Origin of the sequence: Microbulbifer sp. CNSA002 (assembly GCF_047324085.1) — a bacterium.
Taxonomy (GTDB): Bacteria; Pseudomonadota; Gammaproteobacteria; order Pseudomonadales; family Cellvibrionaceae; genus Microbulbifer.
The window spans coordinates 3,284,713-3,400,055 of record NZ_CP172449.1; the positions used below are offsets into that span (position 1 = coordinate 3,284,713).

111 protein-coding genes and 5 tRNA genes (1 of these 116 running past the window's edge) are annotated in these 115,343 nt (G+C 48.2%); 35 read left to right on the forward strand and 81 right to left on the reverse strand.

Annotated elements, in window-relative coordinates:
* The 4 genes in view from ACG1BZ_RS14575 to ACG1BZ_RS14590 are tightly spaced (at most 2 nt apart) and all read left to right on the forward strand, a layout consistent with a single transcriptional unit that may run on beyond the window.
* Positions 1 to 221, forward strand: the end of a protein-coding gene (locus ACG1BZ_RS14575; RefSeq protein WP_413662446.1) for a DUF4381 domain-containing protein. It extends 325 nt beyond the left edge of the window; the window shows 221 of its 546 coding nt (coding positions 326-546); its start codon lies beyond the left edge, outside the window; the stop codon is at positions 219 to 221.
* Positions 214 to 1,254, forward strand: a complete 1,041-nt coding sequence (locus tag ACG1BZ_RS14580) for a vWA domain-containing protein (RefSeq protein WP_282932302.1) — start codon at positions 214 to 216, stop codon at positions 1,252 to 1,254. The genes ACG1BZ_RS14575 and ACG1BZ_RS14580 overlap by 8 nt, the downstream gene beginning before the upstream one ends.
* A 2-nt stretch (positions 1,255 to 1,256) precedes the next feature.
* Positions 1,257 to 3,140, forward strand: a complete 1,884-nt coding sequence (locus tag ACG1BZ_RS14585; RefSeq protein ID WP_413665876.1) for a VWA domain-containing protein — start codon at positions 1,257 to 1,259, stop codon at positions 3,138 to 3,140.
* Positions 3,134 to 4,903: a BatD family protein gene (locus ACG1BZ_RS14590; RefSeq protein ID WP_413662447.1), complete on the forward strand. Its 1,770-nt coding sequence runs from the start codon at positions 3,134 to 3,136 to the stop codon at positions 4,901 to 4,903. Before ACG1BZ_RS14585 ends, ACG1BZ_RS14590 begins: the two co-directional genes overlap by 7 nt.
* Positions 4,904 to 4,941: 38 nt before the next feature.
* Here ACG1BZ_RS14590 and ACG1BZ_RS14595 read toward each other — a convergent pair whose 3' ends face one another.
* The 6 genes from ACG1BZ_RS14595 to ACG1BZ_RS14620 all read right to left on the reverse strand — a co-directional run bounded on the left by ACG1BZ_RS14595 (position 4,942) and on the right by ACG1BZ_RS14620 (position 11,318).
* A complete protein-coding gene (locus tag ACG1BZ_RS14595; RefSeq protein ID WP_413662448.1) occupies positions 4,942 to 5,712 on the reverse strand; it encodes a glycosyltransferase family 2 protein in 771 nt (256 codons plus the stop codon).
* Between the two features lie 81 nt (positions 5,713 to 5,793).
* A complete protein-coding gene (locus ACG1BZ_RS14600) occupies positions 5,794 to 6,708 on the reverse strand; it encodes a GDP-L-fucose synthase family protein (RefSeq protein ID WP_413665877.1) in 915 nt (304 codons plus the stop codon).
* A gap of 45 nt (positions 6,709 to 6,753) precedes the next feature.
* The gene (gene gmd, locus ACG1BZ_RS14605) at positions 6,754 to 7,869 is read right to left on the reverse strand and encodes a GDP-mannose 4,6-dehydratase (protein WP_413662449.1); all 1,116 of its coding nucleotides are present in this window, start codon (positions 7,867 to 7,869) and stop codon (positions 6,754 to 6,756) included.
* A 77-nt stretch (positions 7,870 to 7,946) separates the two neighbouring features.
* Positions 7,947 to 8,816 carry a glycosyltransferase family 2 protein gene (locus tag ACG1BZ_RS14610; RefSeq protein WP_413662450.1) on the reverse strand — a complete coding sequence of 290 codons (870 nt, stop codon included), beginning with the start codon at positions 8,814 to 8,816 and terminating at the stop codon, positions 7,947 to 7,949.
* Between the two features lie 359 nt (positions 8,817 to 9,175).
* Positions 9,176 to 10,267: a glycosyltransferase family 4 protein gene (locus ACG1BZ_RS14615; RefSeq protein WP_413662451.1), complete on the reverse strand. Its 1,092-nt coding sequence runs from the start codon at positions 10,265 to 10,267 to the stop codon at positions 9,176 to 9,178.
* Positions 10,260 to 11,318: a glycosyltransferase gene (locus ACG1BZ_RS14620; RefSeq protein WP_413662452.1), complete on the reverse strand. Its 1,059-nt coding sequence runs from the start codon at positions 11,316 to 11,318 to the stop codon at positions 10,260 to 10,262. The genes ACG1BZ_RS14615 and ACG1BZ_RS14620 overlap by 8 nt, the downstream gene beginning before the upstream one ends.
* A 274-nt stretch (positions 11,319 to 11,592) precedes the next feature.
* Here ACG1BZ_RS14620 and ACG1BZ_RS14625 point away from each other — a divergent pair, with 274 nt between their 5' ends.
* From ACG1BZ_RS14625 to ACG1BZ_RS14635, 3 genes are read left to right on the forward strand one after another with little or no spacing between them, the layout of a single operon-like run.
* Complete coding sequence (locus tag ACG1BZ_RS14625; RefSeq protein WP_413662453.1) at positions 11,593 to 12,300, forward strand: ABC transporter permease; 708 nt, start codon at positions 11,593 to 11,595, stop codon at positions 12,298 to 12,300.
* The gene (locus ACG1BZ_RS14630) at positions 12,297 to 12,995 is read left to right on the forward strand and encodes an ABC transporter ATP-binding protein (RefSeq protein ID WP_413662454.1); all 699 of its coding nucleotides are present in this window, start codon (positions 12,297 to 12,299) and stop codon (positions 12,993 to 12,995) included. The genes ACG1BZ_RS14625 and ACG1BZ_RS14630 overlap by 4 nt, the downstream gene beginning before the upstream one ends.
* Positions 12,992 to 14,008: a hypothetical protein gene (locus ACG1BZ_RS14635; protein WP_413662455.1), complete on the forward strand. Its 1,017-nt coding sequence runs from the start codon at positions 12,992 to 12,994 to the stop codon at positions 14,006 to 14,008. The genes ACG1BZ_RS14630 and ACG1BZ_RS14635 overlap by 4 nt, the downstream gene beginning before the upstream one ends.
* Positions 14,009 to 14,196: 188 nt before the next feature.
* Here ACG1BZ_RS14635 and ACG1BZ_RS14640 read toward each other — a convergent pair whose 3' ends face one another.
* The 13 genes from ACG1BZ_RS14640 to cysC all read right to left on the reverse strand — a co-directional run bounded on the left by ACG1BZ_RS14640 (position 14,197) and on the right by cysC (position 29,600).
* A complete protein-coding gene (locus ACG1BZ_RS14640; RefSeq protein WP_413662456.1) occupies positions 14,197 to 15,201 on the reverse strand; it encodes a hypothetical protein in 1,005 nt (334 codons plus the stop codon).
* An 862-nt stretch (positions 15,202 to 16,063) separates the two neighbouring features.
* A complete protein-coding gene (locus ACG1BZ_RS14645; protein ID WP_413662457.1) occupies positions 16,064 to 16,735 on the reverse strand; it encodes a sulfotransferase family 2 domain-containing protein in 672 nt (223 codons plus the stop codon).
* Positions 16,732 to 19,833 carry a glycosyltransferase gene (locus ACG1BZ_RS14650; protein ID WP_413662458.1) on the reverse strand — a complete coding sequence of 1,034 codons (3,102 nt, stop codon included), beginning with the start codon at positions 19,831 to 19,833 and terminating at the stop codon, positions 16,732 to 16,734. The genes ACG1BZ_RS14645 and ACG1BZ_RS14650 overlap by 4 nt, the downstream gene beginning before the upstream one ends.
* Before the next feature lie 11 nt (positions 19,834 to 19,844).
* The gene (locus ACG1BZ_RS14655) at positions 19,845 to 20,516 is read right to left on the reverse strand and encodes a sulfotransferase (RefSeq protein ID WP_413662459.1); all 672 of its coding nucleotides are present in this window, start codon (positions 20,514 to 20,516) and stop codon (positions 19,845 to 19,847) included.
* 1 nt (position 20,517) lies between these two features.
* On the reverse strand, positions 20,518 to 21,474 hold the full coding sequence (locus ACG1BZ_RS14660) for a hypothetical protein (RefSeq protein ID WP_413662460.1): 957 nt from the start codon (positions 21,472 to 21,474) through the stop codon (positions 20,518 to 20,520).
* Positions 21,471 to 22,856, reverse strand: a complete 1,386-nt coding sequence (locus tag ACG1BZ_RS14665) for a glycosyltransferase (protein WP_413662461.1) — start codon at positions 22,854 to 22,856, stop codon at positions 21,471 to 21,473. Before ACG1BZ_RS14665 ends, ACG1BZ_RS14660 begins: the two co-directional genes overlap by 4 nt.
* A gap of 17 nt (positions 22,857 to 22,873) precedes the next feature.
* Positions 22,874 to 23,602 (reverse strand): glycosyltransferase, encoded by a 729-nt coding sequence (locus ACG1BZ_RS14670; protein ID WP_413662462.1) that lies wholly within the window; start codon positions 23,600 to 23,602, stop codon positions 22,874 to 22,876.
* A 261-nt stretch (positions 23,603 to 23,863) separates the two neighbouring features.
* Positions 23,864 to 24,733 (reverse strand): NAD(+) kinase, encoded by an 870-nt coding sequence (locus ACG1BZ_RS14675; protein ID WP_413662463.1) that lies wholly within the window; start codon positions 24,731 to 24,733, stop codon positions 23,864 to 23,866.
* 177 nt (positions 24,734 to 24,910) lie between these two features.
* On the reverse strand, positions 24,911 to 25,897 hold the full coding sequence (locus tag ACG1BZ_RS14680; RefSeq protein WP_413662464.1) for a 1-aminocyclopropane-1-carboxylate deaminase/D-cysteine desulfhydrase: 987 nt from the start codon (positions 25,895 to 25,897) through the stop codon (positions 24,911 to 24,913).
* A gap of 231 nt (positions 25,898 to 26,128) precedes the next feature.
* Positions 26,129 to 26,205, reverse strand: a tRNA-Asp gene (locus tag ACG1BZ_RS14685).
* A gap of 27 nt (positions 26,206 to 26,232) precedes the next feature.
* A tRNA-Val gene (locus tag ACG1BZ_RS14690) sits at positions 26,233 to 26,308 on the reverse strand.
* Positions 26,309 to 26,408: 100 nt separating this feature from the next.
* On the reverse strand, positions 26,409 to 28,775 hold the full coding sequence (locus ACG1BZ_RS14695) for a DUF6351 family protein (RefSeq protein ID WP_413662465.1): 2,367 nt from the start codon (positions 28,773 to 28,775) through the stop codon (positions 26,409 to 26,411).
* 195 nt (positions 28,776 to 28,970) lie between these two features.
* Positions 28,971 to 29,600: an adenylyl-sulfate kinase gene (cysC, locus tag ACG1BZ_RS14700; protein WP_282932285.1), complete on the reverse strand. Its 630-nt coding sequence runs from the start codon at positions 29,598 to 29,600 to the stop codon at positions 28,971 to 28,973.
* A gap of 1,031 nt (positions 29,601 to 30,631) precedes the next feature.
* Between cysC and nhaA the strand changes: the two genes are divergently transcribed.
* Positions 30,632 to 32,062 carry a Na+/H+ antiporter NhaA gene (nhaA, locus tag ACG1BZ_RS14705; protein ID WP_413662466.1) on the forward strand — a complete coding sequence of 477 codons (1,431 nt, stop codon included), beginning with the start codon at positions 30,632 to 30,634 and terminating at the stop codon, positions 32,060 to 32,062.
* 112 nt (positions 32,063 to 32,174) lie between these two features.
* On the opposite strand, the gene ACG1BZ_RS14710 is transcribed toward nhaA, so the two are convergent.
* Positions 32,175 to 32,570 carry a universal stress protein gene (locus ACG1BZ_RS14710; protein ID WP_413662467.1) on the reverse strand — a complete coding sequence of 132 codons (396 nt, stop codon included), beginning with the start codon at positions 32,568 to 32,570 and terminating at the stop codon, positions 32,175 to 32,177.
* A 1,109-nt stretch (positions 32,571 to 33,679) separates the two neighbouring features.
* On the opposite strand from ACG1BZ_RS14710, the gene ACG1BZ_RS14715 reads away from it, so the two are divergent.
* On the forward strand, positions 33,680 to 33,883 hold the full coding sequence (locus ACG1BZ_RS14715) for a DNA-processing protein DprA (protein WP_413665878.1): 204 nt from the start codon (positions 33,680 to 33,682) through the stop codon (positions 33,881 to 33,883).
* A 146-nt stretch (positions 33,884 to 34,029) separates the two neighbouring features.
* Here the strand turns inward: ACG1BZ_RS14715 and ACG1BZ_RS14720 are convergent, their stop codons facing one another.
* Positions 34,030 to 34,725 carry a glycerophosphodiester phosphodiesterase gene (locus ACG1BZ_RS14720; RefSeq protein ID WP_413662468.1) on the reverse strand — a complete coding sequence of 232 codons (696 nt, stop codon included), beginning with the start codon at positions 34,723 to 34,725 and terminating at the stop codon, positions 34,030 to 34,032.
* 948 nt (positions 34,726 to 35,673) lie between these two features.
* On the opposite strand from ACG1BZ_RS14720, the gene ACG1BZ_RS14725 reads away from it, so the two are divergent.
* On the forward strand, positions 35,674 to 35,952 hold the full coding sequence (locus ACG1BZ_RS14725; RefSeq protein WP_413662469.1) for a hypothetical protein: 279 nt from the start codon (positions 35,674 to 35,676) through the stop codon (positions 35,950 to 35,952).
* Positions 35,953 to 36,311: 359 nt separating this feature from the next.
* Here ACG1BZ_RS14725 and ACG1BZ_RS14730 read toward each other — a convergent pair whose 3' ends face one another.
* Positions 36,312 to 37,139, reverse strand: a complete 828-nt coding sequence (locus ACG1BZ_RS14730) for a hypothetical protein (RefSeq protein WP_413662470.1) — start codon at positions 37,137 to 37,139, stop codon at positions 36,312 to 36,314.
* A gap of 557 nt (positions 37,140 to 37,696) precedes the next feature.
* Between ACG1BZ_RS14730 and ACG1BZ_RS14735 the strand changes: the two genes are divergently transcribed.
* Positions 37,697 to 37,864, forward strand: a complete 168-nt coding sequence (locus ACG1BZ_RS14735) for a hypothetical protein (RefSeq protein WP_413662471.1) — start codon at positions 37,697 to 37,699, stop codon at positions 37,862 to 37,864.
* A 3,292-nt stretch (positions 37,865 to 41,156) separates the two neighbouring features.
* Here ACG1BZ_RS14735 and ACG1BZ_RS14740 read toward each other — a convergent pair.
* The 3 genes from ACG1BZ_RS14740 to ACG1BZ_RS14750 form a co-directional block, all read right to left on the reverse strand.
* On the reverse strand, positions 41,157 to 41,390 hold the full coding sequence (locus ACG1BZ_RS14740) for a hypothetical protein (RefSeq protein WP_413662472.1): 234 nt from the start codon (positions 41,388 to 41,390) through the stop codon (positions 41,157 to 41,159).
* A gap of 214 nt (positions 41,391 to 41,604) precedes the next feature.
* Positions 41,605 to 42,009 carry a hypothetical protein gene (locus ACG1BZ_RS14745; protein ID WP_413662473.1) on the reverse strand — a complete coding sequence of 135 codons (405 nt, stop codon included), beginning with the start codon at positions 42,007 to 42,009 and terminating at the stop codon, positions 41,605 to 41,607.
* 43 nt (positions 42,010 to 42,052) lie between these two features.
* Positions 42,053 to 42,772, reverse strand: a complete 720-nt coding sequence (locus ACG1BZ_RS14750) for a hypothetical protein (RefSeq protein WP_413662474.1) — start codon at positions 42,770 to 42,772, stop codon at positions 42,053 to 42,055.
* A 566-nt stretch (positions 42,773 to 43,338) separates the two neighbouring features.
* On the opposite strand from ACG1BZ_RS14750, the gene ACG1BZ_RS14755 reads away from it, so the two are divergent.
* Entirely contained in the window at positions 43,339 to 43,464 is a 126-nt protein-coding gene (locus ACG1BZ_RS14755) for a hypothetical protein (protein ID WP_413662475.1), read from the forward strand.
* Positions 43,465 to 43,728: 264 nt separating this feature from the next.
* Here ACG1BZ_RS14755 and ACG1BZ_RS14760 read toward each other — a convergent pair whose 3' ends face one another.
* The 33 genes from ACG1BZ_RS14760 to ACG1BZ_RS14920 form a co-directional block, all read right to left on the reverse strand.
* Entirely contained in the window at positions 43,729 to 44,598 is an 870-nt protein-coding gene (locus ACG1BZ_RS14760) for a hypothetical protein (RefSeq protein ID WP_413662476.1), read from the reverse strand.
* A gap of 96 nt (positions 44,599 to 44,694) precedes the next feature.
* Positions 44,695 to 45,567, reverse strand: coding sequence for a hypothetical protein (locus ACG1BZ_RS14765; protein WP_413662477.1), 873 nt, complete (start codon positions 45,565 to 45,567; stop codon positions 44,695 to 44,697).
* A 393-nt stretch (positions 45,568 to 45,960) separates the two neighbouring features.
* The gene (locus ACG1BZ_RS14770; protein WP_413662478.1) at positions 45,961 to 46,344 is read right to left on the reverse strand and encodes a hypothetical protein; all 384 of its coding nucleotides are present in this window, start codon (positions 46,342 to 46,344) and stop codon (positions 45,961 to 45,963) included.
* A gap of 10 nt (positions 46,345 to 46,354) precedes the next feature.
* A complete protein-coding gene (locus ACG1BZ_RS14775; RefSeq protein ID WP_413662479.1) occupies positions 46,355 to 51,052 on the reverse strand; it encodes a hypothetical protein in 4,698 nt (1,565 codons plus the stop codon).
* Positions 51,053 to 51,054: 2 nt separating this feature from the next.
* Complete coding sequence (locus tag ACG1BZ_RS14780) at positions 51,055 to 51,450, reverse strand: hypothetical protein (protein ID WP_413662480.1); 396 nt, start codon at positions 51,448 to 51,450, stop codon at positions 51,055 to 51,057.
* Between the two features lie 11 nt (positions 51,451 to 51,461).
* A complete protein-coding gene (locus ACG1BZ_RS14785) occupies positions 51,462 to 53,672 on the reverse strand; it encodes a phage tail length tape measure family protein (protein WP_413662481.1) in 2,211 nt (736 codons plus the stop codon).
* A gap of 3 nt (positions 53,673 to 53,675) precedes the next feature.
* A complete protein-coding gene (locus tag ACG1BZ_RS14790; protein ID WP_413662482.1) occupies positions 53,676 to 53,942 on the reverse strand; it encodes a phage tail assembly protein T in 267 nt (88 codons plus the stop codon).
* Entirely contained in the window at positions 53,942 to 54,367 is a 426-nt protein-coding gene (locus tag ACG1BZ_RS14795) for a hypothetical protein (RefSeq protein ID WP_413662483.1), read from the reverse strand. Before ACG1BZ_RS14795 ends, ACG1BZ_RS14790 begins: the two co-directional genes overlap by 1 nt.
* A 2-nt stretch (positions 54,368 to 54,369) precedes the next feature.
* A complete protein-coding gene (locus tag ACG1BZ_RS14800) occupies positions 54,370 to 54,783 on the reverse strand; it encodes a phage tail tube protein (protein WP_413662484.1) in 414 nt (137 codons plus the stop codon).
* A 26-nt stretch (positions 54,784 to 54,809) separates the two neighbouring features.
* Complete coding sequence (locus ACG1BZ_RS14805) at positions 54,810 to 55,217, reverse strand: hypothetical protein (RefSeq protein WP_413662485.1); 408 nt, start codon at positions 55,215 to 55,217, stop codon at positions 54,810 to 54,812.
* Positions 55,218 to 55,408: 191 nt separating this feature from the next.
* Complete coding sequence (locus tag ACG1BZ_RS14810; protein WP_413662486.1) at positions 55,409 to 55,795, reverse strand: hypothetical protein; 387 nt, start codon at positions 55,793 to 55,795, stop codon at positions 55,409 to 55,411.
* A gap of 82 nt (positions 55,796 to 55,877) precedes the next feature.
* Positions 55,878 to 56,339, reverse strand: a complete 462-nt coding sequence (locus tag ACG1BZ_RS14815; protein WP_413662487.1) for a hypothetical protein — start codon at positions 56,337 to 56,339, stop codon at positions 55,878 to 55,880.
* 97 nt (positions 56,340 to 56,436) lie between these two features.
* Positions 56,437 to 56,736 carry a hypothetical protein gene (locus ACG1BZ_RS14820; protein ID WP_413662488.1) on the reverse strand — a complete coding sequence of 100 codons (300 nt, stop codon included), beginning with the start codon at positions 56,734 to 56,736 and terminating at the stop codon, positions 56,437 to 56,439.
* Between the two features lie 75 nt (positions 56,737 to 56,811).
* A complete protein-coding gene (locus ACG1BZ_RS14825) occupies positions 56,812 to 57,201 on the reverse strand; it encodes a DUF6678 family protein (protein WP_413662489.1) in 390 nt (129 codons plus the stop codon).
* A 100-nt stretch (positions 57,202 to 57,301) separates the two neighbouring features.
* A complete protein-coding gene (locus ACG1BZ_RS14830; protein WP_413662490.1) occupies positions 57,302 to 57,748 on the reverse strand; it encodes a hypothetical protein in 447 nt (148 codons plus the stop codon).
* A gap of 294 nt (positions 57,749 to 58,042) precedes the next feature.
* Positions 58,043 to 58,339 (reverse strand): hypothetical protein, encoded by a 297-nt coding sequence (locus ACG1BZ_RS14835; protein WP_413662491.1) that lies wholly within the window; start codon positions 58,337 to 58,339, stop codon positions 58,043 to 58,045.
* A gap of 7 nt (positions 58,340 to 58,346) precedes the next feature.
* On the reverse strand, positions 58,347 to 58,718 hold the full coding sequence (locus ACG1BZ_RS14840; protein WP_413662492.1) for a capsid cement protein: 372 nt from the start codon (positions 58,716 to 58,718) through the stop codon (positions 58,347 to 58,349).
* An 85-nt stretch (positions 58,719 to 58,803) separates the two neighbouring features.
* Positions 58,804 to 60,855 (reverse strand): ClpP-like prohead protease/major capsid protein fusion protein, encoded by a 2,052-nt coding sequence (locus tag ACG1BZ_RS14845; protein ID WP_413662493.1) that lies wholly within the window; start codon positions 60,853 to 60,855, stop codon positions 58,804 to 58,806.
* Between the two features lie 9 nt (positions 60,856 to 60,864).
* Positions 60,865 to 62,346, reverse strand: a complete 1,482-nt coding sequence (locus ACG1BZ_RS14850; RefSeq protein ID WP_413662494.1) for a phage portal protein — start codon at positions 62,344 to 62,346, stop codon at positions 60,865 to 60,867.
* Positions 62,346 to 62,561 carry a primosomal replication protein PriB/PriC domain protein gene (locus ACG1BZ_RS14855; RefSeq protein WP_413662495.1) on the reverse strand — a complete coding sequence of 72 codons (216 nt, stop codon included), beginning with the start codon at positions 62,559 to 62,561 and terminating at the stop codon, positions 62,346 to 62,348. Before ACG1BZ_RS14855 ends, ACG1BZ_RS14850 begins: the two co-directional genes overlap by 1 nt.
* Entirely contained in the window at positions 62,562 to 64,574 is a 2,013-nt protein-coding gene (locus tag ACG1BZ_RS14860; protein WP_413662496.1) for a terminase gpA endonuclease subunit, read from the reverse strand.
* On the reverse strand, positions 64,537 to 65,058 hold the full coding sequence (locus ACG1BZ_RS14865; RefSeq protein ID WP_413662497.1) for a hypothetical protein: 522 nt from the start codon (positions 65,056 to 65,058) through the stop codon (positions 64,537 to 64,539). Before ACG1BZ_RS14865 ends, ACG1BZ_RS14860 begins: the two co-directional genes overlap by 38 nt.
* A gap of 87 nt (positions 65,059 to 65,145) precedes the next feature.
* The gene (locus tag ACG1BZ_RS14870; protein WP_413662498.1) at positions 65,146 to 65,868 is read right to left on the reverse strand and encodes a hypothetical protein; all 723 of its coding nucleotides are present in this window, start codon (positions 65,866 to 65,868) and stop codon (positions 65,146 to 65,148) included.
* Entirely contained in the window at positions 65,858 to 66,067 is a 210-nt protein-coding gene (locus ACG1BZ_RS14875; protein ID WP_413662499.1) for an HP1 family phage holin, read from the reverse strand. The genes ACG1BZ_RS14870 and ACG1BZ_RS14875 overlap by 11 nt, the downstream gene beginning before the upstream one ends.
* Entirely contained in the window at positions 66,064 to 66,432 is a 369-nt protein-coding gene (locus tag ACG1BZ_RS14880; RefSeq protein WP_413662500.1) for a 3TM-type holin, read from the reverse strand. The genes ACG1BZ_RS14875 and ACG1BZ_RS14880 overlap by 4 nt, the downstream gene beginning before the upstream one ends.
* Positions 66,433 to 66,524: 92 nt before the next feature.
* Positions 66,525 to 67,016, reverse strand: a complete 492-nt coding sequence (locus ACG1BZ_RS14885; RefSeq protein ID WP_413662501.1) for a hypothetical protein — start codon at positions 67,014 to 67,016, stop codon at positions 66,525 to 66,527.
* A 298-nt stretch (positions 67,017 to 67,314) separates the two neighbouring features.
* Positions 67,315 to 67,692, reverse strand: coding sequence for a D-Ala-D-Ala carboxypeptidase family metallohydrolase (locus ACG1BZ_RS14890; RefSeq protein ID WP_413662502.1), 378 nt, complete (start codon positions 67,690 to 67,692; stop codon positions 67,315 to 67,317).
* 149 nt (positions 67,693 to 67,841) lie between these two features.
* Positions 67,842 to 68,459 (reverse strand): hypothetical protein, encoded by a 618-nt coding sequence (locus ACG1BZ_RS14895; RefSeq protein WP_413662503.1) that lies wholly within the window; start codon positions 68,457 to 68,459, stop codon positions 67,842 to 67,844.
* Between the two features lie 200 nt (positions 68,460 to 68,659).
* The gene (locus tag ACG1BZ_RS14900; RefSeq protein ID WP_413662504.1) at positions 68,660 to 69,874 is read right to left on the reverse strand and encodes a helix-turn-helix domain-containing protein; all 1,215 of its coding nucleotides are present in this window, start codon (positions 69,872 to 69,874) and stop codon (positions 68,660 to 68,662) included.
* A gap of 23 nt (positions 69,875 to 69,897) precedes the next feature.
* Positions 69,898 to 70,569 carry a hypothetical protein gene (locus ACG1BZ_RS14905; RefSeq protein WP_413662505.1) on the reverse strand — a complete coding sequence of 224 codons (672 nt, stop codon included), beginning with the start codon at positions 70,567 to 70,569 and terminating at the stop codon, positions 69,898 to 69,900.
* Positions 70,570 to 70,604: 35 nt separating this feature from the next.
* Positions 70,605 to 71,273, reverse strand: coding sequence for a hypothetical protein (locus tag ACG1BZ_RS14910; RefSeq protein ID WP_413662506.1), 669 nt, complete (start codon positions 71,271 to 71,273; stop codon positions 70,605 to 70,607).
* 52 nt (positions 71,274 to 71,325) lie between these two features.
* On the reverse strand, positions 71,326 to 71,571 hold the full coding sequence (locus ACG1BZ_RS14915; protein WP_413662507.1) for a hypothetical protein: 246 nt from the start codon (positions 71,569 to 71,571) through the stop codon (positions 71,326 to 71,328).
* 26 nt (positions 71,572 to 71,597) lie between these two features.
* On the reverse strand, positions 71,598 to 72,317 hold the full coding sequence (locus tag ACG1BZ_RS14920; RefSeq protein WP_413662508.1) for a helix-turn-helix domain-containing protein: 720 nt from the start codon (positions 72,315 to 72,317) through the stop codon (positions 71,598 to 71,600).
* Positions 72,318 to 72,666: 349 nt separating this feature from the next.
* On the opposite strand from ACG1BZ_RS14920, the gene ACG1BZ_RS14925 reads away from it, so the two are divergent.
* The 11 genes from ACG1BZ_RS14925 (at position 72,667) to ACG1BZ_RS14975 (ending at position 79,903) form a co-directional block, all read left to right on the forward strand.
* A complete protein-coding gene (locus ACG1BZ_RS14925) occupies positions 72,667 to 73,329 on the forward strand; it encodes a LexA family protein (protein WP_413662509.1) in 663 nt (220 codons plus the stop codon).
* 105 nt (positions 73,330 to 73,434) lie between these two features.
* A complete protein-coding gene (locus tag ACG1BZ_RS14930) occupies positions 73,435 to 74,394 on the forward strand; it encodes a hypothetical protein (RefSeq protein ID WP_413662510.1) in 960 nt (319 codons plus the stop codon).
* Positions 74,395 to 74,669: 275 nt separating this feature from the next.
* Complete coding sequence (locus tag ACG1BZ_RS14935; RefSeq protein ID WP_413662511.1) at positions 74,670 to 75,011, forward strand: response regulator transcription factor; 342 nt, start codon at positions 74,670 to 74,672, stop codon at positions 75,009 to 75,011.
* Complete coding sequence (locus ACG1BZ_RS14940; protein ID WP_413662512.1) at positions 75,008 to 75,199, forward strand: hypothetical protein; 192 nt, start codon at positions 75,008 to 75,010, stop codon at positions 75,197 to 75,199. The genes ACG1BZ_RS14935 and ACG1BZ_RS14940 overlap by 4 nt, the downstream gene beginning before the upstream one ends.
* Complete coding sequence (locus ACG1BZ_RS14945; RefSeq protein ID WP_413662513.1) at positions 75,196 to 75,498, forward strand: hypothetical protein; 303 nt, start codon at positions 75,196 to 75,198, stop codon at positions 75,496 to 75,498. The genes ACG1BZ_RS14940 and ACG1BZ_RS14945 overlap by 4 nt, the downstream gene beginning before the upstream one ends.
* Before the next feature lie 168 nt (positions 75,499 to 75,666).
* The gene (locus ACG1BZ_RS14950) at positions 75,667 to 75,831 is read left to right on the forward strand and encodes a hypothetical protein (RefSeq protein WP_413662514.1); all 165 of its coding nucleotides are present in this window, start codon (positions 75,667 to 75,669) and stop codon (positions 75,829 to 75,831) included.
* Positions 75,828 to 76,115, forward strand: coding sequence for a phage antirepressor KilAC domain-containing protein (locus ACG1BZ_RS14955; protein WP_252082082.1), 288 nt, complete (start codon positions 75,828 to 75,830; stop codon positions 76,113 to 76,115). Before ACG1BZ_RS14950 ends, ACG1BZ_RS14955 begins: the two co-directional genes overlap by 4 nt.
* Before the next feature lie 89 nt (positions 76,116 to 76,204).
* Positions 76,205 to 76,477: a hypothetical protein gene (locus tag ACG1BZ_RS14960; protein ID WP_413662515.1), complete on the forward strand. Its 273-nt coding sequence runs from the start codon at positions 76,205 to 76,207 to the stop codon at positions 76,475 to 76,477.
* Positions 76,478 to 76,554: 77 nt separating this feature from the next.
* Positions 76,555 to 76,794 carry a hypothetical protein gene (locus tag ACG1BZ_RS14965; RefSeq protein ID WP_413662516.1) on the forward strand — a complete coding sequence of 80 codons (240 nt, stop codon included), beginning with the start codon at positions 76,555 to 76,557 and terminating at the stop codon, positions 76,792 to 76,794.
* A complete protein-coding gene (locus ACG1BZ_RS14970; RefSeq protein ID WP_413662517.1) occupies positions 76,794 to 77,831 on the forward strand; it encodes a tyrosine-type recombinase/integrase in 1,038 nt (345 codons plus the stop codon). The genes ACG1BZ_RS14965 and ACG1BZ_RS14970 overlap by 1 nt, the downstream gene beginning before the upstream one ends.
* Before the next feature lie 731 nt (positions 77,832 to 78,562).
* Positions 78,563 to 79,903 (forward strand): Clp protease N-terminal domain-containing protein, encoded by a 1,341-nt coding sequence (locus ACG1BZ_RS14975; protein ID WP_413662518.1) that lies wholly within the window; start codon positions 78,563 to 78,565, stop codon positions 79,901 to 79,903.
* Between the two features lie 247 nt (positions 79,904 to 80,150).
* Here ACG1BZ_RS14975 and ACG1BZ_RS14980 read toward each other — a convergent pair whose 3' ends face one another.
* The 4 genes from ACG1BZ_RS14980 to ACG1BZ_RS14995 form a co-directional block, all read right to left on the reverse strand.
* Positions 80,151 to 80,612, reverse strand: a complete 462-nt coding sequence (locus tag ACG1BZ_RS14980) for a hypothetical protein (RefSeq protein WP_413662519.1) — start codon at positions 80,610 to 80,612, stop codon at positions 80,151 to 80,153.
* Positions 80,613 to 80,809: 197 nt separating this feature from the next.
* Positions 80,810 to 80,885 (reverse strand) — tRNA-His (locus tag ACG1BZ_RS14985).
* Between the two features lie 115 nt (positions 80,886 to 81,000).
* A tRNA-Arg gene (locus ACG1BZ_RS14990) sits at positions 81,001 to 81,077 on the reverse strand.
* A gap of 18 nt (positions 81,078 to 81,095) precedes the next feature.
* Positions 81,096 to 81,172 (reverse strand) — tRNA-Pro (locus tag ACG1BZ_RS14995).
* A gap of 340 nt (positions 81,173 to 81,512) precedes the next feature.
* Here ACG1BZ_RS14995 and folD point away from each other — a divergent pair.
* The 3 genes from folD to ACG1BZ_RS15010 are packed head-to-tail and all read left to right on the forward strand — an operon-like array spanning position 81,513 to position 84,080.
* Positions 81,513 to 82,358 carry a bifunctional methylenetetrahydrofolate dehydrogenase/methenyltetrahydrofolate cyclohydrolase FolD gene (folD, locus tag ACG1BZ_RS15000; RefSeq protein ID WP_413662520.1) on the forward strand — a complete coding sequence of 282 codons (846 nt, stop codon included), beginning with the start codon at positions 81,513 to 81,515 and terminating at the stop codon, positions 82,356 to 82,358.
* Positions 82,351 to 83,055: a 16S rRNA pseudouridine(516) synthase RsuA gene (rsuA, locus tag ACG1BZ_RS15005; RefSeq protein ID WP_282932200.1), complete on the forward strand. Its 705-nt coding sequence runs from the start codon at positions 82,351 to 82,353 to the stop codon at positions 83,053 to 83,055. Before folD ends, rsuA begins: the two co-directional genes overlap by 8 nt.
* 8 nt (positions 83,056 to 83,063) lie before the next feature.
* The gene (locus ACG1BZ_RS15010; RefSeq protein WP_413662521.1) at positions 83,064 to 84,080 is read left to right on the forward strand and encodes a class I SAM-dependent methyltransferase; all 1,017 of its coding nucleotides are present in this window, start codon (positions 83,064 to 83,066) and stop codon (positions 84,078 to 84,080) included.
* A gap of 49 nt (positions 84,081 to 84,129) precedes the next feature.
* On the opposite strand, the gene ACG1BZ_RS15015 is transcribed toward ACG1BZ_RS15010, so the two are convergent.
* The 11 genes from ACG1BZ_RS15015 to ACG1BZ_RS15065 all read right to left on the reverse strand — a co-directional run bounded on the left by ACG1BZ_RS15015 (position 84,130) and on the right by ACG1BZ_RS15065 (position 97,380).
* Positions 84,130 to 84,585 carry a hypothetical protein gene (locus tag ACG1BZ_RS15015; RefSeq protein ID WP_282932198.1) on the reverse strand — a complete coding sequence of 152 codons (456 nt, stop codon included), beginning with the start codon at positions 84,583 to 84,585 and terminating at the stop codon, positions 84,130 to 84,132.
* A gap of 126 nt (positions 84,586 to 84,711) precedes the next feature.
* The gene (locus ACG1BZ_RS15020; protein WP_413662522.1) at positions 84,712 to 85,458 is read right to left on the reverse strand and encodes a spermidine synthase; all 747 of its coding nucleotides are present in this window, start codon (positions 85,456 to 85,458) and stop codon (positions 84,712 to 84,714) included.
* Positions 85,458 to 85,931, reverse strand: coding sequence for a GAF domain-containing protein (locus tag ACG1BZ_RS15025; protein WP_413662523.1), 474 nt, complete (start codon positions 85,929 to 85,931; stop codon positions 85,458 to 85,460). The genes ACG1BZ_RS15020 and ACG1BZ_RS15025 overlap by 1 nt, the downstream gene beginning before the upstream one ends.
* Positions 85,932 to 86,062: 131 nt before the next feature.
* Complete coding sequence (locus tag ACG1BZ_RS15030; RefSeq protein WP_108735279.1) at positions 86,063 to 86,524, reverse strand: hypothetical protein; 462 nt, start codon at positions 86,522 to 86,524, stop codon at positions 86,063 to 86,065.
* Between the two features lie 168 nt (positions 86,525 to 86,692).
* Positions 86,693 to 87,895 (reverse strand): Wadjet anti-phage system protein JetD domain-containing protein, encoded by a 1,203-nt coding sequence (locus tag ACG1BZ_RS15035; protein WP_413662524.1) that lies wholly within the window; start codon positions 87,893 to 87,895, stop codon positions 86,693 to 86,695.
* A gap of 42 nt (positions 87,896 to 87,937) precedes the next feature.
* Positions 87,938 to 91,585, reverse strand: coding sequence for an ATP-binding protein (locus tag ACG1BZ_RS15040; RefSeq protein ID WP_413662525.1), 3,648 nt, complete (start codon positions 91,583 to 91,585; stop codon positions 87,938 to 87,940).
* A gap of 155 nt (positions 91,586 to 91,740) precedes the next feature.
* On the reverse strand, positions 91,741 to 92,505 hold the full coding sequence (locus tag ACG1BZ_RS15045; protein WP_413662526.1) for a DUF4194 domain-containing protein: 765 nt from the start codon (positions 92,503 to 92,505) through the stop codon (positions 91,741 to 91,743).
* The gene (locus tag ACG1BZ_RS15050) at positions 92,498 to 93,925 is read right to left on the reverse strand and encodes a Wadjet anti-phage system protein JetA family protein (RefSeq protein WP_413662527.1); all 1,428 of its coding nucleotides are present in this window, start codon (positions 93,923 to 93,925) and stop codon (positions 92,498 to 92,500) included. The genes ACG1BZ_RS15045 and ACG1BZ_RS15050 overlap by 8 nt, the downstream gene beginning before the upstream one ends.
* 15 nt (positions 93,926 to 93,940) lie before the next feature.
* Positions 93,941 to 94,129 (reverse strand): DUF3012 domain-containing protein, encoded by a 189-nt coding sequence (locus tag ACG1BZ_RS15055; RefSeq protein ID WP_108733723.1) that lies wholly within the window; start codon positions 94,127 to 94,129, stop codon positions 93,941 to 93,943.
* 114 nt (positions 94,130 to 94,243) lie between these two features.
* Positions 94,244 to 95,620 (reverse strand): cysteine--tRNA ligase, encoded by a 1,377-nt coding sequence (gene cysS, locus ACG1BZ_RS15060; protein WP_413662528.1) that lies wholly within the window; start codon positions 95,618 to 95,620, stop codon positions 94,244 to 94,246.
* An 86-nt stretch (positions 95,621 to 95,706) separates the two neighbouring features.
* Positions 95,707 to 97,380 (reverse strand): glutamine--tRNA ligase/YqeY domain fusion protein, encoded by a 1,674-nt coding sequence (locus ACG1BZ_RS15065; protein ID WP_413662529.1) that lies wholly within the window; start codon positions 97,378 to 97,380, stop codon positions 95,707 to 95,709.
* Between the two features lie 213 nt (positions 97,381 to 97,593).
* Here ACG1BZ_RS15065 and ACG1BZ_RS15070 point away from each other — a divergent pair, with 213 nt between their 5' ends.
* Both ACG1BZ_RS15070 and ACG1BZ_RS15075 read left to right on the forward strand, forming a co-directional pair.
* A complete protein-coding gene (locus ACG1BZ_RS15070) occupies positions 97,594 to 98,103 on the forward strand; it encodes a peptidylprolyl isomerase (RefSeq protein WP_108733726.1) in 510 nt (169 codons plus the stop codon).
* Positions 98,104 to 98,138: 35 nt separating this feature from the next.
* Entirely contained in the window at positions 98,139 to 98,864 is a 726-nt protein-coding gene (locus tag ACG1BZ_RS15075) for a UDP-2,3-diacylglucosamine diphosphatase (RefSeq protein WP_413662530.1), read from the forward strand.
* Here ACG1BZ_RS15075 and ACG1BZ_RS15080 read toward each other — a convergent pair.
* Genes ACG1BZ_RS15080 through ACG1BZ_RS15090 form a run of 3 tightly spaced genes read right to left on the reverse strand, consistent with a single transcriptional unit; the run spans position 98,861 to position 101,966 of the window.
* Positions 98,861 to 99,802: an NAD-dependent epimerase/dehydratase family protein gene (locus ACG1BZ_RS15080; RefSeq protein ID WP_413662531.1), complete on the reverse strand. Its 942-nt coding sequence runs from the start codon at positions 99,800 to 99,802 to the stop codon at positions 98,861 to 98,863. The two genes, ACG1BZ_RS15075 and ACG1BZ_RS15080, sit on opposite strands and share 4 nt — an antisense overlap.
* Before the next feature lie 24 nt (positions 99,803 to 99,826).
* Positions 99,827 to 100,627, reverse strand: a complete 801-nt coding sequence (locus ACG1BZ_RS15085) for a glycosyltransferase (protein ID WP_413662532.1) — start codon at positions 100,625 to 100,627, stop codon at positions 99,827 to 99,829.
* A gap of 34 nt (positions 100,628 to 100,661) precedes the next feature.
* On the reverse strand, positions 100,662 to 101,966 hold the full coding sequence (locus tag ACG1BZ_RS15090) for a condensation domain-containing protein (RefSeq protein ID WP_413662533.1): 1,305 nt from the start codon (positions 101,964 to 101,966) through the stop codon (positions 100,662 to 100,664).
* Positions 101,967 to 102,176: 210 nt separating this feature from the next.
* Between ACG1BZ_RS15090 and ACG1BZ_RS15095 the strand changes: the two genes are divergently transcribed.
* From ACG1BZ_RS15095 to adiC, 5 genes are all read left to right on the forward strand, one after another.
* Positions 102,177 to 103,337 carry a saccharopine dehydrogenase family protein gene (locus tag ACG1BZ_RS15095; protein ID WP_413662534.1) on the forward strand — a complete coding sequence of 387 codons (1,161 nt, stop codon included), beginning with the start codon at positions 102,177 to 102,179 and terminating at the stop codon, positions 103,335 to 103,337.
* A 98-nt stretch (positions 103,338 to 103,435) separates the two neighbouring features.
* Positions 103,436 to 105,118: an FMN-binding glutamate synthase family protein gene (locus tag ACG1BZ_RS15100; protein WP_282932184.1), complete on the forward strand. Its 1,683-nt coding sequence runs from the start codon at positions 103,436 to 103,438 to the stop codon at positions 105,116 to 105,118.
* Between the two features lie 25 nt (positions 105,119 to 105,143).
* Positions 105,144 to 106,856, forward strand: a complete 1,713-nt coding sequence (locus tag ACG1BZ_RS15105) for a thiamine pyrophosphate-dependent enzyme (protein WP_413662535.1) — start codon at positions 105,144 to 105,146, stop codon at positions 106,854 to 106,856.
* 41 nt (positions 106,857 to 106,897) lie between these two features.
* A complete protein-coding gene (locus tag ACG1BZ_RS15110; RefSeq protein WP_413662536.1) occupies positions 106,898 to 109,201 on the forward strand; it encodes an Orn/Lys/Arg decarboxylase N-terminal domain-containing protein in 2,304 nt (767 codons plus the stop codon).
* A gap of 35 nt (positions 109,202 to 109,236) precedes the next feature.
* On the forward strand, positions 109,237 to 110,691 hold the full coding sequence (adiC, locus tag ACG1BZ_RS15115) for an arginine/agmatine antiporter (protein ID WP_413662537.1): 1,455 nt from the start codon (positions 109,237 to 109,239) through the stop codon (positions 110,689 to 110,691).
* Positions 110,692 to 110,693: 2 nt separating this feature from the next.
* Here the strand turns inward: adiC and ACG1BZ_RS15120 are convergent, their stop codons facing one another.
* Complete coding sequence (locus tag ACG1BZ_RS15120; RefSeq protein WP_413662538.1) at positions 110,694 to 111,164, reverse strand: YpsA SLOG family protein; 471 nt, start codon at positions 111,162 to 111,164, stop codon at positions 110,694 to 110,696.
* A 129-nt stretch (positions 111,165 to 111,293) separates the two neighbouring features.
* Here ACG1BZ_RS15120 and ACG1BZ_RS15125 point away from each other — a divergent pair, with 129 nt between their 5' ends.
* Complete coding sequence (locus ACG1BZ_RS15125) at positions 111,294 to 111,749, forward strand: DUF2269 family protein (protein WP_413662539.1); 456 nt, start codon at positions 111,294 to 111,296, stop codon at positions 111,747 to 111,749.
* Between the two features lie 18 nt (positions 111,750 to 111,767).
* Here ACG1BZ_RS15125 and ACG1BZ_RS15130 read toward each other — a convergent pair whose 3' ends face one another.
* From ACG1BZ_RS15130 to ACG1BZ_RS15140, 3 genes are all read right to left on the reverse strand, one after another.
* Complete coding sequence (locus tag ACG1BZ_RS15130) at positions 111,768 to 112,748, reverse strand: hypothetical protein (protein ID WP_413662540.1); 981 nt, start codon at positions 112,746 to 112,748, stop codon at positions 111,768 to 111,770.
* 74 nt (positions 112,749 to 112,822) lie between these two features.
* Complete coding sequence (locus ACG1BZ_RS15135) at positions 112,823 to 113,452, reverse strand: malonic semialdehyde reductase (protein WP_413662541.1); 630 nt, start codon at positions 113,450 to 113,452, stop codon at positions 112,823 to 112,825.
* Positions 113,453 to 113,506: 54 nt separating this feature from the next.
* The gene (locus tag ACG1BZ_RS15140; protein WP_413662542.1) at positions 113,507 to 113,971 is read right to left on the reverse strand and encodes a DUF3429 domain-containing protein; all 465 of its coding nucleotides are present in this window, start codon (positions 113,969 to 113,971) and stop codon (positions 113,507 to 113,509) included.
* Positions 113,972 to 114,041: 70 nt separating this feature from the next.
* On the opposite strand from ACG1BZ_RS15140, the gene ACG1BZ_RS15145 reads away from it, so the two are divergent.
* The gene (locus tag ACG1BZ_RS15145) at positions 114,042 to 114,302 is read left to right on the forward strand and encodes a DUF3081 family protein (protein ID WP_413662543.1); all 261 of its coding nucleotides are present in this window, start codon (positions 114,042 to 114,044) and stop codon (positions 114,300 to 114,302) included.
* Between the two features lie 302 nt (positions 114,303 to 114,604).
* Here the strand turns inward: ACG1BZ_RS15145 and ACG1BZ_RS15150 are convergent, their stop codons facing one another.
* Complete coding sequence (locus ACG1BZ_RS15150; RefSeq protein ID WP_413662544.1) at positions 114,605 to 114,871, reverse strand: hypothetical protein; 267 nt, start codon at positions 114,869 to 114,871, stop codon at positions 114,605 to 114,607.
* Between the last annotated feature and the right edge of the window lie 472 nt (positions 114,872 to 115,343).

The window sequence follows — 115,343 nt, forward strand, 5'->3', positions numbered from 1 at the left end:
ATCTTATCGGCACAGCATGGGTCGAATTCCTGAAAAAGTCAGCCCCACTCGAGTGCCCCTCTGATGCGCAACAAGCACTCGTCGAAAACCTCTATCGTGGCAGCTGTGACCCAGACAAAAACCGAGCGCTACAGGAATATGCCATTTTGTGGGTGAAGCAGCATGGACAACCCACCAAAAGCAGCCCGCAACACCAGGGCGGGGAGGCCGCACATGTTTGAATTCGCCTGGCCATGGGTTTTCTTTTTAGCCCCACTCCCGCTACTCGCTCGCTGGCTGCTACCCCGCTCCAAACCCATGAGCAGCGCCCTGAAGGTGCCATTTTATTCTGAGCTATCCCAACGCGGCGGCGGCGAACAAAGCAATCTGCTCAATCTCTTTTTGCTGATTCTGATCTGGCTGCTTTTAATCAGCGCCGCAGCCCGTCCCCGGTGGTATGGGGAGCCGATATCTCAACCCAGCAGCGCAAGGGATCTCCTTATTGCCGTAGATATTTCAGGCAGCATGGAAACGCCCGATATGGTAATTAATGGCCGACCGGCGATGCGTATCAATGCAGTAAAACAGGTGGTTGGTGACTTTGTTGAACGGCGTAAAGGTGACCGTTTGGGGTTGGTACTGTTTGGGACTCGCGCCTACCTGCAAGCCCCACTCACTTACGATAGGGAGACGGTAGAAACTCTACTAAAAGAGGCCCAGATCGGCTTTGCTGGACAAGGAACTGCCATCGGCGATGCCATTGGGCTATCGGTCAAACGCCTGACCCAACGCCCCGCAGAGCAACGCGTGCTGATACTCCTCACCGATGGCGCCAACACTGCGGGGGAAGTCTCCCCTCTCAAAGCTGCCGAACTGGCACAACAAGCGGGTATTACGGTTTACACCATCGGTGTAGGTGCCGACGAAATGGTTCAACCCGGTCTTCTGGGGAGCCGTTTTGGCAGCCGCAGAATTAACCCTTCGCGAGACCTCGACAGCAAGACACTCAAGGAAATCGCCGATAAAACCGGGGGCCGCTATTTCCGCGCCCACAACCCGCAGGAGCTGGCAGAAATCTATGCCGAACTGGATAAGTTAGAGCCTGTCGAACAAGAAGCGGAAAGTTACCGCCCCATGAAGTCCCTGTTCACCTGGCCCCTTAGTATCGCCCTACTACTGGCTGGAATTTGGGCCTTGATTCCCCTGGCGAGCAATTTTCAGCTCCCTGCCAGACGAGAAGAGATAAGTCGTAACAATGGAGGTCAAGCCCAGTGAATATGCTCGACCTAATCCAATCCTTCCACTTCCTGCGCCCTGGGGTTCTGTGGCTGCTAATTCCCGCAGCACTACTCTGTTGGGGATTGGCAAAGATGGTGCTCAACAGCGCTCAATTGCAAAAGGTCATAGACCCAGATCTGCTGCCCCACCTTCTACTGCGCGGTGGCAGTAAAAGACCCTGGTTATTCGCATTAATATTTGCGCTGCTGGTCGCGATGATTATCGCTCTGGCCGGCCCTGCCTGGCGCAAGCTGCCAACCCCAGTGTACAGCAACCAGGATGCCCTGGTCATACTGCTAGACTTGTCACCGTCCATGATGGCGACAGATCTATCACCCAATCGACTAACCCGCGCCCGCCTTAAAATTTTGGATATTTTGCGCCAGAGAAAAGACGGCCTCACCGCACTCGTCGCCTATGCTGGAGAAGCCCATGTCGTCACCCCTCTTACCGAGGACACGGCTACTATCGCCAATCTGGTACCCGCGTTATCGCCCTCAATCATGCCAGTCCCCGGCAGCAATATCGAAATGGCCGTCGATACCGGGATTCGCCTGTTAAAGGATGGAGCCGCAGGACGCGGACAATTACTTGCCGTTACCGACGGCATAGACTCAATGGCCGCCGATGAGGTCACCAAAGCTCTGTCCAACGCAAAAGTTGAGATGAGCATACTCGCCGTGGGCAGCGGCGAGGGCAGCCCCATCCCACGGGGGAATACCGGTGGATTTGTGACTGATAGTAAAGGGGCCATCGTCATCTCCAATTTCGATGCCAGTGAGCTTCGCCAGCTCGCCCAGTCCAGCGGAGGGCGTTTTGCCAAAATTACGGTAAATGACAGCGATATCGACTATTTACTGCCTCAAACTGACAGCCCGCAACAAGCGCAGCTCACTGAAAGAGAGTTCGACCAATGGCGGGATGAAGGGCCGCTATTACTCCTTTTAATACTACCTTTTGCAGCCCTACTCTTCCGTCGGGGAGCTCTGGCATGCGCCCTGCCCTTACTACTACTAACTGGAATTTCAAGTGAAAGCCAGGCTATTGAGTGGCAGGATTTATGGCAACGCAAAGACCAGCAGGGCCAGCGCCTACTGGAAGAGGGACAGCCGGCAGAGGCCGCGCAAGAATTTCACAACCCCGAATGGAAAGGCACTGCCAACTATCGCGCAGGCAATTACGCAGAGGCCCAGGAGAATTTCGCCCAACGTAATAATTCACAGAGCTTGTACAATCTTGGCAACAGCCTGGTGCAACAGGGGGACTACGATAAAGCTATCGAGGCTTACGATGAAGCCCTGCAAAAGCAGCCCGAGTTTGCCGATGCCGAGCACAATCGAGAAATTGCTGAAAAGCTGAAAGAGCTGCAAGAAAAACAGCAGCAATCCCAACAGCAGTCCGGTGAACAGCAGCAAAGCGAGCAGGAACAGAACCAGCAAGACCAGCAGCAGAGCCAGGAACAACAGCAAAACCAAGAGCAGCAAGCTGAGAACAACGAACAGCAGTCCAGCGAGCAGCAACAACAGGGCAATAATCAACAGCCCTCTGGTTCATCAGAGCCCTCTGAGCAACAGCCCCAAGGTGAGGAGCAGCAGGGCTCCCAAGAAAAGGGCCAGGAAGAGCAGGAGAGCGAACAACAACAGCAAGGCGAACAACAGGGTGAAGAACAGCCGCCGCAAGGGGAATCGCAACCTACTGGCGCTGAAGAAAGCCCTCTCGACCAGGAAACCCAACAAGCCCTGGACCAATGGCTCCGTCAAATTCCCGATGATCCAGCCGGCCTGATGCGCGAGAAGTTCAAATACGAGAGCCTGCAAAGGCGCCGTGCCTATCGCAGCGGAGAGTGGGAGCCACCGGAAAATGGGGCGACACAAAGATGGTAAAGAACAGTAGAACAATGTCGCTGGATTCAAGGACACTGATTTCAAAAATGCCTATGGACGCAATCATTAACAACCGAATAAAACTTTGGAGCCTCCCACTCAGCCACACCTTCGCTTTGCTACTTCTTGCAATAGCACTTTGTTTGTCGACACCGGTTTTAGCAAGCGATCTCAGCGCAACGGTCGATAGGGATAAGATTGGAATTGATGAGACCGTCAATTTACGTGTGCGCTATTCAGGAGACAAAAGTGGTGGACAACCGGACTTTGACTTGTTGGAACAGGATTTCGATATTCTCTCGCGCCAACAGTCCAACCAGTATCGCGTTATCAATGGTCGTGCAGAGAGTTTTGTCGAGTGGGTACTGGCGCTAGCCCCCAAACGGGAAGGCAAACTGTTTATCCCCTCTTTTAACTATCAAGGAGAGGTTTCCGATGCGGTTCCCGTCACAGTCACCGAGGCGCAAAGTGGACCTAACGGCGGTGAAAAGCAGGCTTTTCTGGAAGTAACACTCGACAAGGAAAAGGTCTATGTCCAAGAGCAACTGCTGGTAAAAATTCGCCTGTACACCACTATCGGCTTACACGATATCGCAACAGAGCCTCTCAAGGTTGCCGGCGCTCATGCAGAAAAAGTCGATGAGCAGCGATATGAGCGCAAGCTCAATGACGTGAGCCATGCGGTTTACGAAGTTACCTACGCCGTTTTCCCTGATAGCTCAGGCAAGCTCAGCATCCCCGCACTAACCTACGTGGCCATCGCTGGGCGCAGGGATCCCTTCTCCCTATTTAATCGCAACAGCCAAAGGCTTCGACTTCGCTCCCAGGAGAAGTCTATTGAAGTACTGCCAAAACCCGCTGACTACTCTGGCAGCCAATGGCTGCCCGCTGCCAGTCTCGGCATTGTTCAAAGCTGGAGCCAGGACCCGGACACCTTTGCCGTAGGCGAACCTATTACCCGAATTCTTACCGTACGTGCCGAAGGGCTCAGAGCCGCACAGTTGCCCCCACTTCCCAAACTCAACGTGGATGGCCTTAAAACTTACCCCGATCAACCGCAACAAGAAGACCAGGTTGGGCCCAACGGCGTTACCGGAAGCCGTATTGAGACAACCGCGATTGTGGCTACACAACCCGGGGACTACGAGCTTCCTCCCGTCACTGTGACCTGGTGGGATACAAAAAGCCAACGACAACGCACCACTCAACTACCGGCATTCCGCTTCTCAGTTTCCGGTACTGCTGCTGCAGTAACCAGCGACAGTGAAACCAGTGCTAAAGTACCTCAGTCAGCTACACCCACCGAACAAGTCGGTACTGTGAGCCATTTTTGGCGCAACCTGGCTATTATCGCGATTGCCTCTCACTTACTGTGGGTGCTGTACTTTTTCTTTCAGAGGCGCAAACCGGCCCAGCAAATACCGAGCAACCACGCCCAGGCTCCCGACTTACAACGTGAAACCCGTGCCCTTAAAAAAGCTCTGGAGAGTGAGAACCCCATCCATATCCAGCAAGCCACTTTAAAGTGGCTTGCTGCAAAGTGGCCGCAAGTAAATGGGAAGAGCCTGGCTGAGACCGCGAGGCAACTGAACATCCATGAGCTGGATCAGCTCCAAGCAGTTCTGGACGCCGCTATTTACAAGTCACCGGCTAGCCCTTTGGACATCAATAAGGTGAAAGCAATAATCGACTTACTACTGAACGCGAAACCTGAAAGTGAACCCAGTGAAACGGATAGCGCCCTGCCCTCACTGTTCTCTTAACAGGAGCCACTTCACATAAAACAGGGAAAGGTTGGCCTTCACCGCCTGTGGGTAAGGCCAATTCCTGTGTATTCGAGCAATTTAAGAGGTACTTTAAATAGAATTAGAAAAAAGTTTGTGTAGATATGATTTTCTTTGCAAGCCCTAACAATTTCCAGATTTTGATGAATCCGCCCCCAAACGCCCTGGGAACTAACACCCCCTTCACGCATTTTCACAATACACTTTGGCAAGCGCCTGAAGCTGATTTTATCCCGATGAAGAAAACGAGCTAGCAATTCAAAATCTGCTGCAACACGGTAGTTGGTTTTATATAAACCTAGCTTTTTATAACAGTCACGCCGTACAAAAAATGTAGGGTGGGGTGGCATCCAGCCCCAGCGAAATTTAGATACCCTAAATTTACTGGAGCCATAAAAACGCACTCTTTGGCTTAAGTTATTGCGAGCCACAATCTCCAGATCTGCATAGACAGATTGGGCTCCCGAAACCAAAAATTCATTAACAACATTTGAAATTACACGATTATCAGAATAGACATCATCAGAGTTAATAGTGCCGACTATATCGCCAGACGCTAGGCATATGCCTTTATTCATAGCATCATAAATACCCGAGTCTTTTTCAGACACAACTGCCGCGACTTGGTCTTTAAACTCAGATATTATCTCTAGCGTGCCATCAGTAGAGCCACCATCAATAATTATATGCTCAATATTTACATAATCTTGAGCCAACACGGATAGTATTGTGTCGCGAATGGTGTCAGCACTATTTAGACAAACCGTTATCAGGCTTATTTTTATCACAAAAAGTCTCAAGTTGTCGTTTCGTGAAAAGTAAAACCTCTCTTGAGAACTCTAGTACAAATTACAATATCTGACATTCGATCAACGTAAAATACTTCTATACCAGTCGTACGTTTTCTTTAACCCTACCCCCAAGGAAGTCTGGGAATCCCACCCCAACTTCGATAGCTTTGAGGTGTCTAGCAACTTCCGCGGCACACCATCAGGCATTGACCTGTCAAATGTAATACTTCCCTCAAACCCAGTGATCTCGGCGATTAAATAAGCCAGCTCCTTGACAGTGCAATCCACCCCAGTACCCACATTTAGGTGGGAGCACATAGGCTCTGTCACGGATCGATATACTCGATCTTCCAAACCCATTACAAACACCAACGCATCAACCAGATCCTCTACATACAGAAATTCTCGTCGAACATCACCACTCCCCCAAATCCTGACATTCTGCAGCCCTTCATTTTTGGCCTTATGGAAACGATATATTAATGCAGGGATAACGTGTGAATTTGCAGAGTCAAAGTTGTCATGTGGACCATAAAGGTTTGTCGGCATAACACTGCGATAGTTACGTCCATACTGCCTTGAGTAGGACTCGCACAACTTAATTCCGGCAATCTTGGCAATAGCATAAGGCTCGTTAGTCGGCTCCAACCTGCCACCAAGCAGGTCCCGCTCCCGTATCGGCTGGGGGGAATTCCTTGGATAAATACAAGACGACCCAATAAACAGCAAATTTTGGATATCAGCCTTGTGAGCCTGATGAATTACATTGCACTGAATCATCAGATTCTGGTAAATAAAATCAGCTGGGAGTTTGCTATTCGCCAATATGCCCCCCACCTTTGCCGCAGCCAAATAAACAGTATCAATCGATTCCGAATTAAAAAAATCAGAAACAGCATTAGCATCTGTCAAGTCCAGCGAATCTCGAGGGCAAGTAATGACCTCACAGTTTTTTACCGGTCTCAGCCTCCGAATTAATGCCGAACCAACCATGCCCCGATGACCTGCGACAAAAACTCTCTGGGAGTATTTCACTAACTACTCCTCAAAAATAGGCTCAGTGCGATAACCATTCCCAGCCAACAACAAATTCCGCTTCGCTTCCCTCAAATCATACTTAACCATCTCCCCAACTAAATCTTTCAAGGTTTTTTTAGGTGCCCACCCCAGCTCTTGCCGCGCCAATGAGGCGTCACCTACTAGTGACACCACCTCTGCGGGGCGAAAATAACGAGAGTCCACTTTAACAATTACATCTCCACACTTAACTGCTGGAGCATCTTCTCCCACAATTGAAGCAACAACACCTACCTCTTTCTGCCCCTCTCCATGAAACTCTATCGCTATCCCCAACTCTTGAGCACAATTACGAACAAAATCTCGAACGGAGTATTGCAGCCCTGTAGAGATGATAAAATCCCTAGGACTTTCTTGCTGCAACATCAACCATTGCATTTCAACATAGTCTCTAGCATGGCCCCAGTCCCTCAGCGCATTCAGCTCCCCCAAATACAGGCACCGCTCTAAACCTTGGGCAACATTTGCCAAACCCCGGCTTATCTTTCGAGTAACAAAAGTTTCACCACGTCGTGATGACTCGTGATTAAATAAGATTCCATTGCAAGCATATAAGCCATAGGCCTCGCGGAAATTGACCACAGTCCAATAAGCAAACAATTTTGCAATTGAGTATGGAGAGCGAGGGTAAAAAGGAGTGTTTTCATTCTGAGGGGAAGCTTTGGCAGCACCATAAAGCTCCGATGTTGAGGCTTGGTAAAATCTGGTTTTATCCAACCCCAGAAGACGCATCCCCTCTAGTATTCTGAGGGTTCCAAGCCCGTTCACATTTGCAGTATATTCAGGGCATTCAAAACTGACCGCAACATGTGACTGAGCACCCAAATTATAGATTTCATCAGGCCGCACCTCCTGAAGAATTCGGGTCAAATTATTCGTATCAGTAAGGTCTCCATAGTGAAGAAAAAACCTTCTATTATCATCTTGCGGCCCTTGGTACAAGTGATCTATGCGGCTCGTATTAAATGAAGAGGACCTTCTTTTAACCCCATGAACCTCGTACCCTTTCGCCAATAAGAATTCAGCTAAATAAGAGCCATCCTGGCCTGTTACACCGGTTATTAATGCTTTTTTCATGTCTCAGCCTGTTAGAATTATTGGTATACAAGCGCACCACATCTCCACATCCAATACCGTCCAAACATTTACAAAGATCAATGTCGCTCAGGTTTCGCCCCTAACATCAAGCGAGCCATCTCCCGTATTTCAACCCCCCACAACCTTATCTGAACGAAAGTTGCCAACAATCTATAACCAATATAAATTTCCCTTTTCCGCCAAAAAAATACGACCGACCTTACCGGCGGAAGAAGGGTATGTAGGATCAGCTTAAACCTCCCTGCCCCTTGAGAGAGGAAAAACTGCCCTCCCTTTATCCGCCTTGCTTTTGTCGCTACAGATTGCCAGGAGCATCTAACTCGATGATAAACAAAAGCAGATTTCAGAAATAAGACTTGGTACCCTCTCGCCCTCAACCTTCTGCAAAACTCAAAATCACCACTCGAAAAGGAATTCTCACTAAAGCCGCCAAACTTCAGGAACAAAAACCGATCAACTACCATATTTGCTGTAGCCGCAACTCCTGCAGATACGTAAACCTCTTGTGGTATCCCTCTCATAAAGTCATAGACTTCATAGATATTGGAGAATCCATATTGCTTTTGACTTCGCACATCACCGGCAAATAACTTTACACTCCCCCCCCAACACCCAACCGCCCTATCAACTCCGGCTATCCACTTTGAATCCGGCAGGCAATCAGCATCCGTAAATATAAGCCAATCTCCTTCAGCTAACTCTGCCCCTCTGTTTCTTGCCGCATAAGATCCAGGCTTTTTGCACTTTCCTCTCTTGATCTTAAAACTCCCCCCCCCTAAAAAGGATGGAGAATTCCCGTCATTTGATATCAGCACAAGCTCAAAAAGGTCTTTTGAAATGACCTGAGACTCCAAGCAACAAACCAACTCCTCAATGAAGTGCCACTGCTGATAAACCGGAACAATCACGGAAAATTTAACCCGCATAGCAGCACCAATTACAGATATTGTTAGACATTAGAATCATCACACACTGACTAAACGATTAGCACAACACTTGGAATTAGCAACCTACAACATTAGCCAACAAACAGGATGGGCGGGAATTTCAACAACTGGATCAGGAGAGAGATAGATGGAAATTTCGACAGCTGCCAGGGTAGTTGGAACCTGACAACCTCAAGGGAAGACCGAAACAATCAATGAGAAAATAAATTTGGATAAGCCTTACAGCCCCACACACTTGAAACCGCAGAACACAAACATACTCCAGGGAATAGCAAGAGACCCGCCCGAAAAGAGCATAGCGTAGAAGCTAGCGCTATAAAAAGATGAACCAAAGCCAGCTATCCGTTGATAGCAGCCTCCTCCAACACCTTCAAGGTGGCTTCCGCTGCTCGATCCCAAGAAAACTCACTTCCCCTAACGCATGCAGATTCTTGAAGACTATGGACCAAATCCAAATCTGAATGCAGCTGATGGATACCATTAGCCATACTAGAAACCGAAAGAGGGTCGACCAAAATAGCTCCATCTCCAGCCACCTCCCGCATAGCTCCAGTATTAGAGGTCAAAACCGGCGTGTTCTGCGAAAATGCCTCAACAATAGGCAGCCCAAACCCCTCATAAATCGAAGGGATAAGCAAAGCTCTGGCATTATGATACAAGCCACTTAACTCGTGATCAGGCACATAACCCCGCACCTTTACCATTTCTCCTAAACCCAACCCCTCAATAACTTCACTTAATCGAGGCAGCCCCCAGCCTTGCCCACCGCAAATATAAAGCGGCAATGCTCCTTGAGTAGCCATATCCAAGTAAGCTCGATATGCGGCCAGCAGGCGCTCCAAATTTTTCCGGGGCTCCAGGGTACCGACGAAAAGGAAATACTCCCCATCAATGCGGTCGCCAGTATTTTCCAGGAACGGTGCTTCGGGAATAACAACAGTCTTACCCACAGACTTCGGCATTAACTCTATGAGCTCATCGGCAGTAAATGCTGATACCGCTATCACCGTTTGCGCCGAACTCACCGAAGCGGGCATCAACCCACGCTCAAGGTGTTTACCAAATACAGACATAGTTTCAGGAAAGCGTGCCCAAACCATGTCGTGAATCGTCACCACCCGGCTTACTGAAGACGGCATCATCAGTGGTAAATGATGCCTGGGGGACCAGAATACCTGCAAGTCATCATGCCTAGCCCAGGATGGGAAGCGGGCTTGAGCAAAAAGAGTACCCAGTGATTTACGCCCAACCTTCCCTGTACGTACGACCACATTAGCTGCATCACAGAACCTCTCAGGCAGCGGCGCATCACTATAAAGGAACCATTCATGCCCGCTTTTTACCATACGTTCAATGAGGGCTTCCGTATAACGGCCAATACCTGTAGTGACAACTGACAACGGCCTGGCATCAACACCAATCCTAAGCACAGGAACTCCTGTCGGAGTCAATCACCTCACTACCAACATCAGACCCTAGAACTTCCCGATAAAGTTCTTGATACGATTCTCGCATCTTCTCGCCCGTGAACAGGGTCTCATAACGCTGGCGAGCTGCAGCCCCCATTATCTTGGCTCTTTCAGGGTTGGAGCTGAGGTCATTCATAGCCGCCCGCAGCGCGGCGCTATCCGCTGGAGGTATCACGTGGCCAGTTACACCATTCTCATTTACAAAGCTTGTACCAGTGCCTATCTCACAACTTATCAGGGGCTTACCGGCCATAAGCCCTTCAATCAAGGTGACCCCGAAGGCTTCAGAACGCAGATGAGAAGGAAAAACTACAGCACCACATAGTCTATACAATGCTGCCTTTTCTTCATCGGATACAAACCCCAGAAATTCAACGTTATCCAGGTCCTGCTTAGAAACAAGAGCGCGCATACGCTCCTCTTCTGGTCCCGCCCCCGCAATCAATATGCGGCAGCCCGCCCCCTCAGCCGCGCGAACCAGGTATTCAAGGCCTTTATAGTAACGAAGAACACCGACAAAAAGCATGAAACCCCGGCCATAGGTGCCCTCAATACGCTTCAAGTCATCTTCACGCGGGGGTGGCAAGGTATCCTCATCAACCCCCAAGGGAATCACAGAGACCTTATGCTTCCAGCGCTGCAAAACAGGGCTTGTTGCCACATACCGCTCTGAAGTGGCTACGATACGATCCGCTTTGGCAAAGAAACGATTCATAAGAGGGGTATAAAGCTTAAGCAGCCACTTCTGTCTCACCACATCTGAATGGTAAGTCACGACTAAAGGGCGCCGCTTGCCCGCAAACAGATAGGCAAGATCACCAAAAGGCCAAGGAAAGTGCAAGTGCAACACTTTCGCTTTGCTACGCCATACATCCAGTAGCAAACCAGGTCCAAAACACATTGACTTGAAAGAAAACCAGCGGCGACTTGCCCGAACTTGCAAGCCCGGCTCAATCTCATAGGAGCCAGGCCTGGAAGAAAGTGCCAATACTTCCCCCCCCGATCGGGCCATCTGAAATATGGCCTGTTCCAGTCCCCCTTGAGTTTCAGGAAGGAACGTCCTATAACAATGAGCTGCGGTTACTTTTTGTACCAAAACATACGGCCTTTACAAATTCGACGCATCAGTTTACAGCATGTAAGCTGTTGTTTCTAAAGCTTTTACTGTATATTCGGCTCGACTAAGCCTTTATAATGCCCTCCTAACTTGTAACCGTACCACTTGGATGCTTAAGAATCACCTCAATATTGTTTGGCTTAGGGGCGTTAACGCTTTAAAGGCGGACATGGAAAACACCTACCTCGGGACTATCTGGTGGGTTATGGAGCCTCTTCTGCTTACAGGGCTTCTCTACCTCGCATTTTCATCTGGTTTCCGCGGAAGTCAAACCGGAACAAACTTCTTAATATTCTTGCTTTGTGGCATGTTGCCATTCAAGTGGTTCGCATCCTGCTTAAGTACTAGCGCAGAATCAATTACCAATAACAAAGGAATACTTGGTCAGTTTTATTTGCCTAAGTGGATATTTCCCTGCTCAGTCAACCTATCAATGCTGTTTCGTTTTATGTGTACTCTACCAGTTCTGCTAGGGGCACTATGGCTTTCGGGCTTTTCGCCGTCGACTGCTTGGCTGGGTATCATCCCTATCATATTTACCCAGATAATTATTAATCTGGGGCTGAGCCTTTTAGCTGCAGCAACAATTCCCTTAATACCGGACTTAAGGAATCTTGTGCCACTTTGTGTGACAGGGGTTCTTTTTACATCAGGTATTTTTTTCGACATTAATAGCAGGCCTCCTGAAATACAAGAGCTATTACTAATAAACCCCTTTGCTGGGATTTTCGATAACTACAGGGAAGTTCTACTGGAAAACAAGCTTCCGACTTTTAAATCGCTCACATACCCATTTACAGTCGGGATATCCTCCCTTTTGTTTGCATTAGGCCTAATTAAAGCCCTAGATAGAACTTACCCTCGAGTACTATTATGACTGCCCCCATATTGACTTTTTCAAATGTAGGGCTTGCTTATCGAGGAAAACTAAGCCTGTTTACCAAGCCAAACTGGGTCTTGAAGGATATTTCTTTTGACCTATATCCAGGAGAGACTCTTGGCGTTATTGGACGCAATGGTGCAGGCAAGTCAACCCTACTTAAATTATTGGCAAATATAATCACACCCAATTCAGGCAAAATTGTCCGCCCTCCTCACATAAGGTCTCAGCTGCTCTCACTGGGACTTGGCTTTAATAAAAACCTTAGCGGTATCGACAATGCATTAATGGCTTTGGTTACTCAGGGTTGCAATATTCAGCAAGCTAAAGATCTTATCCCTGTTATTACTAAATTTTCGGGGTTAGGGGCTACTATTAAGGAGCCTGTCGGCACTTTCTCTGCAGGACAAAAAGCACGCCTCGGCTTTGCAACGGCAATTCACTCAACTCCAGATATACTTCTGCTTGATGAAATTCTTGGCGTGGGTGACAAGGACTTTAAAAGGAAATCATCAAAGACACTAAAGGAAAAAGTAAAGTCTGACCAAACGGTAGTCTTAGTTTCTCACTCAACGCAAACTTTAAAAGATTTTTGCGACCGGATTCTATGGATTGAAAATGGAACAATTAAAGATATTGGAGCCACCACGGAGGTTTTAAAGGCGTATGAGATAGAGGTAGCGCCAGCATGAAAATCTACGTGCATATTGGGTCAGACAAAACCGGGTCGACCTCCATACAATCCGCACTAAGCCAGAACCAAAATACTCTTCGGGCAAAAGGCGTAGAGTACCCAAAGCTTCACAAACAAGACAACCACCACGAAAGCCTAGTTAGAGAACTTAGAACAGGCAAAAAAGGAGAAAGCTGGCACAGGCTTAGTAAAGTCATTGCCAGTAAGCCCAACCATCTAATCCTAAGTGCCGAAGCTTTCTGCACCCTAAAAAAAGCAGAAATATCTCGATTTAAGGAATGGATTAACCATAGCGACACCAACATAATTGCCTATATCCGCAGAGCGGATGAATACCTTGAATCAGGTACAATGCAGAGACTTAAAAGTGCAACCTCATTTAACGCTTTCAAAAGGCACTACTTGATAGCAAAACACTTACCTGCACTTTTTGACCCGTATGTTTACAGCGCAGCATTTAAAACACATTTTGTCAAAAGTTGGCGGGCGCATTATCCCACTAGTATGATTATTCGCCCATACAATAAACAGCAGTGGGAAATGAATGATCTTATCTCAGACTTTCTTTACAGTATTTCCCTTGGAGACACCCAGGAAGTCATCCAGACAACTCAAGATAGCCAAAATGTTACACCCGGCATAACCGGAGTTTATGCAATTTCAATTTTAACTCGCAATAAACTCTTCGAACTTCGCCGTCAACTTATTTTGTCCCTTGCAAAAGACCCTCAACACGCCAAGAAAGGAGCTCTTCTAGGCTGGGGGAAAAGAGCTACCGCTCACATACTATCTAGAATTTATAATCTCTACACCTTCGACTCAAAAAAGATAATTTTACCTAGTAACCGAATTCCCAACTCTATTGGGTTGCCAAAGCTATCTGATGTTGTAACAGAATCCGAGAACCTTATTGCAAACCAGCTAGCGAAAACACACAAAAGGAGAGTTCGCCTCTGGCAAGAATTGAATGTACCCAAAAAACAAAGCGATAAGAAGTCTAAGGTAAATTAATCCCTTCAGAGGGAGCCATTCTGTAAAAATTAACTGAACAATAGGCATAGGCTTCCAAAATAAGCAGTGTATAAAAACTGCAGAGCAATATAGCAGTCAAGTTAAAAGCCATAACTCTAAAATCTATCTACTCCTAGCATTAATCCTTATGCGAGCCCACCGTAAGGAGAGCTAAAGTGACGATACTTCTAAGCCCTTGACCTTAAATTTCTAATACGCCCAATTAACCCCGACACCACATTTACAGCTCTATTTTTCCACGCAATAACATCAGAGGAGCTTTGACATACATCATCCCCGCCCTCACTCTTTGACAAAAGAAAGGTATTAAGAATATGAACTATAGCCTCATTAGCTAAATCATCAGTCCACAAATCGCTCCTCAACGCCGGATATTTTGAAAAGTCACTATTAAATATGCTTTCATAAGGAGAATTAATTTTAAATTTTTCCTTCAATAGTGCATTAGATGGCCTAAAACGCTCGTAAAACAGTTCGGCCGACGCCTTATCCGGGAGAGATTTAACTGACTCTGGAGCATTCAGTACAAGCTCTTCTCTAAGCTCCTCATCAAGATTGACACCCAAAGAGTTTAGGATATGCCCAAGTTTGACGGCTATTACCCCTGCACTCTCGTTTGCCTGGATAACTTCTGATGCTTCCATGGGAGCCCCAATCACCTCAGCGAAATCCCTAACTGCACAACCGCCAATTAATTGCTCCCCAGAGAAAACTCGCACAATTATGTTATCCTCTCCAAAATATTGGGCCCACCTAGAAGCTATCTTGTAGTAGTTAAGATTTACCTCCGGGTATGCCCACGGTAAAGCAATAGACCCAAACTCTGAACTTGAGAGGCTATTTTTTGCCGCCTGCTGATACGCAGAAACAACAAATTCATCCTGTCGTCGGATATAGAGAACAACCTTAACCTTATAAATTTCCCGCAATTTTTGACTGAAAGTACCAAGAAATTTATCACCAGCTTTAAATAACCATTCATTTGAGTAAACGATTGTCTCTTTACTTGATGACTCTAGTCTACTTAAGAAATCTTCAGGAGTTCCAACACCGACAACGCCGTTCCCATCAAACCTGAAATCAATTGCACTGCTCTTAAGCGAGCAAAATGTCTTCTGAATTGAAGTCGAGCCAGTCTTACCTGTACCTATATGTAAGTATAAAGTTTTCATATCATACAGAAATCGGACAACTTTTATTATTATATTATTTTATAGTTAATGGTATTGGATTACCACCGGGGACAGTTGGCATCCCTTCATTCCTCACAATTCTTTACATATCTTTTCAGCCGTCAAGATTGGGGCTGGCAAAGAAGCTCCAATTAGCCCTCCCTCCTTTTTATATAGCGTCACTATTTGCTGAAAATAAACTCCCACTAAAAGAATATTTGGCTTACCAATCTCAAGAAGATGAAAAGCAAAGAAAGTCCCTACCAGCCTGGTTCAGCCTGTGAACTTTCAAGCAGTATATTTTGGGGATTCTATATAGCTAATTATCCCCCCCTTTCCTGAAAAGAGCACAAATAGACGATTAAACAGCTATCGCTCCACCATTCATCTTCAGGCAACACATATTCAAAAATAACTAAATTTTAAAAATAGCCGATAATCATTGAGCACTATACCATCACCCCAGATTCGCCAACGCCCAACCTACACTTAGATAATCTTTGCATCACCTACATATGATTCGATCCATCTTAAAAAATAACTTTCGAACTAGGCGCCTTGAATACCAACCTTAACAATAAATAAGCTACAATCAGCTTAACCCTCAACAAGCCCTATAAATGCAAAAACTCTTCATATTTCTGATAATTACTTTTTGTGGTCGAGCAAGGTTAAATAGACACTATAGCGACTCAAAGGTATAAGCAAGGTGAATTTAATAAAAAGTATACTGAGACAAAAAAGAAGATGTGGAGAATAAAGTTTCACTTCAAAACCAGATCCAAGCACTGCAAAGCAGTGCCTAGATGCCAGCTAGAGATTTTGCTATTTAAGTAGGAGTAGGTATAAATGAGTTAGTAAATTAACCCATCCATTTTTTGTACGTATCCTCTATAGTGTAGCCCTTGTGTCGCTTCAACAAATGATAATCCCGCTCGTAAAAGTCAATTAGAACCTTTAACTGACTACGGGATAGATCTCGAATAGTTATTCGCTTCCCCCCCACCTGCTCACGCTTCAGAGTAACTGATGCCCCGACTAAGTCAGACAAATCACTAGATAAAGACTTAAGCTCGCTTATAAAATAAATTTTAGTCAGCTTTCCAGGGTTTGGTATATGCCCTGCCTGCACACCAAAGTGATGACTAATGCTATTAGAGCGATGGAAGTATCTCGTAAAGTCATCTATAAATTGACCCAAGCCAGGAGAACGTGGAAGGTCGCTAGCCGCATCCCCAAGCATATCACTTGAAAGCTCATTATGCTGCCCAACCCGATTATTATATGCAGAAATAAATCTTTCCACCGGGTCACGAACAACGGCAAACGAAAAGAAATCCGGACCCAGATCTTCCAGCTTTTGTTTTTTAGTCAAAAAATAATCATGAATCCAAATCTTTTTGCCCTCACTCTCATAGGGCTCAAAGCGCTCACCATTATCTAATTCAAAAATGAACTCCTTAATTGATGTGCAAGCATTCTTAGGAATGGGGACATAGGCAAATCGGCCTTTAGTACTAACAAGAGCTTTCAATAAACACCTTCCTTAACCTTAACCTTAACCAGCTTTCGCAATCGAGCCTTCAATGCTAAGACCAAATGCGAACGAGCAAAAAATGTTAAATATACAAATTTACCAATCTTCCCCAATTTCTGGAAATCAATTGTTACTTGATCTCCTCTCTCTACCGGCGCCGCCTCTTCAGTAGGCCTTATAGGCTTCTCCACCTTTGAGTACATTGCCTTCTTATTATTGTAAAACTTACTTACCGGCCACTCCTCAGCCATCGAAACATAATTGGACTTACTGCTAACGCCATCCTCAAAACTCAGCACTCCAAAAATGGAGCGTTCAAAACTCCACCTCTCGCTTAAAAAACGCTCCCATGCGTATGACTGCTCCGCTTTTCTAAGTCGAGCCATCTCGGGTACTATCTGAGAGAGGAAGTCACGCTTTTTCAGGAAATCGAAAACCCCTCTTTCAACCTCCCTATAAGAGTGTGCAATCTGGTATGAGTGCTTCAATGTCCCATGTATAGGCTCCCCCGCTACACTATACCCAATGCAGCTACCAACAGGCTGAGAAAAAAGTAATTCGCGTATAGCACCACTTACCGCCGGAGTCGACTCATAAAATGTGGAGCTTTCTAGCTGCCTAGATACAACTTTATCTCCAGCAGTGTGAATAAATAAGGAATTAAGTCTCACATTGGCTACGGCCTGCAAATAATATGACGCCGTCCCACTATATCCAATATCAAACACATAATCTCCCTCTTTCATATCCAGAGAGGCAATATATGATGACAACCCTTCCGCCTGGCTATCCAGCTGTCCTTTTGCCTTTTTAATTGACAATATGCACTCTAGAGCTCCGAGAAACTCATTGAGCCCTTCGAAAGTTTTTCGATTTGAAAGCCAATCCAACTCTCCAAGAAGAGCAGTGATATCAGATTCTTTATAACTAGGAAATAGGTAGCTAATCAATTTAGAGCGATTAAAAGAGCCATAATCAACTAGATCAGTAATGGCTCTCATAGGGCTGGGCTGAGCAAGAAAGCTACTAATTAACGCTTTTCTAGAAGTATTTAAATAAACATATTTAAAATCGAACTTAGCCCCATTTAATTCTAAATATTCGAGCCCTTTAAATAACAACCATCCATCCCGCCCAATCAAGAAAAGCGTTTTTCCTTTTTTAACGGTTTCTTTAAACCATTCCAGAATAGCCCAAACATGAGGCCCCAATGCGGAAGCCCCCAAGGAATATAATGATGCAGCTGCAAAAGACTCTTTATGGCGATTAGGGAATGGAGTCGGGAATATTAAATTCTTTATTGCTCCTAGTGTTGCTCGATTTGACAGCAACCCCCTGGCCTCATGCCCATTGAAAGAAAAACCGTCCCAATCTTTATAGGGAGCATAAAGTGCACCACTATAATATTTTGTCTCCCCTCTCAGGATGTTACTTTTACAAGGAATGTGGAATGTATGGATGCCATATGATTTAGGGATATAATCATCGGCATGCCTATTGTCTCCGACATGCAGCATTACCTCATAGGGAATTCCCGATCTACTATTCAACACTTCAAACAATCCGCCAAAGTGCTTAGAGCTAAGCTCTTCAGAGCTTAACAGTAGATTTTCATCATCTATCGAAATCCCACATGCAGAAAGGAACTGCTTTATAACCTCTTTATTAAAATAAATATCAGAAACGAAATAAACTTTTTTACCCGAATAAGCTGCAAGCTGAACTAAATCATGCATGCCCTCACAGGGCTCTAGCATAGAAAGTTCCAACTCAACTTCTTCTTGCTTTATCTTGGCAAGAACTTCAACTGGAATAGATAAGCTGCCTAGTAATCTTCCTAGCTCTTCATAAATTTGATCATAAGTAATTTCTTCTGCACCGGATTCACCGTTCGACAAAGAGTCACGAACGAGCTTTTCTGCCAATACCCTATATCGTGAAAGTGAAACATTGGTGGGGATTAACCCTATCTCTTTACAGCGCGCCTCCAAAATATCAAAAACATCATGAGGCTCCAGCATTCTCCTAGTAATCAAGGTGTCGAAGATGTCAAATGAGACTAGTTCGAACTCCGGCCACAGGATAGCTTCAACAAGCTGCTCATAACCTCTATCCCACTCAACCCTAGCCCGATATGAGTAATGATCGATTGCTGATGTTCTTTCAGGCTGACAGTCCAACTGGAATTCTTCTGAGACCAGTTCAAGCAATTTGGATTTATCAAGAGATGAATCAAAACTATTTAGAACATTATCAACCCAGAATCTTGAGTATAAAAGCTTCCATTCCTCAAAGTCAGCCAGCAACTTAGAATCTAAGTTACACCCAGAGAGTTTTTCGTTTAGAAACTTAAAAACAAACCCCAAGTCGGTGATATTTTTTTTAAACTTCTTGAAATCATTTTTGGTGTTAGAGGTAGAAGCACCGGAATTTTGGAAATAAAAGATTCCGTCGTAGTCAATACTGCAATATTTTTTCAGATTTGTAGCAAGTATCGTGGAATACAGCAAATCTTCGGCCATAATCAAATGGCGATCAACCTCCATGTAAGTAGCGAATGACTTATCCCACAAGTCACGCCTAATTAACTTATTCCAAACAGTATGCCAATGAAATGCCAATCCTCTCTGCCCGAAGAACTGCTCTCTATAGTCTTCAGCAGAAAGCTCCTCTTTTACTACTCGATTATTTGGATGAATATAATATTCATCTTGTTCGTTAAATAAGACCATATTGCATTGCGACAAATCTGCCCCTGTCGCAACACTTTCATTTATCAGCCTACGGTAAACATCTTTAGCTAAATAATCGTCGCTATCAAGAAAAGCAATATAATCCCCTGATGAATGCTTGGCGCCTTCAATTCGAGCTCTGAAAAGACCCAAATTATCCGTATTCTCAACGTAAAGGATTCTACTATCATGCTCCATCAGCGAAGCTACTATATCAGCACAATCCCCTGGAGATTTATCATTAACAACAATTATCTCCAAATTCGAGTACGACTGATCACGCAAAGAATTCAACGCGCGCAGCAACAAGTGCTCCGTACCAAAAACTGGAACAATAACAGAGATCAATAATTCTTTTTTCATTTTAATAATTGCTAATAACTATGAGATTTTTTGAAAACAGTATTCAACCGTGTCTCCACGTATTCTTCCCCAAGAAAGTTGAATAGTCGTTCTACATCCTCTCTAGATACAATTTTCTCGTAATCAACATGAATACAATCGGAATGCCGGCTGGCAACTTCTCTAAACTTTGCATCAGCCCTCCCAAGCTTTTCCTTTACCTTCACTTCATCTACATTTTTCCACCAACTTGACTTACAAACCTGATCCAAATCTCTCGTATTAAATACAAAAGCAGGCTTATCACAGACAGCCCTTAAAAAGTCCAAGTAACCCTCTAGATTATTTAACTGGTGTGGTTCGGTATAACGAATCTCCTTAAAACCTACAACTTTGCTACCGCGACTAAAAATCCCGGTTTTCCCCTCTAGCTGCCCAAAAATCATTTTTCTGGCATCGGAAATATACGCATCCAAATCGATACCATTTGCTCCATACCAAGGGGACGTGGGAGAATCTGCCTTAGAATTGCCAAAATCTTTCTTTGTTTGCTCTAATGCTCGATAGGCCTTATATAACTGCCAAACAAAATTATTATTTTCGCCCCGAATCATATAACCGCTAATGGAATTAAGGACACCAACAAGTAGAGTTGACCCGCTTCGCCCATAAGTAATAACAAATACATTACTATAATTTGACATGCTATACTAAAGCTCTCAATATTGCTCTTCTAAATTTCCCACCCACCTTCTGTAGATACCCTTTAGGGCCACCTCCTTTTAAGCTCAATTCCTTATTGTATTTTGAAAACTGAGAAAGTGTGGATGCGTAAGACGTTGTAATACACTCAAGAGTAGAGTTTTTTTTCACCGTAAGATCGGAATGACGGGATAACTTTGGCAAAAGCCCCTCTGCAAAACCGCTAAAATGAAAACAAACTAAAGCCTCTTCTTTGTGAAGTAACTTATCCTCGGTTCGAGAAAATTCTTCGATCGAATCTATTCGCCAATGGCCAACGTTTAACCCCTCACCCGAGACTACTTTTACGTCGGCAAACATATGTGGAACCAAATCGAGCCACTTCTGATCGGCATTTACGCCACGGTAATAATCAATACTGCAGTCCCTATTTACCGACTCCCACCAATAGTTGACAAATTCGACTCCCGTTTTTCCTGACTTTACCGCTAATAGACCCGCATTAAATGTGCCGGACTTTATAATCACCTCAAAATCAGGCAAATTATGTTTAACATTTGGCGTTAAATGCGGGGTAAGGAGAACTCCCCACTTTCCCTCAAGAAACCCCAGGTCTGACTGAAAGAAATACATATCAGAATCAACATATAGGATTTCCGCATCTCTTTTGCCATGTATGCCCAGCAGATAACGGAGTGCAAACGGCTTAAAGTAGCAACAAATTTCTGTTAAATTTAATTGTGAGAAATCCCTCTCATACATTTTTTTTGATTCAGAAAAAAATGGTAGCAAGTCAATAATTTCTATTCTGTCATCTAAGGCTTTAACTTCACCCCCATTTAGATCACCAATACAAAAGATATAAAAGTGATCAAACCTAGCGTCTTTTAAAGATGAATAAACTGCTAAGGCACCATTAACCCTATCGGAAGTACAAACCGTACAGACTACCCGGCTCATGCCAGCACTCCATGCATAGCTTTTTGGAATGCCTTCGTATTATGTCGAGACTCCAATAAAGGGAGTGTCGATTCCTCAAAGATTCTCATACTCTCTTCAATATCTTCAAGGAATTCACTTATAACTATCTTATATTCTTCACTATCGAGAGGATTGTTAACCAAAAATTTCTTATCAAGGATATCAGGAATTCCTCCCACAGAAGAGGATATAACTGGTAAACCTAAAGCAAGACACTCTAAAATAATATTGGGCAGTCCGTCCCACAGAGAGGTATTTAAGAAAAGTAAGTAATCACGAACTGCAACCTCTTCAATATCATTATAGGTTCCCATTAGATATACGTTGGGCGGATAAGATAAGGCGCTCCCGCTATCAATTACAAAATCACCATAGACATAGAAATTAAATTCTCCCATATCTGCAGCGACCTTGAACAAAGTTGAGAGATTCTTTTGCCTATCAAACCGTCCAGACCAAAGGATATTTTTTGACTCTGAGCTAAAACACTTTCTTTTCAACTGTCTTGCTGGCAAATATATAGGGCAAACGTGCTCTTCCCTTACGCCGATCCTATCCTGCCAAACCTTACCGGAAATGCTATTATCACTTACAATGCGGTAAATGTATTGACTGCAATCCGCAAGGTATTGCTCAGCATATCCGACTGGAAGCCCCTCATCTAGATAATCATTACAGAAAAGTGATACTACAACATTAGTATATTTAGATACCAGATGACCCCTTAACTTAAGAAGCTCCCAAGCAACCTTTGAATTGATAATATGTATATATGACGGAGACAGCTGAACAATTAAACGTTCAACAACAGCTAACTCCAAAGCAGGATCACACTTTAGCTCTTTTGTGCTTACAAAATCAAAGTTTGAAGTACCCTGATTTATAAATTGAACTTCGGACTCTTCTGTTAACACAAGAAGAACGTTTTTTCCGAGGCTGGCATATGCATCAATGTATCGCGCTGTTGCCAAATCGGCCCCACCCATCTTCATCCATGGCACAAAAATCAGAACGTCATACTTATCTGCCTTAATCTTTGACTTTATCTGGAAATATTTTTCTCCCGCCCCCCTTCTTTCAACAGGGACATGGTGATAATTTATCTCAGCTAAACGCCAAGAGTGGGGCCATAGATTGGAATCAATATCCTTTCCAATTTCTTGCATTTGGGCAAGGGTCCACTCCGGCAAGCTAGGTGTTGAGGTTGCAACCGGAAGTCGCATTTTCTGAATTATCTTTGCTCCGTAGTGGCGTGCAAATAGTTTGACCGTGGGAATTAAACCATCAACAGAAATTCGCCTCTTTAAATTGTTAAGCTTAAGAAAGAAATGAGCTCTAATTGCCGTAAATTGCCTATTCATAATGTAAGCCTAATCAACTAATCAAAAAGTGGGGTATTTCCAATAATTGTTTTTGCTGATTCATGCTCAGAGCAAAGAGAACCAAATAACTTCCTTCTCTCAAATCTTGTCGTTTGAGGCACCGTCCGGTGCACCTTTCCTGCCGCCATCGTATCGCTATTCCAATGCCAATCTTCAAATCCAACCCCTCTTTTGGGGTCGACAGAAGAGTATCTATATTGTTTTGCCAGTGCTGTATTAGTGACCATACAAGCATTCCATGGATTGATGGTAAACAGTAAAGTCTTATCTATTTTGTCGTTAAGCTGATCCGGCTGTCGCCACCAGTGTTTTTCGCCACCAAACGTGACTATAATCTCAGGGTGGCAAATATATCTTGAATCCGAAGAAGCCAAAATGACTGATTCATAAATCCAATTTGAGGAAAAATAATCATCTCCATCAAAAGTACCGACAAAGTCACTTTTAGCTAATGAGATAAGTTCATTTCGGCAGGTACCTAAATCTCCAACACTTAGGTCGACAACAATATCGTCATCTCTGAGGAAAGGGGAATCTTTTACTGTTGAAGAAGTAGTCGCATCGGCATTATCCAGTGAGCATAATATCCGGCATCTAATACCTTTCGATTCCGCATATTGTCGACAAACATCTATTGATCTTAGCGTTCTGTGGGCTAACAATCCCTCTCTATGGAACGTTACAATTGCAGAAAAGCTTAAGCTCTTCTCTGAATTACTTCTCATTACAAATCAACCCTGCTTACCAAAACTAAACACAAGACTTTTTCCTCAAGGGCACCTCTAGCACTTCTCCCCTAAAAAACCTAAAACCGCATTTACACCTTTGTAAAACTCATAAAATCTGATATCCGTGAAAAACATTTTTCATTCAGCCGATAAAGTGTGACTGACGGTTATTGACGAAGCCTGAATCATTAGCTTTCAACATATAATGCAGCAGTTCAGTCTTCACAATCTCCGAGTCCTGGTAAGCAGGATCATTTTTTAGCCCGCCCAACCCAGTTTGGACCTACAAGTATCATAAAAGTTATGATCGATAGGGTGTATTAATGTGAGTCTATGTGGTTTTTTATGAACCCGAATAACGTCACCGGGCTCAGTAACCACTTGGTCATGGCCATCACAAGTAATATATGGTCTTGTATTACTTTGCTTCCCGACAACTAATTTAAATTCGCTGCTTCCTTCAACTACTATCGGGCGGCTGCTCAGAGTGTGAGGATTCAGCGGAACCAATACAATCGCATCTAACTTGGGGTGCATAATTGGGCCGCCGCCGGATAAAGCATAAGCTGTAGACCCAGTAGGTGTTGAAACAATTAACCCATCAGATCGCTGGGTATAAACAAACTGTCCATCTATATACAAGTCAAATTCGATCATTCGAATAAACTCACCAGGATGTAGCACAACATCATTAAGCGCAGACCCTTTCCCAACAGGCCTACCATTACGGGTAACAGACATGTCTAGTAAAAATCGGCTCTCTGCCATATATTTACCAGCCAATACTTCGCCGACCTTATCTTCCACCTGATCGGGAGTAATATCGGTAAGAAACCCTAAACGCCCCCGGTTTATTCCTAACAACGGGACGCTATAGCGCGCTAACGCCCTAGCAGCTCCAAGAAGACTGCCATCGCCCCCAACAACAATAACAAGGTCGCATAGCTCACCTAGTCGATTCCTCTCGGAAACACGTGCGTTGTGGCCGCAAACCGATGTGGCAGTGTCCTCTTCCAAAACAATGCTATACCCCTCATTTTCGAGGTAGGCCATCAGGCGCTTAAGAGAAATGACCGCACTCTCACTCTCAGTTCGCCCTATTAGCCCGATATTTTGAAACTCTGACACAACACCTCCGTGACTCGCGCCATTGTACACACGACAACAATTTCGACGCCCAAGTCAATCATACTTTGAGGCGAGCCGCCGAACTAAACCGACCATTATGCCGAAGACAAGCGGATGAGTCGAACGCACCCACTGAATTTAGATATCCCGGCCCAAGCTTAAAGGGACTCAAATAGATCAAAAGTACCCGCGACGCCCCTGCCCTCCCCCAGAATGGACCACTAAAACCTTGCTGCCAGCAGCTATATTCCCGCTGCTGGCGCTCTTGGACAGCGCATAAAATAACTTGCCAGTGTAGACAGGATCTAACGGTATACCTACTTGAGCATCAAAATCATCGAGAAAGCTGCTCAGGTAACTTGGAAACTTTCCATATCCCCCACAATGAAACGAACTTAGTAAGTTACAGCAAGAATCACCCAGGAAACCGCGATAGACGGCACCTTGAGTATCTACACGCTCGATACTCTGCTCAACTTCACCTTTCAACTCCCTCAGCCATTGAGAGACGCCAGCTTCGATACTGCCACCAGCTTTAAGTACCTCAACTCCAACTACCGGAAATTCCCGCAGACCTGCGACTAACCCAGCGAAGGTAGCCCCCGTCCCGCTCGCAACCCATACTTGGTCAAATCTTACCGGTGAAGTCTCCTTTATCACCCTACCCAGCAGTCTCGCCCCTCTAACACCAGGTAGCCCAGCACCTCCTTCCGGCACAAACAACATGGATTCTTCATCTATGCCAATCTCACAAAGAAATTCTGCTTCTCCTCTTCGGCGATATTGAGCTCGTGTTACGAAAACCAACTTCATTCCCAGGCGCTGAGCATCCTGTAGTGTCGCGCTAAGACTGGACGGTCTCTCCCCCCTGATGACACCTAGCGTCGAAAAACCGAAGCGAGCCCCTGCTGCAGCCGTTGCATGAATATGATTAGACCAAGCACCTCCGCAGGTCACGACAGTCTTTATCCCCCTCTCTCTCGCTTCAAGTAAACTAAAAAGCAACTTATATGCTTTATTTCCGGAAAGCATGGGGTCAAGCCGGTCATCCCTACGAACCCAAAGTTCAATCCCGGGAAACAAATGACTATAAACCCTTTCGTAAGGAACTCTTCGAGCCGCCTCCGTAAAGGTTTTCAGATCCAAGCGCTCAAGAAAATCCATAAATACCCATCAGTAAACCAGTTAAAAGGTTATTTAAGCCAATTTGCCAGATTACAAACACCTCATCATGCAACAGCCTGCTCCCCCCACTTTCAACACAATAGTGACACTGAACCCAAGAAGAAGAGAAAGAAAAGAACAAGAACTTAGTGGAAAGCAAAAGCAAGAAGGGTAAATAGCAGCAATAGCCAGACACAAAAAAGCCCTCACATGTGAGGGCTTTTTTGTGTCTGGCGGACCGGACGGGACTCGAACCCGCGACCTCCGGCGTGACAGGCCGGCATTCTAACCAACTGAACTACCGGTCCTCGGTAGTAAACTTCCTCTCTGGAAGTTGGTGGGTGGTACAGGGGTCGAACCTGTGACCTACGGCTTGTAAGGCCGTCGCTCTCCCAACTGAGCTAACCACCCGGTGCTCTTTGCTATAGGGGCCGTGCCCCCTTGAGCGAGGCGCATATTACCCGACTGTAGATTCCTGTCAACAATTTTCACGCCAAATAATCACGTCCGATTAATTTCCATCCGATTCGTCTGGTAAAGAGACAGGAACCCCCCTCATTTCAGCCTCTTCAGTACTTGCTCCCTGCAAGACCTTACCCTGCCGATAGTCTGGGTCTAGCAGATGCCCAGCTATCTTCACAGGTATCCCCCTCGGTATCAGCTGCTCTTTTGGGCGGGCCAAGTCTTGCTCGTTGTAATTACACACACCGGTAGGAAATATTCTCTTTAGATCTGCCACACGACTGGAAATTTCCTCAGTGAATGGACCGTAGATCCCCTTCGCCAACGCCCGCTCAACCGGCTGTAGAGCGCACTTAAAGACATCATCGGTCACCGGTGCCCCCGCCACCTGCCTTGACGTACTATGAATCGGGTATACCCTCATACACTTCCCGGGAGCTTGGCTATTCCATGGGCCATCCCAAACCTTATCTCCAGACGCAAGTAAATTTCCTTCCTTGTCGAAGCATCGGTCATTGGCATCATCCGGGCGGTTTTCCACGACACCTTTACCTGGGTTTTCTATGATGCCCTGCATCCACCGGTCGACTAAATCCAGCGCCTCATGCAATGGGTTGTAGCCTTTGTCACTCATCCAAATCAGTTGGTTCTCCGCATGTCCACGGGCACGCCGAATACGCTCGCGTGCAGAAAAAGAGGCAGAGCTGTGGTGCATATCAGGCTCTTTATCGAGGTAGTGCCGCAAATCAATAATAGGAATCTCTACATCCCCCAGGAAAACGTGCCCGGAACGATATATTCCATTAATAGCCTCCAGACTTGCGCGGCTGCGCTTCGCCGGCTTTTGGAGTGTTCCCATATTGAGGTTTTGCTCGCTCCAAAGGGACAAGCGAACCGGAAACATATTCCCATTCATGAACCACAGCTGCTCTTGACTCTGGTCTTCTGGCGCTTTCCAGCCACCTACAGCAGCATTGACACGTAAAAATGTATCTATATTGATTTCGCCGTTCACCAGGGCTTTCAGGCCGTACTGCACCCCCTCATTGTCCCAAGAACTATTTGCGTACCCTGATGCGTTTACACCATAAAACTGGCGAAGATCCTCCCAGTGCGTCCAATGCACTTTTGGGACAACCTCAGCAGCGAAACTCTTAGCAAAGTGAACAAAGTTAGGGTTATTAACCAACGGTACTAAGCCTCGCCACCCTTCGACGCATTCAGTGGTTCCCTGCATCCTATCTCGGTAGCGACTATCAAAAATCCCAGCAAAAAAGCTCAACACTCCAAATTTACTTGAACCATTCTCACTGGCAGCTAACCCCTGGATAACCGTGCGCTCCTCTGCTTTTTTCCAGCGTTGATTCTGCCTATCCACAATGTCAAAGAAGTACTCCAGTGGCTCACAGTCGAAGGCATAGATTGTTTGGGACACCATATCTGGGTAGGAATACAAGGGGATAGCGGCATCTAAGAGGCCCGGAGCATTCTGCGCAAATAGATACTGCTGGATCGCTCCACCTGACCCCCCAATGCCAACGGTGTACATTGGATCCCCGTATAACGATACAAATTGCTTTTTCACCCTACGAGCAGTGTCTTCTGCCAGCCACATGTTGTAATGGTTTCTAGTCTGATTGGCGGTCGAATAGACAATCGCATAACCGCGCGCAAGCTCATCCATTCGCCGTGTGGTGATATCTCCTTTGTTGATTTTTCCCTGGCGCCCTCCAATGCCTACACCACCACGAAACTGATAGATCAGCCGCTTATTCCAGTTACTACCACTTGGCCTACCTGCAGACTCACCCTCTCCCCTTAATACTGCTATTGCATAAAAGTGACGGTTGATCGTGCCTGTCTCTACACGAACAATAAAATCTACCTGCTTCCCGTTTACCGTCACCTTATCGATATCATTTCTGGCCTCATGCATATAGTGAAACTGGCCATCAGTGGTACTACGGTAAAAATAGGTAACCTCTGTAGCGTGACTGCAATCCCGGCTATACCCAATAACCTCTTTTGTCTTCCTGCCCTTATCATTTAGGGCAAAGATAGGCACCCCTTCACCATCCTGGTTGTCTACCAGGGGCTGCTTATTTGTAATATTGTTTTTCCCGCAATAAAGAGGGTACCTGGCTGGTCCACTGAATAGAGTCTCTACAGGCCCTACCTCTCCCAAGCCAATAGGAAATGGGAAATATTCAGGCGGGCGGGACATCATTCGGGGGTGAGGGCCGGAATAAGCTGGCGCAGGTTGATAGTCCAACACCCCTTCAGGAACCTTCAACACCGGAGCATCTACGCTCCCGTGGACTTTTGGCAGCTGGTTATACCCATACCAAGCTGCTGCCCCCAGGCCCACTAGCACCAAGAGCAAAATAGAGAGTATCCAGCCTCTCCTAACGGACATAAGCGCCTCCACAGGAAACATCACTTTCTGTACAGCTTGAGTATATGAACGGATGTCCCAGGCTACTGGCAGTTGGCGCCGAGGAAGACTTAAAGAGAGGCAGGACTTGTAGAGCGGTGCGCAGAAGCGCAAATATCTTTAGGACAAAAACAAAAAAAGGGGATCTAGTGATCCCCCTTTCGAAAGCAGTACCGCCTAGTCTTTAGCGATAATGCCTTTCTCTTGGAGAGTGGAGAGAATCACTTCTACTTCCTCTTCAAGAGTCATTTCAGCAGTATTCAGGTGCAATTCTGGTGAAACAGGTGCCTCATAGGGATCATCTATACCAGTAAAACCTTTGATCTCACCTGCGCGAGCTTTCTTATACAAGCCTTTGGGGTCGCGTGCCTCAGCCTCTTTCAGTGGGCAGTCTACGAAGACTTCCATATACGGAAGATCTCCTGCTTCATGCATCTTTCTTACTAAATCACGATCTTCACGGTACGGACTGATAAAACTGGATAAAACAACCACGCCAGTATCCGCAAACAACTTGGAAATTTCGCCTACACGTCGGATATTTTCCTGGCGGTCCTCAGCTGAGAAGCCAAGGTTAGAATTGATGCCCAAGCGGATGTTATCGCCATCCAGACGGTAACTGAGCACGCCACGAGCAGCCAGAGCCTTCTCTACGGCAACAGCCACAGTGCTCTTACCAGAGCCCGAAAGGCCGGTGAACCAGAGAGTCACGCCTTTGTGGCCGAGGATACTCGCCCGGTTTTCGCGGGTCACATCACCCTCATGCCAATGGACATTGGTCGCTTTTTGCTCAACTGTAGCTGTCACTGATTACTCCAAGTCTTGAATACAATCCTAGTGTCACAGGTATCAAGCATTTCATTGCACTCTGTGCCAATGCCTGCCTGTGATATGGGCGCTAATTATCGAGTATTTGGGCGGTAAGCGTAAAGCCCTCTGTTATAACGTGTCTATTCAACTCAAAGTCTTGAGTGCATAAGCAACAAAGTGGCATTGTTCTAATAGTGGGGCCGAATGGGCAAAATAACCCTATAGACAGGACTTTTTTGCTTGGAATCTACTCCAGTGGTACTACTGCAGGCAGCATCATTTAAACCATTCTGCCACTACCATCCCTTCGTTACGCGAAGGCTGAGTGGGACATCAGATTGTTACACTAATCCATCTATAACTAGGTACTTCTATAAGCTATTGAGCGAAATAAAGAATCGAGCAAGAAGTATCACTAGTCACAAACGCTCGCAGCCAATACCCATCTATATATTTTGTAAATCTATAAATTCTCACCGGAGATGCAAGCTCCTTCCGTCAGCTCCTTTTACTCGCTCCAATGAACAATATGCCGTTGAATTATCATCAGCTGAGGAGCCAAAAACAGGTAGGAAAATTTGGCAAGGAGGCTCCCATGCAATGCTACCCTCCTTAATCTCAAGCAAAGAAACTTAGGAGCATCACTACCCTTTTGGACTAGCTAGGCAAACTAAAGTAGACCATTCAAATCCATAGACAATTGATTATTACAGTTAACACAAAAAACTATTATTCCGTACAACCCGAATACAATAAAATTATATGAGATTAGAATTAAACTTGTCACCTGCCGATAAAAAGCATCATTTAATTTCAAGTCATCGACACCCTCAACTTTTTCACACGAAGCGAATACCCCCCGACAACTGCGCAGGTTTTCTCATTCATCATATTTGCGGCCGACTACCGAGTGACGCGCATTAATCTAGTTAAAAATACAAGTTCCATGGTAATCTGTGGGCCTGAATCGAGAAAAAACAGCCCTATATTTCTTAGGGTCTATAGCCAGTAAAGGAGGATGCTCAACGATGAGTAAAGGGGTTTTAAATAGATTTAAAATTCGCAAAGGAAAAATTTTTGAAGCCCCGCTAGAAGAGGCATTTGGTCGCCTGGTTACTCCTTTTGAGGAATTTATTCATCGCCAAAGCAGCAGTGGTATATTGCTAATGCTCTCTGCGCTTATCGCTTTGATTGTTGCTAACTCTCCTCTGCAAGAGGCTTACAAGCATCTACTTCATATGCCTATTGCGGTAGGTGCAGGAGACTGGACATTTTCCCTTTCCCTACATCACTGGATCAATGACGGCCTAATGGCCATCTTTTTCTTTCTAGTCGGCTTGGAATTAAAACGAGAGTTTCTTGTGGGAGAACTCTCAGATCTCCGTCAGGCAGTACTACCTGTGATGGCCGCTATCGGCGGTATGGTGGTGCCAGCCCTACTATACAGCTCCCTTAATTTAGGTAACGAAGCCGGTCCAGGCTGGGGTATCCCGATGGCAACAGACATTGCCTTTGCGGTAGGCTGTATTGCACTACTAGGCAACCGTGTACCACGAGCAGTAGTGACCTTTTTGGTCGCACTGGCGATCGTAGATGACTTAGGGGCAATTCTCGTTATTGCCATCTGGTACACAGAGCAAGTAAACATGACAGCGCTCATCGCATCAGGTGGCCTGGTTGTAGTGCTCGGGCTGCTCAATGCTGCGGGTATTCGCCGATCCGCGGCCTATGTCTTTGTTGGAGGTCTATTGTGGTACGGACTTCACTCAGCCGGTGTCCACGCTACTCTCGCTGGTGTCATTACCGCTATGGCATTACCTGCCAAGCCAAAATACGATCCTGTAGCATTTAGCACCTTCGTAAAAGATATCATTCGCAGCTTTGACCGCTGCTTCCGCCCAGGTGACAAGATTATCGCTAACGATGATTTACGAGCTCGCGTAATGGGCTTGGGTAATGGCGTGAACTTAGCCCAATCTCCGCTACAACGCATGGAGACTCGCCTGCACATTCCGGTCGGGTTTGTAGTGATACCTATCTTTGCACTGGCTAACGCGGGAATTCCGGTCGACAGCTTCAGTAGCTCCGAAGCGATACTCAACCCGGTCACTCTCGGGGTAATCTTTGGCTTGGTGGTCGGTAAGTTGCTTGGGATTGTAGGGGCCACTTGGGTAGGTTGGAAGCTAGGTTGGGGCCAATTACCCAAAGCGGCGAATTTCCAACATATTGTCGGTGTAGCATTGCTCGCAGGTATTGGGTTCACCATGTCAATTTTTATTGCCGAACTAGCATTTAGCTCACAAAATGAGCTGCTTATTCAGGCGAAAGCCGGCATTCTATTAGCATCAGTTATCGCTGGGACAGCTGGCTTTTTGGTACTGCGTAACGCTCCTGTCTCAGAAAAAAATGAAGTCAAGGGCGAGGAGCCAGATTACCCAGCCCAAGCTACTTCCAACTAAACAGCAACAATCAAAGTAGGCCGGGCAAACTCCGGTTGCCCGGCCTCCAAAAGCATCATTACGAATAATGAACGAATAGAAGGCAAAATTGAGTCGACTATGTCCCTATAACTTAGATTCGAACCAAAGTTACATCACAATGTGCATAGTTCACTATGCTATTAGCGGTAGAACCAATCAGGGAGCTCAAACCTTTCTTGGAGTGAGTTCCCAGAACTATCAGATCCACCTTCCTTTTTTCAGCTTCCTTACAGATAACCTCATAAGGCTTTCCCACTTTAAGGGCACGATTTCTCTTGCTAACCCCAAAGTCTTCCGTAATCTCCTCAAACTTCGGAATTGCACTCTCTTTCAGCTCTTTTTGATAATCCTTGGGCAGGAAGCTATAAGGCAGTACATTTAAAACTACTAGCTTGCTATCAAATTTCTTAGATAATTCTACCGCTTTAGACAACACATACCTCCCTTCTTGAGACGCTTCTATAGCGCAAAGGATAGTATTGTACATATTCCCCCTCCAGTATATTTGACTAATAACAACTGAACTTATAGAGCACCGATTCCACCACAGCTTAAATGAAAAGAGTTCGAAGCACAAAGAGGGAAAATTAAAAAATCAACCTAATACCACCTGTTATCTATTCAACCCGAACGGACTAAAGCCTCGATTACGGCACAACTCTCAAACAGCCATAGGAGGCCAGAAGTTATCATTTTCTTGACTAAACCTCCTGTAAGTTCTAAAAAATTAAAGACCGAGAAGATATAAGCAACAAACGGATAGGACACATCTGCGTCGCAAGCAAAAATTTATTACTATACGATAGACATCTTTATCCACGCAGATGATATCAATAGAAGAACTTTCAACTTCAGAAAAATGTATACCTAATAACATCTCATTTACAGCCCTAGCTCTCTTCTATTTTGGCACAAGTCTATCTCACAAAAAATCCATTAGCAGAAGACATCAATTGCAGGGCTTTCTGTTATTTTTAAACTGCCAACTCATCGCTTTCAACAAGTCTCGCCCCTAGAGCTGATTGTATAACTTGAGGCAACTATGACATTACATTCCCAGCCCTGCACCCAAAACAAAGCTCTATTTCAGAAGCCAATTGTTTCTCCAGCAGGATTTGCATTATAAAGCGCGGTGTCACTCAAAGGCCGAAAGAAACCTGATATGAAAGCCTCATGTTTAGCGGCTATAACTCTTTGTAAGCTGCCTCCGACCTAATTAGACATACTAGAAAGTAAAAGGGTTCTTTTAATCTGCAGAATGGAAGTAGCAAAGATTCGACAAGGTAATTACAAATATCCCTATGGACTAGAAGACACTCCCAATCCCCTCTTAACTGTTTATGCGCGCAGTAATATTAGCTTACTTAAGTAGCTTGGCATTGCAATAATTGGATCCACAGATACGACAAAAATGGAATGAAATAGACCAAAAAATAGCCAGCCATATTGCTGCTAGAAACAGTGTTGTCGCCAGTGGGCTAACTCTAGGAATTGACACAGAAGCCCGTAGGGAACCCTAGCTCCTAAAGATGGAACAATTACAGTCTCTCCTACGGATTGCATATAGCAAACCCAATGCCGAATTATCGACTAGCAATGAAAGTATCAAAAAGTGGGGGCCTGTGGGTACCACAGCACACCACTCGACAGCACTTTTTTGTAAGCCAGAATAGATTGCAGCTAGGCCTATCCCAACCCTCTCTAATTGTTGAATCTGAAGCTTCGGGAGGCTCAATGAAGTATGTAGATTTTTGCCTCCAGGCTAAACAAAAACTCTTTGTATACTACTTTTGCCCATAAAGATCGATATCGCCGTCTCCTAGAACCTTAAAAAGCCAATAAAGCACTGACTTTTTAAGGTTAAAATTATCAAGTTAACACTAACTTCATTATTCTTTTACAAGAAAATTTTTGTACTCGGTAATTCCGACCCACATCTAGCAAAATTACCGCTCTCCAGCACTCTCAAGTAGTTGATAAACTCGCCCAGGGAAATCACCAATAATCCCATCTACACCAAGGGATATACTGCGCTCAATGTCATCTATATCGTTAACTGTCCAGAGATCGACGGCCACGCCTTTACTCTGAAAAAAGCGAACATAGGGCTTAGTGGTAATACTGTATGGCAGTTGGGCAACTTCAAAATCCGGCTTGAAAGCCCATCCAAAGCCCGAACTCCAGGCCAGACTGGCCTCTATAAGTTCACCGACTGTTGCGCTTGTTCTAATCTCTCCCCCACTGATATCACGAAAGTGTCCCATGGCTTTACTGTGCTGGCTGGCCACAGTAACTTGCTGCTCCATTCTATAATCAACAATTACTTGCCATAGTATTTCTGAGAGGACTCTATCATTTGGTTTAATTTCAATATTAAATATGGCATTGGGGTAGCGCTCAAATAGCTCATTTAATGTTAAGAGGGCGAGTCCTTGGTTTCGAAATGGGTAACTATCACCATTATCTAGGGTAAACTCATATCCAGCATCCAATGCTTTTATTTCTCCCAAAGTCAAATCTTCTATTTTATCCGAGACACCTGTATTTTTTTTAAGGTCTGCATCGTGATTGATAATAATAAACTGATCTTTTGACAAATGTATATCCAACTCTAAAATATCTGCCCCCTGCTCCAATGCCATATCAAAAGCCAGGGTGGTACTTTGAGGGTACTCACCAGATGCTCCTCTGTGAGCAAGGATTTCAATAGCCAAAACCTTATTGTAAGTCATCATAGATAAAACCAGACAAGTAACGATCTTGAGCACGTTGTTCATTTAGAAGTTTCCTATGTTTTAAGAGAAGAGCTATTACTCAGACACAAACAAAAGCCAATCCAAAATAGATACTACAGAGAAATAGTATTAGGTATACTATTTCTCTCACATACAAAGCACGAATTGACTCATTCAACCTATTTAAACTATTTAAACTATTTAAACCATATAAGAGATACAAAAGTAACTCTTACAGCCTTCAAGGCTTTTTTTGTTCACGTATATCCAACCAAAGAATCAACCATTAAAGCACTTAAACCTGATAGATAACCCACTCTAAATGTACCCATCTATTTTACGCAATATCATACATTTAAATATTAAGTACTAATGCACAAATCTAGAAAATATCGCCACCAAAATCATTAACTAAACAAAGCCTCCATTATCAATTAAGGACATATCGATCAGGTTTCTGGGCTGGAAATTCTACCCTTTAAGCTAAAACAAAACATTTAGATCAAGCCAGGGAAGTTAAGAGCGGTAGAGAGAGAGAAAATCCTCCCCCTCATCTATACAGGCAAGTAAAAATAAAAATATATCGAACAATATAAAATGTAGTACAATTTAGACCTATTATTCTTACGAAAATATGATGCAAATTACGACACAAGTTCTCCTCAAAATGCAAAAGCAAATACTGGTTAAGCTTCTGTACATAAACAAAAGGGTTAAATTAGAGTGCATGGTTAGTATGCAGGCTTTATTACTTCTGGCCAGGCAATTAGCCAACTGCGCTTCGGCGCATTCAGTCGCCAATAACTACCCAAGGCTACCGACTCGGAGCCCAGATTTATAAATTTGGAGAATTCCATGGAAAGATACGCATTGTTTACTGGTACTTACAACCTGCTTATGGGTGGAATAAAGGACTTTAAGCGGTCATTTCACAACGAAGATGACGCCTACAAAGAGATAGAACAGATTGCCAAAACTGACCCATTTACTCACTGGGCTCAGATATTCGACAAGGGAACTGATAAAGCGAGAATTTTTAATATTATCGATGAAAATGTGATTGAGAGTAAGATCAATGACTGCCCGAAGCAATCTACAAAGTCAATGGTGAAGGCAGTAACTGAGCTTTGCTAAATAATAGTCATCCAGTTTGTGAGCCCTATTAAAAAATGCTCACAAACCCTCATCAGCTGGGCGTTATGAGCCGGGCAGCGGTACCTAGAATCAATAATCACTGAATTACTATAACGCTCTCTGAATCGAATCAAGCGACTGAGAGTTTCATCTTTGAAGTAGTTTTTGTCTCAGCAGCGACTAGACAACTCCGTTTCCGTGAAAAAATCATTGTCAAATATTTAAACACCAGAAAAAAACCCGCATAGCGCGGGTTTTTTTCTGTAATATGTATCGCTACAAAGCGACTTCGCTAAGATAGCTTAACTGATTTGGATAATTAGCGTATCTAAAACCTTAAATCAAAAAGAAGAGTACGATTAGAGTTCGTACGCTTCTCTCAGTATATCTTCAAGATATATATGATGAATTTCAAATTCCATGCCTTGCGCATCTTTAACTTTAATGCTTATGACTGTTTCATCACCATCAGGACCAGGCATTGTTGAAACTTCTAGCTTATATGCTTCATAAAACTTTGATTCATCACCGAATGGTGCGTGAAAATGGTAAACTTCTTTCCCTTCCCCAAACCAAAGCAACTCGACAATAAATGCCATATCACCATTGGCTGAATTTGGATCAAGAGTTGGATTATCTCTTAAAGACAATTCAACCTGGTTGCCATCAACAGTAAAAGTTTTGACATCAACAATCTTACTTGGAGTCGTATCAACCAACTGCCCATGAGCGGTAAATAGTCGTTGGTCAAAATTCAGTGAACGCTCTGCCCCAATAAAATTTTCAGCCTCTGAGACATAACCCTCAATGTTGATCATTGTATTATTTGAACTTTCTAGGTCTAGACCATCTACTACAACATCAAGCTGACGATACACCCAGGCGCCATCGACGGTCGCTTCATGTCTCCAGCCTCCGTCATCCACCTGGAAATTGCTTACTGACAGACTGGGCGCATTAGGAAAGTTAATTTCTAACGAAGTAAGTACAGCAGGTGACCATTGATCTTCTTGATCGACAGTCAAAATTACAGAGTTCGCGCCTTCTAAATTTAAACCTGGGTACTGTATTTCACCACCAATTGAGTCTAGGTTTTGAAGTTCGTATTGGAATGTTTTAGCTTGCGCGCCGAAGGCTAACAAGGCGACAGAAACAGCTACGGTTTTGACGGCATTTCTAATAAACATAATAACTCACTAAAAAATATATTGAATTAACTAACGGAAGAGAAAGTAAAGCTTATAACACACCTTAAACTAAGTAAATTATACCGCGCTCAATTTAACATCCCTTTCCGGGACGATATTACCATGTAGAGAGCTTCACGATTTCACGAATAGATTTTTTCTTTCTCACCGAATTTAACCTAAATGACACACATAAAAATCCAGTACCTGATCACATTTTGCAAAAGTGTCATTCAAAAAAAATATAGAGCGCGGTTAGAGCCGGTGGTCGCTATCTCGAAGAATGGAAGTACGAAGCCTTTTGGCTGTGACTTGGTCAACGCGGTCACATCATGCATCAAATTAGCTACCTGTATGCGGCCCGGCAGCAAGATGTATTAACCCTTGCACTAGCAGATATGAAAGAAAATGGTCTATTAATTATTTATAGCAAGACCGGAAGAGCATAGACGAAAATTTAGAGCCAGTATCAAGGGTAGCTGTAGACCACGCATTTACGAGCAATGTTAGCGCACAAATTCAAAATTCGCAGCCGCACCGGGCGTCTCTTCACCCACATGAGCTTTAATACCACCAGGCTAACAGAACAGCGAAGCGTGCTTGAAGTGGGAGTTATTAAAGGTGGTTTCAGTTCCACTGATTTGAAAGTTAAAGCCGCCAGTAATATTGACGGTGATGAGCAAAAACTTACTGGACAGAAAACCCATTCTGTTGCAGAGATATGATCGAACAGCAGATAAAGTTGCCAACCCAGATCGGAAGTACCCAAGGAAAAAATAATTTAATTTTCCTTTTCTCCCTCCCTACTCTGAATTTTGTAGCGGCTGTCCTTTTATTTTCAGGCTCAGTTCTTGTCGACTCCTACTCCTTCATCCTAGCAACTATAGATACCTCCCTTTTTCGAAGCTTAACCTGCGCCACTACCAGTAGTTGACTTGCAGAATTGGAAGAAAGAGTCACAGGTTAAAATTTGATTGATGATGGCAAAGCAACAGATACTGAGAGGCCTTTACTATCCTCAATTTTAGCCTCCACTTCAATGCTAAGCCTATTAATCGACCCAGAGGAAAACTCTATAAATTTATTTTAGCTACATTGAGAAACAGAGAAAAAACTACCAATATACCCAAAAATAATAGAAATCCACAGAGCTATTTTTGCAACAGGAACTCCTCCAATTGTAGCGTCAACGCTTTGTATCATAGCCACATGCGGCCTCTTGTAATAAAAATGCTAAAGCAGATTGCTAACAACCTCCCTCAACCCCACCCTATCTATTACTTTTCTTGGGCATTCAGACTCAAGCCAGCCCAGTAACAACTCCCCCAGCCCCTCTAAAAGACAAGGTTGACTTTAATTCCACCCTTGAGGTTCTGTAAGATCTCTATCGCCTCATCAACTTCCCCCTCTTGTGAGAAGTTTTTTGCCAAAAAAAGGAGAAAATTAATTCATATCGCCAACCTCAATTTTCAGATCTATGATTCCTTCTTCTTTATCATTCCCCCTCAAAGCCCCCCCGTACCAATTGATGGAATCAAAACCTCAACATAAACTAAGGCCAAAATTACCATACCGGAATCAGAAACGAAAAAACCCCGCACGAGACGGGGCTTTAAGTCCATGATAAACAAGGAAGAATCTGGGGTGGCCGACGGGGATCGAACCCGCGACCTCAGGAGCCACAATCAGCCAGAAGACTTATTAATTATCATGCAGTTATAGCAAACTGTGTGCAAACAATGGGGCGGCTCATCCGCTCTGCAAAGCCCATAATTACTCAACTAATCAATTTTTGGCACACGCGAAAACTGTATATTTGAACAGAAGTCAAACTGCAATCGCCGGTAACCGATTCCACTGAATTGCAAAATCAAGAAAGTAATACACCTGCCTCACCATCTACTTATTACTGCCCCTACTAGCAAGGTAGCTGGACCAACTCTATGACTGACTTGCCCACGATCTACTTACAAATGGAAACCACCCTTTTCCAGTCTGGCGCCCTTAATTAAATTAAAAATACCACACCGACACATTAGCCGCGCCCTTCAAAATCAGCTCAAGCTCTTCTCTTGATAGCACGGGCCTATATCCGACATTGGTAAACTGCGTTCCAGACTTATGTTTTGCTAGATAACTGCCCGCCCAGAGAGAACAAAACTATATTGCGCTCACAGAAGTCAAGGGGCGATCAAATTGAAGACGCTACAGCACCTTCTGCATTGAGTTGCCATTAAAATATGGCATGAAACGACCGGAGAATTGGTGATTAATTGGGGATTGAGGCTGAGATCTGCACCGTGTATCCGCCAACTCACAAAGGAATTATCAGTCAGGGCTCATGTAAGTCTGCGCTTCAGATCCAGCTTAGAAGTTAGCTGCTACTTCTGGATAATGTAAGCCCTGGTAGTCAGTGAGGCTGGTTAAGCCAACCTCACCGCCCTATTGCTAGGGAATAGGATTTAGCGCGGGGTCAGGACCTACTTTGATATCAGTCTCTACTTGCATAACAACTTTCCTTATACGTTTGATAAATCAGTAGTGAGGCGAGCTAAGCTCAGCCTCACTGCCCTATTGCTAGGGAATAGGAGATATAGCAGCTTCAGGACCTGCTTTGATATCAGTCTCTACTTGCATAACAACTTTCCTTATATGTTTGAGGAATCAGTAGTGAGGCGAGCTAAGCCAACCTCACTGCCCAATTACTAGGGAATAGGGTTTATTGCAGATTCAGGGCCTGCTGTGATATCAGTCTCTACTTGCATAACAACTTTCCTTATATGCTTGAGAAATCAGTAATGAGGCGAGCTAAGCGAACCTAACTGCCCTATTACATGGGAACAGGGTTTATTGCAGCTTCAGGACCTGCTTTGATATCAGTCTCTACTTGCATAACAACTTTCCTTATATGCTTGAGGAATCAGTAATGAGGCGAGCTAAGCGAACCTAACTGCCCTATTACTAGGGAACAGGGTTTATTGCAGAATCAGGGCCTGCTTTGATATCAGTCTCTACTTGCATAACAACTTTCCTTATATGCTTGAGAAATCAGTAATGAGGCGAGCTAAGCGAACCTCACTGCCCTATTACTAGGGAATAGGGTTTATTGCAGATTCAGGACCTGCTTTGATATCAGTCTCTATTTGCATAACAACTTTCCTTATATGCTTGAGAAATCAGTAATGAGGCGAGCTAAGCGAACCTCACTGCCCTATTACTAGGGAACAGGGTTTATTGCAACATCAGGACCTGCTTTGATATCAGTCTCTACTTGCATAATAACTTTCCTTATATGTTTGAGAAATCAGTAGTGAGGCGAGCTAAGCGAACCTAACTGCCCTATTACTAGGGAACAGGGTTTATTGCAGAATCAGGACCTGCTTTGATGTCAGTCTCTACTTGCATAACAACTTTCCTTATATGCTTGAGAAATCAGTAGTGAGGCGAACTAAGCCAGCCTCAGCGATCTATTGTTAGGGAATAGGATTGATCGAAGTGTCAGGGCCTGCTGTGATATCAGTCTCTACTTGCATGATAAATCTCCTTACTTCTGTTTCTTCGCCTTTGACGATACCCAAGATGAAAAAAGATGACAATACCCAACACAATTTTTTTTGATGGAGCACACACAAGAAGAAAGTCTCGAGAATTCCTACTTCCTTAAAATTAGACCTTTTACTCTTTACCTATTCTTTATCTTTACTTATTACCCTTGACTTATTAGGTAGCACAAAATAATTCCACGCATTGACAGATTCTAGCAAGTGAATATAAGCTACTCAGACTAATTGGTAGATGGACAACTACTTACAGAACCCTGAAATTAATCACAATTTAAAATCTTCTAGGTTCATTGATTTTATGTAGGCGTATAACAATGGGCGATCGCCTGCGGGAACAGGCGAGGATAAGGATTGCACAGCAGTCAAAATGTCCGTGTTATGTCATATCAAATTTCAGAAATAGAAACGGTGTACAAAGAAAACTGCGGTCGACAGAATTAACTTGTCAAGTGATTTAACACCCACCATCCTCTCCATCTCCGCCACCAAAACCACCACTGCCAAAGTCACCATCAAAGCTAGAGCCATGAGTTACTTTGAGCTTCACAATAATCCAGATCACACTGGAAATCAGGAAGCCTGTACATAAAAGAGGGGCAAAAATAGAGTTAAGCGAGCTTTCGGACGCAAGATCAATCATATCCCAAGATCCAACTAAGCCGACAAAATTAATGATAAATGATTTCATTTACCCTCCTTATGCCATTTAAAGTCCCAATAACCTTCAGCTGTAACACAGCGAACCTAAGTGTAAGCTGCCCGGCACCACTAAAGGCGAAAAGTTTATTGGCTTGCTATGCGCCATTACACTTCTCTCTCAACAAGGCCAGTGAAATACCACCCAATCCAATGATCCTCTCACCTTCAAAAGTTGTCGAAAACCTCATAGTTGCAGGATTTCCTTACATAAAAACAATCGCTCTTTCTTGCATAAAGTTTTTTGAGCGGTTGTAAGTCGGGGCCTCTTCGTACACCTCTCCTACGTTATAGTAGAGCTCAATCCCATCTTCTTTTTTGAGAATTTCTTCAACTACGCTTCTGTAACTTCCATTGTCACCCTCTTCAAACTTCACGATTATGATAGCTGTAGCCAATTCAATTTGATCATCGACAGGCAAATTATGAAAATTGGGGGTATTTTCATAATGCTGAAGCTGACTCAAATTCTCAGTCTCCTCAAGTTTGGAAGTAAAACTTTGATCAATTAACAGCGGAAAGACATAAAACATCCATATCGTATAAACACATAGAGCCGAAATCGAAAACCCCGCACCCAAGGTGACTCCGGACAAAAATTTATTTAGCACTTAACTCTCCTATGAGGCAAAATACCCGAAACGGCTATGCATTTTACAGCGTTGACTGTCTTTGATTGTGAGGTGCAACCTCGCAGATTTGTTCATATATACTTCCACGGCCTCTTTTCTTAAAATCAGACTCCATTTTAGATATAGCGGATTCATATTCGCCTGGCGCGTTTATATGATTGAGCATATTCAAAATCCATAGAGCTTCCTGTTTTATGATCGCAGCAGCATCTCTATATAGAGATTCACCTACCTCACCTGAATTTTCTTCCACAAATTCCATCATCTGGTCAAACATTTCAAGTGATTGCTTGTACTGGCTGTTGCCAGTACCAAGATATTCTCGGCAAATATCCCACTTTTCGTTTGAAGCACAGTATTCATAGACATAAGGAAACAGTTTCTCAGCAAGCTCCCTATCTGAGCCATAAACAGCAAGGAACTGATCATATACCTCTTCTTTGCACTCTAGGTACTCGCAAATTCTAGAATACTCATGGAAAGCCTCTCTAGACTTCGTGCTAGAAAAGTCTGACAAAGTTACTTTCTTTAATTGGAGCAATGCATCAGCAGCTTCTGGAAATTCCCTCCCTAAATCTGCCCACTCACCTAGGCAATAGGACAGCCTAACTCCATAATAAGCCTCATCTACATCCAATGCATTGTGATAAAACCATTGATAATTTTCCAAAGCCGCCGGGTAATCTTCATCCTGATAGGCCTTTCTGGCTTTGCTCAATACTTCGCCCGGATCTCTATTCACTCATGACTCTCCTTGACCACCTAACGCTGCCAGCAATAGCAGCCGCCCAGCTTGGGCTGTGCGGCCTTGCTTAGCCTGGTTATGCTTATTTTGGGACATATAGATACTTCAAATAACGCTCTTAATAAAGGATTCAATACTCAGGTTTGACTGAAACAGCTCGAATCAAACTTCAAAATTTTTAATAAGCTCATCACCGTCCTGCTTCATTTTCTGGTACCGCGCGGCGACACTAAAACTGCACCCTTTAATTGCTTCCTAACTTGCCCTATCTCACTACTAACCAGGGTACTGTACCCCGCAGCCCGAAAATCTGCATCCTTTATTCTCTAAAATCTGTTTCAAATCAATGGGTTGCAAGCCTTACAAATAGGATAAAGTAAGCACTTGGGGATACAATGGCAAAGAACAAAAAAAGAGCAAAGAGGTCGGCACCAGATTAAATCCACCCTTAGCTAGTTTGTTCTGGTACGGATAGGCACCAAAAAGGGTACATTGAATATTGCGCCAACTTTCGAAGTTTGATAATTTCAAATTCCGCAATGCATTTAAAAAGGAAATACAAAATGCTATTTGATACTAATATTATTGCCGGACCCGAAGCCGTAATTGATCCTTGCCCAACTGGTGAGGAGTACATAGGCGGCGGCATGTGCGCACCGATTAAGGATAAGCCGAAGGGCGACGAATAGTCCGCTCAAGCTTAACTGTCGTAGGCAAGTAGCCCGCTTTTAATGCGATTCGCTGCTTGCCTGCCCTGGAGTGGCAATTCTGAAACGCCGCATCCATTACCCACCGCCCACTACTGGGGAAAATAGGCCTTTAGTCGCCCCCCCCACCATACCGGTAGGATTCGCTCAAACTTCTGTCTTTGATTGCTACTTATGGTTGCCGGAGTATTTTGCGCGGCCTTCTAGAGCAGCTGGGACACAAGAGCGCCCCAGCATGTTTAAAACTTAGTCAGCACTCTTTGAAAAATGCATACTATTTTTCACTCGATTCCCAGTGCTTGGATCAGCCACATACCAAGTTAGCTCGTAATCTCCAGCTTCAAACCAAGCTGGTATGTTCAGATAATTTCTAGTGTAATCCTTGGGCTCAGAATAATTTAACACCACATCCCGTGACTTATGGATGGGATATTTATCCCCATTGGGGAATTTGAGCACACTCCACTGTTCGAATGTGACCAATGACCTCTCAGAATCTAAATTGCGAATACTCGCATCATAATTGACTCTCCCCCCATAGGAGGGCACTGAAAACTCAGCGGGCTCATCAAGCTCAACCGCCACCTGAATGTCAGAAATATCCCCCTCTACAACCAGCTCAAAGTTCCAAAAGTCTATATAACCATCGGACACAGTGTATGTAAATTCACCCTCTCCATCGAGAAAGCTATTTGCTAAGACACCATTTTCATCACTGCAAAGATTGATATTTTTTTGCAACTGTGAAACAGGGTTAGGGTTTTCAGGTGTTGGAAATTCTATGGTCCTATACAACCACCACTTTTGCGGAACAAAAGCGAGAAAAGGATTTTCAGATTCATTTTTCGGAGAATAAGATACTGAGTTAGCAGTTCCATTATCAACTTCAGCATTGATACAAATTTTATCAATGGTATCAAATTGATATCCGACATTTACATTTAGCTTATACTCAACCCCATCTTCCATTCTAAAGGGGAACGGCTCACCCAGGTCTACTTTTGTACTGATCGTATCTGCATAAACTAATGTTGATGCGCAGGTTAACGCGATGGCACTGATAGATTTTTTTAACACAGATCTATGCAAAGGTTGATTTATAGTCAGCTTTTTCAAAATAATAATTCACTTAATATGTTATGAAGTATAACGATTCTTTCGAATAGAGTAGCTAAAACACAAGAGCGCCTCAGCTCGCTAGCAGCTTAAAACTTAGTCAGCACTCTTTGTGAAATGCAGACTATCTTTCACTCGACTACCGGTACTTGGATCAGTTACATACCAAATTAGCTCGTAATCTCCAGCTTCGAACCAAGCAGGTACGTTTAGATAATTTCTAGTGTAATCTTTCGACTCAGAATAATTTAATACCACATCCCTTGATTTATGAATGGGATAATAATCCCCATTGGGGAATTTGAGTACACTCCACTGTTCGAATGTGACCAGTGATTTCTCAGAATCTAAATTACGAATACTCGCATCATAATTAACTCTCCCCCCATAGGAAGGCACTGAAAACTCGACAGGCTCATCAAGCTCAATCGCCAGCTGAATATCCGAAACATCACCCTCAACAACTACCTCAATATCCCAGAATTCTACGAAACCACCAGACACACGGAGTTTAAGCTCACTCTCTCCATCAAGAAAGTTATTTGCCAAAATACTACTTTCATTTTCACAAAAAACGACATCTTCTATCTGAGGAGGAGGGTTGGGATTTTCTGGAGTTGAAACGGAAACTGAATAACCGATAAGGCTCATATGCATTATACCCCTAATGATATTGCCAGGTTCTACTGCTTCAGCTATCACTCCATAACCTACCGAGGAGGCATCTGCATCTTTAATTTCGGTATTGATACAAATTTTGTCAATGCTATCGAACTGAAAACCAAGATCCAAATCTACTTCGTAGTCAACCCCATCTTCCATTATAAATGGGTACGGTTCGCCCAGGTCTATTTTTGTGCTTATCGTTTCCGCCTGAACTAATGTCGATGCGCAGATTAAAGCTGCACTAGCGATAGCATTTTTTAATACAGCTCTGCACTGAGGGTATTTATTTGTCAATTCTTTCAAAACTACATTCCATTACTTACATTGTGAAATACAACAACACTTTGAACAGTTTTTTAGAGCCGAACCCCGATAAAGCAAGACCAGTTCCTTGACAATCAAGCATTTATTCGAAGTCTTGGCAAATTCCAATTTGGAAAAATAACTTTATCAGTTTACTAGGCTAAAACTGCCCGAAGCATTGTATTTCACCCATTCCTACCCCTACAAAATTTTTTCCCCTCTAACCGTACCAGGTATAATAAAAACTAAATACGGCACTACTAATAAATCTAGTTATCCCAATAAATATTTTTACGCAGATAGAGGTTGCGTAATCACCTGGGTAAAGTTACTGCCTGCATCCCCAATAACCGCCAACAATATCTCCCGCCGGTTGGCCACCGATTGTTTTAGTTATCCATTCGGAATTGCCAAAGCTGCAATTGAGCTATGTACAGCAAGGCGATTCGCAACTTCAACGATGCAGTCGGATACCAAGTCTGCTATATGGTCAGCAACATTTACTGTCTGACCTGCATCAGTCTGTAGCGTTTTTGTAGTTACATAGACGCTGCTCATTTCATCGCCGGCTGCGTCAGTTAGTAAATTTCCCTGATCGTCAATCACGGCAATGGTGCATTTCAATACTGCTGCGGCCTGGGCATCAGAGGTTGCAGCCTCAGCTTTGGAAGTTATTGAAGCTCTGACAATAGTGCCGGCGCTATGGCCATCATCAATGGTATAGGCGAACTGCCAAGCCTCAAGGCTATCAATAGTTTTCGGGGAAAAGCTGGGCATTCCACCCTCCTTAGGGTTTATAAGTTGCGTTATGGGTAGCAATAGTTAGATCAGACTTACGGCCGGCAAAAAACATGCGATTGCCCAAATCGGGCTTTAACACACGGCGCACACTTAGCTTTTGCAGCACTGAAACCACAGACAGTTGCGTGACACCATTGCTAAGCACGTAAACCGGTTTGCCTAGCATTTCTGAGGTACGCACCATTGAACCATCCGGTAAATCCATAGGGGTGGACTTTGACTGCCATATCTCTGCCCCTTCGGGAGTGCGCAGGCTATAACACTCTTCCTCACCTTCGCCCATTGCACGCAATGGAAATTCCCCGCGTTCACCAGTATGCATATCGATGCACTCAACCAAATCACCAGGCTGGAGATCTCGCACGTAGCGTCCATCCGACAAAACTGTGTCATAGTCCACGCAAAAGGGATCTGGCGGGGTTGTCGTTCCCCCACCATCGGCAGGAGTAGTGATAGTACCTATTGCTCTACGGCCAATCCCGGCCGCAAGCTGCCAAATTTCCGTGGTTGCGTAATAAGTGACCCCACCACCGGTATAGTCGGCGTCATTCACGTAAACATAGTATGTAGTTGAAAAATTTAGCCCGGTAATAGATCCGCTGTTATAGCTAACCGTAAATCCCGCATACTGAACGGTATGGGCAGAAATCGTTATTTTTGCGGACGAGCCATTATCGGATCCTGATAGCACCGTACTACTGGTGGGCAAGCTCGCGACGCTACCAATATTTTGAGGTAGGCCACGCTGGTCAAATATCATTCCAGTTTCAGGGTCGGTATACCCTCCACTAGGCCGAGAATAACTACTTGGCTTGGTCTGGTTTCCAATTGCCTCTTCAATCATTAAGCAATCAAAACGTAAGTATTCCTCTGCATCTAAATTGACCGCTGCCACTCTCAGATAACAAAATCCGGAACCAGTAGCAGTCACAGTCCAGCTACGACGGGAAAACCAATAACCGTAGGATAAGTATGGCGAGTAGCCAAAATGAGAATTCTCGTCATCGGCATTACGCAGTTCAATTCTCACATCCATCGTTTGAGTTTTTGTCCGGCTCCAAGCAGAGATGATGTAGGTTTTGCCCTCCTCCACTTCAAAAACTCGTTGGCCTTCATAGTGACGAAAATCAAGCCACATCCCCTGGCCTGTAGAGCCAGTAAAATCGACTTGCAAGCATCGCGAGTTCGGTGGGGAGGTTACCGTTGCCACTGATAAGCTGTATCTGGAGCCTCCAAAAAATGGGGGCAAGGCATATCCAGAAAATACAGACAAACTGCCAGGCAAAAGGTTGTTGCCTAATCCTGCGAGGCGCGCCCCTTCTGCAGCACGCTCTGAAACTTTTCTTAGCAATGCCTGACGCTGCTCATAAACATACTCCCAGTTTGCCTCCCAAATACTCCGACTTATCGGGGTGCTCGCGGTTGCATCATTCCAGGTTGGCGTGAGCCCGTTAAGGTAGCTGGCCAGAGCGCTAATTGCTGCTGTGTAATCGGTTTTCTCATCGGTAATACCGTATTCGTTAGCCTGGGTTTCTATCCCAGCCTGCTCGGCAATGAGCTGGCTATATTCACGAATCACCTGGAGCTTTTCTGTGGGATGCAGGATTCCATCAGCGGCAATACTAGCCAGATCATCCAGGGCCGCATCAGCATCTGCCTGTGCAGCTTCAGCAGAGGCCTGAGCAGTATCGGCGGCATCCAGGGCGGCTTTAACGTCGGGGTCGAGTGCGGGATCTCCGTGGTCTGGATAGGCTACACGCGATTTCGGTACAAACAGCAAGCGCACGGCGTTAGTACCGAGACAGGTCCCCCCTAGCCCGGCACGCCCTGGGCTATCCGGGCTGTCGCCATAGCAAGCAATAATTTTGCTATTGGTAAGCACCGGCATCGGGTTATCAGTGCCGTCCACTAAAAGAACAACTCCACCCGGTGCACCGCCGCCACCACTTCCACCGTAATTACCCGGGGAGCCGGATAATTTCGTGCCTGGAATCCCATCTCCGCCAGAGCTATCAATTTTGCCGCTGACTCCAAATGCAATGCCCCGGGCAATAGCTACTATCCCCGCACCGCCGCCTCCTCCAGCACCGCCTAAACCGCTGGGGTCATAGGCCCAATCCCCAGGTTGATAGTGATAGGATTTGCCTCCCTCCGCTCCGCCACTACCACGCAGATCATCAGGAATGCCCTGCAATTCGCCACCATAGTTTTCAATATTAAGCTGCGGCATTACTTCGTTGCGACCAACAACCAGCTCGCCACTGCAAGCAGAAGTCGTTGGGGCTGAAGCAGATACGCCTGACATCTCACCAGAGCCCCCGCGACACGACCCCAGAAACCCCCTGCTTTTGTTGCCAGGTATACCAATCAATTCTCCCTCTACCTGCAATACGCCGCGAATACGAAGCTCTACATTGTCACTAACAGAAAGGGTTCGCTCTGCTGGAATTGTGAGGTCACCGGCATGGAAATAAATCACTCGGCTGTTAGTGTCGCCAGTTAATAGGCCGTCGGCACTTAAAAAACCGCTGGCATCAATGCTGAGGCCGGCAGCCGCCATTGCAGTACCCTCACTCTCATACCACTCATCTGGCAATTCAGCGCTGGTGCTTTCGGATTGATCGGCAATCATGCCGGCAGGTTGGTAGCTTCCGAACAGGTCAACACTGACCGCGCCCGTCACTTGGTTAATACTGACTCTCTGAACCTCCATAGCCCGATCTAAGCTGTATTCATCCATCCCTAAAGCAGGAAGTAGCCGGATGTAATCCAGCTCATAGCTATAGTCTGCAGTGTGGTCATGGCCTATATCGATGCGGATTAGCTCGATATCACCGCCGGTCCAGTCGTCCTCCTGGGATAGATCCAATACAAATTCTTGCCACTCATCTTTAACACTGTTCATGCGCTCGATGAGATCGAGCATTTCATCCGCGCCCGCTGAAAAATAACTGCTACTTCCGGTGTGTTTGAAAAACAGTTTACTGCCTGTACCTGCAGCGATCGGCTCATCACTGGTGCGACGAATGCGCAATTTCAGATAGGGCAGATCTGCACCCGGAAAAGTGGGGGAGAAACTGCGGCTAATCCAGGGATTCTCACCAACGACATTAATCGCCAGCACTCCATCATTCACAATGGAGGTGGTAATACCATCACGAGGTATCCAGCCTTCATTATCACTGGCGAAATTAAAATCGTAGGGCCTATCACCACGAATCGAGTGATCACGCAGCTGCGGTAAGCTCACCCGTACGATATCCCCCACTTCCAGATCGTTTTTACTGGGCAGTAATCCCAAGCGCAGGCTCAATGGAGGGCCGGCAAAGCGATCCCTAAGCGCATCAAAAGTGTTTTTAATCGTAGTGTAGGTGTGGCGTGAATTATGGAGCCCTCTAAATGCCAAAGTATGCTGTTTTGCCTCACCATGAACAGCGATTGAATCAGCATCAAGTACGTGGTTTGTACGCAGATACTTGCCATCAAATCCAGGCTGCTCAAACCAACTCCATTCAACCGAAAATACATTCCGCACACCCGCCAAGCTATATTTCAGCTCACCAAGGCTGGTAACATCATCAGGACCAATTGTCGCTACACTTCCAGAGTCGGCGAGTACTCCAGCCATACGACGAAACCCCAACTGGCCGGCAGCATTAACTGGCATAAATGCACCGAGCAGCAGATTGATTTCAGTCTCGATAAACTTCTTGCCATCCGTTTCTTCGAGTCCGTCGAATCTTAAAATCTTACCTTTGGAGTGGTCGCTGGGCTTGTACCAGTCTGAACCTATATTTTCGAATTGATCGAGGACCACATAGTTAGGATCTATCCCTAGATGCCAATTGCTGGGCAGTGCATCATCGGTACCTAAGATAGCGCCAGTAAGGAGCGCATACGCCAGCTGAGGGCCTGGACCTTCCAGGTAGACAAACTCTTCTACTTCTACCCCGCTTTCATCATCGCTGTCTTCTGGGAGTATATGGTCACAGGCATAGGTACCGAATAGGCCTCGAGTACAGCCAGTAAAGCTACTATCGGTTTTACCGGTAGCCCGAACAATTTCGAAACCATCCTGATACTTAATTTTCAGGTAATAAACTGATTGATTCGGGGCATCGCCATAGGCTGAGGTGTGCGGGTTTGGTTCGAAGCTGCTTGCATCGTAAACTTGTAGGGTAACGTCAGATTTAGAGAAGTCTGCAGATAAGCGCGTACTGTTAAGTACAAAAATATCACTGCGCATTGCCCGCTGAATATCCCGGCAACGCACACGGTAAATACCGTTCGTGTAAGAAATAGACTCCTCAGCAATCTGAGTCTGCTCAAGCCTAAAATCCTCCCAAGCAAGGCCAGCAAAACCTTGATATAAGCGGACTGTACTTCCCTTAATACCGCGCCCCTGCTCCAGCTCATCACGCAGTACATAGGATAACTGAGCGGCGATATCAACCACTTCAAAGGAGATTGCTCCTATCTGTGCCAACCCCTGCTCAGGAATAATTTTTTGGCTGGTGGAACTGCACTTCTTTAAGGTCCCAAGAATCGCATTGGCAGGAAGCCCGGGAATATCCGTATGACTACTGATATAGAGCGGCATGTCATAGCCAATCTCAATCACCAATCGCAATTGCCGCTGCGGAGCCTGGTTATGCAAATCAAATATTTCAGTGTTGTTGCGCATAATTAAGCAATCACTTGAACCGTGGTAAACGAGAAGATAAAGCGACCATCTTTCTGCCGCTTTTCTTTGAAGGATTTAAATTTGAGCTGCACTTGTTGGGGATCATCAGCAAGCGCTAACGTTCCGTAAGCATCGAAAGTAAAGAACTCACCGAACGCGCAGCTTCTTTTGAACTCACGCCAGCGTACGAGCTCTGTACTGGTAAGCTTGAGCGGCACTGTCTGGCAAACGTATTCCTCTTCGAGGCGATAGACCGTGTACTCGCTTTGTCCACTGAGCGCTTTATGTTCTTTACCTTCAAGCCGGTCACTGCTGTCATAGCGCTTCAACTTCGCTTCAATCTGGAAGTCACTACCATCACCAACTAGTGAGCGAGTTGGAGTGTATTGAATCAGCATGAGCTACTCCTTTATCCAGTAAGCTCTAGAGCTTGACGGCTGTTCTTATCGAACAGCACCAGTTCTCCCTCACTCATCTTGGTTTGAATTTCTTCTATAAATCGTTCACCGCTATCGCCAACGACATCTCCCTGAATCTGGATAATCACTTGAGAAGCTGGTTGTTGCGATTCCCCTTCGACTACCTCATCAATACCAGACACACCAGGGCTCTCTACGGCTGAACCCGTTGTGCTGATACTGGGTGCGGCAGCACTGCCTGAAACGCCGCTGGGCGCTTGCAAATCAGACAGCATCCCAGCTATTTGAATGCCCTGACCAATAGCGCCGGCAATCATGGGAATATTTTGCGGGTATCCAATTTCAGAAGCTTTTGCGATATTTTTTACAAGGGAAACCCCGGTAGAGAAAACGGCCATTGCCATCTCTGCTTTCGCAGCTTTTTGGTTATAGGCCGCTGCTGCAGATAGCACTTGGCTAGCTCCAGTAACAAACAGTTGAAGTCTGCTTTTATTGGATGCCTTCTCGAACTTTTCACGCTGCTTTCGATGTTTGTTTTCTAAAAGGGTGAGATTGCGCTCATAGGTATCGTGCGCAATTAACTTGCTGGCGAATGCCTGATCCAGCAGTGCCATTTCTTCATCTTGTTGTACCTGCAGCTGTTCCATTTCGGTAAGCCAGGAAAGCTGCAACGTCTCCAAGCGGGCAACCATGCGTTGGCGTTCTGCTTCAGTTAAACCATCCTCACCGATCAGCCCCTCTTCGCCTTCACCACTGGCTGTGCGTGCCTGCTCTTCAGCCATGGCCAATTGGAAGCGCTCTTTCTCACGCTCAGCATATTCAGTACGAAGTGCCTCAATGGATTCAAATCCTCGCCTGGTAAGCTCTTCCTCAGCAATTTGCAATCCAGCTATTTGTTGGAGCCGCTGTTCATGATCCAGCTTAATTTTGCCCTGTTGATTGGCCAGGAACTGATCCAGCTGTATTAGTTGAGCAGTGCCGGCCTCCTCTGCCATTGCACGCTGCTGAGCTATACGATCACGCTCAGATTGCTCTCTCGCAGCTGCCGCGGCTTCTTCGGCTCTCCTCTCTTCATCCTGCCGCTTTTTTTGCGCGGCTATTTGTTCACTCTGTAGCTCAGCAAGTTGGTCGCGTATCATTTCAGATCTGTTGCGATGGATTTCGACCTGAACCTGAATGCCTTCGGCTTCTGCCTTGGCTAGCATCTGCTGATGCCAAACATACTGCTCATGCAGTTCAGCAAACTGATTGCGCTGCTTTTCCTCATCGGTAGGAGCGAGTCCGCGCCGCAGGGTATCCACGGCACCGGTTAACTTATTAATACCGGATGTCGCAATACCGGTGGAGCCCGCAGTTTCACTGAGCCCCTCCAGAAACTCCTGCCAGGACTGCGCCAGGGAATCGGTAGCACCGGTGAGACCACCCGCTTCAGCAGCACCGGCACCGCCCACCTGCTGCTCAAGCTTTAACAGAATCATGCGCTGAGCTTCGGCGACACGTCCCGATTGCTCCAGAGTCCTGATCTGCTCCTTTTCTGCAGCCGTGAAACTGACACCGGCACGCTTCAGTGCGGTGATTCCGGTTGAGGGTTCCTCTAACGCTTTACCTAACTGAAGTGCCGCGTTCTTTGCATCGCCTCCCATCACCGCTGCCATATCCTGGCTGAGGCGAATAGCATCATCGAATACCGGGCCTTGAACACCTTTAAAGGTGAGCAATATGCCCTGAGCTTCACGGATACCAGTAACACTAGCCAGGGTTGCGCGGGCCACTGAACGGGCTTGTTCATCCAGCTGCTCTGCAGTTCGACCACTGGCACTACCGGTCGCCTTCAGCAGTGCCTCAATCTTGAGCTGACCCCGCTCCATTTCTTCACCAGCACGAATACTTTTGTACATCACGGCTGTGACACCAGCGATCGCGACACCAAAAGTCGCCCATGCCAAGTTCCCACTGGTAAGCAATCCATTAAGCGCACCGACTCGACCAGAAACACCCCCCAAGGGACCATCGATAGCGGCGACACCCTGTGCAGCTCCGCGCATGGAACGGCCAAACATATCCCCCGCTGAACTGGTGGACTTCAGTTCTCGGGTTAGCTTTTTATTGCGTGCAGTAGCCTGATCCATCTCCCGCTTATATTGAGTGGAGCGCAGCTCCAAGTTGGCCACCATCGTGGCCATGGAAGTTTGTTTTGCCATTGCTCAACTCATGGAGTTCCAGATTGCGATTTGCTGTTGCACGGTTTTGGGTTTGTGCGCTTGAGGTAGGTATTGAGAGACTTTGCCTCCCAGGGTGCCGGCAGCGATATGGGCGAGTTGCCACTGCTGGACTTCGGTCTGTAAGGGCCGCTCGGAGTGGAATTCATACCAGTGATCCAACTCGGTAGAACTCATGGAGCGCAACATATTGAAATAATCGGGACGGTTAAAATCCCGCGCGAGCTGCCGGGCAAAGAGAAAACCCGGCACTAGCCTTTTTTTTCGCTGTCCTCACCTTCCGTATCGCTACCCTCACCCTCATCGGGTATCTCTACAAAAAGGCCGGATAGCTTAGCCGCAGGCACATAGAGCGCATCGATCAATTCAGGAGTGATACTGCGGATAAGTCTCTGATGAATCTGCTCCACCGAATCCTGACAGTCCGGCTTCATCCAAATTGCGTAGGCAATCAGCAATAATTTATTGCTAACTTCCCCAGCACGAAAAGACCAGAGCTGGCCAAAGGATTCCAGTTCGGTTTTTGGAACGTCGTCATTTTGAGGCAGGGGGATGTCCTCGGTAGTTTTCTGCAGGTATTCACAGCGGTGGTAAGCACTCAGCTCAAATAGCTCAACTTCTTGCTCACCAAAAGGCACTATTTCAGATTTTAAAATAGGGACTGGAACTAAATTCATGGCTAGCTACCTGCTGTTACCGAGGGCTTACCAGAGATCTTGAATTTAACCGTGCGAGTAATCTTGTCATCCTTAGGTACCGCCTTACCCCAACCGGTAATATGACCAAGAAACTCGACGGTAGTACCCTCAGGGTATTCGACCTTGTAATACTTGTTGCTATCAGAGTCGTAATCCGAACGCAGAGACTGTTGACCGCTATCACTCTCTTTCCAAATCAAGGTAATAGAGGCCTCACCTGGATCACGCAATCCCGAAGGGTCATAGTCCATATAACCACTGGTGCCATCAATGGGAGTCATATCAACCGAACCACGAGACTCTTCACCGGGCTCAAGATCCAACATGCCCGCCACCTGAGAATAGGAAGTGCCATCATCACTGCGATAAAACTTGGTTTTATAACCTTGTGCCATAGTCATAACCTCATCGGGTTGTTTCGTTAAAAGTCTGTGGGTTCAGTGGAATACTTGGCGCTATACGTCAGGCGCACTTCACCTAATGGGTGATCCTGATCCAGCGCAAACTCGGTTTGGCTGAGCAGGAACAAATCACACACGTCCTCCAGAGAAGCATCCTGCAAAGCCCTTTCAATATCTGCTGCTGCCTGGTCTAACGCGGCATATACATCACCGCTAGTTTTCACTACCGCAGCAACCGTCAGATCCAGTTGCCGCTCGGTACCGCCATGCATTTCGTGTTCGATGTTCTCAACTGCAAAGCCCACCACAATCGCCGGCAGTTTTTTTGATTCAATTTCTTCTGTGGTGCCAGGAGGTGGGAACGTGTAGCCGGATAGGGTTTTCAGTTTGTTTAGCACGGCATCGCGAATTGTTATGCGTTGGGTCATTGGGGATCACTCCTTGAATTTTGGGTATAAAAAAACCCGCCGGTGCGGGTTTGGGTGTCTATTTGCGGAGCAAAGAACGCTACAAATCAATGTACAATTTTAAAATCTAACGACTACAACTGGGGCGACTGGAGCATAGCGTAGGCCGTCCTGCGAAGGGCCATAAGCCCGTTGCAACCTGCTTGTACTCGTTAGGGTTGGTACCCACTAAGTTTGATAACTTTACGGACATATTCCGCCTCCCGAATGTCATTTCTCTCAGCCCAGGAAAAGCTAAAAGGGAATACTAGTGTACATAAACTCATCATTTTATTATCCATGAAAAATATATACTCCCCAGACAGCTCAAGAGAGCGCGAGCTTGAATCGCCGTATAACATAAGATTATCAGCTACTTCCCCTTTTAGCTTAGCTGTAATTCTCAATTCATAGCTAAATGTCTCAATTGGGTTTTCTGGAGCGTAAGTTCCCTTCATGACTTGCGCCACAAATACTTGATTTCGAATATCCCAATTTTCCTCTAAGTCAAAAGGGTTTTCCGGGCACTCCCAGCAATAAGCTGTAGGAACGGAAAACATAAACAGTAAGCTTATAAATTTCCTCATTTCTATTCGGAACCTTAACGCCAAGGTAATGGACAGCCTTGTGGCGAAGCCACGCTTAAGGCTGTCCCGCCGAAGGCGACATTGAGCGCCTTGTTATGTTTATGGGTAGGTCATACCCTCTCATTGTGTCCCAAACTAACTTTCCTTGACACTCATAGTAAGAAAAATATACAGCGCTAATGCTTAGTGTTTCAATTTCAGATGGAGCTGCATAAAAGTATGCTTTGGAAAAACCTCTTTCGCTTTCTAAGGCTAGCCCTGACGCTAGCTTAACCCTTCCTTGTTCTTTTTTATACAGATTAATACTACTCAAATCTCTTGAGTTGTATTTTTGAGGCAAGGAGATAGATACATAATAAAGCTCGCCATCAAATTCACTCTTTATTGAGTAAGCGTCTATATCCATTTTATACCCATGCTCAGTACCTTCTACTCGGCTAGGGCATGGATTGGGCACTTCGACAGCAAAACAGCTAACCGAGAGGAAGCTTGAAATCACGAGAAGAACTTTATTCATAAGTAAACATAACGCCTAGCACACGGGCGGCCGAAGCAAAGCGTAGGCCGTCCAGCCCACATATTTTGTGGGCAATCGTGCTGCTTTTTGTTATGCATTAGCCTCTCCGCCAGTCTTTAATAGTCGCAATAAGTAGGGCTATGAAAATTACTAGAAGGATAAAGGCAACACCATAGCCCACGGGACCATCTACTTTTGCTCCTTTGGCCTCCCAATGTCCATAGGTTATAAGCTGGTATAGCATTGCAAAAGATATGAAGCCACTAGTAAATACAGCTAGTAACATATGCCGCAAATTGAAAAGCTTTTTCCCAAAAGCAAGTTCCCCCCATGAAGGAGTCTCGATTTTTCTATCGAGGCCTTTTCGACGCCATCGGCGGTCTTTGAGATTAGACATAGTTTTTATTCATAACGCCCGCAACACCGGGCCGTTTTGAGCGCAGCGGAAAACGGGTCCGAGTGCTTGCGTTTGTTATACGAAAACTGGTTGCTGGTCTGCATATCCCCATACCCTGTAACACCCATTTTCTAAGGAGTATGGGATATTGTACTTTTTCAGAACAGTTGCTATAAAGCCACTGAAGTCAGTAATTCTATCACTCAAAAGGTTGCCCCTTCGCTCTCTTTTGAATGGGTCAATATCCATCCACTCGATACAGCTAGATTGACCGTAGCGAACCCATTCCCAATCAAGCAGCGAAAACCCAGGCATTGCCTCTAAGTCTCGTAGATATTTAAGCCTTACTTGAGGTTCGAAATCACTGTTACTTGTAATGGCATTAGCGAGTTCTCGCCACTTTGTTTTGTTCATATACGAAACAAGGTGCCGCTCTTCAATAAATTTTAGTGTTTCTTCGTTCATTGCCTACGTATAACGCCTGCAGAAGCGGCCGAAATGTAGCAGCGAAGCTGCGGAATGTAGGTCCAGCCCAAGCTTGCTTGGGCGTTGCTTGCTGCATTTGTTATGCATTTTTATATATCACCTTAGCCTCAATAGGGTTGTCTTTTGCTCGCTCATCGTAGTAATTGAAATCGGAAGCAGTTGATTGCAAAGCTATTGATAATTCTGTTTCAGATACCCTGCTTAGGATTAACTTAGTTTTATTTAATGGAAGATGCTCGCCCATGTATATACGGGAAACATTCTCCTCCTTTTCCTCGCCATTCTCATGTTCCCACCCAAGCTCAATATCAACCTCTTCATATTGAATTGAGCCTATCGATTCAGAGGAAATAGCTATATTTTCAAGATAAATTGATGGCGACGGTAAAAAACCTAAACAGCAGTCTCTATTGTCATTGGAGCGAATCTCTATGTCTAATCCAGTTTCATACAACGCCAGCTCAATGCTCTTTACCTGGAAAGTGCAATCACCATCTTGGTGCTTAATCAATATGTAATTATTCATTGTACTTTCCGTGATGCATAACATTTATATAGTAGTCATCATGACCATTATTATCTTGACTACTATTTCTGATACAAATTTACGCCAACACGCCATCTTCTTCCACTAAATCAATGGATTACGAGTAATTGGTACTATCGATCCATCTAGAAAAATGATCAACTTGACCACTATCCCCATTTTTAACCGATCTTTTAAGTCAATGATTTTAAAGCATTTTTCTGTATGTTTGAGCAATTCAAAAAAATAACAATCACAATGATCATAAATCTCGTGCTGACCTACCCACTCAGGCTACACATCCACCAACGCCCGCCAAACAACCCCATCATCCGCCAGCCGCTTACGCACCCTATACCCCACACCACCAAGTGTAATCATCGCCTCAGAGTTGTAAGCACCTACCTCACTCACCAACAGATTCAACTCAACACGCAGCACCCGCACACGCTCATCTTCCTCGAACTCATCAACCTCTTGATCTTTTATCACGCGGCAATCAATAGGCTCACCGCCGCTACCATCATCATAGGTAGCGGCTTTGCCCCACTTTCGAAACGCGCGCTCTGCGGTTCTCTGGTCCAGATCCATGGATTACCTAAGCCTTCACTGTGCCCGGTACGCCTGTAAATTTGACCGCGAAGCTGGTGACACTGGAACCCGCATCCTCAGCGGCAAAGGCCGTTGCACCGGTGATATCGCCAGTAGTTGCAGTGGCTGCGTTGTTATCGAATGAGCTGGAGGCAACCACCCAGGTGAGAGTTTCACCCTGATCGATTTCTGCGGCGGATACCTTGGGCACAGTGAATACGCCATCAATAGCAATCACACCGGACTCACCCACGGCGATATCATCCATTGCTACACCCAGCACCGCACCGACCGGTACCACCTGGCCAGAGGTGATATCCGCGCTGGTGATGTTGGTGTAATCCAGCATGCGGCCGTCTTGTACAAAATTAGTAGCCATTCTCTTTCCCTCAATTGGGTTTGTAACTGAAAGTAAAAAGGCCGCGCGATGCGACCTCTTCAATGAACGTTGCTAGAGCTAGCGGTTAGCTGGTTTTTGGAGTCTTCACCATGCCTTTGGGGTCCCAGGCTTTGGCTGCGGCATCCAGTCGCACTTTGAATTCCACCCCATCAACACTCCAACCATTTTGCTCTTCTAACACCGGGGCCTGCTGACCATCCAGATAGAGCACTTCGATGGTGTCGTGCACTACCGGGTCGGCATTGAGGTACCAGCCGTTGTGTCCGCTAAGGCGCGCATCAGAGAGCACTTCAGCAATATTGCGCACGCTGTTCGGTGTGGTGTTGTTTTTACTGGATTCGCCCACTTCGAATTCGGATTCCAGAGCAACCTTTGCGCTGCCTTCGTCGGCAATATCACAGAGCAGGAACTTGGGCCGGATATTGAGCACTGCGCTGCCATCCTTTTGCTTGCCCATCTTCACCCGTGCGGCATCGATGCTGGCGGTATTGATTAGAGCGGCGCTGGCTAGGTTGCCATGATCTGCATGGAACAGGGCTTTTCCATCTGCCATTTTGGGATTGTTGAGCAGGATGCTGAATACCAGATCCCCCACGGTGCGCACGGCGGCGAGGCCCATCTTTTGCGGGATTCGGGTAAAGGCCCCCAGGTCGTCATTAATAATCGCCTGGCGGTTAATAGAGAAGAGTTCCCCGTAAGTCGCCAGTGCGGCGGTCTCGGCCCGTTCGCCGATACTCACATATTTAAATTCTGCCCCCGGTGCCACTTGGCGCAGTGAGGGGAAGCTGCCCAAGTCTGTGCGGGTGGTGAGTTTAAAGTCACTGAGGTTGCCGACACTGGTAAAGCGCGGGAAGATCTCTTGTGCTTCTTCATAGCCTTTGAGCATGGATTTATTGGCGATATTGCCGAGTACCGTTGCGAAGTCACCCGAGCTATGGGTAAACGCTGCAGCGACCACACCCATTCTGTCGAGTCCGGACAAGCTTTGGCCGTGGGCCTGCATGAGGATGCGGGCAATCTCCATCATGGTGTAGCCGCTGAGTTCATTGCCCTCTGTGCGCTTTTCACCGAGGGCACGTACAGCAATCGCATTTTCCGCATCGGCTTTTAAGCGCTTGATACCTTCACCTTCCTGCACTACCACGCTGTAGCTTTGCACGGGGGTTGGGGTTTGGCTGCCGAGGGCTTCAAGCAGTTTGTCTTTGGCTTTTTCGGCGGTGCAGTCCATATCATTGAGACATTCCTGCATCACAACACTGTGCGCTTCGAAGCCTTTAAATACGGCCGTGATATCGTCTTTGCGCTTTTTCTCATCGGCGGCAAATTGCGCTTTGGCATCGGCAGCAATCTGCGCTTTCATTTCTGGAGTAACCTCGGGCGCAGCGGTTGCAGCTGGCGTGGTGGAGGTGGTTTTAGGCATGGCTTGCGCTTCCTTGGTTTGGGTTTGGGTTGGATTGTCTGCAACCGCAGACGGGAATTTAAATTCAGTGGGCCCCTGCATGACCAATGCGTTAATGGCTTGCGGGGTGTTTTTAAATTGATTTAAGTGATCAGCACTGAAGCTGGCAGCCATCTCTATGGCTGCGGTGGTGTCGGTGGCGAAGCCGGCCTCTACCGCTTCGGTGCCGGTATACCAAGTCTCGTCATCCATCACTTGGCTGATTTCCTCATCCGACATGCCGGTGCGTGAGGAATACAGGCTTTTCATGGTGGCTTTGACTTTGGCCAGCAGGCTCTTGGTTTTTTCCAGAGCGCGCTCATCACCGCGAACACCGGCACTGGGGTTGTGCACCATGTAATAGGCGTTCTCGGCAATATGGACCGTATCCCCGGCCAGGGCGATCACACTGCCCATACTGGCTGCGATGCCTTCAATCCAGGTTTCCACTTCGGCTTTGTGATCTTTGAGCAGGTTGTAGATGGCAGTACCGTCGAACACATCACCGCCGGGGCAATTGATATGCAGATTGATCCTGCTGACATCACCGAGCGCTTTGAGATCGCGGGCAAAGTCTTTTGCCGTCATATCCCAGTAGCCGATGTAGTCATACAAATAAATATCGGCTTCACTGGTATTGGCGGCAGCGGTGATGCTGTACCAGGATTTATTCGGCATGGCTGCCTCCTATTCAGATTCAGTTTCTTGCGCGGGTACGGCTTCGCGTTTGGTTGGGGTAGTAATGTCGTTTTGTTTGAGCTTCCGCTGCCAGGCAGCGGTTTGCTTAATCACATCGTCCGGCTTTTTGCCTCGGCGGCGGATGGTCTGCTGTGGGCTGGCCAGTACATTTTCCAGCAGGGTTTCATCCGCGCTGGCTTCATGGACCGGATTAATCCAGGGCATCACCGGGGTAATAAAATCGACATGCATTAATGTGGATGGATCCACATCACTCGGCACTTTGAAGGCATCCGCCAGTAAAGCCATTTGCACCCAGCGGCGGGTGGCCGGCTCTACAATTTCCTCACAGAATTCCAAGCTGAGGGTTTCGTAGTTTGCCCACTGCTCTACCAGTTCCTGGCGCTGCGAACTATAAGTGCCGTTGTAGTTTTTACTGATGCTGCTAAAGCTGGCCATGGTGCCGGCGGCAGCCATGCGGTGCATCGTTTCTAAAAATGGCGTTAGTAGACCGCTGGGGCGATTACTTTGAATGGTGCCGACAGATTCCCCAGGCCGCAGATCGTCATAGATAGCACCAGCGCGAATAGCCAAGGTGCGATTTCCTTCATCATCAACGTCGTTCTGCGAGTAATCATCTGGACTGCCCTTTTGGATAAAGCCCACCATGGCTGAAGCAATCTTGGCGGCAACGCGTTCGTTTTCTTCATAGTCTTTAATATCGGTAAGGCGATTCATTACCGCTGCAAAAATGGAAACCCCTCGGGTTTGGTGCAGCCTGCGCACAAATTTGAGGTGCTCGATATTGTCGGCGCTGTGAAGCCTGCGCTTCATACGCCAGTTAAATGAGGCTCCGGGGTGTTCGTCGTACAACCAAAAGCCCGCAGGCTCACCCCAGGCGGATTTTTGAATGCCTTGCACAATACGCTTGCTGGGATCGTTGTAATCCACCGGCAGGAAATCCGGTTCCAGGCATTCGATGGTGTAAGGCACCGGGGTGCGGTGTTTTAAGCCGGGCACTGTGCCCTGCAAGTGCCGCATTAAAGTTTCACCATCGCGCAGCCAGGTATTGCACAAAAGCCGCTGGGCTTTGCCCCAGCTGAACTGCCGGGTGCATTCCGGGCGCCGCGCCCATTCCTTGTGAGCGTCATTCATTTGGCTGGCAAAACCATCGTGGATATCGCCATCCCAGGTTTTGGGTTGGAACTCCACATCGATGCCGCGTGGGCCGACGATGTTGTTGACCAAGGTGGTGAGAATGCCAAAGGCAAAGTCGTGGTTTTGCTCCAGGTGCCGGGCTTGGCCGCGCAGGGTTTCCACACTGCCTTCCAGCACCAGGTCGCCGCTGCGGTTATCACCGGGGTTTTTACGCAGGCGACTGGGGCGCGCGGCTTCATAGGCGGCGGCGATCTCCAGGGCACGCCGAGCTTGTACACGGCGCAAGGCAGCCTCGGGTGCAAAAAACCCGATGACAGAATCTAATTTATTCATTAATTAAAATTCGCGTAGGCGGGCCCAGGGCGTTTGCCGGCGGCCTTTAAGGTTTCTGCGGTTGCGCGGCGCTCCCACTCCTGACGGCCCGCGCGGATTTCCTGCAGGTTCTCGGCGGTAAATTGGCGGCCGTTAATGACCGTGGTTTTACCGGCGAGCACGTCTACCTCGGCCTCGATATAGAGGTCGACCATCTCTTGTGCAGTTTTAGACATTTAACTATCCAGTAGAGAGCCGGCTGGCTGCGCGGGCTGCCTTGGTTTTTTAACGGCGGGTTTGGGTTGTCTAGGTGTTTGAGGAGACTCTGATTCACTAAACAAGGTACGCTGGCCCAGGCGGGATTCGATAATGGACCATTTTTTTTCGTTGTTCTTGTACAGGTTCATCGCATAGGCTGCGTGTAGGGCATAGACTTCAGTATCCACTCCTTCGTTGGGTCTACCCGGACGCTTTTGCCAGGTTTCTCTGCCTCTATACTTTTTGCTCGGTGCTTTTACTTCAGCAGTCACCTGCTCCCAGTAATCCTGTCGTACATGCTTACAGCTGTGCATATAGGCACTGGTGCCTAAAAGTCGCCTAGCAATCAGATCTTTGGCCTTGTGAGTACCCACCATATATACCTTCACTTCATGGCGGTCTGCTTTAGTAGCGCGTGTAGGATTGCTAACTTCAGCTTTCCTTGGATGAGAAAATATTTCTTTACTACCAAAGTCTCTACTATCGCCCTTAATCGCCATCACAAGGACGTGACGATATTTTCTTTTTCTAGTTCTTACCCACTCATACACCGCGCTACTGGTAGTACCGTCAGAGGAATCGATGCTTACTGCAGATGCGTAAATCTCACCAAAGCGCTCATGCTTAAAACCTTGAAACAATAACTTGTCCAGAGCATCCCAGCAGCTATCACGCTTATCTACAGTATCCCCATCAATTTCACCCCAGTACATTTGCCAGCTTTCTTCATTGCGACCAAATGCGCGGATGGTGATTGCGAGCCGATCATGCTGGACATCGACGCCGGCAGTCACCAGCAAACCGCCAGCAGGACAAAACAGTTCTGGGTAATCTTCAGCGGCTTCTTCCAGTTTTTGGTGGTCCAGTAATCGGTTGGCAGCATGTTTATAGGGCCTGCCTAACTTGTTGTTTTGGAATACGATGCGTGCAGACTCATCACCGCTTTTGGCTTCGTGTTCAGCCTCTAAAAAATCCCTAACGACCTCTGCCAATCCTGTGCCAGGGATACACACATAAAGCTCCGATAGCTCCATAAAAGTCTCTATCGGCTCTATCTCATCCTGCTCATAGTCTTCACCACATTGGGTTTTAACCCAGCCGGCAAATTCATCACCGCTTTCACGCGCTGTTTTACAGGTCTGCAATATGTTGGCTTGGCGGCGGTAGTCATCCCACTCACTGCCACACTTGGGGCAACCGTAAATTGCGGTTTCTGGCTGATTCAAGCCAAATACCGGGTGCGGTGTGCCTCCCTCTTTTTCCAACCAACTGACGTTTTCCCAATCCAGTACATGAGAATCACCGCAGTCATGGCAAGTAACCGGCAGTACACGCATAGTGCCGAGTTTGGTGTAGTGCTCCACCTGGGAAAGATCAGCAACGGCAGGGGTGCCGCCGATAATTAATTTCTTATTGCGCATCCGCTTAAGGCGTTCGCGCAGGTGGCGAATGGAATCGCCCTGATCACCAACGTCTTTATTAGTGTCGTCCGGTTCCTCCACATAGCCGCGCTTGGCGGTGGTGGATTTAACATTGGAGACGGAGTTAGAACCGACTGTACGCACTTCCCCACCAGGGAATACTTTTCTGGTAGATCTGTTGCCTAGCTTGCGACTAGTGGAGACATCAATCACACGCGCTACATTCGGCGAGCCCTCAACAATCTTCACGAACTTTTCGTCCATGAAGTTCTGGCCTTTTGAATCCTTAGGAAAGAGCATCAAAACCCGCGCGGGATCAGTCACCGCCACCTTACAGATATCTGCCGCTAACAGTACCGTCCAGCCAATCTGCGCCGCTTTTTGCATTACCACCATCCAGGAGACTTGGCTATCGAGCGCGTACATTACGCCCCAGAAATAGGGCACAAAATCTACTCTGTAATATCCTGCGTTATCGCTATCTTCGGATGGCAGTTTGATATTTTCTGGCAACCACTCAATCAGCGGGATTTTAGGCTGCGGTATCCAGGTCTGGCGTACCTCCTTCACCAGCCTCTGTAAATTCAATCTCGTAACCGCCAATAGTTCTGAGGGCAGCTTCAATGTTTGGCTGTAGGGGTTCTCTGTCGACGGTAATGGCATACTGACTTTCGATAGCAATAATGATGCTCTCTACCGCTCCTATAAATTCATTCTTTCCAACGGTGGACCACTCCACCATCGCCTTGCGCGTTGACTCGACATCAAGGATTAATTGATCCTCTCGATACAGCTCGCGCATTTTTAGTTTTGCATTAACTTCAGACTCAATCGCCTGGGCCATATCGCGACGATTTCGGGCCTCATTCGCCTGGCGGCCTGCGGCCTCGGTTCGCAGTCGCTCGCAATATTCATGAAGCCAAACTTCGTAACTGGCGCCTACGGTAAAGACCTCAGCCTTGAAGTGTTTGGCAATAGCAGGTTGAGTAGCACCAACCAGACGAGCAAAACCAGACTGAGTGGCCTGATCATCAAGTGATAGGTTGTCAGCCAAGGTATAACCCCCTAGGAAATTTCAGATATCTGTTAAAAAAACACGGTCCGAATTACCCGTGTGCTACCCCCACTCAGGAGGACCCATTCAGCGCCTCTTCGCGGTCGCAATCGCATGATCCATGGCTTTATCAAGTTCTAATGGCAAATGCCTACGAGCTATGCCGTCAGCAATTCGAAAGAAAGGAAAGCGCTTGCGGTAGTCTGGCTTTCCCTTTAGGAAAATAAGAATGGGCTTTACTTTAGGACGTCTCTTACCCCCAGCCCTTTTCCAGACACCCAACACTCCGTTTACCTTTCCTACAAAGTGCTTGCCTGTGGGCCCTTGAGCACTATTTGCCCCGCCCTTCTTGGTACCTGAACCAGCACGGAGTTCTGCCAGAATCTTCTTATAGGTACCGACCGAGATATTCCCATGCCGGTTTAGCCTTGCTGCTTTTCCATGTACGGCATACATACCCGCAGGCAGTACACCTAAATGCCGCAGGGCACGCTCAAATCTCTTATCGTTGCGCTTCACGTCGATAACCGACGGCGCCAAGTATTTACTCGGTGCCGTGCCGTTGGTTGCTTGATCACGGATAAAGATCTTCGAAACACCTGAGCGCTTAGTGGCTTTCTTCACCAGTACAGAGTTCAGTGTCAGCTTCGCTGGATTTGCAAAGATGCGCCCAATTGCTGCACGCTCTTCTCCACGTATACGAAAGGCCACGTTATTTAGGGCAACCGAACTGGCATAAGGTAATTGCTTCTTCAGTTCAGCAGCTGCTCGATCGAACTTTGAGGTATCGAGCTTAACACTAACGTCCATCGTCCCCGCCCTGCTGCTCTTGCAGCTTCAAGCGCTTGTGGTTGTAATACCAATTAACCATCAAGCCCGCCGCAGCTATCAGCACTCCAGCAAGGCCTAACCAGTTATCCGCGAGCCAACCAGCGAGAGTTCCAGCACCAATGGCAGTCATATAGCCAGCCTTATCTGCTAATTCTCTTAGGGTATCGTGAAGTGTCATGACTGCTTCCAAGCTTTCATCGCTTTTTCAGCGCTGCGCCCTACGACATAACCACCGAGGCCGATTTTTACTATCTCCAGCAGTGCTAGAGTTTGATCCTCGCTTAAGTTTGGAGCTGTCCATCCCAACCAGTGAAATACAATTAGCCCAACAAATGTGAGCATTGTTACTGGCCGCCAGTTTCTCTGTAGCCATGACTCCCCTGAGGCTTCTGCCGTGATTACCTTGGTTGCTGCCTTTAGCTCTTCCAAGTCCATTGAAATCAGCTGTGAATCAACCTGAGCTTTTAGGCGGTTGGCTTCCGTCTTGTCTGGGAGAGCTTTATCGATGACCTTACCAAGCAGGTTGGATATCGCTGAAATCACAGGTAGCTCCTGATTAAGGTTTTTTTAGGTACAAAAAAACCGGCTCAGTGGCCGGTTTATATGATTGAGTATCTGGCTGGCTTATTTAAGCACTACCCTGCATTAATCATGATGCCATATATTTGGTATTCACTTCCCTGAATGGCAATAGTCACTTTCAGTGTACCTGATGTACCAAACTCACTCTCGTCAGGAAACTTAACTGCATAATGCAAAACGTAGAAACTTGTATTCCCCTCTGTTCCGGCTAGTTGAGAGTGGGTGAAAGCACCACTTTCAACAGAATTGAAAATTTTGGTTAATCTCTGGAACTCAGTTTCTGCACTCTCTTTTGTAAATTGGGCTTTTGCTGCAGGGCCGAACATGTCATATAAGGCATCATTATCACCAGCATTAAATGCTTTGACGAATTCATTATATATATGCACTCGGACCTTAGAGTCTATAAACAATGGTAGCTCGTGCTCTGCTGTTTTTTCTGCTTGAGTTTGTACTGGAGCTGTCCTCTCATTGAGGCCAAACCATACGGTTGCAACTAAATTTGCCACTAGGAGAAGAATTATTACTGATTGAGATGGTTGCACCTTTTGAGATCCCCAAGATTTAGACTGAAGTTTATATAGCGGCCCCATGACCACTACCAGCACACTTAACGTGCGCGAAGCTACCTAAGATTGCAAATAATATCAACGAGTTATGCGAATTCTTCTAGTAATGAAAGCCGCTAAACATTATCGAGCCCGTTTTTAGTCACATTTCCTACCCAACCGTACTAATTGCCCTAGGCTTTCCTACATTGACTGCCCCCTCACGACACTCCCTCAATCCTGGCGGTTATTTTTTCACCTCCCTCTTAATACCCATTTTTCGGGTCTTGATCAGTTAATAGCTCCAGACGGTGGGGCGGGTGCGCTCGCCGGGTATTGACTCAAGGTCATCCAGATGAAGGAATCGCTTTCCTATTGGGCCTTTCTGCTTTACTCCTATACCAGTAAACCCTAACTCCTGAGCGACTTGGATTAACCGATAGGCTCGCCCTACAGCTACCTGAACATCAACAGCTTGTCCAGTGGCGTGGGTCATAGTGGCATTTAACTGAGTGTTATGTGCTAGGCAACGATAACCGGAATTGATAATCATTGGCTTGCCAAATCGCTCTCTGACTCTAATCAAGCGCATTAGCGTTTCATCTTTAAAATGATTTTTACCACAACAACGACAGGCCAACTCCAACTCTGTGAAATAGTCGTTATGAAACATAAATCCTCAAGATTTAAGCAAAAAAACGGCGCCCAAAAGAACGCCGCCAAGTATAGGTAGTGAAAGGATGAAAATGAAAATCCAGAAACAAGAAAGCCCGCACTAGGGCGGGCTTCTATGGCAACAACCAGAGTTATCTGGTTATTTTTCTACTCAACACTAAAAAGGCTATCGTCCAACTTTTCAGCAGATATCTTCTCAGCTGTATATATTAACTTATAGTTCTCTTTGTGCCACTCATGCCTTAAGTATGGCGACTTAGCAACCTCCCAATACCTATTCAAATAGGAAAATTCCAACTTTTGGAATTGAGCTGGGTCAATAAATATACTAGGGGAATACCAATACTTTGATAGCGATCCATCTTCGTACTCAATAGTAACTACACGGGTCTTTCTCCCAAGAACCTCATAGTCAGAATCAGCATCTGTAAAACTCTTGAGCTTCCTTGTCTCTTTTCCACTATCGTGAGAAACAGGGACAGGATCAGACTTCATCTTTAAAAATTGCTTATTCTCTGATGCTACATAAACTTCCCAAGCATGCTCTTGCCCCTGCTTTCCAGTGAAAACCATTTTCATATAACCTGGCTTGTAAAAGGCTTGAGCAGAAGTTCCAAAGCCTTCTTCCAACAAATGTATAGGGAGGTTTTCGTGATAGCTCTCAAATTCAATTTTATACTTAATAACCCCTTCAAATGACTCATCAGCACTAGCATGACTAAATGTAAGAAGGGCAAGTACCGTTAAAACAAATATCCGTATCATAAATTCCCCAAAAGCTTAACGCTCATCCAATAGAGCACAATCAATATTGTGACATTAAATGCAACCTTTAAATAAAATCCAAGTAGCAATTTTAGGCACAAAAAAACCGGCTCAATGACCGGTTTAATTTTGCAAAGCAGAAAAACTGCATGCTAGGGAATTTATACCCCCTCAGGACAAAGCCGTCAACCCACTAGGAACTATCTCCTGAACTCCAGCACATCAGCAGGTTTTGAATCAATCCCCTGCGCGTTTCTCTGGTTTTGTTTCAGCCTGATAGGAACCACTCTATCCTCTGTTGAGGGCTGCGCAGTCAAATAGCCTTCTGAGAGATTGCACAGCATTTCAATCGTCGCCGGGGCTAACCCGATTTGATTAACCAACGCATCACGTTCGAAGACACCATTCTCCACCAACAGGTGTACCCCACGCATCATCAACTTTGGTCGCTCGAATGCAACCGCATTATCACCCGGTTCGCTTTTGGTCCACTTACGTGAAGAGCGCCCCTTCCACAATCTCAATTCAAGAGATTCATTAACCAGCGAAAGGTCTCTACAGCGTGCAATCATTGCTGCAACCGACACTTTCCAGCGGGGCTTGAGTGAAAGTAGGTTGTCGAGAGTCGGCCAGACTACCTCCTGCGAAAAACTCTCAGCAGGCATTAAGAAGGCGCTAGCAAAACGATGTGCTTGCTCCTCCATGCGCTTGTAATACGCTCCTTTAGCGTACTGACTCTCTGAAATTTGCGAATGCAACACAATATGTCCCAACTCGTGCGCCGCATCAAAACGGTTGCGGATCGCATTCGCCTTATCCTCTGCGATCAATACATAGGGACGACCATCCATCATAGACACATGAGAGACCCCATCCATCTTCACATCGCCCAAAGTAGCACGGGTGCAGATAATGCCCGCATTCTCCATCACCTGAATAACATCCTGGATAGGAGAAGTGCCCAGATTCCATCTTTGGCGGCATAGGCGAGCCATATCTTCTATATCGTCGTCACTTATCTGACGGCAGTCATCAACCTCCATCATAGGAATATTGAGAGGCGGCCAGTCCATCGCATCCTGAAAAAAAGCGGAGATTTCTTGCAACCACGTCAGGTATAACTGAGACCGCTCACGCGCCTGCTTATAGGCAGCAGCCTCGTTGCGAAAAAAATAAGGGCGCGGATTCTCTACCGCCACAGGCACCCTTTTCAGAAACCACAGGCGGGAAACACCGAAGGTGCGGCACAAGAGCCCAAGCGACTCTGCTTCCGGTAACTGAGCGCCATTTTCCCAAGCCGACAAGGTGCTTGAAGAACGGCCAATCCGCTCTCCCAGCTCTACCAAAGTCAAGCTGTGGGCCGCGCGCAACTGCTTCAGACGCGCCCCTTGAAAACCTTCAACGCCAGTTCTCATTTCATTTCATCTCATCAAAATTACTAGCCCGGCGCATTGCCACCGGTTTCGGCGGCGCGCATCTTATCACGCAGCTTCGGATAGGCAATGTCCGTAACACCTCCCCCTTCTTCATAGTATTTCCAAAGCTCTGAGACATCCTTCCGTAGATGATAATGGCGTGAATTGTCACTGTGAGGAATCGCAATGATGCAGGCTAAGGGCTTGCTGTGATCGGCTTCGCTCCATTTGGCCGTATAAGGAAGCAACAAGGCGTGCAACGAATCCTCTTGTGGGCCGAAGGGTGGAACCGGGGAGTTAAAGAGATCTGGGTGCTGCTGCTGTAATCTTTCATTCAATTGGCGTAAATCTCGCCGAAATCTCGCGTCACGGACGGCCGGAGCCCTATCCATAGTGATCACGCTAGCGGTCAGTTTAAGCGCCCCCGCATTCACCAATGCATAATGACCACCAGCGGGGCGAGTGGCTTGATTGGTTACGCTAAAACCCTCCCCTGGCGGTATATTCAGTAACGCCTCCTGAAGATGATAGTGATGCGACTGCGGCCCCGGCCCACTCCGAGGCACCTTGTCGAATCGCTCTGTAAGGTGCTGGTTACTGATGTGAAATGCCGACTCAACGGCCCCCAGCAACCTGTCTAAATGTGTTCGCGGCAATTCTTGACACAGAAAACTACACAACTCCTCAGTGTCCATAAGCGTCCCTTCATTCTCAATTTCTGGAATACGGATTATTGCAGCAAATTTTCCTGTTTTCCATATCTTCGCTCATTAACCAACACCGCCACCGGCGCCAGAGCCCGCGCCGGCAATACGTCCAAACGCCGTTGCAAACGTTTCCAAATTTTTACCCACTCCCTATCCCACCGCTTTTTGTCACATCCTAAAATTGTCCGCGCTTGGCCCAGGTCTATTAATCGGCCATTCACATCGCGCAGTGCACACGCATTAATACAAAATAGCGCCAGCTGGCTAACCTTTTCTCGCGGGTGCGGCTCCTCCCATTTGTCGAATTCACTCATTAGGTATTTCAGTAGTGTTGCTCGCTCTTTAACTCTTGAGGCTGGCGGGGCGTAGGCGGCCATGCCCCAGCAGTATGCCAATGGATCACTCTCTCTCAACTTTGCAACTGCATCTTGGATTAATCCCTTTTCACAGGCATCCATGATGCGGTTGCCGCTGTCCTTGGCTCCGGGGGTTTCTTTTGCAACTAGTGTTGGGGCTGCAACCCGGCAAATAACTTGGTTGGCCCTGCCCTGCACTTCTCCACGAATTACAACTTTTCGCCCTCGCCCAGCTGAGGAAACCGTACTTCTGCCGCCCATGGCCTCATAATCAAATGCAGCTGTGGAGCTATCAAAGGCGTCGTGCCACGCTTGTCTAGCACTTTCGAATTTCATGTCATGCCCCCCAAGCAATTTTCAAGCAACCAAAAACCAACCACACCTCCCATCAAGCTGCCTTCGGCATACTCTCGTAGTAATCCTGAAATCGCCTTTCAGCTGCGTGCAAATTATCGCGGTGATAGGTGCCCAGGTAATTTATGTGGCCCTGGTTTATCCAGAATTGGGTAACCACCGTATTCGCGAACACAACCTCCACGAGGTGAGCGTACTTAGTGCGGAATACGGCTAGAGGGCTGATGGGGTTGGTTGTGGCAATTCTTGCGATGGCTTCTGGGATGGTGACTGTGCACATGGTGAGCGCTCCTTGGTGATTGAGTTTTACCAGCGTGTATCTGACAACAGGTCGTTAATCGATCGGTCCCGCGTTTGTTTCGCCCCTTGCGCTTGGGGTGGCGGTGCTAGGCAGTTCTCGCGTTTTAGCCAGTTGCGCCAGGTGGCGAGCCAATCGAGTTTTACGCCGCGCTGGCCGGGTTGGGATATCCAGTAATCGCGGAAGCTTTCGGCAATGTCGTGGATTCGGGGGATCAGGTCTGGGCGGAGGCGCTGGGCTTCGGTGCGGAATTTATCCGTGAGAACCCAGTTTCCAGACAAGCGTGTGCCGCGTTTGGGGTTGGCGCGTTTTGGAACTGTGCCTCTCTCTACTGGTTTCTTATTGGTTCTTACTGGTTCTATAGAGAAGGACGTGTTGTCATTTTCACCGGTTGGGTGCTCAGATTTCACCGGTTCGTGTTTTATTTTCACCGGTGAAGAATTTTCACCGGTGAAATCATTGCACCGGTTTACGTGTAAAAAGAGGTCATAATTGGTTCTGCGGCCGTTGGATTTTTCGGCGCTCAGGTAGCCCAATTCTTCCAACTCTTCGATGGCATTAATCACCGAACGCTTTGTGCATTGCGCAACGTCCGCCAGGTAGGCATTGCCCGGATCACACTGCCCCGTGTCACTGTTATGGCAATCGGCCAACGCAATCAAAACCAGCTTTGCGGTTGGTGTTCTAGTCCTGCGTTTAATGGCCCATGCAGCGGCTTCAAAGCTCACCACGCACCTCCTGTATAAATTTCCATATAGCGCACCTGATTACCGCCCTACACCACAAGCAGCAGAATCACCATGCTACGACAGAGGGATTTGAAAGTGATCGTTCTTCAGGTTTCGCAAGCCAGTTCATACACTCAGCCAAACAGGTTGCCTCCGAGCCACCTAGTTTTTCGCTTTCAGGCATCCCAATAAAATTTTTCGAAGATTGAACCTCTCTAAGGCCACACTTTCCCGTGCGAGAGGCGCCTAAAGTAACAATGCCCATACGCACAAACGATAGCAAACGCTATCATCCATAGCAATAGCAAAGTGCAATTTACTTTTTGCTAATGTTTGAGACGATTGCTGAATGGATATAAGAGAAGTCAGGCGTGAGAATCTCCGCCAAATAGTTGAAAAATATGCCTCTAAGGCTGAATTTGGCCGAGCTTTTGGTGTAGACCCTACATACGTCTCTCAACTATTGAATGGACACCGAAACCTTGGAGAGAAAGCTGCCAGGAAACTTGAAGATTCTCTCGGGCTGAGTCAAGGCGCCCTAGACAGCGCTGAGTCCTCTCCAACAACGTCTCCTAAATCCCATGCTAACGTAGCTCCGGGCCCAAAGATTCGTGGCCGTGTACCTCTAATTAGCTGGGTGCAGGCAGGTGAATTCTGTGAAGCAGTAGACCCATTTGAGCCAGGAGATGCTGAAGACTGGCTACCCTGCCCATGCAAACATTCAGAGGGCAGCTTTGCCCTGAGAATACAGGGCGACTCAATGACAAGCCCCTACCCTGGACAACGCTCGTATCCTCCAGGAACAATTATTTTTGTAGATCCTAACGTCACCCCAACAAATGGATGCAGAGTGATAGCTAAATTAGACGGCGAGGTGACATTTAAATCTTATCAGGAAGATATGGGGCGAAGATACTTACGCCCAATAAATCCAAGCTATGAGTCTAAGGACATTACTGATCTTGCTGTTACTATTTGTGGGGTAATAATTGGATCATTCTTCCCAGAATAAAACGTCTATTTTTCAATAGTACATTTAGGGACCCAGTTACCTCCCCCCTCATCAATTGAAATAATGTATAAACAAATAATTGACCAGGGAAATTGGACTTAACAAATGAAGCCAACTGAGTTTTGGAAGAACTTTAAGCTTGGGGAGGAGTTATGCATCTCAGGCACATTCATTTACAATGGGTTGCGCTGCTTCCACGAAATGGATAGTTTAGACCGCCCGGAGGAATTATTCGAATTCCTGTATAATTTATCCGTTGGATTTGAGCGACTACTTAAAATAGCGATTGTACTACATGAACATAATGACACAGTCAATCAAGAAGCTCTTGAAAAGTCGCTGATTACTCACAATCATTCCTCCCTGCTCAAGCATTTACAAAAACACTCTAAAATCAATCTAAGCTCACCTCAAATACACCTATTTGATCTACTAAGTATTTTTTATAAATCACTAAGGTATGACCGATTCACCCTTTCCTCTAGCTACCAATTAAATAAAGAGAGAGAGTCTCTGTTTAACTGGCTAAATAAGCACCTAAACACCAATCTACTTAATGAAACGCCCCTTTTGGGGAACATTAACAGTGACCGTTACCGTAAATTTGTACAAAAAACAACACTGAAGATATCCAAAGTAATCTATGAAATAATCAAAAAACAGGCCTGTAAAATAAACCTTTACACATATGAATTACGCTCCGGGTCAAAAGCTGAATCTATCTTCCTTCGCGAAGTCAAAATTTCAGAAGAAGATATTCTATGGAAAGAGTTACTCATTTTTTTCATGAATACAGACTCATCCTCTGGCTACCTAAATTTTCTCAAGGGAATTCAACCGCTAGAATTTGACCCAGGACTCATTAGTGATTACTTAGAGTGCTTTCAATCAAATAAAAGTAAAGCATCCGTCATGGATGAGTTGGAGCACCTCTACTCGGAAACGGTGAGTAATGTGAAAGAGCGCCTTGAAGAAATAGGAGCAATTGCCGCCCCAAATATTTACTTTGAAACTGAAGATGATGACCCTGAGGAAGAATATACCGATCTACATCTCTTTGATTAAAGATATATATCCTAGCCCCCATATGTACCTCGAAGTTGAAATGGTAAGTCAAAAGAAGTAAGCGCATAAGTAAAGCATCCAATACCCGAGCTTCCAAATAAGTGGTCTCACAGGCACTCGACTTAAAGGCCACAACCCTCTAGCAAACGGTCTGCCCACTAACATAGTTTGTCACTTAAATCCCCACAAATTTAGCAAATGCTATTGCCTGCAGGCGATAGCATTTGCTAGTCTAACTGTAAATCCCCAAAGCTTTCAAAGGTGGCGACCTCCAAATGAACGCAACCAGCAGTCTAAAGCCATTGGCGCCACGCCAAGCCGAAGCATTAACTCACCGCGCCCGCGGCCTCTCCAACAGAGAGACCGCAGAAGCTATGCGGTGCTCTATAGCGAATGTCACCAATTTGCTGGCTGAATGCTTTTACAAACTGCATGCCCGCAATAGCACTGAAGCGGTGGCCAAAGCGGTTAAACACGGATTAATTCAATTTGCTCTGATCGCCTCAGTTCTTAGCGGCATTGGTACGGATGCGCAGGAGCAGTTGCGCACTCGTATGCAGCGCCGCCCCACCACTCAAACTATCCGCATTCGCAATAACTACGAGGGCATCGTATGACCGCCACAGTCTATGTACTCCCAATAGCTCAAACTCAATGCGATAAGCATCGCCCCAGTGGTAAATCCGGGACTGTTATCGCCAGCAGTCAAAAGCACCACCGCACGATAAAAACATCGCTAAAGCCGACACCGGCACCCTCCTCACAGGGTGACGATTGGCCCCCGTTTGGAGGTGATGCGGCATGACTTATTTCACCTCAAAGCAGAGCGTGGAAACTCTGCTCACAGTAGCCAATGGTTATTCAGGCGCTAGCGCAATTGCTGCACAGGTATTGCTTTCAGCCTGGAATAGCAATGATTTCACGGTCCCCGTTGCCGAACTCTCTCTGCTTGATGGTGACAACTATCAGCACGCACTTAACGTAATCACGCTTCGCTACATGGGCAAAGAACCCCAAAGCGTTATTGCGCACGGCGAGAAAAAGTTTCGCACCCTTCGGGTCGAGTGGTCTCACCTTGAAACCCAGAGAAAGGGTGCAGCATGAACCACCCGCAGCAGCTGCCACGAATATACTGCGCCCACTGCGGAAAACCCGCAGCGCCGGTATTCAATGGAAAGCTGTTATTGCGCGGCTGGAGTTGTCAGCTCTGCAAATATTGGGAGCCGGCAATTGGCAGGGAGCGGAAGTTCAAAAAAATAGTAGGGGCGAACCATGAATGAATTCTCCCAACTACTACAAATCACTCAAGACCTAATGGCCACGGTAGAAACTCAGCAGTTACAAATAAACGGCATGCAAGAGCAGATAGCCGCACTCTCCGAAGCCATCCAGGGCCAACCATCAGAACAAAACTTGAAGGACCAGGAGGCAGCGTGAAAAAGGAAAAACTCTTCACCATCACCCAGGCCGCCCGAACTTTAGAAATGGGCAGAAACAACCTGTTAAAGGTTCTACGAAATAGCGACCTTCTGCATAGCCGCGAACCTATGCGTAACTCACCGACAAAGTCCGCCGTACAGCAGGGGCTACTGGTTGCAGAGAATGCCGAATATAGCCGTGGCCCGGTGAAGGTGCCGTATATCAATACCAAAGTGACATCGAAAGGCATGGTGTGGATTCGGGATCTGATCGAAAAAAATTCCATCTCCCAAGCCAGCTAGAAGTTTAACCGCGCCCCGGCGCATTCAGTCAGAGGTAACCATCCTTGGGCTGCCGGTATGGGGCCCATTTTTTAAAATGGGAAAATCCAATGGAAAGATACGCACTGCTTACTGGAACCTACAACCTATTGATGGGTGGTATTAAAGATTTCAAGCGCTCCTACACCACTGAAGAAGAGGCCTTCGAAGAAGTACAGCGCATCGCTCAAAATGACTTGTTTACCCACTGGGCGCAGATATTCGACAAGAAAACCGACAAGGCAAAAATTTATCGCATAGTCGATAAGAAAATCATTGAAGAGAAACCCAAAGATTGCCCTCACCCAGAATCAAAACCCAAGGCAGAACCGCAATACGCTTGATCTCAATTAAACACAGTTTTCTCAGCCCGCCAAGTGCGGGCTTTTTAGGTAGAAGACAACAACGCGAGGGATGTGCGATGGGCAACTTGTTAACCAAGCATGAGATAGGCCGACTAACGGGCACTGGCGCCGAAAATGCCGAGGAGCAAAAGCGTATTCTCGATGCCAATCGGATTCCCTATGTGCTGAAGAAGGACCGATCCCCTGCACTCACCTGGGAAATGGTTAATCAAGCCATTCTGGCCCGAGGGGCCTCAAAACCTGACTTAGCCGGTGTTAACCTACCCCCAGGCTTTAACCTTGGAGCAGCAAGCTAATGGGCAGAAGGCGCAACCCCGAAAATGCATGGATGCCACCTTACGTTGTCCGCTACCCTCGCGGATACCGCGTAAGGCGCAGAGGCTGGCCTATACAGCATCTAGCCGACCTCAACGCTAGCAAATCAGAAGTGTGGGCCGCTTACGAAAAGTATCAGGCAGGCTTGGTACAGAAGACATTCACCCTCACAGACCTAATAGAACTCTACTTCGCCTCCCCTCAATACACTAAGCACATCAAGCCTCAAACCCAGAAAGATTATCACCGCTATAGCTTGCGTATTCTGGCGGTATTTGGGGAAATGGAACCGCATAACATCACCTCCCCTCTGGTACAGATGTTCCTTGATGCCCGTGGAGCCGAACATCCCACAGCCGCAAACCGCGAGAAGACATTCCTCGGCATTGTTATGAAATGGGGTAAAGCCAGAGGATTCGTAAAGATTGAAGATCCAACGGCGGTAGTTAAAAGCCTGAAAGAGAAAGCTGGTGGGCGCTACGTAGAAGACTGGGAGTACCAAGCCTTCTGGCAATGGCTGGGCGATCACGGCCATGTGATGCACCAGTGCGCTATGGAAATTAGCTATCTGTGTGCCGCCAGGCAACAGGATGTACTTGCCCTCACCCGTGCAGAGATTCAGGAAGACGGCCTACTGATTGTGCAAGCCAAGACAGGTAAGGTCCAACTAAAGCTATGGAGCTTAGCGCTCAAAGAAGCCGTTGACCGCGCAATAGCCACCAACACTGAAGCACAAATCCAAACCACCCACATCATCCGCAGCCGCGTTGGCCGTGCCTACACCCGCATGGGGTTTAATGCTATATGGCTTCGCGAACAACGAGCAGCCCTAGCCGCTGGCGCTATCAAACAGCGCTTTCGCTTTCATGATTTGAAGATCAAAGCGGCCAGTGACTTTGAAGGGGACGTTCAAAAATTTACCGGGCATAAGACGCGGTCTATGGCTGAACGATATAACCGTACGGCGGATCGGGTGGTCAGCCTAAACCACCATCACCGGCCGATTAGCAAGGATTAATTGCCAGCCAAGTTATCTCCGAAACCCATTTGAATTAATAACAGGTTGAAATCAAATTTTCAGGCCCAATATCCCAAAATTAAAGTGTCACCGCACAAGGGGAGCAACACGAATTCAGCCAACTTAAACTGGCTTTCACTAAATCGCCCTCCTGCACGGGCAACACACCCAAGATCACCAGCAAATTTTAGAGCGAAGCATGGATAGATTGCAGGCGGAAATTTTTGAATAGTTTTCACGCTACCCCATGATGTTTTGTGTGGCTTGCTTTTTTGCCAACGCTCGTGCTCAACCGTATCAACCAAAAGTAAATAGCGGCACATGTAAATTAATCGAAATTGGTGGCAACCAAGTAGGGATTACAAACCTTCATGTTATAGATGAGCACCTAAGAAGAGCCGCACTTGATGCCAGCACTCACTTTTATAAGACACATGACACCCCTCGATATTGCCTTATAGAATCGCATAAAAAATCAAACGAAGGGAGAAATACGACTAAGCACAGCAATAGTTCAGACAACTATCACGCAAAAATACAAGTGAAAAGCGGATAGAAAAACATAGTTAAAACCTACTTGAACGTCCAAAAAATTTAACTAGGTGCGCACCTAAAAACACTAATTAAATTATCAACAAGGCCCGATTAATCAGAATAATTTTGCACTGTTAGTGACCATCAAGGATAATGACGCAAAATTGGAAACTACATAATAATACCTCGAGGGATTCATGCTGAGTAAAGATTTAGAAACTTCACTAAACACCGCATTTACATACGCCCGCTCCAAACATCATGAATTTTTTACTGTAGAGCACCTACTCTTATCACTATTTGACTCCGAATCAGCAAACGATGTTTTTCAAGAATACAAAATCGACACGAGCAAACTTAAATCACAAGTGATTGATTTTGTAGATTCATCGACCCCACTAATCTCCGACAAAGATACCACCACTGAAACCCAACCTACACTTGGCTTTCAGCGCGTATTACAGAGGGCTGTGTTTTATGTTCAATCTGAGAAAAAAATAGAGGTGACCGGAGCTGACATACTTGCAGCTATTCTTAGCGAGCAAGAAAGTCTATCCGCCAAATTTTTATCAGACTACAGGCTCACCAGAAATGATGTAATCAATTTCATAAATCATGACACCTCCTTTATCGACAACGAAAAGGAAATTGAAAAAGCATTTAATGAAAGTTACGACGAGTCATTCGATTACAAGAGCCTGCTTAAAGAAAAAGACAAAGAAATACACGTCATTAAAAATGAACTCGATCTAGTTCGAGAAAATCACAAAACAGAATTGGCCAACTTTATAGACAAGACCAAAGAAACACTAAGAAAGTCCCAAGAAAAAATTGAAAAACTAGAAGAAGAAATAACCAACCTTCTCACTAACAAGACCTCCAACAAAATCTCCACTTCAATTAATTTTAAACCTGAACACAAACAAGCCGGCCTAGGCATACTGTCATACTTCTCCGAAGTAATTCATCAGAAGTACCCAGACAAAAATGTAAGCATATCAATAACTCAGGAAGCCAATACTGTTAGCTTGGTTATTATCACCGAAGAGGGAGACCAAGAAATTATAAAAAGAGCTTTGGATCAATACGGAAAAGTTGCGGCTGGAATAATCCCCACAAAGGACTTTCTCAGCGATCCAATTCACATTGCCCAACTAGAGACAAAGCTGGATATTGCGCATACAGAAATAAGATCACTTGAGAGAATTCTAGGGATACAAGAAAATACTATAGCGACCCTAAAAGAGGCTCTTAGTTTAATTTCCGTAGCCCACGGTGAAAGTCAAAAAAATCTTTGTAACGCACTAGAAAAAATTTCAGCACCGAGAGATTTTGAATCGGCCTTCAACCTTATAGACAGCTTATCCTCTAAAGCAATCCTTACCAACGATGAAATCAGCTTCGTTAAAGAAGCGGTTGAGTCCATTTCCAGCCAACATCCCGACCGAGTTGATGAATTAAAAAATTACTGCGTGAATGTTTCTTCGGGAATGCTTGCAACTACAATCTTAGAGACGCTAAAAATGCTAGGATTGTAATAGCCGCAAGGGCTAGTTAAGCGATGAACTACATTAAGGCTCTTCACCAAGGTTCAAGATTTCGCTATCAATTACTTACTTAATTCATCCTATATCTTTATATTGACCAGCGGGATATTACGTCGACACAATCAGCTTATAGAGCACCTACCTACGATTCAGACGACCAAAGCCCCCCTGCATTGAGCCATAATTAACTCGAACCACAAGGCGGGCGGGGGGCGAACCTAAAGATCTTTCACCTACGCTACCACTGATAAGCAAACTTCATACTTGCACCGGTAGTATGCTCATCAAAATACGGTTCATCACCTGATCTGGTTCCCGCATGAACAGCGGCACCGAGAACAAATGAGGATTCAGAAAATCCTGAAAAGTAATAATTGTAAAGCAAAGCAATCCCGTTATAGCGCGCTGCCTCATCTCTACGATAGTTAACCTCTACAAGCCCCAGGAAAACTCCTAAAGAATGGCTATCGGAAGCTACAAGTCGCTCCCAACCCAATCCGTAACCTGCAACTGAACCAGCCTCATCGGAATAGCCCTTCCAACCCAAAGAGCCGAAGTACTTATCTTTACCGCGGTTAATCGAATACTTTGCTCCTATCCCAGCATGATCCTGGCCCCCGCCTAATGAAAAGTTTGAGTCCCCAGCCGCAGAGGCGAAAGCAGAACAGGTTAAGAAAAATACGGACAGCAGATACTTCATTACAGCTCCAAGCTACTTCTTAGTGATTTAAAAAGGGGATTTTTACCGCCAGATAGACATGGTTCAAGACCTGCCAAAATTAAACCTCAACATAGATTGAGGCCAAAATTGGCACCATGAATTGGCACCACGGGACCTAAAACTAAAAAACCCCGCACTCGGCGGGGTTTTAAGTCCTTGATAAACAAGGAAGAATCTGGGGTGGCCGACGGGGATCGAACCCGCGACCTCAGGAGCCACAATCCTGTGCTCTACCAACTGAGCTACGGCCACCATAAAAGTGATATACTTCAGCACCTTGTGGCAGTACTGATTGCCGGATACCTCTTGCAGCCAATCTGGCTTCAGACTAAGTCCTTTTTGCCAAACCAGCACCATCTTGTGAAGATGGCACGCCCGGCAGGACTCGAACCTGCGACCATCCGCTTAGAAGGCGGATGCTCTATCCAGCTGAGCTACGGGCGCAAGGTGAACCCGGAAAATTGGTCGGGGCAGAGGGATTCGAACCCCCGACATCCTGCTCCCAAAGCAGGCGCGCTACCAGACTGCGCTATGCCCCGTTTTTCCAATCATTCGCACCTCTTTGACCCTGTTAACCGCCCCGTAGGTGGTTGTGTAAGTCGCTGTAGCTGCGAAGTGCGTGCATAGTAATGATACCCCCGGCCCATGTCAACGCTTCTAAGCTATTATTTTTAAAGAAGTTTATCCTTTTGCCTATCTGGGCCCAGAAGTGGCGAAATTATTTCCAACCTGTGCGAAAATGGCGCACTTCGCGAATCCGACCGGATAAAAAGTAAGCGTTTTTAAAAATCGCCGGCTTCCGCCCTTCTATATAAAGTAGGTGCTGAAGCAGATTCCGGTCTATTAGCCATCGATTTTTTACTGTTAGAGATAGTATCTATGTCTGCACTGGTTCTGGACGGCAAGGCCCTGGCACAGAAAACTGAAGAGGAACTCTCGGCTCGGGTAGCCGTACTAAAGGAAAAGAGTGGTGGCCAAACGCCAATCCTGGCGACCATTCTGGTAGGTGATGACCCCGCCTCCGCCACTTACGTAAAGATGAAGGGCAATGCCTGCCGCCGAATCGGCATGGACTCCCTCCAGGTGGAACTGCCCTCCTCCACCACCACTGAGCAGCTGCTCGCCAAGATCGAAGAACTCAACACCAACCCCAACGTCCACGGCATTCTGCTCCAGCACCCGGTACCGGCGCAGATCGATGAGCGCGCTTGTTTCGATGCGATCAGCCTGGAGAAAGATGTAGACGGTGTAACCTGCCTGGGCTTTGGCCGTATGGCAATGGGTGAAGAGGCCTATGGCTGCGCGACTCCTAAAGGAATTATGCGCCTGTTGGAGGCCTACAATATTGAATTGGAAGGCAAGCACGCCGTGGTTGTGGGTCGCAGCCCCATTTTGGGTAAGCCGATGGCGGCCATGTTGTTGAATGCCAATGCCACCGTGACTATCTGCCACTCCCGCACCCAAGACCTGGCCGAGCATATCCGCCGCGCCGATATTGTAGTGGGCGCCGTGGGCAAGCCTGAGTTTATCAAGGCCGAGTGGATTAAGGATGGCGCTGTGGTTGTGGATGCCGGTTACCACCCCGGCGGTGTCGGCGATATCGAGCTGGGCGCGCTGGCTGAGCGCGCTGCCGCTTACACCCCGGTACCCGGCGGTGTTGGTCCCATGACCATCAATACCCTGATCTATCAATCTGTCGATTCCGGTGAGCGTAAAATTGGCTAACCTGATTCGTCTGGATAAAGCGGTCAGCCAGGTCACCGACCTCTCCCGCACTGATGTAAAGCGCGCCGCCTGGGCGGGGCGCATTACCGTCAATGGTGAGGTGGTCACCAATGCGGCCACCAAAATACAAGTCAGTGATGAGTTGTGCCTGGATGATGAGCCCCTGCACGAGCCGGGGCCCCGCTACATTATGTTGAACAAGCCCCTGGGCTATGTCAGTGCCACCAAAGATGGCGAGCACCCCACGGTGCTGGACCTGATTGATGAGCCTAACAAGGAAAAGTTGCATATAGCCGGGCGCCTGGATATTGATACCACCGGCCTGGTGCTGCTTACCGATGACGGCCAGTGGTCCCACAAGGTGACCTCTCCCAACCACCATTGCGACAAGACCTACTACGCTCTGTTGGCCGAGAAAATTGAGGAAGATGCCGTGGCCAAGCTTGCCAAGGGTGTCTGGCTCAATAACGAAAAGAAGAGAACCAAGCCTGCCAAGCTGGAGATCCTCTTTGCCAACGAAGTGCGCATCACCATCGGTGAGGGGCGCTATCATCAGGTGAAGCGTATGTTTGCGGCCCTGGGCAACAAGGTATTGGAGTTGCACCGGGAAAAGATCGGCGAAATCATCTTGGATGAAGAACTTCAGGAAGGTGATTACCGCCTCCTGACCCCTGAAGAAATTGCCTCTATCAATTAAAAAAAGATATGTCAGCCCTTCTACATCAGGAACTTATCCAGGCCCCAGAGGAAACCCTGTGGATCGCCGATGAAAACAGCAAGCCCCTCTTACATCAGGAGGGGTTTCATTTTGCCGGAGATTTAATCAGTAACCGCTGGGATATTGCCGAACTCGCCGAAAATACGGTGAAGCGGAGCTTCTTCAACGATTTCCACTTTGAAGAAGTGGACCGCAAATACCGCCGTATTGTTTACGCCGTTTCGAAAGAGAAGGCCGTAGTTCACCATATTATTGATTGTGCACCCCACTTCCTCGGTGAAGGTGGCGAGTTGGTTCTGCTGGGTGAAAAGCAAAGCGGAATCAAAAGCTACGCTGCGAAAGTGGCCGAGCGCCTGGGCACTGCCAAGCACTTGCAAAAAAACGGCAACGACTACCTGAGCAGTAATGTTGTCGCTCACGAGGACACCGGCAATCCAATCAGTGAGCTTCAGTACGCCCAGTTACAAAAGCTGCCCGAGCTTGGCGACCTCTACTCCAAGCCGGGATTGTTCGGCTGGAACAAAATCGATAAAGGCAGTGCCCTACTCGCCCAGCAATTTACGACGGAGTTGCCACAGGACGGTTCTCGTGTTGTTGATCTCGGTTGTGGTTATGGTTACCTGAGTATGCAATTAGCCGCTTTGGGTAAATATCATTTTACCGCTACGGATAATAACGCCGCTGCTCTATTGGCATGCCGCAAGAATTTCACCGAACAGGGAATCGAAGGCATCGTTGTGCCCTCTGATGCAGGCTCTGAACTGGAGAGTGAAATCGCCGATCTGGTGCTGTGCAACCCACCTTTCCACCAGGGCTTTCAGGTGGAGGGAGATTTGACCGATCGCTTTCTGCAGCAGAGTGCGCGGATTCTAAAAGATTCCGGCGCTGCGATTTTTGTGGTGAATGAATTTATTCCCCTGGCGAAAAAAGGACCCCGCTATTTTTCCCAGGTGGATTTGATCACCAAAGAGCAAGGATTTTGCGTATACCGTCTGCGCCCCTAAGAGCTGGGGGCGCAGGCCGGCAGCAGTCGCCTGGAAACAGGATTAAAGGCTAGTAATCGCGCAGATTAAACAAGTTCATCGACAGCGTATGCTCTTCCAACTCTTCGAGTTGTCGCAATCGTTCGAATGCATCGCGTGCCGACGGGGTTTCAGCGCCTTGGGCTAGATCCCGATATTGATCGGCCAGGTAGATCTCGATATCCATGGCCAACTTGGCAATCTGCTCCAAGTCTTCAATATCAATGCCGCGCAAGCGCTGCAAAAATTCTTTCTCTCGCCCTTCCGGGGCAAATTGCACCCAGGTATGTAGGGCTCCAGGGGGCAGGTCTGCATGGAAGTTTTCCAGTGAGTGCTTCATGGAATCTTCCCGTCGTCGCAGCTGATCCAGCAGCAACTCGACCCGTTCATTGGTGGCAAGCTGCTCATACTCTTCGTATTGCAGCGCCAACTTGGCATGAAAATCCCTTCCTTCCTGAATCACTTCCTCAACAGTTTTGTACCGCATCAATCGATCCCGGCAGAACACTTCGCTCACCTTGAGTATAGTCACGAGGTGACAAAGGGCGCCAATGAATATCACTATTAAAGTGACAAGGATTTTAGGAGCCGGCCTCTGTGAGGGCTGTCGAGATCAGCGAAGCTGGCTCATGCGGAAATCCAGGCGCCGATTGGGGTTGGCGGGATTGATCTTTTCTGGGGCCCTGGCCGCCAGCTCACCTTTGCGCAGAGTTCCTCTGCTCACTGCCAGGATATGATTCTCGTACTGGGGCATATAGGCCATCCAGGCACCGCCGAGTCGATCGCGCATAGCTTTGTCGCGCCAAGCGCTGTTCTGTAGCTCGGGCCTATCCCCGAAGTTACTGACCAGCACGCCATCCTTATGGAGCAGGCGCATCAGACTGGAGCACCAGGACTTATCGGCGGGTACCGCTCGCTGCGCTACGCCGTCGCAGTGCCCAAATAAGTCGTCGATCACCAGGTCGAAAGTGCTGTGAGAGGGTCGCTTCAAGTGGTCGCGTACAAAGTCACAGGCATCCGCACACACCAGCTCAACATCACGTACGCCAAAAAAGCGACGGGCAATATCCAGGTGCACCGGGTCCAAATCTACGCCGACAATACGCTTGGCCGAGGTGAACGCCTGCAAAAGGCGAATCAGGGCACCGCCACCGACGCCGAGTACCAATACCGAATTCAAGCGCTCTTCAGGGAGGAAGAATGCCGGTAGCAGCAATAACTCCCAAAGGGAGCCCTTGAGGGGGTCGCGGGGATTCCACTGAGAGTGGAAAACCCCATTGCTGTAGAGGCGCACACTGGCGCCATGGTTGCGCACCTGGTAACAGGTATCGCCAACCTGCTTTTGCCAAAGCAGCGCCATCAGCTCGCCGGGAGGTCTGAGGACTTGAGCAATACCCGGGCAAATTCCTGTAGGCCCGCCAGGTCTTCCTCGCTAAAGCGCGCCACACTGGGGCTATCGATATCCAACACTCCCAGGCAACGACCCGCGTCATCATACAGTGGCACCACCACCTCTGAGGCCGACACAGCATCGCAGGCGATGTGGCCGGGGAACTGATGCACATCGTCTACCAATTGGGATTCACCGGTCGAAACAGCAGTGCCGCAAACACCGGCGCCCACTGGAATCCGGGTACAGGCAGGCTTGCCCTGGAAGGGCCCCAAACGCAATTCATCACCGTAGAGGAAATAGAAACCGGCCCAGTTGATATCTTCCAACTCCATAAACAACAGCGCACTGGCATTGGCGGTGTTGGCCAGCCAGTCTCGCTCTCCAGAAAGCAATCCTTCCAGCTGCCCATTTAAGGTGGTGTAAAACTTGTTCAGCGACATACCTAGCGCCCCTTGCCCACTTATAATTTCAAATCGTGTCAGCTAAAACTGGCAAACCCGCAAAACAGTATCCTGCGGGAGGCAGGTATTTTGCGGGCTTTGGCGAGGGAATCAATATGCAGAGTGCAAAATTACTGGTAGGGATCGACCACTGCGGGTTCTTCACCGGTCTCACCACGATACTCATCGGCATCTACAGTTGGGCGAGACCACTCGCTTTCATCATTGTTGCTACGAGTGTTCGACTGAATAGCTGGCGGCGCGCTGGTAACGTCTGACTGCATCAGGTTGCGCGACTTTTCAAAGCGGTCTTCCACTTTCGGCTTGGGCGCAACTTGTGCGGAGTTGCCGCTACCTTCGCGGCGAATGCGGTTAGCCATAGCACTGAGATTAGGGCGGCGGCGCTCCGCAAGCTTCACGGCTTCCAATTCACTGTTCAGGCGGTTGATCTCCGCCTGTAAATCACCCATCTGCGCTTGAAGTTCAGTAATCTGGGTCAACACGCCTTTTACTTTACGGCTTTCCTTCTCGTACATCACGGCGGCGCCGCCAAAGGCCAACGCAAAAATGACCAGGATGGAAAACTGACGCATAGCAAACTCCGGAAACTGCACTTGTTATTCTGAGGGGCATTTTTACAGCATATTTTTTCTATCTTCCGAGAAATTGCGCATAAAAAACAAGTTCAAACGCCCGCCGACACCTTGATAGTCACCATTCCATAAAAACGAACAATTAAAATTTATCGAATAGCGACATATTCACACTAATGTCCCAGCCAACTCCCCAATCTCAACCGCCTCCTGATCCACATAGCGATTGCTGTCTGAAATTGCTGGCAGCAGAGTGCTGTCTGCGTATTGGCAACCAATCGCTTGCACCAGCTTTTGCCCCACCTTTTCCGCCTGCTCCGGAGCATGGGCTTTTCCCGTGCGCAAAAAATGCAGTAACAGATCGTAGCCCGGGCGCCAGCACTGCAAGTCGGGAAAGCTCTTTCTCAGCGCTGCGGCAATCCGCAATCCCTCATAGTCCAGATCCCCCCAGAAAAATGTTGGAACAGTTCGGGATTCCCCATCGTGCCACCAGCTTAGGAATTGTTGCCGGATATTTTCACTAACCACATTAATAGTGCTGAAGCGCACCCTCTCCCCATTGCGAATCCGTTCTGCACCGCCCTGGTAGCCCTCGCTATAAACCAGCGCAGCACGACTGGGTTGCAGCTCCGCCAAGCTAATAAAAGTGTCCTGGTTTTCGATAAAAATGACCTGCTCAAATTGCCTGGGCAGGTAGGCGTGGAGTAAAAGCTGGCGCTCCTGGATTTTACGGCTCAGGTCAGGATAGAGATTGCGCACCAGAGATTGACGGCTGGGTATTTCCAGGTATTTGGAATCCCCTTTAAAGCAGCGTGCAGCTAATTGTCGCCAGGAAATTTTATCGGCAAAGATCAGCTCTTTGCCGACGGAAACCCAGCAAGCAATAATTTCTTCGACGGAATCAAACCCCGGTTGGAGCTCCAAGCCTTCGAGGGGAAAAGCGGCGGGATTTTCAAAGCGATCGACATAGGGTTCCAGCAGGCTGGTCCAGGCGGATTGGCGAACGGTAGGGGATGGGCGATTGAGCCACAGCCGTAGCTGTTCCTCGCTGGCATCCCGAAAAATCAATTGGGCCCCCTGCCACTCGGCAATACCCGGCCGCCTTTTCGGATTCGGTTTTACCGTAAAACACTGGTATTCCCGCGCAAAGTGCTGCAATTCATTCCACAGCTCCTGCTCGTCTTGGTCGGGGTCCCTGAGGGGCTCCAACACTTCCAACCAGCGCTTGCTGCCAGCGCGCAAATCCAACCTGAAACTAATGCGGGCTTCCTTGCCGCGTTCCAGCTGGCTGTCCCGCCGATCCAGAATAAAATTCAGGATGCCGATTAACAGCGGGTTTTCCTCTACCCAATAGGGCAATGTCTTTTCCATCGGTTGCCTCCCTGCCAATGGAGGGGTTTCCCCCGAAAATACCTATCCCTCTACTTCTACCAGGTCCATAAAATCCAGCGATGCCTGTTGGCGAATCGTGCGGCGGTGGTTGGCCCAGAGTTCGGCGATACGCTCCTGGTTGCACACCTTGCGATCGACATACACTCGGGTATTCAGCTGGCCGATGGGCTTGGTACTGGGGCACTTGCTGAATACAAACTGATTCGAGATCAGATCCATAAAAGGCCCGGATTTACTGCTGGGCATAATAAACAGCAGCTGTAGCCCCAGGGTTTCAGTCAGGTAACGGATCACTTCCTTGGAGCGGGACTCATCCATTTTGGAGAAGGCCTCATCCACCAGCACCATTTGCAAATGGCTGCCGCTTTCACCAAAGCGGAAGGCCGAAGTGACCGCTGCGGAGCGGATAATATAAGCCGGCGTTTCCAACTGACCGCCGGAACCGGTGCCGTACTGGCTGAGCGCAATCGGCTCCTTGCCTTCCGGTTCCTTATAGATCTCATAGCTGCGGTAGTTGCGATAGTCGCTGATTCGATCCAGCTCGCGCCGCGCTACCTGCTCGTCTTCACTCAGCAGCATACTCAACAGGCGATCCCGCACCTTGCGGTGCTTGGGCGCCAAGTCCGTGTCGAACAGGCTCTGCTCCTCACCCAGATTCGGCAGTTCAATTACCGCCTTAAAGAAGCTCCAGTACTCCTTGAATTCCGCCACCCACTGGTAGTCGAAACGGAAGCGCTCGCGGTCGGCGCCAAAGCGGTGGTGTTCCAGCTCTTTGTTCAGATCATCCAACACGCGCTTACCATCGTTAATGGACTGGTAAATAGCGTGGCACAAGTGGGTTACAAAAGTGGTGTTAAAGGATTTTTTCAATCCCAGCAGTTGATCGTGGCGCTCCACCAACAGGTTATTCTTCAAGCGGTTGCGCAGGGTCTCTACCTGATCGCCGAGACCGCTGATCAACTTGAACAAACCATCTTTGTGGCCGCCACTCAAGTCTGGCTCAAATACCAGGGTATCGACGCTGGCACAGGTGGCGTTGTACTCCATCACCGCGCGATCCAACTGGCGACTGTATTTCTCCAGCTGCCCCTGCCAACTTTCGATATCCGCTGAGAAGTCGAAGTTGTCAGCTGCGCGCTCTACCTGCTCATCGGCAGTAACCAGTACTTGCTCGGCATCGAAAGTGGGGTCGATGGCGGTAATACGCCTTACCATTTCCTCGCTGTCACTGGCGGCATCGTCCAGGGACTCCAGCTCGCCAGACAGCGCGTATAAGAGTTTGTCGTTGCTTCTTAGCTTGGTCTCCAGAGAGCCATGTTTGCGCTGGAGGTCCGACAGCTGCTTTTGCTGATCTTTGAGCTGGGCCTTGAGTTCATCGACCTGCTGCTCGAACTGCTCGAAGTCCTTCAGGTCCAGGTTTTCCAGGGCGCGCTCGGCACTGCGCCACTCGCGCTGGGCCGCCAGGGCGGTATCCACAATGGACAACAGCTTGATATTCGCCAGTCCGCGCACTGCATTGGTGACGCGACGGTAGAGCTGGTGGCGCTCGTTGACGTGGGCGGCCTCTTCCAGCAACTGCTCCATAGCGCGCTGCTGCGCCGCCAGTGCGCGGGCGCGGGCGCCCTGGCCGAATACCAGCTCGGCATCGTCCATATCGCAGCGCCACATGCTGTAGTTGCCACTGGCCATACCGTCGGCAGTCAGGCCCCGGCGGGTGCCGCGCAGCTCGTGTTCATCCTCCACCTGAACCACGGCACCGTAAGAGGCGCGCAAATAGTGCTCGGCAGTTTTATGGGTGAACTCCATCAGTTCGATAATGGAGCCCGACGGCATATCCAGGCGCTCCGCATCGCGGCGGGCTTTATCCCCCTGGATCACGCGGGCGCGGTTGTTGCGCCCGGGCAGGCTGCGCACGATGCGAATCGCGCGGGCCTCGTGTTCCGGCTCCACAATAATCGAGAAGCGCGCGCCGCCCAAATAGCCTTCAATCGCCATCTGCCAGCGCTCATCCAGCACTTCCACATAATCACACAGGACGCGGGGCTCCGCCTCAGGGCACTGCTCGCGAATTGCGGCCAGGGCCGCTTCCACCGATTGGGGGTAGCGCACGCGGTTGGCCTGGAGATGCTGAATGCGGCTCTCCTGGGTGCGCAACTGCTTTTGCAGCTGCTGTACTTTTTGCTCCCAGCGGGAAGCCTGCTGGGCAATCTGCTCTTTGGGGGAAACCTCATCACTGGCGCCAGCTTTACCACTGCTATCCAGCAGATCGAAGAGGCGGTTCTGTAGAGCTTCGCTGCTAGCAGCGCGCTCGCGCAATGGCTCCAATGCAGCCAGGTCAATCCAGTCTTTGCCCAACAACTTATGCAGATCCGGCAGGTCTTCCTCACGGGCGACCTGCTTGATCGCCTGCACCAGTGCTTTATCGGAGAAGGCAGGAATTTCCAGCTCGGCAGAGGTGGAGATGAGCAGATTTAATAATTCTTCGGCGGCCTCGCGGTTCTTGCGCCAGCGGGCCTCTTCGGCAGACATGGGGGTGTGCTGCTGGGACAGAAGGCTCAAGGCATTGTTAATACGCTGTTCCAGTTCGTCCTTATTGCGCAGCGCATCGATACCCAGGCGCTGGGCTTGAAGCTCTACCAGCTGGCCATTGAGTTGCTCGACGCGCTCGGAGGCGACGCGCACTTCACGCTCATTGTTGTCCAGATCACTGCGCAGTTTTTTCTGGTCGTTCTTACCGCTCAGATAACTCTTTTGCACCCGCTGCTGGCGGTGGCGTGCGCACAAATATTCCTGCACCCGCAACTGCAACCACTGCTCCCGGTAGAGCTCTACCGACTGGGCGATGGCCTCCAGGGAACTGACTCGCTCCACAATCTGGCAGGCTTCCTGCTCCATGCTGTGGATGGTTTTCATCAGCTCGGAGACGGAGCGGATAGCATCACCCAGATCGCGTTTTTCCAACACTTCCTGGGCGACAAAATCATTGATGCTTTTTACTGGCTTGTAGGCCATAAAATTGGCAAAAGTGCGTGCGGCATGCATGGCCTCTCGATCGGAGACCGCATCGCGGCGTCCGCGCAGGGCACCGTAAAGGCGGCGCAGGTAGGCCTTTTTCTTGTCGTACTGCTCTACTTTTTCGAACTGCTTGCTCAGGACCTGGTTGAATTTATCCAGCGGCAGCAGGTGTTTGCCGTCGGTGTAATCCCGGACAAAATCCCCCATCACCAATTGTTCGCCAGGGAATACGAAAAAGCGCAAATCACTTTGGCGAGCCTGGGCAGGTTTGCTGCTGTTATCCAGGTGCGCGCGAATACCCATCACTGCGGTAAAAGGCTCAGCGTCGTCTTCACCGCTGGTGGGATGGAAAATACCGGCAATGTAACAGTCGGTGGGCTCTACCCGAGCGTAACTGCCGTCGTCACAACCCAGCACATAAGAAGCTAGTGTCCGCACCTGTTTACCGCCGCGCCCGCGCTGGGTGGTTTCATCCTGCCCCGGGTTAAAAGTAAACAGGGTGTCGTGGGCGGCGGTCATCAATGTCTGGATAGCATCGGCCGCCGTGGTTTTACCGGAACCGTTGCCACCGGAAAACAAGTTGATCGGGCCGAAATCATATTCCAACTGCGGGATATTGCCCCAGTTAATCAGGATCAGTTTTTTTAGGAACATAGTCTTTTCAAAAAAACGGTCTTTTCAAAAGCAGGGTCTTTTTGCAGGCGGGAAGCCGACACCCCTCTCCGAGGCTACCGGGCACGATTTACGCAAACCCGGGCGGTCGAATGTTTTCGATTTTTTATAGCCGCTACTGCGGCCTCTATTTTCAACTAGGAAGCGGCTTCACTCTCAAACAGGCTGTTATCTTCGACTTCAGGAGTGATGCGTTCGAGCGCTTGCTCTTCTTCTGCTTCTTCAGCCTCATCAATTTCATCAGTTTGAGTGGCCTCGCTCTCCACTGCGGGCGGGACTTCGCTGTCGATCAGCTGGTGCAATACCGACTCGCTGACAAAGTGGGCGATGGTCGGGCGCACGCGCAGCCACACTTCCGCACTAGCCTCCACCTCTTCGCTGCTGAACTGCACCAAACGCAGCTGGCGCAATTTCTTCAGCAGGTTTTTACGCTCGGCGTGCTTATCCGGCAGGGACATTTTCAGCAGGTTGCGCATACCCAGTTCCAGGGCTTCCATCGACAGGGCGGCGCAACCGCTCTCATCCACCTGCCCTTCCCGCAGCGCTTTATCGTATTCCACGCGCAGGGCGAGAATCGCGGCCACTTCCTGTTGGCTGAGGCGGGCGCGGAAGCCGCCATGGTGCGGCTCTTCCTGATCCGGCAGGCCCGGCACTTCGGCGCCGGGCGGATACACGCGGATAAACTGGAAACGGCTGTCGTGCTGCAAACGCAACCCCAGCGGGGCCAACCACTCGCGCACCAGCTGCTCACAGCGCTGGAAGCGATCGTAAAGGGTGGTCTCAATTACGCTTTCATCCCGGCAGATAACGCCGTAATCCAACAGGCGCACCAGCAGCTCGGAAAATTCGCTGCGGTTCAGGCGACACTGCGCCAGGGCCTCTTCCAAAGCCTGTTCAATCACTGTTTTTCAGCTCCAGGATATATTCGTCAAATTCGGTGAAATAGTCATTGCTGGCGATTTCACCGGTAAATTTCACCTGCAGGTCGGCGGAGCCGCTCTGGTTCACCGCCGCTGCTTCGATCACATGGCTCATAGCGAGCAGATCACGCGCGTCCCGCAATGGCAGGTTGCGGCTGTTGATCTGGCGGCCGGTGCCGAGGGCATCACTCAGATAATCGCGCAGGTTACTGTTGTTGAAATTAAACGCCTGGTCGAGCAGCTGTTGCAGCTCGATCTCGCGGCGGTTCTCTTCACCGATGGGAGTTTCATCTTCGACCCGGGTATTTACCGGTTGGCGGCGATTGCGCTGCCACAGCTGGGTTTGTTTGGGGTCAAACAGGCGCAGCTGGAAGCCACCTAACTGTTCACCCAGCTGCTCGAGAATTTGTGTTTTTTGCTGGCTTTCACCGAGGCGCTGGCACAGGTCGGCAAATTCACCTTCGGCCTGGCTGTGCAGGTAGCTGAGCTGGCGGATAATAATATCCGCACGCTTGGTAAAGCCCTGTAGTGCGCGGCGCAAAGCGGGCAACTTCACCTCACAGGCGCGGCGCATGCGGTCTTCGATGGTATCGAGCATCAGCCACAGCAGGGAGTGGCCCGGTTGCATCAACTCCGGCAGCAGTTGGCGCAGGCGCTTCTCCCACTCCGCTTTCTGCATATCCTCCTTGCGGCGAATGCAGTCAATCACCCGGTTGATGGAATCGCGATGTTTTTCTACGCTGTCCGCAGACAGACGGATAGCCAGGTCCGGTTGGAAGCGGCTCTCCATAAAGGAGAAAAACTCATCGGTGGCCTGCTGCACCAACAATTGAGCCTCCACTTCCCGCACCATTTCCCGCTTGCGCTCTTCCAGCTCGGCGATCATATCAGTGAAATCCGCCACGATACGCTCGGAGTATTCCCAGGCATCGATCAAGTCGTGTATTTCACCTCGGCTGGCAAAGGCTTCCAGGGCATTTAAGGTGTTGCGGGTATTGCGGTGGCGGGTGCGCACGCGGGTGCCATTCACTTCCACTAGCGGCTGAGTGAAAAGGCGGCCCCGGCGGCTAAACGGATAGGTGGCGGTGAGCGTGGCGCTGTCTACCTGCTTCTCCAGCCAACCGAACTCCACCAGGCTGTTCAGTACCCAGACGGCCTGATCGCGCAGGTTGCGGAAGCGGCCCTCGGGGTCCTGCACTCCATCCTCGCTATCGAGCTGCGGCGCGCGGGTCAGGGCCTCGGCAAAAATTTCCAGAATCTGCTCCCGCAGCAAAGACTCACCGTAGTCAGCCTTGGCGGTGTACAGACGCTCATACAAAAGACGCAAGCACTCAACCACCTGTTCGCGGTATTTACCGGTCAGCGGGCGGAAGAAGTGTTGGTAGGAATCGACGAAGAACAACGACTATAGGCCCGCTTATTCCTCTTCCGGCTTTTGGTTGAAGACACAATATTTTGTGTAGTCGCGGGTATCGTCAAAAGTCCACTGCCCTTTGGGAATGCCATCCATTTTCTCGCACCAGGCATCGGAACCCCGTTTGGGCTCACAGCCGGTCAGTGCGATAAGGGCGATCACAGCGCTGGTCAGGACAAATACTTTTTTCATGGTTCGCTTCTACAAATGAAATTCGAATTTCACTTCCCCGGCGGCCGCAATGTGCCAAACCGGGGAAAATCTATCGGTGTCTCAAGTCTATCCGTGTCTCGGGGTGGGACCGCGCTATTCGCGGCGCCACTTGGTCCCTTCGCGGCTATCCTCAAGCACCACACCTTTGGATTTTAACTCTTCGCGAATCTCATCGGCGCGGGCAAAGTCACGGTTCTTCTTGCTTTGTGCGCGCTCTTCGATCAGTGCTTCAACTTCTTCGGCAGAAATACCTTCATCTCCACCACGGGCCTGTTTGAACCAGGCTTCCGGGTCTTGCTGGAGAATGCCCAGCATATCTGCAGCGGCCAGTAGCAAGCCTTTCAGGCGCGCTTTATCCACCTCATCGGCTTTGTTCAAATCGCGGGCAATCTGGTGCAATTCGCTGATGGCGATCGGCGTATTCAGATCGTCTTCCAACGCCCTGATAAAGGCGGTGTCATTAAGATCTGCCGCTTCAGCCTCAACCGCTTCCGTTTCACGCAGTGCGCCATAGAGAGTATCCAGGGTGCGCCATGCCTGATCCAGCAAATCAGCACTGAAATTCAGCTCAGAGCGATAGTGGGCAGACAGCAGTGCGAAACGCAGCACTTCACCGGGGTATTGGCTCAGCAGGTCTTTGACCATGCGGAAGTTGCCCAGGGATTTGGACATCTTTTCGCCATTGATATTTACATAGCCGTTGTGCATCCAGTAGCGCACAAAATCCACACCATTGGCGCAACAGCTCTGGGCGCGCTCGTTTTCGTGGTGAGGGAAGGTCAGGTCGCGACCGCCGCCATGGATATCGATAGTGTCACCCAGGTGCTTCTTGATCATGGCCGAGCACTCCAAGTGCCAACCCGGGCGCCCACGGCCCCAGGGGCTATCCCAGCCGGGCTCGCCATCGGCGGACGGCTTCCACAGTACGAAGTCGCCGGCGTACTTTTTGTAAGGCGCTACTTCCACCCGCGCACCGGCGAGCATATCGTCGAGGGAGCGCTTGGACAGCTGACCGTATTCCTGCATGGATTCCACGGCGAACAGCACATGGCCTTCGGCGGCGTAGGCGTGACCTTTCTCCAGCAGGCTTTCGATCATCGCGATCATTTCCGGCAAGTGCTGGGTGGCGTAGGGGACAATATCCGGCTCCAGGTTATTGAGCGCGGCCATATCCTCGTAGTAAGCCTGGGCATAGCGCGCTGACAGCACGCCGATTTCCTCGCCGTTATCCCGCGCGGTCTTCATGATTTTGTCGTCAATATCGGTGATATTGCGCGCGTAAATCACATCGCTGAAATTTCTTTTCAGTACCCGGTACAGGGTGTCGAACACCACCACAGGGCGGGCATTACCAATATGCACGCGGTTGTACACGGTGGGGCCACACACATACATGCGCACCTGATCTTCCACCAGTGGTACGAAGGGTTCTTTCTTCCCGGAAAACGTGTTGTAGACCTGTAGAGACATCTTTTCTCTCGAATTCTTTTTGCTGTGTGGCGGGCCAGTCATTGGCCCAGCCGCGAAAACTGCCGCTCGGGCAGCTCTCCGCTTTGCTATTTGTTTTGCTCTTTGGCCCAGCTGTCGCGCAGACCAATGGTGCGGTTAAACACCGGCGCTTCCGCGCTGCCGTATTTGCTGTCGCGACAGAAGTAGCCGTTGCGCTCGAACTGGTAGCCCTGCTCCGGCTCCGCCTTGGCCAGGCCAATCTCGGCCTTACAGCCTTTGAGGACTTGCAGGTTGTCCGGGTTTACGCAGTCGAGGAAGTTCTTACCGCCGGCATCCGGCGCCGCATCATTGAACAGGCGATCGTAGAGGCGCACTTCGCAATCGACATTGTTGTCCGCAGATACCCAGTGAATCACGCCCTTTGGCTTAACGCCGTCGGCCGGGTCTTTGCCCAGGGTGTCCAGATCAACCGAGCAGATCACTTCAATAATTTCACCGGCATCGTTCTTCACGACTTCTTCAGCAAAGATCACATAGGCGTTGCGCAGGCGAACTTTTTTGCCCAGCACCAGACGCTTGTACTTCTTGTTGGCCTCTTCGCGGAAATCCTCTTTCTCAATATAGAGAGTGCGGCCAAAAGGAAGTTCACGGGCCGGCAGATCATCGCGCACCGGGTGGCCGGGTGCTGACAGCATCTCTTCCTGGCCTTCCGGGTAATTTTTCAGGGTAATCTTCAAAGGCTCCATCACGCACATGGCGCGCGGTGCATTTTTATCCAGATCGTCGCGAATGCTGTATTCCAGCATGCCCACATCGACAACTGAGTCGGAGCGGGTTACACCGATCATCTCGCAGAAGTTGCGAATGGAAGCCGGGGTAAAGCCGCGACGGCGCATACCGGACAGGGTCGGCATGCGGGGATCATCCCAGCCGTCTACATGGCCTTCGTCTACCAGCTGCTTGAGCTTGCGCTTGGACACCACGGTGTAGTTGAGGTGCAGGCGTGCAAATTCGTACTGACGCGGGCGCGAAGGCACCGGCAGGTTCTCAATCAGCCAATCGTACAGCGGCTTGTGATCTTCAAACTCCAGGGTACAGATGGAGTGGCTGATACCCTCAATCGCATCACACTGTCCGTGAGCGAAATCGTAGCTGGGGTAAATGCACCACTTATCACCAGTCTGGTGGTGGGCCATCTTTTTGATGCGGTAGATGATCGGGTCGCGCAGGTTGATATTCGGCGCGGCCATATCGATCTTGGCGCGCAAGCTGCACTGGCCCTCTTCCATTTCACCGTTGCGCATCTTTTCAAACAGCGCCAGGTTTTCCTCGACAGAGCGATCGCGGAAGGGGCTGTTTTTGCCCGGCTCTTTCAGCGTGCCACGATAGTGACGAGCTTCTTCTGCGGACAGGTCGCAGACGTAGGCCTTGCCATCTTTAATCAGGTGCAGCGCCCACTCGTACAATTGATCAAAATTATCCGAGGAGTACTTCGCCTCGCCATTCCACTCAAAACCGAGCCAGGAGACATCGCGCTTTATCGCATCGACAAACTCTTCCTCTTCCTTGGCCGGGTTGGTGTCGTCAAAGCGTAAATTACAGGTGCCACCGAATTCCTGCGCCAGACCAAAATTCAGACAGATGGACTTGGCGTGGCCAATATGCAGGTAGCCATTGGGCTCCGGCGGGAAGCGGGTCGCGATCTGCGTAACCCGGCCCTCAGTCAGATCTTCACGGATAAGGTTCTGTAAAAAGTGAGCTGGCTTGCTCTCGGATGTCATAGGATTCTCTTAATTTACAGCTGTGCGAACGTAAACGGCGAATTATAACCTACTTGAGAGACAGAATATCGAATTTGAAGGAACGCTTTTCATAGAAATTCACTGCAAGCGTTTGATTTTTGTGCAATTGACACAGATATTCCGACACAGCATTTTACAGCTACAGACTACAAGGTATCATGCCGCCCCAAATCAACCCTCATAGGACATTTTATGATCACCCTTCACACAACCCATGGAGATATAGCCATCGAATTGGATTTCGAAAAGGCACCCAAGACTGCTGCCAACTTCTTGCAGTACTGCCGTGACGATTTCTATACCGGCACTGTCTTCCACCGGGTGATCAACAACTTTATGATCCAAGGTGGCGGCATGACTCCGGACATGCAGCAGAAGGAAACCCGCGATTCCATCGAAAACGAAGCCAACAACGGCTTGAAGAACGACACTGGCACCCTGGCCATGGCCCGCACCATGGACCCACATTCCGCCAGCTCCCAGTTCTTTATCAATGTTAAGGACAACGATTTCCTGAACTTCCGCAGCGAAGACTCTCAGGGTTGGGGTTACTGCGTATTTGGTAAGGTTGTCGACGGCATGGACGTGGTCAACAAAATCAAAGACGTTAAAACCGGCAGCAAAGGCTTCCACCAGGACGTACCCCTGGAGACTATCGAAATCACTGGTATCAGCATCTCTGACGCCTACGCCGATAAGTAATTCCACGGGTCAGTACCGACTCTAAGGCGGGGACATTGTCTACTTATTTTATTTCTGACTTGCACCTCGACGAAAAACGCCCGGATATAACCCGGGCGTTTTTTGATTTTCTGCACGGGCGAGCTGCCGGTGCTGAGGCGCTATATATTCTCGGCGACTTTTTTGAGGCGTGGGTTGGCGACGACGACGATGCCCCGCTGGCCCGCGAAGTGATTGGCGAGTTAAGTCGCTACAGCGGTTCCGGCGTAGAGTTGTACCTGATGCACGGCAATCGAGATTTCCTGCTGGGTACCGACTTCGCCCAGCGCGCGGGAGCCACTTTACTTCAGGACCCCACAACGTTGTCCCTCGGTAATGAGCGCGTGTTGCTTATGCACGGCGACAGCCTTTGCACCCTCGACAAAGAGTATATGGCGTTCCGCCGCCAGGCCCGGGACCCCAAGTGGCAACAAGAGCTATTGGCCAAGTCCCTACAGGAACGCCGCGCTATTGCCGCGCAGATTCGTATGGCATCCAAGAGTATGAACAGCCGCAAGGCCGAAGACATCATGGATGTAACCCAGGACGAAGTGGAGCGGGTGATGCTTGAGCACAATGTGCTTCGACTGATCCACGGCCACACCCACCGGCCCGCCCGCCACGCGTTGACGATCAACGGTGAACCGGCGGAGCGTATTGTGCTGGGAGACTGGGATAAGAATGCCTGGTGCCTGAAAGCGGACAAAGACTCACTGGAGTTGATTCACTGGCCGGTCGGCTAGGAACCGGTGTTTTGGATGAGGCTCTGCTGTTGCTGCACAGCCTCTACCAATTCCTCAAGCGTCTCCCGCAAACGCTGCACACCCCCAAATTGAAAACCTTTCCCCTGTAAATAAGCGCAATCCATCACTGCCGGCGGTTTCACTTGTGGCTGGGGAGGTAGCGGTCCCTGCTGTCCAGATATCGATCTTAGAATCTTCACCAACTCGCGACTGCTAACCAGGCAATCACTACAATTTACTGCCCGTCCCCGGGCATCCTCGTGCTCCAGTAAAAGCTCTACCGCCCGCGCCATATCTTCTCCGTGCACTTCCGTTGAAAGCTGGGAGTTTAAATAAGACTCCCCGGATATCACTGCTCGAGCGATGTCATACCACTTGCTGCGACTTAGTGGACTCACCAGCCCGTAAACTCCAGTTAAGCGCAATGACACCGCATGCCAGCCACGCTGATATGCCCAAGCAGACAGCATGGCTTCCACAGCCGCTTTATAGCCGCCGTAGAAAGTATCCGGCTGAACAACCTGCTCCTCACTTAAAGAACCGCTCAACTTTCCAGTGGCATAAACGGCACGACTGGAAATAAAAACAAATTTTTTTACCTTCGCTGCATAGGCGTATCGGATTAATGCCAGGGTTTGACTGAGATTTACATGTAGAAAACCCTCGAGATCGTCCCCCTCCCCTTTTCGATAGCACCCAGGAAGATGCTCGAAAGCTGCATGCACCACCACATCTAGATTGCTGACGAATGTCTGTAGCGTTGTATCAGAAGTAATATCCCCGATACTCCACGCCAATCTGGGTGAAGCAATACTGCGAAAAAGAGCTGCACTTTCCTCCCTGCGCAGTAATGCTCGCACTTCATAGCCCTGCCGTAAAAAATGCCTGACTAGAAATTGCCCCACATAGCCACTCGCACCAGTTATCCCTATTCTCACAATTCCCTCTCTCGATTTTATTTTCTAAGCACGGGCTAACTCATCCAGATCAACGGCAATATCTCGCCCCTCGTAAACAGCCCACCACAAGTCGATCAGGGGTTTGAGCTTTTCAACTTTTGAGTGCTGTTTTTGCCAGGGTTTTTCATATTGGTAGTGAATGACATGAATACTGTCCCACTGCCACAGCTGCGGTAAATTCAGGTAGAGGTATTGCAAGGCGTTATAGATATAAGGCAGGCCGTGCCAACGAGGAAAAAAGGACTGCAAAAATGTCTGGTCTGTGCGCCGCCAGAAAACCCCTGGTCGATCCAGTTGCTCAAGCATTTTTTGGTAGGTTGCTTCACTCGGTACCGCAGTAAACAATCCCGAATTCATACGATGAAATCCATCCAAGTCTTCGTAAAGATTGGGCGCTGCACAAAATTCCGGATAATTCATCAAGTGGTCAATATTGCGCAATACCAGGGTGTCCGCATCCAGGAAAACAAGCTTATCGAATTGGGTCAATTGCCACAGTGCCAATTTGCAAAAGTTATTTAGTGGGTCATGGAAAGCGGGCTTACTACCCTTGTCAAAGGGCGCGCGCCGGTGCAAAGAATCGCGTTTATGGCGGCGGATAAACTCATCGGAAAAGCGAGGCGTATAAACTTCTTTTATCTTACAGCCCGCCGCTTCCAATGGCGCTGGATCACAACTGTTCGGTGGCACCATACAAATTAACGGATAGGCACTGACCGTACGATCCAACGAGTGTTTCAGTGCCTGCGCACCTATTACATAATCCGGACTATTGACCAGGGTCACAAAGGCACATCTTGACATAACAATTGGCTCTACAGTCCCTATACAGCGTTATTTACAGCGGCGGTAGAATATCTTCAGGTCCGCACAATAATCTGTCACACCAGCGACTTACCATTGCTTCTACTTGTTTTTGTTCAAAGCAATTTTCATTGTAGATAAAGCTCGAGCGCAACTGCTTCCCAAAGACGGTAATAGATAGATAGATGCCATATGGCGTTAAGCGCGTCGCCAGGGGGACAATGCGAATCTTCAAGTGGTCATCCAATTTGACCCAGTCAGAAGTTTCACCGGTATAAACCGCAAAAAAACCTTCCCGATGCTCCTCTGTTTGCAGGAAAGTCACCAAGTAGCAATGGGATGCATCGAGGTGATGGCCAATCACGCCGTGAGGCCCAATTGCATCAGCAGCATAAACCGTGCGCATAGCATACTTTATCTCCGCAGACAGGCGCGTGAGCTTCTCCTGCCAGGATTCATCCCTACAAACCATCAGGTTGACATACCGGCACATGGGGCCAAACACTTCCCGATACTCCCTCTTAAGCCGAAGGGATAAATTGCCATTCATCCAAAAAGAGTGAGGTATGAATTCACATAAAACCTGCTGAAATGCGGCCGCTAGATAGGCGAAGAGGCTTACATTTTCCGAGCTGGCCAATGCCTTTATCTGCTCCAGCTCAATCTCATCTATGTGCTGGATTACTTCACTACAAATAACCGAGATCTCTTCCGATTGGGGCAACTGCTCTATCTCATCTTTTTGGGATTGCAACTTTTGCTGCCAAAGATTTCGCGCCTTATCCCCCCTCGGCGATCTCAGATAGGTATTTTCATAATTCACATAATCCGCAAAGTCTGCAGTTTCCACCCTGGGTTGATAATCCTTACCCTTCGCACTATCCAAATAGTGAGTCAAGGATTCAGACCAGAGGAGTGACAAGCTAATCCCATCGGCAATGATGTGGTGACACTTGGTCAAGAAAATGTATTCATCTTCTCCACTGCGAAGAACACTGAGTCCCAACAATTGGTCCTGCGTCAAATCCATTGGCGAGCTACCAAATTGACGCAAAAAGCTCTCGAAGTGAGCATCACTTAAGTGGCGGATGTCGATATAGTCCAGTTCAATATCTACAAAGGAGCGAACAGCCGGTTCCCCGCTATAACGACAGCGAAAAATCGGATAGGTGTTTACCACCTCTGAAATAGACTTCTTAAACAGTTCAACATCGAATTCTCCTTTGAAAACCATGGCGCGGGTAATTAAGTCGACCAGATCCTTGCGGTGATGCAAATCATAAATACGCTGCTCAGTGATCGATAGGGGGACCTGAGTCGATAAACTCCAACCGGCCATTCTGGTCTCCAAAAATCATTTGCCCGACACAAGATCACTAATGAGCCTGATAAAACTGCACAAGATCATCGGGAACGTTACTTTTAGAATATACAAAACAGTGAAATGACAACGGCGGTATGCTGAAGGCGCAGACAAGATTCTCTTGATTTAAGTCGCCGGCACGATGCATGATCTCTACAAACTATAAGGGGCAGGAGTTCCATCCAGGTGATCAATAACCTGAATAAACGCGTATTGATTCTCGGCGGCTACGGCAATTTCGGTGCACGTATTGCACAAATGCTAAGTTCTGAGCCCAATATCCAGCTGATTATTGCCGGCCATAACAAGACACGGGCAGACCGATGCGCCCAATCACTCAGTGGCCTCGCCGAGGGGTTACGATTGGAGCGGGACTCCATCAACTTGGCTGCGCAACTGAAAGCCTTGCACCTGGATTTATTAATCCACTGCGCTGGCCCCTACCAGAGAGAAACCGATTACCGGGTGGCCAAAGCCTGCATTGAAGCCCGCACACCCTACATTGATATTTCAGATGCGCGCCGCTTTGTATGTGATTTTCACCGTCTCTCCCCGGCCGCCGAGGCCGCCGGTATCGCCATGGTATCCGGTGCCAGCAGCCTGCCCGGCCTCAGTTCAGCAGCCATAGCTGAGATCCAGAAAGAGCTACCGGTCATTCGCTCCGTGCAGGCGGCAATTGCTCCGGCACACAAGGTAGAACGCGGCCTCGCCACCGTGCGCTCTGGCTTTGAAGCGCTGGGGGAGAGCTTCCCCCAATTGCGGGATGGGCGCTGGAGAGAATCATTTGCCGGCAATCACCTGCGCTCGGTAACTCTTGCCCATCCAGTGGGAAAACGCTGGTTGTGCGATTTTGAAGTACCCGACCTGGAGTTGTGCCCAAGATACCTGCCAGATTTAAACACAGCACTATTTTCCACGGGGACAGAGCCCCTGATTCTCCAGGCCGGCCTGTCATTGTGCGCCCAACTCTCGCGCCTAAATTTGCCCGCCACGAGTTCCCGCATCGCACAGATTGCCCATAAATTGAGTGCCCGCTGGCCTGGTGGCAGCTCTCACGGCGGCATGATTGTCCGCGCACTGGGTGAAGATGCTGACGGTAGGACAGCTGGTAGGCAGTGGCAAATACTTGGAATGGATGGCGATGGCGTCTGGATTCCTGCAGCACCCGCAGTGGCTTTAGCGAGAAAATTCCTTCGCGGTGAGATTTCAGACAGTGGCGCGCTCGCATGCTGGCAACTATTGAAGCTGGATGAAATTCTGGATGAACTGAAGGATTACTCCATCGTCACTGCCATCGAGTTTTTACCTGCAGAGCAAAATTCACTGCCTGCGTTGGCGGCGAGCTAGGGGAAAAAGCCCTTTAGTTGGCCTTATCAAGGCAGAACCCTTACAAATGATCTAGGTTCAGTATCGGAACTTTATGTAACGATGCTGAACCTGATTTTATGAGTAGCTCCAACCCCTGGTGCGCCTATTCCGGCCGGAATGGTATAAAGCGCGCAATTATCCCCATTACCGCTCTTATCCTGACCCCATTCTTCTTGGTGCTCACGTTTACAGATAGCGCCTGGTGGCTGGTGGCTCTACTGATTAGCGTTTCACTGGTACTACTGGGAATCTACGATATGCTCCAACCCCACTGGAGCATTACGCGGAACTTCCCGGTTGCCGGCCGCATTCGCTGGATATTTCTGAATCTGCGTCCCTATTTCCGCGCCTATATGGTCGAGGGTGATGAGGAGGGGCGCCCTTACAGCATTGAAGCCCGACGACTGGTGTACGCCCGCTCTGAAGGTTTTTCCGATATGCATCCGTTCGGCACTGAAAAAGATGTGCAGAGCGAGGAATATACCTGGCTCACTCACTCAGTGAAGCCCGAAAAAAATGCAGACACTTCCTGCCGTACTGAAGTGGGCACGGGCCGCTGCAAACAGCCCTACTCCGCCGCCCTGTTAAATATCTCCGCCATGAGCTTTGGCGCTCTGTCCGCTGCCGCAGTAGAAGCCTTGAATAAGGGAGCCTCAATTGGCGGCTTCTATCACGATACCGGTGAGGGAGGTATCAGCCCCTATCACCGCAAGCACGGCGGCGACCTAGTGTGGGAATTGGGTACCGGTTATTTCGGTGCGCGCAACGATGACGGCAGCTTTAACCCGGATCTATTCCGCGAGGCCTGCAACGACCAGGTCAAAATGACGGAAATTAAATTGAGCCAAGGCGCCAAACCTGGGCACGGTGGAGTTTTACCCGGCGCCAAAGTTACCCAGGAGATCGCTTCCACCCGCAAGGTTACACCCGGGCAGAACTGCGTCTCCCCTCGCGCGCACTCCATGTTCTCCACCCCCATTGAAATGCTTGAATTCGCCGAGCAGATGCGCGAACTCTCCGGCGGCAAACCGGTAGGCATAAAACTCTGCGTAGGGCATATCTACGAAGTGATGGCCATTATGAAGGCCATGCACGAGACCGGGAAACTGGTGGACTTTATTGTTGTGGATGGCGCCGAAGGCGGCACCGGCGCGGCGCCGCTGGAGCTGTCCAACCACGTGGGCATGCCGCTGCTGGAGGGGCTGATTATCGTGCGCAATGCTCTGGTGGGGGCGGGCCTGAAAGATAAGGTGAAGCTGGCCGCCAGCGGCAAGGTTTATTCCGCGTCCGGCCTGGCACAGTGCCTGGCCATTGGCGCTGACTGGTGCAATGCGGCGCGGGCATTTATGTTTTCCGTGGGCTGCATCCAGTCCCAGCGCTGCCATACGGATACCTGCCCAACTGGCGTTACCACCCAAGACCCTCGGCGACAGCGCGGGCTGGTGGTGGATGTGCAGAGTAAAAGGGCGGCTGCTTTCCAGGCAAAAACTCTCGAAGCACTGGGGGATATAGTGGCCGGCGCAGGGCTTACCGATCCCCGGGACCTGAAACCCTATCACCTGGTTCACCGAATTAATGGCGCTGAATCCAGGCCGATAGATCGTATCTGGCATTTTCTCGACACCAACTCCCTAATCGACGCACCGGAAGATACGCCTTACTGGCACTGGTGGCTGGCCGCACAGGCAGACAGTTTTCAGCCTGCGATCAAGCTCGAAGAAGGCAAGTACGCGTCGATCCGACGCGCTATTAACCGCTAGCCCCACCCAATCTGTGGAGACTGCTATGCAGACCGTTTCAGAAATTATTGTCGATACACTGGTCAAGGCCGGCGCCAAACGGTGTTACGGCATTGTCGGCGATACCATCAATCACTTCACATCAGCGGTACGCACTTCCGACTTGGAGTGGATACATGTGCGCCATGAGGAAGTGGGCGCTTTCGCCGCTGGGGGTGAGTCTTACCTTACCGGTGAGTTGAGCGTCTGCGCCGGAACTGCCGGGCCCGGCAGCCTGCACTTTATCAACGGCATTTTTGAAAGCCATCGCAATGGCGCCCCGGTGGTACTGATTGCCTCTCGAATCGACCGTGCGGAACAGGGGTTCGGCTATCCACAGGAAGTGGATCAGCAAAAGCTCTACGAACAGTGTTCGGTCTTCTGTGAAACCATGACCCACCCGGAACAAGCCCGTCGAATGATTGTGCAGGCTGCACAAACTGCGCTTACTCGCGGTGGAGTCGCGGTGGTGCAAATTAGCGGCGACTTGTTCAAGGAGAAAAGCAAAGACAGTCTGCCCTGGTCGGTACATCGCCCTGAATGGCTAGCGCGTCCGTCTGACTCTGAGCTCGACGCCCTGGCAAAGAAAATCAACGCCGCAAAAAATATCACTATTTACGGCGGTATCGGCTGCCGTCACGCTCACGATGAAGTAGTAAAACTAGGGCAACACCTGGCCGCTCCTATTGCCCACACCACCAAGTCGAAAGAGTTTCTCGAATACGACAACCCCTGCCATGTAGGCATGACCGGGATTCTCGGCAATCCCGCAGGCTACCGGGCCATGGAGACTTGTGACCTGTTACTGTGCCTGGGCACCGATTTTGCCTACACCCAGTTCTACCCGGAAAAAGCCACCATTATTCAAATTGATGCGGAAGCGCCGCACCTGGGGCGACGCGCTCCTGTGGATATGGGCCTGGTAGGGCATGTGGGTCCAACCATTGAAGCCCTCTTGCCCCGATTAAAGGCCCGCACCGACAGTACCTTCCTCGATGACCTTCTCGAACGATACAAAAAAGATCGGGAAGAGATGAAAAGCCGCGGCAAAGAAAAAGACCCCAGCCTGATTCATCCTCAATTTGTCGCCCAGACGCTCAACAAGCTGGCCGATGAGGATGCCGTATTCACCGCCGATGGCGGCGCTTGTATGGTATGGATGCTCCGCGACCTCACTGCCAACGGCAAACGCTCATTTCTCACCAGTCTTTCCCATGGCACCATGGCCAACGCCTACCCCCAAGCCCTGGGCATGGCCAAAGCCTACCCCGGGCGCCAGGTCATCGCTATGTGCGGCGACGGTGGTATGACCATGTTAATGGGAGACCTGTTGACACTGGTGCAAGAAAAAATCCCATTAAAAGTCCTGGTATTTAACAATAACTCCCTCGGCTTCGTAGAGATGGAACAGCGCATTGAGGGGCTACTCGACAGCTATACCGACTTACATAACCCGGACTTCGGCCGCGTTGCCGAAGCTTGTGGCATCAGCGGTGCCAGTATCGAGAGTGCGGATCAGCTTGAGGAAAGTATGAAGCGCTGGCTCGCTACTGACGGGCCGGCACTACTCAGCGTACCGACGAACCGCGTGGAACTGGTGATGCCGCCGGAAGTTACAGCGCAGCAAGTCACCTCCACCGCACTGTTCGGACTTAAGGCAATACTCAACGGCCGCGCAGATGAGGTGGTAGATCTTTTGCGAGACAATTTCCTGCGCTGAGACTTTTTAGCAGGCCACAACAAAAGGTTTGTGCGGCACTCATGCATCATTTCGGACAGCAACGCCATAACAGCATGCTGGCCCTGATCGCCAGCAGTGAAGTCGACGACAACAGCGCTCCCGGCCGCGCCGCCATGAGGCTACAGGCAGAGTTATCAGAGCGAAAAATTGACGTAATAACAACCACCAGCGGTAGTGATGCCTGCGCCATACTGAGTACTAACACCGCGATCCAATGCCTGCTGATTAATTGGACCTTGCCCGGTGAAGCGGAATGCCCCGCCCTGGTTGTATTGGAAGAACTTCGCGCCCGCAATCCCCAAATGCCGGTATTCCTTCTGGCAGATCAGCAGACTGTCAGCACCATGCCGCGACGGGCCCTGGAATTAGCCAACGATTTTATCTGGATGCTGGAAGATACCCCGACCTTTATCGGCGGTCGCATCCAGAGTGCGATTGAAAGATACCGCCACGCCATTCTTCCCCCCATGTTTCGCGCCCTGACCCACTTTGCCCGGGTCCATGAATATTCGTGGCACACACCCGGCCATACTGGGGGAACAGCTTTTCTCAAATCCCCTGCGGGTCGCGCTTTTTACGATTTCTTTGGGGAAAATATGTTGCGCTCGGACCTCTCTGTTTCTGTAACAGAGCTGGGATCGCTTTTGGATCACTCGGGCCCCATTGCCAAGGGAGAGCAATATGCAGCAAAAGTATTTGGTGCGGATCGCACTTACTATGTAACCAATGGCTCTTCGACATCGAATAGAGTGATATTGATGGCATCGGTTACCCGGGGGCAATTGGCTCTGTGCGATCGAAACTGCCATAAATCCGTCGAACACGCGATCACCATGTCAGGTGCAGTTCCAACCTACCTGATTCCACTACGCAACAACTACGGCCTCATAGGCCCTGTCCCTTCCCAACAGTTGACGGCCAGCTCTGTTGCCAATGCTATTCGGCAAAACCCTTTGTCCAAGCACGCCAAAAACTCCCGTGCCGTTCACGCAGTCATTACTAATTCCACCTACGACGGTCTCTGTTACAACGTGCGCAGAGTGGAAGAACTTCTCGGCGAGTCCGTTGATCGCCTGCACTTTGACGAAGCCTGGTACTCATACGCTCGATTTAATCCTATCTATCGGGATCGCTTCGCAATGTACGATTTGGGAGAAGCCGACACGAAAAATGGCCCGAGCAAATTTGCCACTCAGTCAACACATAAATTACTTGCCGCGTTGTCCCAGGCATCGATGATTCACATTCGCGATGGGCGTAAACCCATTGAGCATGGGCGCTTTAATGAAGCATTTATGATGCATGCCTCAACCTCCCCACTTTACTCCATCATGGCCTCCAATGATGTGAGCGCAGCGATGATGGATGGACCGGGCGGAAAAGCATTAACAGAGGAGTCAATTGCTGAGGCCGTAGCGTTTCGACAAGTATTGGCCCGTTTGCAACAGGAGTATCGCGATAAAGAAGAGTGGTTCTTCGGAGGTTGGCAGCCTGAGCATGTCACCGACCCCAGTAACGGGCACAACTACGCCTTTCACAGCGCCCCTGCGGAACTCCTGTGTCATGAGCCCAGCTGCTGGTTATTAGACCCCGGCGAGTCATGGCATGGATTTGGTGATATTGAGCCAGATTACTGCATGTTGGACCCAATTAAAGTATCGATTACCACCCCGGGGGTAAACCCTGATGGCAAACTGTCTGCATCTGGAATACCTGCCAACATCGTCAGTAAATACCTGGACAACCTCGGCATTATCGTGGAGAAAACTACCGATTTTACGATTTTGTTCCTGTTTTCTATCGGTATTACCAAGGGTAAGTGGGGCACTCTCATAAATGCTTTACTGGCCTTTAAGCGCGACTTCGACGCCAACCGGCCCTTAAGTGAATGCCTGCCAAACCTTATAAAAAAGTCCCCAGCCTATCGCAATATCGGGCTGCGCGATCTTGCAGACAATATGTTTGCTTCCATGAAAAAATTGCAAACCACAGTGCAAATGTCTGCGGGATTTTCAGCCTTACCTAGAGCTGACTGCAGTCCGGTACAAGCTTATGAAACCCTGGTTCGCGGCGATGTGGAAATGCTTCCGCTAAGCAAGTTACCGGGACGTACCGCAGCCACGGGCGTTGTACCCTACCCTCCAGGCATTCCTCTGCTAATGCCCGGCGAAAATTTTGGCGATGAAGATAGTCCGGCATTGATTTACTTGAGAACACTGGAAGCCTTCGACCAACAATTTCAAGGCTTTACCCACGATAACCACGGAGTAGAGGTGCGGGACGGCCATTATCATATTTACGCCCTGCGGGGAGACTCGCCATAGGCTCGCCTATCAAAGAGGAACATAAAATAGGCTTAGTGCCCGCAACCCTGATGGTTGCAGGCAATATGATGGGCTCCGGGGTTTTTATGCTCCCCGCCAATCTCGCCGCAGTCGGCAGTATTTCTTTGATCGGCTGGTTGATAACCATTGTCGGCGCTATCTCCCTGGCCCTGGTATTTGCCAAGCTCGCCGCTATCTATCCCGCAGCTGGCGGCCCTTACGCCTATGCCCGCCGCGCTTTTGGCGATTACATTGGCTACCAAACCAATCTGGTTTACTGGCTGGCCAATGTAATCGGTAATGTTGCGCTGATTACTGCAGGCCTGGGCTATCTGACCCATTTTTTTCCACCGTTAAAAGACCCACTGACTTTTGCCATGGCCCAGGTTGCCATGGTCTGGCTGCTGACTTACGCCAATGTACTGGGCCCGCGCACCGTCGGTCGCATCCAATCCCTCACCACCGGCCTGGTTTTGCTTCCAATCCTCGGCACCGCTATTTTTGGCTGGTTCTGGTTCGACCAGCAAAACTTTACCAGCAGCTGGAATGTCTCAGGCAAAAGCGACCCCAGTGCCATTATGGCCAGCCTGACCTTCACGCTCTGGGCATTTATTGGGGTGGAAACCGCCTCCGTATCTGCCGCAGTGGTAAAAGACCCCACCAAGAACGTCCCAATCGCAACGGTTGGGGGAGTTATCCTGGCTTCTATTGCCTATGTACTCAGCTCATCGGTCATTATGGGGATGCTGCCGAACCAGGAATTAATCAGCTCCTCCGCTCCCTTTGCCGATGCTGCTCGCTTGGCACTGGGAAATACTGCGGCCAATGTCGTAGCCCTGTGCGCCGCTATTGGCTGTATCGGTTCATTGGGCGGCTGGATACTGTTGGTGGGGCAGTCTGCCAAGGCGGCGGCTGATGATGGCCTGTTTGCAGCACTATTTGCCCGCACCAATAACAAAGGCGTGCCTACTGGCGGATTAACCCTGGTGGCCGTGCTGATGTCTGTATTGATACTTACCACTATATCGCCAACGGCCAGCCAGCAGTTTGGCAAAATTGCCTCTGTCGCTGTGATTATGACACTGATGCCCTATATCTATTCAGCGGTAGCTTTGCGGGTTTTGGCCTACGGCAAAATGCCGCCTCAGCAGTACGGACTGTTTACTGTGATTTTGCTGATTGCAGCGGTGTACTGCCTTGTGGCCCTGGTGGGATCTGACGGGCAACAAACCCGCTGGTCCCTGATCTTTGTGATTGCGACAGTCATTTTTTATGCGCTAATTTTAAATCGCCGTCGCAGCGTTGAAGAAAAGCACTTTCTACCCGGTGGGCCAGAACCAGCCTGGGTTCACTACTTCACTCTCTTTGCCACAATTGCTGCCCTGTGCCTGTTCTTCTGGTTTTCCGTGGGGCAATACCCGGACCTGGAATTGCGCTTGCGCGCACCCAACCCCTCAGGTCATCATCTTGAGAGGCACATGGAACCCTAGACTCAGCGGGTTAGCGCCCTCTCGATGGTTTCCGCGGTAATTTCAGTAATCCCTTGGGAGTTGGATTCACGGTTACCCGCCACATTGAGCGTCTGCGGACGATTCTTGAGGATAAAGTCACGCACCAATTGTACTCGATCGGCATCAGTCGGATTGACTACCAAGTGTGGTTTCCCCGATGCCTGGCAGAACTCAATAGTAAACAGGGTGCCATCACTACTGGGATTGGTTGTGAAGATAACAGTGGCATCAGAGTTGCGGATATTCTCACGAGTACGCTCTTCCAGATCCGGGGACGTGTTTTCAACTAGCCCAAGCCCTTTCAGAAAATCCGGCCGATCACCGATCTCAGTCCAGTAACCCTGCGGTGCTGTGCCACCGGTGGCAATTCCCAGGCGCTGTCCTGCCAGCAAGCCGCCGGTATCCGCCCCTGTCTGACCACCACTGATAATTTTCTCCGGTCGGAAGATCACTTTTCTCCCCCATATCGTTTATCGTCCTACTAGCTCGAGCTAGCAGATATCAAGGCAGCGATAATTGGCATTGAAATTAACGACCGCAGCCACTAATTTATCTCCAACTTTAGTCTGGCCGGCAGCGCTGTGAATTACTATCTGATACTGAAAACACTGCATATCCTCTGCGCCATAATCGTACTCGGCACAGGGACCGGCATCGCTTGGTACACCCTGAGGGGCTGGCTGTCCGGAAATGCCCAAGTTATGCAGTGGGTTAGCCGGGAAACGGTACAGGCAGACTGGATATTTACCGGATCGGCGGTAATTGGTCTATTCGGTAGCGCGGTGGGAATGCTGCTGATTAATCCAAGCTGGATGCTACAAGCCTGGCTGCAATTAGCCGCCGGTCTCAGCGCAACCGTGTTCTTGTTGTGGCTGCCGGTTGTTTACCTTCAGTACCAGCTGCGTAAACATGCCAAAGAAGAAGGTAATATAGACAAAATGCGCAAGCTAATGATGGCTTGGTGTCTGCTCGGGGCTATCGCATTTCCCATGACCGTTGCCATTGTCTATCTGATGGTGTCTAAGCCGGCACTATAAGGAACTTATGCCAGGCCATTACCTCTTCGCCCCCCTGAGGGTCTTATAGCTCGCTCGATGGCCAACATCTTTCCACTGCCGCTTGAAGTCATCCAGGACTACCCCAGACACAATTTCTGCATTACCTTCCGCACTTTTATCCAAACGATGTATCGCTTCTTTCTTACATAAAGGAACAATAATCGCCGAGCGTTCATGCCTGTCCATTCTCAACAGACGGCTGCGAATATGCTCTGCCTCACCACCAGTACAACTTGCATCTGTAATCACAAATACATTGGTATCACTGTCCAGGTCCGAGGCTATAGTGCCAAAACCTAGATCAAACTGCCGAAATACCACCCCTTTGAACAACCCCTCCCCCACTTCCGAACCCGTTATAAAGGGCCAGGCATGCGCCAGGGTCCACAAGTAGGATTTACTTAAGACATATTGCAGGTGCTGATTGCGAACAAGCCCCAACTGGAATTGACGCTCAAAGGTTTCATCATTCAACTTGGCTTTACTGCAAATGGCCTTAGGAATGAGTTCCCCTTTGTAGCTGGTGGTCGGAATAACCACGATAAAATCATCAGCATCCCGCTTTTTTTCCAATGCCTTAAGAATGGTCGCCTGTAAATGTAAGACAAATTCCTCGGTGGTAATTACATCGTGTGGCAGCGCTGCGTTGTCCATTGCCAGGTTCATATAAAGTGTTTCCGCTCTATATGCCTGAATAATCGGCTCCAGCTCTTCTCGACTAAACAACAACTTTTCATCGAGAATCGCCTGCTCATTAATTTTCTTTGCGTAGCAATCTATCAGCAGTTGGTCTGCGGCATAGATACCGAAATTTCCCGAACTGACACAGCGGAAGTATTCCTCATCTTGCATCGACAAAAATCGCTCAACCACAGCCCGACTTATGTCCCGGCCAAACAACTCATAAAGCGCGTCCTCTTGCCTAGGTAAAAAATATTCTTCCGGGTCAATCAACCGCTGAGATCGTTTAAGAACCACTTAATCACACCTAATTCTTGATCCACTGCCATTAACCCGTATTAACAAATACGAATTATGTTAAACGCAACAATTTACAGAGTTCTGCACACTTCATCGAAATCCAACCGAGGGTTGCGCGGATATAATTTGTCAGTTTCGCCATAGCCAAGATTGCACAAGAAATTGGACTTAATATGACAATCGGGGAAGTGCTCCGGCAGAAAAGCCGGTGCTGAGCATTTGTCACTAAAGAATTCCTCATCAACCAATGCGTTATCAAACCCCGACATTGGGCCGCAATCGAGCCCCAGGGCCCTCGCCGCCAAAATAAAGTAGCCTCCTTGCAAGGAACCATTGCGAAATGCTGTAACCTCGGCATATTCGGGGCTATCGGCAAACCATTCCCGCGCAGGAGTCTGGGGATAGAGCTCCGGAAGGTGTTCATAAAAGTGCATATCGTAAGCAACAATGGCAGTCACCGGAGCCCGCATAGTTTTTTTAATGTTTCCTTCATTAAGCGCTGGCTTGAGCCGCTCCTTAGCCTCCTTACTTACAACAAACACCAATCGCATAGGGCAACAATTAGCACTGGTGGGTCCGAATTTGACCAAGTCGTAAAGCTGTTTCAAAACCTCTTTTGAAACCGGCTTATCTTGCCAATGGCTATGGGTTCGGGCTTTGTTGAATAGCTGGTCGAGCACCTCAGAGGAAACAGGTTGCATAAGGGCTACCCCAAAATATCTTCGCTGGTAACAGTTTAGTTTGCGCCAGGCATTTCAAAGGAGCAGCAGAATCATAAGAAGATGGCAGGCCATCACTAAATAGGTCACAATACTGCGGGTGCGAAAGTACTGATCCCTCCCGGGCAGATTGGGGTTCAACCGGGCCTCGGCCCAGACCACAAAACCGAAAGCAACTAGTAATACCGGTAGCGCCCAAGTGGTGCGAAACATCAGCAGCGCCACCCACCCCACCAACGTCACCAGGTTACTCAGTAGCGCTAAAATCATCCTGTGCGGATGCCCCACTTGATTGAGTGCAGCGCCCCACCAAACACCGCAGAGAAAGCTCAGAATCACGGCGCTGTAGGCGGTGAACAGCAGGCGCGGAGTCACTCCCCAAAGAGAAAACCCTAACCACTGCATAATGATTCCTACGACAAATGGAATCAAACCAAGGTAAGCCAACCAGTCAAACAGCCGCGTATCTACTGGTGGGTAGTGATGGATGTCAGTGTCCATGTCGTCTAAGCTTCCAAGTCAAAGACAGTTTCGTCTCAAACAACAAGCTTAGCGGCAGGAGCAAGCAGCAATGGATGCCGAACAGAAGATTGACGTCAAACAAGCACTGCGGGTGTTTGATAGGGCGACAAAGGAGGGGCGCAAGGAAGGTAACGAATGGCATTACCAGGGGCTGGCAGTCAGCACTGACTTTGACGGCTATACGGTTTTTATCAACTCCCCCAAAGTAAAACTCACCATATTTTTCCACAATAAATTTTCTGTGGATTCCACCAGCAGCAAAGAGCTCGAAGAGTTTATTCGGCTATTGAAAAAGCTTGATTCAGGATAAGAGAAAAGAACCTAGGAACCTCAATCAGAAGTAAATTTTAAACACCAAAATAAGACACGTTGAGAGCAACTTTTCGACATTCACTAAAAGAACACCGTAAGCACAAATGGAGACACCATCCGCCACCAAGCTTACAAATCTCAGAAAACCCAACGCATCCGGTTTAAAATTACAGCCTAATACTACCGCAGCTACCTTCCAGATAAATGGATCATCTTATGGAATTATGCGGGTGGCACAGAATTTTGAAGCCCAGCGAAACATTGACCCATCATTTCACCCAAAGTCCGCTGGGCTAAATCTTAAGCTTCCCCTAGTAGAATTTTAATTATTGCCCCAAGAATATAACCAACACTATCCGTCACTCCACCAGACACATCACTTCCAGCCATTAACATATCTGCTGAAATGGTTTTCCCTTCTTCAGATATCTGAGTGTGCATCACATCCTCATGTATTGAGCCAGCAAAACATACGCTGATAGTTAAGACCATAAAAAACAATTTATATATAACTTTCATTAAAATTCCTCCTAATTGATCAAGTTTTCCATCTTTCCTTCTTTCCACCCTCCAAAAATTTCCCTATTTTTGGAATATCCACATTAATGGATATTTGAACAGCCTTCAAACCTATTAGATTAAACTTAAAAATATCATATGAAACCTTAATAGCTTCCATGAACGAAATAATACCTGCGAGATCAGCCTGGGCATAACTCCCTGACGGAACAAAGTAGCCAGCAAGGTTGAGCTTGCGGTTGCCAATATCTTCCGGATCATATTCAATCCCCCTGAAACCTAAAAAGCATCAACACCTCCAAAAGGTTCAGTGTTATCACTGGGATACGCGCCTAGTACTTTTCTGCCACGTCTAAAAGCAGAGGACCACCACCTGCCAACATGGTAAAATTGTGTTTAAAAAATCCAATAGCCGGTTATCCATAACCAGATATTTCGTCAAACACCAGTCCCAAATAACAGCTTCTCCCCAGCCTCCCTTTAATATCAACCTTTACATTTCATTGCATGAAAATATTTT

Coding starts and splice junctions, on each gene's coding strand:
- ACG1BZ_RS14580 (WP_282932302.1), top strand. CDS start 214: ATGTTTGAATTCGCCTGGCCATGGGTTTTCTTTTTAGCCCCACTCCCG.
- ACG1BZ_RS14585 (WP_413665876.1), top strand. CDS start 1,257: ATGCTCGACCTAATCCAATCCTTCCACTTCCTGCGCCCTGGGGTTCTG.
- ACG1BZ_RS14590 (WP_413662447.1), top strand. CDS start 3,134: ATGGTAAAGAACAGTAGAACAATGTCGCTGGATTCAAGGACACTGATT.
- ACG1BZ_RS14600 (WP_413665877.1), bottom strand. CDS start 6,708: ATGGTTGGTTCGGCATTAATTCGGAGGCTGAGACCGGTAAAAAACTGT.
- gmd (WP_413662449.1), bottom strand. CDS start 7,869: ATGAAAAAAGCATTAATAACCGGTGTAACAGGCCAGGATGGCTCTTAT.
- ACG1BZ_RS14610 (WP_413662450.1), bottom strand. CDS start 8,816: ATGCGGGTTAAATTTTCCGTGATTGTTCCGGTTTATCAGCAGTGGCAC.
- ACG1BZ_RS14620 (WP_413662452.1), bottom strand. CDS start 11,318: ATGGCCCGATCGGGGGGGGAAGTATTGGCACTTTCTTCCAGGCCTGGC.
- ACG1BZ_RS14625 (WP_413662453.1), top strand. CDS start 11,593: ATGGAAAACACCTACCTCGGGACTATCTGGTGGGTTATGGAGCCTCTT.
- ACG1BZ_RS14630 (WP_413662454.1), top strand. CDS start 12,297: ATGACTGCCCCCATATTGACTTTTTCAAATGTAGGGCTTGCTTATCGA.
- ACG1BZ_RS14635 (WP_413662455.1), top strand. CDS start 12,992: ATGAAAATCTACGTGCATATTGGGTCAGACAAAACCGGGTCGACCTCC.
- ACG1BZ_RS14640 (WP_413662456.1), bottom strand. CDS start 15,201: ATGAAAACTTTATACTTACATATAGGTACAGGTAAGACTGGCTCGACT.
- ACG1BZ_RS14650 (WP_413662458.1), bottom strand. CDS start 19,833: ATGAAAAAAGAATTATTGATCTCTGTTATTGTTCCAGTTTTTGGTACG.
- ACG1BZ_RS14655 (WP_413662459.1), bottom strand. CDS start 20,516: ATGTCAAATTATAGTAATGTATTTGTTATTACTTATGGGCGAAGCGGG.
- ACG1BZ_RS14660 (WP_413662460.1), bottom strand. CDS start 21,474: ATGAGCCGGGTAGTCTGTACGGTTTGTACTTCCGATAGGGTTAATGGT.
- ACG1BZ_RS14665 (WP_413662461.1), bottom strand. CDS start 22,856: ATGAATAGGCAATTTACGGCAATTAGAGCTCATTTCTTTCTTAAGCTT.
- ACG1BZ_RS14670 (WP_413662462.1), bottom strand. CDS start 23,602: ATGAGAAGTAATTCAGAGAAGAGCTTAAGCTTTTCTGCAATTGTAACG.
- ACG1BZ_RS14680 (WP_413662464.1), bottom strand. CDS start 25,897: ATGGATTTTCTTGAGCGCTTGGATCTGAAAACCTTTACGGAGGCGGCT.
- ACG1BZ_RS14695 (WP_413662465.1), bottom strand. CDS start 28,775: ATGTCCGTTAGGAGAGGCTGGATACTCTCTATTTTGCTCTTGGTGCTA.
- nhaA (WP_413662466.1), top strand. CDS start 30,632: ATGAGTAAAGGGGTTTTAAATAGATTTAAAATTCGCAAAGGAAAAATT.
- ACG1BZ_RS14710 (WP_413662467.1), bottom strand. CDS start 32,570: ATGTACAATACTATCCTTTGCGCTATAGAAGCGTCTCAAGAAGGGAGG.
- ACG1BZ_RS14715 (WP_413665878.1), top strand. CDS start 33,680: ATGAAAGTATCAAAAAGTGGGGGCCTGTGGGTACCACAGCACACCACT.
- ACG1BZ_RS14720 (WP_413662468.1), bottom strand. CDS start 34,725: ATGGCATTGGAGCAGGGGGCAGATATTTTAGAGTTGGATATACATTTG.
- ACG1BZ_RS14725 (WP_413662469.1), top strand. CDS start 35,674: ATGGAAAGATACGCATTGTTTACTGGTACTTACAACCTGCTTATGGGT.
- ACG1BZ_RS14730 (WP_413662470.1), bottom strand. CDS start 37,139: ATGTTTATTAGAAATGCCGTCAAAACCGTAGCTGTTTCTGTCGCCTTG.
- ACG1BZ_RS14735 (WP_413662471.1), top strand. CDS start 37,697: ATGAGCTTTAATACCACCAGGCTAACAGAACAGCGAAGCGTGCTTGAA.
- ACG1BZ_RS14740 (WP_413662472.1), bottom strand. CDS start 41,390: ATGAAATCATTTATCATTAATTTTGTCGGCTTAGTTGGATCTTGGGAT.
- ACG1BZ_RS14755 (WP_413662475.1), top strand. CDS start 43,339: ATGCTATTTGATACTAATATTATTGCCGGACCCGAAGCCGTAATTGAT.
- ACG1BZ_RS14770 (WP_413662478.1), bottom strand. CDS start 46,344: ATGCCCAGCTTTTCCCCGAAAACTATTGATAGCCTTGAGGCTTGGCAG.
- ACG1BZ_RS14775 (WP_413662479.1), bottom strand. CDS start 51,052: ATGCGCAACAACACTGAAATATTTGATTTGCATAACCAGGCTCCGCAG.
- ACG1BZ_RS14780 (WP_413662480.1), bottom strand. CDS start 51,450: ATGCTGATTCAATACACTCCAACTCGCTCACTAGTTGGTGATGGTAGT.
- ACG1BZ_RS14785 (WP_413662481.1), bottom strand. CDS start 53,672: ATGGCAAAACAAACTTCCATGGCCACGATGGTGGCCAACTTGGAGCTG.
- ACG1BZ_RS14795 (WP_413662483.1), bottom strand. CDS start 54,367: ATGAATTTAGTTCCAGTCCCTATTTTAAAATCTGAAATAGTGCCTTTT.
- ACG1BZ_RS14800 (WP_413662484.1), bottom strand. CDS start 54,783: ATGGCACAAGGTTATAAAACCAAGTTTTATCGCAGTGATGATGGCACT.
- ACG1BZ_RS14805 (WP_413662485.1), bottom strand. CDS start 55,217: ATGACCCAACGCATAACAATTCGCGATGCCGTGCTAAACAAACTGAAA.
- ACG1BZ_RS14810 (WP_413662486.1), bottom strand. CDS start 55,795: ATGTTTTCCGTTCCTACAGCTTATTGCTGGGAGTGCCCGGAAAACCCT.
- ACG1BZ_RS14815 (WP_413662487.1), bottom strand. CDS start 56,339: ATGAATAAAGTTCTTCTCGTGATTTCAAGCTTCCTCTCGGTTAGCTGT.
- ACG1BZ_RS14820 (WP_413662488.1), bottom strand. CDS start 56,736: ATGTCTAATCTCAAAGACCGCCGATGGCGTCGAAAAGGCCTCGATAGA.
- ACG1BZ_RS14825 (WP_413662489.1), bottom strand. CDS start 57,201: ATGAACGAAGAAACACTAAAATTTATTGAAGAGCGGCACCTTGTTTCG.
- ACG1BZ_RS14830 (WP_413662490.1), bottom strand. CDS start 57,748: ATGAATAATTACATATTGATTAAGCACCAAGATGGTGATTGCACTTTC.
- ACG1BZ_RS14835 (WP_413662491.1), bottom strand. CDS start 58,339: ATGGATCTGGACCAGAGAACCGCAGAGCGCGCGTTTCGAAAGTGGGGC.
- ACG1BZ_RS14840 (WP_413662492.1), bottom strand. CDS start 58,718: ATGGCTACTAATTTTGTACAAGACGGCCGCATGCTGGATTACACCAAC.
- ACG1BZ_RS14845 (WP_413662493.1), bottom strand. CDS start 60,855: ATGCCGAATAAATCCTGGTACAGCATCACCGCTGCCGCCAATACCAGT.
- ACG1BZ_RS14850 (WP_413662494.1), bottom strand. CDS start 62,346: ATGAATAAATTAGATTCTGTCATCGGGTTTTTTGCACCCGAGGCTGCC.
- ACG1BZ_RS14855 (WP_413662495.1), bottom strand. CDS start 62,561: ATGTCTAAAACTGCACAAGAGATGGTCGACCTCTATATCGAGGCCGAG.
- ACG1BZ_RS14870 (WP_413662498.1), bottom strand. CDS start 65,868: ATGGACGTTAGTGTTAAGCTCGATACCTCAAAGTTCGATCGAGCAGCT.
- ACG1BZ_RS14875 (WP_413662499.1), bottom strand. CDS start 66,067: ATGACACTTCACGATACCCTAAGAGAATTAGCAGATAAGGCTGGCTAT.
- ACG1BZ_RS14890 (WP_413662502.1), bottom strand. CDS start 67,692: ATGTTTCATAACGACTATTTCACAGAGTTGGAGTTGGCCTGTCGTTGT.
- ACG1BZ_RS14895 (WP_413662503.1), bottom strand. CDS start 68,459: ATGATACGGATATTTGTTTTAACGGTACTTGCCCTTCTTACATTTAGT.
- ACG1BZ_RS14900 (WP_413662504.1), bottom strand. CDS start 69,874: ATGAGAACTGGCGTTGAAGGTTTTCAAGGGGCGCGTCTGAAGCAGTTG.
- ACG1BZ_RS14905 (WP_413662505.1), bottom strand. CDS start 70,569: ATGGACACTGAGGAGTTGTGTAGTTTTCTGTGTCAAGAATTGCCGCGA.
- ACG1BZ_RS14910 (WP_413662506.1), bottom strand. CDS start 71,273: ATGAAATTCGAAAGTGCTAGACAAGCGTGGCACGACGCCTTTGATAGC.
- ACG1BZ_RS14915 (WP_413662507.1), bottom strand. CDS start 71,571: ATGTGCACAGTCACCATCCCAGAAGCCATCGCAAGAATTGCCACAACC.
- ACG1BZ_RS14925 (WP_413662509.1), top strand. CDS start 72,667: ATGGATATAAGAGAAGTCAGGCGTGAGAATCTCCGCCAAATAGTTGAA.
- ACG1BZ_RS14930 (WP_413662510.1), top strand. CDS start 73,435: ATGAAGCCAACTGAGTTTTGGAAGAACTTTAAGCTTGGGGAGGAGTTA.
- ACG1BZ_RS14935 (WP_413662511.1), top strand. CDS start 74,670: ATGAACGCAACCAGCAGTCTAAAGCCATTGGCGCCACGCCAAGCCGAA.
- ACG1BZ_RS14940 (WP_413662512.1), top strand. CDS start 75,008: ATGACCGCCACAGTCTATGTACTCCCAATAGCTCAAACTCAATGCGAT.
- ACG1BZ_RS14945 (WP_413662513.1), top strand. CDS start 75,196: ATGACTTATTTCACCTCAAAGCAGAGCGTGGAAACTCTGCTCACAGTA.
- ACG1BZ_RS14950 (WP_413662514.1), top strand. CDS start 75,667: ATGAATGAATTCTCCCAACTACTACAAATCACTCAAGACCTAATGGCC.
- ACG1BZ_RS14960 (WP_413662515.1), top strand. CDS start 76,205: ATGGAAAGATACGCACTGCTTACTGGAACCTACAACCTATTGATGGGT.
- ACG1BZ_RS14965 (WP_413662516.1), top strand. CDS start 76,555: ATGGGCAACTTGTTAACCAAGCATGAGATAGGCCGACTAACGGGCACT.
- ACG1BZ_RS14970 (WP_413662517.1), top strand. CDS start 76,794: ATGGGCAGAAGGCGCAACCCCGAAAATGCATGGATGCCACCTTACGTT.
- ACG1BZ_RS14975 (WP_413662518.1), top strand. CDS start 78,563: ATGCTGAGTAAAGATTTAGAAACTTCACTAAACACCGCATTTACATAC.
- ACG1BZ_RS14980 (WP_413662519.1), bottom strand. CDS start 80,612: ATGAAGTATCTGCTGTCCGTATTTTTCTTAACCTGTTCTGCTTTCGCC.
- folD (WP_413662520.1), top strand. CDS start 81,513: ATGTCTGCACTGGTTCTGGACGGCAAGGCCCTGGCACAGAAAACTGAA.
- ACG1BZ_RS15010 (WP_413662521.1), top strand. CDS start 83,064: ATGTCAGCCCTTCTACATCAGGAACTTATCCAGGCCCCAGAGGAAACC.
- ACG1BZ_RS15015 (WP_282932198.1), bottom strand. CDS start 84,585: ATGCGGTACAAAACTGTTGAGGAAGTGATTCAGGAAGGAAGGGATTTT.
- ACG1BZ_RS15020 (WP_413662522.1), bottom strand. CDS start 85,458: ATGGCGCTGCTTTGGCAAAAGCAGGTTGGCGATACCTGTTACCAGGTG.
- ACG1BZ_RS15025 (WP_413662523.1), bottom strand. CDS start 85,931: ATGTCGCTGAACAAGTTTTACACCACCTTAAATGGGCAGCTGGAAGGA.
- ACG1BZ_RS15030 (WP_108735279.1), bottom strand. CDS start 86,524: ATGCGTCAGTTTTCCATCCTGGTCATTTTTGCGTTGGCCTTTGGCGGC.
- ACG1BZ_RS15035 (WP_413662524.1), bottom strand. CDS start 87,895: ATGGAAAAGACATTGCCCTATTGGGTAGAGGAAAACCCGCTGTTAATC.
- ACG1BZ_RS15040 (WP_413662525.1), bottom strand. CDS start 91,585: ATGTTCCTAAAAAAACTGATCCTGATTAACTGGGGCAATATCCCGCAG.
- ACG1BZ_RS15055 (WP_108733723.1), bottom strand. CDS start 94,129: ATGAAAAAAGTATTTGTCCTGACCAGCGCTGTGATCGCCCTTATCGCA.
- cysS (WP_413662528.1), bottom strand. CDS start 95,620: ATGTCTCTACAGGTCTACAACACGTTTTCCGGGAAGAAAGAACCCTTC.
- ACG1BZ_RS15065 (WP_413662529.1), bottom strand. CDS start 97,380: ATGACATCCGAGAGCAAGCCAGCTCACTTTTTACAGAACCTTATCCGT.
- ACG1BZ_RS15070 (WP_108733726.1), top strand. CDS start 97,594: ATGATCACCCTTCACACAACCCATGGAGATATAGCCATCGAATTGGAT.
- ACG1BZ_RS15085 (WP_413662532.1), bottom strand. CDS start 100,627: ATGTCAAGATGTGCCTTTGTGACCCTGGTCAATAGTCCGGATTATGTA.
- ACG1BZ_RS15090 (WP_413662533.1), bottom strand. CDS start 101,966: ATGGCCGGTTGGAGTTTATCGACTCAGGTCCCCCTATCGATCACTGAG.
- ACG1BZ_RS15100 (WP_282932184.1), top strand. CDS start 103,436: ATGAGTAGCTCCAACCCCTGGTGCGCCTATTCCGGCCGGAATGGTATA.
- ACG1BZ_RS15105 (WP_413662535.1), top strand. CDS start 105,144: ATGCAGACCGTTTCAGAAATTATTGTCGATACACTGGTCAAGGCCGGC.
- ACG1BZ_RS15110 (WP_413662536.1), top strand. CDS start 106,898: ATGCATCATTTCGGACAGCAACGCCATAACAGCATGCTGGCCCTGATC.
- ACG1BZ_RS15135 (WP_413662541.1), bottom strand. CDS start 113,452: ATGCAACCTGTTTCCTCTGAGGTGCTCGACCAGCTATTCAACAAAGCC.
- ACG1BZ_RS15140 (WP_413662542.1), bottom strand. CDS start 113,971: ATGGACACTGACATCCATCACTACCCACCAGTAGATACGCGGCTGTTT.
- ACG1BZ_RS15145 (WP_413662543.1), top strand. CDS start 114,042: ATGGATGCCGAACAGAAGATTGACGTCAAACAAGCACTGCGGGTGTTT.